General features: G+C 55.9%; 109 protein-coding genes, 2 pseudogenes and 1 other annotated feature (1 of these 112 only partly in view). Of the genes and pseudogenes, 67 read left to right on the forward strand and 44 right to left on the reverse strand.

The window, feature by feature from the left end:
* Window positions 1-263 precede the first annotated feature (263 nt).
* Together B3X29_RS19975 and mdtD are read left to right on the forward strand one after the other, a co-directional pair.
* Window positions 264-956 carry a FadR/GntR family transcriptional regulator gene (locus B3X29_RS19975; protein WP_103791332.1) on the forward strand — a complete coding sequence of 231 codons (693 nt, stop codon included), beginning with the start codon at window positions 264-266 and terminating at the stop codon, window positions 954-956.
* A gap of 20 nt (window positions 957-976) precedes the next feature.
* Entirely contained in the window at window positions 977-2,404 is a 1,428-nt protein-coding gene (mdtD, locus tag B3X29_RS19980; RefSeq protein WP_159340386.1) for a multidrug transporter subunit MdtD, read from the forward strand.
* Here mdtD and rbsR read toward each other — a convergent pair.
* The 7 genes from rbsR to kup form a co-directional block, all read right to left on the reverse strand.
* A complete protein-coding gene (rbsR, locus tag B3X29_RS19985) occupies window positions 2,370-3,362 on the reverse strand; it encodes a ribose operon transcriptional repressor RbsR (protein WP_103177593.1) in 993 nt (330 codons plus the stop codon). The two genes, mdtD and rbsR, sit on opposite strands and share 35 nt — an antisense overlap.
* Window positions 3,363-3,365: 3 nt before the next feature.
* Window positions 3,366-4,295, reverse strand: a complete 930-nt coding sequence (gene rbsK, locus B3X29_RS19990) for a ribokinase (RefSeq protein ID WP_103177594.1) — start codon at window positions 4,293-4,295, stop codon at window positions 3,366-3,368.
* A 107-nt stretch (window positions 4,296-4,402) separates the two neighbouring features.
* Complete coding sequence (rbsB, locus tag B3X29_RS19995) at window positions 4,403-5,293, reverse strand: ribose ABC transporter substrate-binding protein RbsB (RefSeq protein WP_032615470.1); 891 nt, start codon at window positions 5,291-5,293, stop codon at window positions 4,403-4,405.
* Window positions 5,294-5,320: 27 nt separating this feature from the next.
* Window positions 5,321-6,286, reverse strand: coding sequence for a ribose ABC transporter permease (rbsC, locus tag B3X29_RS20000; protein WP_103177595.1), 966 nt, complete (start codon window positions 6,284-6,286; stop codon window positions 5,321-5,323).
* A 4-nt stretch (window positions 6,287-6,290) separates the two neighbouring features.
* Window positions 6,291-7,796: a ribose ABC transporter ATP-binding protein RbsA gene (gene rbsA, locus B3X29_RS20005; protein ID WP_103177596.1), complete on the reverse strand. Its 1,506-nt coding sequence runs from the start codon at window positions 7,794-7,796 to the stop codon at window positions 6,291-6,293.
* Window positions 7,797-7,803: 7 nt separating this feature from the next.
* Window positions 7,804-8,223, reverse strand: a complete 420-nt coding sequence (gene rbsD / locus B3X29_RS20010) for a D-ribose pyranase (RefSeq protein ID WP_103177597.1) — start codon at window positions 8,221-8,223, stop codon at window positions 7,804-7,806.
* 196 nt (window positions 8,224-8,419) lie between these two features.
* Window positions 8,420-10,288, reverse strand: a complete 1,869-nt coding sequence (kup, locus tag B3X29_RS20015) for a low affinity potassium transporter Kup (RefSeq protein WP_103177598.1) — start codon at window positions 10,286-10,288, stop codon at window positions 8,420-8,422.
* 223 nt (window positions 10,289-10,511) lie between these two features.
* Between kup and ravA the strand changes: the two genes are divergently transcribed.
* Complete coding sequence (gene ravA / locus B3X29_RS20020) at window positions 10,512-12,008, forward strand: ATPase RavA (RefSeq protein ID WP_103177599.1); 1,497 nt, start codon at window positions 10,512-10,514, stop codon at window positions 12,006-12,008.
* Window positions 12,002-13,453, forward strand: a complete 1,452-nt coding sequence (gene viaA / locus B3X29_RS20025) for an ATPase RavA stimulator ViaA (protein WP_103824227.1) — start codon at window positions 12,002-12,004, stop codon at window positions 13,451-13,453. Before ravA ends, viaA begins: the two co-directional genes overlap by 7 nt.
* On the opposite strand, the gene asnA is transcribed toward viaA, so the two are convergent.
* Complete coding sequence (asnA, locus tag B3X29_RS20030) at window positions 13,454-14,446, reverse strand: aspartate--ammonia ligase (RefSeq protein WP_103177601.1); 993 nt, start codon at window positions 14,444-14,446, stop codon at window positions 13,454-13,456.
* 150 nt (window positions 14,447-14,596) lie between these two features.
* Between asnA and asnC the strand changes: the two genes are divergently transcribed.
* The 13 genes from asnC to B3X29_RS20095 all read left to right on the forward strand — a co-directional run bounded on the left by asnC (window position 14,597) and on the right by B3X29_RS20095 (window position 26,090).
* Complete coding sequence (gene asnC / locus B3X29_RS20035) at window positions 14,597-15,055, forward strand: transcriptional regulator AsnC (protein ID WP_032615488.1); 459 nt, start codon at window positions 14,597-14,599, stop codon at window positions 15,053-15,055.
* 90 nt (window positions 15,056-15,145) lie between these two features.
* The gene (gene mioC, locus B3X29_RS20040) at window positions 15,146-15,595 is read left to right on the forward strand and encodes an FMN-binding protein MioC (RefSeq protein WP_103177602.1); all 450 of its coding nucleotides are present in this window, start codon (window positions 15,146-15,148) and stop codon (window positions 15,593-15,595) included.
* 373 nt (window positions 15,596-15,968) lie between these two features.
* Complete coding sequence (gene mnmG / locus B3X29_RS20045; protein WP_103177603.1) at window positions 15,969-17,858, forward strand: tRNA uridine-5-carboxymethylaminomethyl(34) synthesis enzyme MnmG; 1,890 nt, start codon at window positions 15,969-15,971, stop codon at window positions 17,856-17,858.
* 105 nt (window positions 17,859-17,963) lie between these two features.
* Window positions 17,964-18,587 (forward strand): 16S rRNA (guanine(527)-N(7))-methyltransferase RsmG, encoded by a 624-nt coding sequence (rsmG, locus tag B3X29_RS20050; protein WP_103177604.1) that lies wholly within the window; start codon window positions 17,964-17,966, stop codon window positions 18,585-18,587.
* 616 nt (window positions 18,588-19,203) lie between these two features.
* Window positions 19,204-19,584 carry a F0F1 ATP synthase subunit I gene (atpI, locus tag B3X29_RS20055; RefSeq protein ID WP_159340388.1) on the forward strand — a complete coding sequence of 127 codons (381 nt, stop codon included), beginning with the start codon at window positions 19,204-19,206 and terminating at the stop codon, window positions 19,582-19,584.
* A gap of 8 nt (window positions 19,585-19,592) precedes the next feature.
* The gene (gene atpB / locus B3X29_RS20060; protein WP_103177605.1) at window positions 19,593-20,408 is read left to right on the forward strand and encodes a F0F1 ATP synthase subunit A; all 816 of its coding nucleotides are present in this window, start codon (window positions 19,593-19,595) and stop codon (window positions 20,406-20,408) included.
* A 49-nt stretch (window positions 20,409-20,457) separates the two neighbouring features.
* The gene (gene atpE / locus B3X29_RS20065; protein ID WP_000429386.1) at window positions 20,458-20,697 is read left to right on the forward strand and encodes a F0F1 ATP synthase subunit C; all 240 of its coding nucleotides are present in this window, start codon (window positions 20,458-20,460) and stop codon (window positions 20,695-20,697) included.
* A 52-nt stretch (window positions 20,698-20,749) separates the two neighbouring features.
* On the forward strand, window positions 20,750-21,220 hold the full coding sequence (gene atpF / locus B3X29_RS20070) for a F0F1 ATP synthase subunit B (RefSeq protein ID WP_032615498.1): 471 nt from the start codon (window positions 20,750-20,752) through the stop codon (window positions 21,218-21,220).
* A gap of 14 nt (window positions 21,221-21,234) precedes the next feature.
* Complete coding sequence (gene atpH, locus B3X29_RS20075; RefSeq protein ID WP_159340384.1) at window positions 21,235-21,768, forward strand: F0F1 ATP synthase subunit delta; 534 nt, start codon at window positions 21,235-21,237, stop codon at window positions 21,766-21,768.
* 12 nt (window positions 21,769-21,780) lie between these two features.
* Complete coding sequence (gene atpA / locus B3X29_RS20080; protein ID WP_103177607.1) at window positions 21,781-23,322, forward strand: F0F1 ATP synthase subunit alpha; 1,542 nt, start codon at window positions 21,781-21,783, stop codon at window positions 23,320-23,322.
* Between the two features lie 50 nt (window positions 23,323-23,372).
* On the forward strand, window positions 23,373-24,236 hold the full coding sequence (gene atpG, locus B3X29_RS20085) for a F0F1 ATP synthase subunit gamma (protein WP_103177608.1): 864 nt from the start codon (window positions 23,373-23,375) through the stop codon (window positions 24,234-24,236).
* Window positions 24,237-24,267: 31 nt separating this feature from the next.
* A complete protein-coding gene (atpD, locus tag B3X29_RS20090; RefSeq protein ID WP_103177609.1) occupies window positions 24,268-25,650 on the forward strand; it encodes a F0F1 ATP synthase subunit beta in 1,383 nt (460 codons plus the stop codon).
* 20 nt (window positions 25,651-25,670) lie between these two features.
* On the forward strand, window positions 25,671-26,090 hold the full coding sequence (locus tag B3X29_RS20095) for a F0F1 ATP synthase subunit epsilon (RefSeq protein ID WP_039032217.1): 420 nt from the start codon (window positions 25,671-25,673) through the stop codon (window positions 26,088-26,090).
* A 340-nt stretch (window positions 26,091-26,430) separates the two neighbouring features.
* Here B3X29_RS20095 and B3X29_RS20100 read toward each other — a convergent pair whose 3' ends face one another.
* Window positions 26,431-28,521 carry a right-handed parallel beta-helix repeat-containing protein gene (locus B3X29_RS20100; RefSeq protein WP_156655419.1) on the reverse strand — a complete coding sequence of 697 codons (2,091 nt, stop codon included), beginning with the start codon at window positions 28,519-28,521 and terminating at the stop codon, window positions 26,431-26,433.
* 343 nt (window positions 28,522-28,864) lie between these two features.
* On the opposite strand from B3X29_RS20100, the gene glmU reads away from it, so the two are divergent.
* The 8 genes from glmU (at window position 28,865) to B3X29_RS20140 (ending at window position 38,451) form a co-directional block, all read left to right on the forward strand.
* Window positions 28,865-30,235 (forward strand): bifunctional UDP-N-acetylglucosamine diphosphorylase/glucosamine-1-phosphate N-acetyltransferase GlmU, encoded by a 1,371-nt coding sequence (gene glmU / locus B3X29_RS20105; protein WP_103177611.1) that lies wholly within the window; start codon window positions 28,865-28,867, stop codon window positions 30,233-30,235.
* A gap of 179 nt (window positions 30,236-30,414) precedes the next feature.
* Complete coding sequence (gene glmS, locus B3X29_RS20110) at window positions 30,415-32,244, forward strand: glutamine--fructose-6-phosphate transaminase (isomerizing) (RefSeq protein ID WP_103177612.1); 1,830 nt, start codon at window positions 30,415-30,417, stop codon at window positions 32,242-32,244.
* Window positions 32,245-32,566: 322 nt separating this feature from the next.
* Complete coding sequence (pstS, locus tag B3X29_RS20115) at window positions 32,567-33,607, forward strand: phosphate ABC transporter substrate-binding protein PstS (RefSeq protein WP_103177613.1); 1,041 nt, start codon at window positions 32,567-32,569, stop codon at window positions 33,605-33,607.
* 128 nt (window positions 33,608-33,735) lie between these two features.
* Window positions 33,736-34,695 carry a phosphate ABC transporter permease PstC gene (gene pstC, locus B3X29_RS20120; RefSeq protein ID WP_103177614.1) on the forward strand — a complete coding sequence of 320 codons (960 nt, stop codon included), beginning with the start codon at window positions 33,736-33,738 and terminating at the stop codon, window positions 34,693-34,695.
* Window positions 34,695-35,585: a phosphate ABC transporter permease PstA gene (pstA, locus tag B3X29_RS20125; protein ID WP_103177615.1), complete on the forward strand. Its 891-nt coding sequence runs from the start codon at window positions 34,695-34,697 to the stop codon at window positions 35,583-35,585. Before pstC ends, pstA begins: the two co-directional genes overlap by 1 nt.
* Window positions 35,586-35,632: 47 nt before the next feature.
* Window positions 35,633-36,406, forward strand: a complete 774-nt coding sequence (gene pstB / locus B3X29_RS20130) for a phosphate ABC transporter ATP-binding protein PstB (RefSeq protein WP_103177616.1) — start codon at window positions 35,633-35,635, stop codon at window positions 36,404-36,406.
* A 14-nt stretch (window positions 36,407-36,420) separates the two neighbouring features.
* Window positions 36,421-37,146 carry a phosphate signaling complex protein PhoU gene (gene phoU, locus B3X29_RS20135; RefSeq protein WP_103177617.1) on the forward strand — a complete coding sequence of 242 codons (726 nt, stop codon included), beginning with the start codon at window positions 36,421-36,423 and terminating at the stop codon, window positions 37,144-37,146.
* Window positions 37,147-37,302: 156 nt separating this feature from the next.
* Window positions 37,303-38,451 (forward strand): esterase, encoded by a 1,149-nt coding sequence (locus tag B3X29_RS20140; protein ID WP_371816564.1) that lies wholly within the window; start codon window positions 37,303-37,305, stop codon window positions 38,449-38,451.
* 36 nt (window positions 38,452-38,487) lie between these two features.
* Here B3X29_RS20140 and yieH read toward each other — a convergent pair whose 3' ends face one another.
* A complete protein-coding gene (yieH, locus tag B3X29_RS20145; protein WP_103177619.1) occupies window positions 38,488-39,153 on the reverse strand; it encodes a 6-phosphogluconate phosphatase in 666 nt (221 codons plus the stop codon).
* A 168-nt stretch (window positions 39,154-39,321) separates the two neighbouring features.
* Here yieH and adeP point away from each other — a divergent pair, with 168 nt between their 5' ends.
* The gene (gene adeP / locus B3X29_RS20150; protein ID WP_139156311.1) at window positions 39,322-40,656 is read left to right on the forward strand and encodes an adenine permease AdeP; all 1,335 of its coding nucleotides are present in this window, start codon (window positions 39,322-39,324) and stop codon (window positions 40,654-40,656) included.
* A 49-nt stretch (window positions 40,657-40,705) separates the two neighbouring features.
* On the opposite strand, the gene B3X29_RS20155 is transcribed toward adeP, so the two are convergent.
* From B3X29_RS20155 to B3X29_RS22655, 13 genes and pseudogenes are all read right to left on the reverse strand, one after another.
* Window positions 40,706-41,272 (reverse strand): NADPH-dependent FMN reductase, encoded by a 567-nt coding sequence (locus tag B3X29_RS20155; RefSeq protein WP_103177621.1) that lies wholly within the window; start codon window positions 41,270-41,272, stop codon window positions 40,706-40,708.
* A 38-nt stretch (window positions 41,273-41,310) separates the two neighbouring features.
* The gene (locus B3X29_RS20160) at window positions 41,311-42,057 is read right to left on the reverse strand and encodes a 4'-phosphopantetheinyl transferase family protein (protein ID WP_103177622.1); all 747 of its coding nucleotides are present in this window, start codon (window positions 42,055-42,057) and stop codon (window positions 41,311-41,313) included.
* Between the two features lie 143 nt (window positions 42,058-42,200).
* Window positions 42,201-43,163, reverse strand: coding sequence for an HTH-type transcriptional regulator YidZ (gene yidZ / locus B3X29_RS20165; RefSeq protein WP_159340383.1), 963 nt, complete (start codon window positions 43,161-43,163; stop codon window positions 42,201-42,203).
* Window positions 43,132-44,306, reverse strand: a pseudogene (locus B3X29_RS20170) (MFS transporter). The gene yidZ and the pseudogene B3X29_RS20170 overlap by 32 nt, the downstream one beginning before the upstream one ends.
* Window positions 44,307-44,438: 132 nt before the next feature.
* Window positions 44,439-45,695: a low affinity tryptophan permease TnaB gene (gene tnaB, locus B3X29_RS20175; protein WP_156655423.1), complete on the reverse strand. Its 1,257-nt coding sequence runs from the start codon at window positions 45,693-45,695 to the stop codon at window positions 44,439-44,441.
* 90 nt (window positions 45,696-45,785) lie between these two features.
* Window positions 45,786-47,201, reverse strand: a complete 1,416-nt coding sequence (tnaA, locus tag B3X29_RS20180) for a tryptophanase (RefSeq protein WP_103177626.1) — start codon at window positions 47,199-47,201, stop codon at window positions 45,786-45,788.
* A 228-nt stretch (window positions 47,202-47,429) separates the two neighbouring features.
* Window positions 47,430-47,507 carry a tryptophanase leader peptide gene (tnaC, locus tag B3X29_RS22625; protein WP_350028380.1) on the reverse strand — a complete coding sequence of 26 codons (78 nt, stop codon included), beginning with the start codon at window positions 47,505-47,507 and terminating at the stop codon, window positions 47,430-47,432.
* Window positions 47,508-47,702: 195 nt separating this feature from the next.
* On the reverse strand, window positions 47,703-49,067 hold the full coding sequence (gene mnmE, locus B3X29_RS20185) for a tRNA uridine-5-carboxymethylaminomethyl(34) synthesis GTPase MnmE (RefSeq protein WP_103177627.1): 1,365 nt from the start codon (window positions 49,065-49,067) through the stop codon (window positions 47,703-47,705).
* 74 nt (window positions 49,068-49,141) lie between these two features.
* Complete coding sequence (yidC, locus tag B3X29_RS20190) at window positions 49,142-50,785, reverse strand: membrane protein insertase YidC (protein WP_103177628.1); 1,644 nt, start codon at window positions 50,783-50,785, stop codon at window positions 49,142-49,144.
* 2 nt (window positions 50,786-50,787) lie between these two features.
* Window positions 50,788-51,045: a membrane protein insertion efficiency factor YidD gene (yidD, locus tag B3X29_RS20195; protein WP_072036746.1), complete on the reverse strand. Its 258-nt coding sequence runs from the start codon at window positions 51,043-51,045 to the stop codon at window positions 50,788-50,790.
* Window positions 51,009-51,368, reverse strand: a complete 360-nt coding sequence (rnpA, locus tag B3X29_RS20200; protein WP_014072458.1) for a ribonuclease P protein component — start codon at window positions 51,366-51,368, stop codon at window positions 51,009-51,011. Before rnpA ends, yidD begins: the two co-directional genes overlap by 37 nt.
* A 16-nt stretch (window positions 51,369-51,384) precedes the next feature.
* Complete coding sequence (gene rpmH / locus B3X29_RS20205) at window positions 51,385-51,525, reverse strand: 50S ribosomal protein L34 (protein ID WP_003849659.1); 141 nt, start codon at window positions 51,523-51,525, stop codon at window positions 51,385-51,387.
* A gap of 230 nt (window positions 51,526-51,755) precedes the next feature.
* Window positions 51,756-51,806, reverse strand: a pseudogene (locus B3X29_RS22655) (hypothetical protein); the annotation flags it as partial.
* A gap of 322 nt (window positions 51,807-52,128) precedes the next feature.
* Here B3X29_RS22655 and dnaA point away from each other — a divergent pair.
* The 11 genes from dnaA to B3X29_RS20260 all read left to right on the forward strand — a co-directional run bounded on the left by dnaA (window position 52,129) and on the right by B3X29_RS20260 (window position 65,418).
* The gene (gene dnaA / locus B3X29_RS20210) at window positions 52,129-53,529 is read left to right on the forward strand and encodes a chromosomal replication initiator protein DnaA (RefSeq protein ID WP_103177629.1); all 1,401 of its coding nucleotides are present in this window, start codon (window positions 52,129-52,131) and stop codon (window positions 53,527-53,529) included.
* A 4-nt stretch (window positions 53,530-53,533) separates the two neighbouring features.
* Window positions 53,534-54,637 (forward strand): DNA polymerase III subunit beta, encoded by a 1,104-nt coding sequence (dnaN, locus tag B3X29_RS20215; protein ID WP_103177630.1) that lies wholly within the window; start codon window positions 53,534-53,536, stop codon window positions 54,635-54,637.
* Complete coding sequence (gene recF, locus B3X29_RS20220; RefSeq protein ID WP_159340382.1) at window positions 54,637-55,710, forward strand: DNA replication/repair protein RecF; 1,074 nt, start codon at window positions 54,637-54,639, stop codon at window positions 55,708-55,710. The genes dnaN and recF overlap by 1 nt, the downstream gene beginning before the upstream one ends.
* Before the next feature lie 28 nt (window positions 55,711-55,738).
* Window positions 55,739-58,150 carry a DNA topoisomerase (ATP-hydrolyzing) subunit B gene (gyrB, locus tag B3X29_RS20225; protein WP_103177632.1) on the forward strand — a complete coding sequence of 804 codons (2,412 nt, stop codon included), beginning with the start codon at window positions 55,739-55,741 and terminating at the stop codon, window positions 58,148-58,150.
* 193 nt (window positions 58,151-58,343) lie between these two features.
* Window positions 58,344-59,156, forward strand: a complete 813-nt coding sequence (gene yidA, locus B3X29_RS20230) for a sugar-phosphatase (protein WP_156653641.1) — start codon at window positions 58,344-58,346, stop codon at window positions 59,154-59,156.
* A 250-nt stretch (window positions 59,157-59,406) separates the two neighbouring features.
* Window positions 59,407-60,096, forward strand: a complete 690-nt coding sequence (gene dgoR, locus B3X29_RS20235; protein ID WP_103177634.1) for a D-galactonate utilization transcriptional regulator DgoR — start codon at window positions 59,407-59,409, stop codon at window positions 60,094-60,096.
* Window positions 60,093-60,971: a 2-dehydro-3-deoxygalactonokinase gene (locus B3X29_RS20240; protein WP_103177635.1), complete on the forward strand. Its 879-nt coding sequence runs from the start codon at window positions 60,093-60,095 to the stop codon at window positions 60,969-60,971. Before dgoR ends, B3X29_RS20240 begins: the two co-directional genes overlap by 4 nt.
* The gene (locus B3X29_RS20245) at window positions 60,955-61,572 is read left to right on the forward strand and encodes a 2-dehydro-3-deoxy-6-phosphogalactonate aldolase (RefSeq protein WP_159340381.1); all 618 of its coding nucleotides are present in this window, start codon (window positions 60,955-60,957) and stop codon (window positions 61,570-61,572) included. Before B3X29_RS20240 ends, B3X29_RS20245 begins: the two co-directional genes overlap by 17 nt.
* A complete protein-coding gene (gene dgoD / locus B3X29_RS20250; protein WP_103177637.1) occupies window positions 61,569-62,717 on the forward strand; it encodes a galactonate dehydratase in 1,149 nt (382 codons plus the stop codon). The genes B3X29_RS20245 and dgoD overlap by 4 nt, the downstream gene beginning before the upstream one ends.
* Before the next feature lie 85 nt (window positions 62,718-62,802).
* Complete coding sequence (locus B3X29_RS20255; RefSeq protein WP_159340380.1) at window positions 62,803-64,140, forward strand: MFS transporter; 1,338 nt, start codon at window positions 62,803-62,805, stop codon at window positions 64,138-64,140.
* A gap of 51 nt (window positions 64,141-64,191) precedes the next feature.
* The gene (locus tag B3X29_RS20260) at window positions 64,192-65,418 is read left to right on the forward strand and encodes a DUF3748 domain-containing protein (RefSeq protein WP_201304752.1); all 1,227 of its coding nucleotides are present in this window, start codon (window positions 64,192-64,194) and stop codon (window positions 65,416-65,418) included.
* Here the strand turns inward: B3X29_RS20260 and B3X29_RS20265 are convergent, their stop codons facing one another.
* A complete protein-coding gene (locus B3X29_RS20265; protein ID WP_103177639.1) occupies window positions 65,419-65,751 on the reverse strand; it encodes a YceK/YidQ family lipoprotein in 333 nt (110 codons plus the stop codon).
* Window positions 65,752-65,995: 244 nt separating this feature from the next.
* Window positions 65,996-66,069 (forward strand) — a sequence feature (ROSE (Repression Of Heat Shock gene Expression) occurs in the 5'-region of heat shock genes and acts as an RNA thermometer to modulate expression.).
* On the opposite strand from B3X29_RS20265, the gene ibpA reads away from it, so the two are divergent.
* From ibpA to B3X29_RS20280, 3 genes are all read left to right on the forward strand, one after another.
* Window positions 66,063-66,473, forward strand: a complete 411-nt coding sequence (gene ibpA, locus B3X29_RS20270) for a small heat shock chaperone IbpA (RefSeq protein WP_032615564.1) — start codon at window positions 66,063-66,065, stop codon at window positions 66,471-66,473. Its footprint overlaps the feature before it by 7 nt.
* Window positions 66,474-66,610: 137 nt before the next feature.
* The gene (gene ibpB, locus B3X29_RS20275; RefSeq protein WP_156653643.1) at window positions 66,611-67,039 is read left to right on the forward strand and encodes a small heat shock chaperone IbpB; all 429 of its coding nucleotides are present in this window, start codon (window positions 66,611-66,613) and stop codon (window positions 67,037-67,039) included.
* 188 nt (window positions 67,040-67,227) lie between these two features.
* Window positions 67,228-68,889, forward strand: coding sequence for a putative transporter (locus B3X29_RS20280; RefSeq protein ID WP_290567162.1), 1,662 nt, complete (start codon window positions 67,228-67,230; stop codon window positions 68,887-68,889).
* Here the strand turns inward: B3X29_RS20280 and B3X29_RS20285 are convergent.
* The 4 genes from B3X29_RS20285 to B3X29_RS20300 form a co-directional block, all read right to left on the reverse strand.
* Entirely contained in the window at window positions 68,886-70,370 is a 1,485-nt protein-coding gene (locus B3X29_RS20285; RefSeq protein ID WP_156653645.1) for a sulfatase, read from the reverse strand. The two genes, B3X29_RS20280 and B3X29_RS20285, sit on opposite strands and share 4 nt — an antisense overlap.
* A gap of 9 nt (window positions 70,371-70,379) precedes the next feature.
* A complete protein-coding gene (locus B3X29_RS20290; RefSeq protein ID WP_103177643.1) occupies window positions 70,380-70,703 on the reverse strand; it encodes a PTS sugar transporter subunit IIB in 324 nt (107 codons plus the stop codon).
* A 28-nt stretch (window positions 70,704-70,731) separates the two neighbouring features.
* Window positions 70,732-72,057 (reverse strand): PTS sugar transporter subunit IIC, encoded by a 1,326-nt coding sequence (locus tag B3X29_RS20295; protein WP_103181006.1) that lies wholly within the window; start codon window positions 72,055-72,057, stop codon window positions 70,732-70,734.
* 339 nt (window positions 72,058-72,396) lie between these two features.
* Complete coding sequence (locus B3X29_RS20300; RefSeq protein ID WP_156653646.1) at window positions 72,397-73,290, reverse strand: AraC family transcriptional regulator; 894 nt, start codon at window positions 73,288-73,290, stop codon at window positions 72,397-72,399.
* A 168-nt stretch (window positions 73,291-73,458) separates the two neighbouring features.
* Between B3X29_RS20300 and B3X29_RS20305 the strand changes: the two genes are divergently transcribed.
* From B3X29_RS20305 to B3X29_RS20325, 5 genes are read left to right on the forward strand one after another with little or no spacing between them, the layout of a single operon-like run.
* Window positions 73,459-75,174, forward strand: coding sequence for a solute:sodium symporter family transporter (locus tag B3X29_RS20305; RefSeq protein WP_156653647.1), 1,716 nt, complete (start codon window positions 73,459-73,461; stop codon window positions 75,172-75,174).
* Entirely contained in the window at window positions 75,171-76,664 is a 1,494-nt protein-coding gene (locus tag B3X29_RS20310) for a sulfatase-like hydrolase/transferase (protein ID WP_156653648.1), read from the forward strand. Before B3X29_RS20305 ends, B3X29_RS20310 begins: the two co-directional genes overlap by 4 nt.
* 60 nt (window positions 76,665-76,724) lie before the next feature.
* Window positions 76,725-77,072, forward strand: a complete 348-nt coding sequence (locus tag B3X29_RS20315; RefSeq protein ID WP_103177645.1) for a YidH family protein — start codon at window positions 76,725-76,727, stop codon at window positions 77,070-77,072.
* Window positions 77,062-77,424: a DUF202 domain-containing protein gene (locus tag B3X29_RS20320; RefSeq protein WP_159340378.1), complete on the forward strand. Its 363-nt coding sequence runs from the start codon at window positions 77,062-77,064 to the stop codon at window positions 77,422-77,424. The genes B3X29_RS20315 and B3X29_RS20320 overlap by 11 nt, the downstream gene beginning before the upstream one ends.
* The gene (locus B3X29_RS20325; protein ID WP_159340377.1) at window positions 77,421-78,524 is read left to right on the forward strand and encodes an anaerobic sulfatase maturase; all 1,104 of its coding nucleotides are present in this window, start codon (window positions 77,421-77,423) and stop codon (window positions 78,522-78,524) included. Before B3X29_RS20320 ends, B3X29_RS20325 begins: the two co-directional genes overlap by 4 nt.
* Before the next feature lies 1 nt (window position 78,525).
* On the opposite strand, the gene dsdA is transcribed toward B3X29_RS20325, so the two are convergent.
* The 4 genes from dsdA to tisB all read right to left on the reverse strand — a co-directional run bounded on the left by dsdA (window position 78,526) and on the right by tisB (window position 81,867).
* The gene (dsdA, locus tag B3X29_RS20330) at window positions 78,526-79,824 is read right to left on the reverse strand and encodes a D-serine ammonia-lyase (protein ID WP_159340376.1); all 1,299 of its coding nucleotides are present in this window, start codon (window positions 79,822-79,824) and stop codon (window positions 78,526-78,528) included.
* A gap of 62 nt (window positions 79,825-79,886) precedes the next feature.
* Complete coding sequence (gene emrD, locus B3X29_RS20335) at window positions 79,887-81,071, reverse strand: multidrug efflux MFS transporter EmrD (protein WP_159340375.1); 1,185 nt, start codon at window positions 81,069-81,071, stop codon at window positions 79,887-79,889.
* Between the two features lie 186 nt (window positions 81,072-81,257).
* The gene (locus B3X29_RS20340) at window positions 81,258-81,704 is read right to left on the reverse strand and encodes a GNAT family N-acetyltransferase (protein ID WP_159340374.1); all 447 of its coding nucleotides are present in this window, start codon (window positions 81,702-81,704) and stop codon (window positions 81,258-81,260) included.
* 73 nt (window positions 81,705-81,777) lie between these two features.
* Complete coding sequence (gene tisB, locus B3X29_RS20345) at window positions 81,778-81,867, reverse strand: type I toxin-antitoxin system toxin TisB (protein ID WP_039032257.1); 90 nt, start codon at window positions 81,865-81,867, stop codon at window positions 81,778-81,780.
* 524 nt (window positions 81,868-82,391) lie between these two features.
* Between tisB and ivbL the strand changes: the two genes are divergently transcribed.
* The 3 genes from ivbL (at window position 82,392) to ilvN (ending at window position 84,577) form a co-directional block, all read left to right on the forward strand.
* Complete coding sequence (gene ivbL, locus B3X29_RS20350; RefSeq protein ID WP_103177650.1) at window positions 82,392-82,490, forward strand: ilvB operon leader peptide IvbL; 99 nt, start codon at window positions 82,392-82,394, stop codon at window positions 82,488-82,490.
* A 107-nt stretch (window positions 82,491-82,597) separates the two neighbouring features.
* Complete coding sequence (ilvB, locus tag B3X29_RS20355; RefSeq protein WP_103177651.1) at window positions 82,598-84,286, forward strand: acetolactate synthase large subunit; 1,689 nt, start codon at window positions 82,598-82,600, stop codon at window positions 84,284-84,286.
* Window positions 84,287-84,289: 3 nt separating this feature from the next.
* Window positions 84,290-84,577 (forward strand): acetolactate synthase small subunit, encoded by a 288-nt coding sequence (ilvN, locus tag B3X29_RS20360; RefSeq protein WP_039032259.1) that lies wholly within the window; start codon window positions 84,290-84,292, stop codon window positions 84,575-84,577.
* Between the two features lies 1 nt (window position 84,578).
* Here the strand turns inward: ilvN and B3X29_RS20365 are convergent, their stop codons facing one another.
* A complete protein-coding gene (locus tag B3X29_RS20365; protein WP_103177652.1) occupies window positions 84,579-85,370 on the reverse strand; it encodes a DeoR family transcriptional regulator in 792 nt (263 codons plus the stop codon).
* A gap of 323 nt (window positions 85,371-85,693) precedes the next feature.
* Here B3X29_RS20365 and rbsK (B3X29_RS20370) point away from each other — a divergent pair, with 323 nt between their 5' ends.
* From rbsK (B3X29_RS20370) to B3X29_RS20405, 8 genes are all read left to right on the forward strand, one after another.
* On the forward strand, window positions 85,694-86,614 hold the full coding sequence (rbsK, locus tag B3X29_RS20370) for a ribokinase (RefSeq protein WP_159340373.1): 921 nt from the start codon (window positions 85,694-85,696) through the stop codon (window positions 86,612-86,614).
* A gap of 29 nt (window positions 86,615-86,643) precedes the next feature.
* Window positions 86,644-87,960 (forward strand): L-fucose:H+ symporter permease, encoded by a 1,317-nt coding sequence (gene fucP, locus B3X29_RS20375; RefSeq protein WP_103177654.1) that lies wholly within the window; start codon window positions 86,644-86,646, stop codon window positions 87,958-87,960.
* Window positions 87,961-87,971: 11 nt separating this feature from the next.
* Window positions 87,972-88,982: an aldose 1-epimerase family protein gene (locus B3X29_RS20380; RefSeq protein ID WP_159340372.1), complete on the forward strand. Its 1,011-nt coding sequence runs from the start codon at window positions 87,972-87,974 to the stop codon at window positions 88,980-88,982.
* Window positions 88,983-89,064: 82 nt separating this feature from the next.
* A complete protein-coding gene (gene uhpA / locus B3X29_RS20385; RefSeq protein ID WP_159340371.1) occupies window positions 89,065-89,655 on the forward strand; it encodes a transcriptional regulator UhpA in 591 nt (196 codons plus the stop codon).
* On the forward strand, window positions 89,655-91,160 hold the full coding sequence (gene uhpB, locus B3X29_RS20390) for a signal transduction histidine-protein kinase/phosphatase UhpB (RefSeq protein WP_103177657.1): 1,506 nt from the start codon (window positions 89,655-89,657) through the stop codon (window positions 91,158-91,160). Before uhpA ends, uhpB begins: the two co-directional genes overlap by 1 nt.
* Complete coding sequence (locus B3X29_RS20395; protein ID WP_103177658.1) at window positions 91,153-92,472, forward strand: MFS transporter; 1,320 nt, start codon at window positions 91,153-91,155, stop codon at window positions 92,470-92,472. The genes uhpB and B3X29_RS20395 overlap by 8 nt, the downstream gene beginning before the upstream one ends.
* Before the next feature lie 140 nt (window positions 92,473-92,612).
* Window positions 92,613-94,004 (forward strand): hexose-6-phosphate:phosphate antiporter, encoded by a 1,392-nt coding sequence (uhpT, locus tag B3X29_RS20400; RefSeq protein WP_103177659.1) that lies wholly within the window; start codon window positions 92,613-92,615, stop codon window positions 94,002-94,004.
* A gap of 162 nt (window positions 94,005-94,166) precedes the next feature.
* Window positions 94,167-95,171: an alpha/beta fold hydrolase gene (locus B3X29_RS20405; RefSeq protein WP_159340370.1), complete on the forward strand. Its 1,005-nt coding sequence runs from the start codon at window positions 94,167-94,169 to the stop codon at window positions 95,169-95,171.
* Here the strand turns inward: B3X29_RS20405 and B3X29_RS20410 are convergent.
* Window positions 95,159-96,061 (reverse strand): LysR family transcriptional regulator, encoded by a 903-nt coding sequence (locus tag B3X29_RS20410; protein WP_103177661.1) that lies wholly within the window; start codon window positions 96,059-96,061, stop codon window positions 95,159-95,161. The two genes, B3X29_RS20405 and B3X29_RS20410, sit on opposite strands and share 13 nt — an antisense overlap.
* Window positions 96,062-96,161: 100 nt before the next feature.
* On the opposite strand from B3X29_RS20410, the gene B3X29_RS20415 reads away from it, so the two are divergent.
* The 3 genes from B3X29_RS20415 (at window position 96,162) to nepI (ending at window position 98,493) form a co-directional block, all read left to right on the forward strand.
* Window positions 96,162-96,614, forward strand: coding sequence for a DUF1198 domain-containing protein (locus tag B3X29_RS20415; RefSeq protein WP_103177662.1), 453 nt, complete (start codon window positions 96,162-96,164; stop codon window positions 96,612-96,614).
* Window positions 96,615-96,710: 96 nt separating this feature from the next.
* Complete coding sequence (locus B3X29_RS20420) at window positions 96,711-97,238, forward strand: SRPBCC domain-containing protein (protein ID WP_103177663.1); 528 nt, start codon at window positions 96,711-96,713, stop codon at window positions 97,236-97,238.
* 64 nt (window positions 97,239-97,302) lie between these two features.
* Complete coding sequence (gene nepI, locus B3X29_RS20425) at window positions 97,303-98,493, forward strand: purine ribonucleoside efflux pump NepI (protein ID WP_156653656.1); 1,191 nt, start codon at window positions 97,303-97,305, stop codon at window positions 98,491-98,493.
* A gap of 37 nt (window positions 98,494-98,530) precedes the next feature.
* On the opposite strand, the gene B3X29_RS20430 is transcribed toward nepI, so the two are convergent.
* From B3X29_RS20430 to B3X29_RS20455, 6 genes are all read right to left on the reverse strand, one after another.
* Window positions 98,531-99,436, reverse strand: a complete 906-nt coding sequence (locus tag B3X29_RS20430; RefSeq protein WP_103177665.1) for a DMT family transporter — start codon at window positions 99,434-99,436, stop codon at window positions 98,531-98,533.
* 132 nt (window positions 99,437-99,568) lie between these two features.
* Window positions 99,569-100,948, reverse strand: coding sequence for a carbohydrate porin (locus tag B3X29_RS20435; protein WP_103177666.1), 1,380 nt, complete (start codon window positions 100,946-100,948; stop codon window positions 99,569-99,571).
* A gap of 163 nt (window positions 100,949-101,111) precedes the next feature.
* Complete coding sequence (locus tag B3X29_RS20440; protein WP_072250852.1) at window positions 101,112-101,414, reverse strand: PTS lactose/cellobiose transporter subunit IIA; 303 nt, start codon at window positions 101,412-101,414, stop codon at window positions 101,112-101,114.
* An 11-nt stretch (window positions 101,415-101,425) separates the two neighbouring features.
* The gene (locus B3X29_RS20445) at window positions 101,426-102,811 is read right to left on the reverse strand and encodes a glycoside hydrolase family 1 protein (protein ID WP_103177667.1); all 1,386 of its coding nucleotides are present in this window, start codon (window positions 102,809-102,811) and stop codon (window positions 101,426-101,428) included.
* Between the two features lie 17 nt (window positions 102,812-102,828).
* Window positions 102,829-104,154, reverse strand: a complete 1,326-nt coding sequence (locus tag B3X29_RS20450) for a PTS sugar transporter subunit IIC (protein WP_103177668.1) — start codon at window positions 104,152-104,154, stop codon at window positions 102,829-102,831.
* Window positions 104,155-104,166: 12 nt separating this feature from the next.
* Window positions 104,167-104,481 (reverse strand): PTS sugar transporter subunit IIB, encoded by a 315-nt coding sequence (locus tag B3X29_RS20455; RefSeq protein WP_103177669.1) that lies wholly within the window; start codon window positions 104,479-104,481, stop codon window positions 104,167-104,169.
* Window positions 104,482-104,775: 294 nt separating this feature from the next.
* On the opposite strand from B3X29_RS20455, the gene B3X29_RS20460 reads away from it, so the two are divergent.
* Window positions 104,776-105,723, forward strand: a complete 948-nt coding sequence (locus B3X29_RS20460; RefSeq protein ID WP_103177670.1) for a LacI family DNA-binding transcriptional regulator — start codon at window positions 104,776-104,778, stop codon at window positions 105,721-105,723.
* A gap of 36 nt (window positions 105,724-105,759) precedes the next feature.
* Here the strand turns inward: B3X29_RS20460 and B3X29_RS20465 are convergent, their stop codons facing one another.
* Window positions 105,760-106,056: a YicS family protein gene (locus tag B3X29_RS20465; protein WP_103177671.1), complete on the reverse strand. Its 297-nt coding sequence runs from the start codon at window positions 106,054-106,056 to the stop codon at window positions 105,760-105,762.
* Between the two features lie 322 nt (window positions 106,057-106,378).
* On the opposite strand from B3X29_RS20465, the gene B3X29_RS20470 reads away from it, so the two are divergent.
* Window positions 106,379-106,798, forward strand: coding sequence for a GNAT family N-acetyltransferase (locus B3X29_RS20470; protein ID WP_103177672.1), 420 nt, complete (start codon window positions 106,379-106,381; stop codon window positions 106,796-106,798).
* Here the strand turns inward: B3X29_RS20470 and B3X29_RS20475 are convergent.
* The gene (locus tag B3X29_RS20475) at window positions 106,795-107,454 is read right to left on the reverse strand and encodes a TetR/AcrR family transcriptional regulator (RefSeq protein ID WP_159340369.1); all 660 of its coding nucleotides are present in this window, start codon (window positions 107,452-107,454) and stop codon (window positions 106,795-106,797) included. The genes B3X29_RS20470 and B3X29_RS20475 overlap by 4 nt on opposite strands.
* Before the next feature lie 78 nt (window positions 107,455-107,532).
* Here B3X29_RS20475 and B3X29_RS20480 point away from each other — a divergent pair, with 78 nt between their 5' ends.
* The 6 genes from B3X29_RS20480 (at window position 107,533) to B3X29_RS20505 (ending at window position 112,705) form a co-directional block, all read left to right on the forward strand.
* Window positions 107,533-109,032 (forward strand): MDR family MFS transporter, encoded by a 1,500-nt coding sequence (locus tag B3X29_RS20480; RefSeq protein ID WP_156653661.1) that lies wholly within the window; start codon window positions 107,533-107,535, stop codon window positions 109,030-109,032.
* Between the two features lie 117 nt (window positions 109,033-109,149).
* Window positions 109,150-109,410 carry an antitoxin gene (locus B3X29_RS20485; protein WP_156653662.1) on the forward strand — a complete coding sequence of 87 codons (261 nt, stop codon included), beginning with the start codon at window positions 109,150-109,152 and terminating at the stop codon, window positions 109,408-109,410.
* 3 nt (window positions 109,411-109,413) lie between these two features.
* A complete protein-coding gene (locus tag B3X29_RS20490; RefSeq protein WP_103177676.1) occupies window positions 109,414-109,812 on the forward strand; it encodes a type II toxin-antitoxin system VapC family toxin in 399 nt (132 codons plus the stop codon).
* Window positions 109,813-110,006: 194 nt separating this feature from the next.
* Window positions 110,007-110,810: a lipoprotein NlpA gene (nlpA, locus tag B3X29_RS20495; protein ID WP_103824283.1), complete on the forward strand. Its 804-nt coding sequence runs from the start codon at window positions 110,007-110,009 to the stop codon at window positions 110,808-110,810.
* 127 nt (window positions 110,811-110,937) lie between these two features.
* A complete protein-coding gene (locus B3X29_RS20500) occupies window positions 110,938-111,717 on the forward strand; it encodes an MBL fold metallo-hydrolase (protein WP_159340368.1) in 780 nt (259 codons plus the stop codon).
* Between the two features lie 25 nt (window positions 111,718-111,742).
* Window positions 111,743-112,705, forward strand: a complete 963-nt coding sequence (locus tag B3X29_RS20505; protein WP_159340367.1) for a GlxA family transcriptional regulator — start codon at window positions 111,743-111,745, stop codon at window positions 112,703-112,705.
* 19 nt (window positions 112,706-112,724) lie between these two features.
* Here the strand turns inward: B3X29_RS20505 and B3X29_RS20510 are convergent, their stop codons facing one another.
* Together B3X29_RS20510 and B3X29_RS20515 are read right to left on the reverse strand one after the other, a co-directional pair.
* Complete coding sequence (locus tag B3X29_RS20510; protein ID WP_159340366.1) at window positions 112,725-113,813, reverse strand: AAA family ATPase; 1,089 nt, start codon at window positions 113,811-113,813, stop codon at window positions 112,725-112,727.
* Between the two features lie 144 nt (window positions 113,814-113,957).
* Window positions 113,958-114,564, reverse strand: the 3' portion of a protein-coding gene (locus B3X29_RS20515; protein WP_103177681.1) for a YbgA family protein. 353 nt of this gene lie beyond the right edge of the window; the window shows 607 of its 960 coding nt (coding positions 354-960); its start codon lies off the right edge, out of view; the stop codon is at window positions 113,958-113,960.

Here is a 114,564-nt window from a genome sequence, read left to right on the forward strand (position 1 = left end):
TTCGCGCTTTTCTCTGCCGGGCATTCATCGCTGAACCCCGCTGACCCGGCGGCTTGCGTGCCGTTGTTCCGTGTCAGTGGAGGCGCATTATAGGGAGTTCTCCGGCGCTGACAAGCGTAAAATTAAAAAAAACTACCAACCGTGTTTTTTTTCGCCAAAAGCCTCATCTTTTAGCCAGAAACGGTGCTAATTGCTGTTTTCGTCACCACAACCCGCCTGCAGGTGGCATACTTACTGGCATCAAGATTTAAGGAATATGCTTTATGCCTTTAAGCGCGCAACAGCTGGCGGCACAAAAAAACCTTTCCTATGTGCTGGCAGAAAAACTGGCACAGCGGATCCTGGCAGGTGTTTACATGCCTGGCAGCATCCTGCCGGGCGAACTGGAACTGGGGGAACAGTTTGGCGTGAGCCGAACGGCCGTTCGTGAAGCTGTGAAAACGTTAACCGCGAAAGGAATGGTGCTGCCCCGTCCGCGCATCGGTACGCGCGTGATGCCTCAGGGCAACTGGAACTTCCTCGATCAGGAGCTGCTCTCCTGGTGGATGACGGAAGATAACTTCCAGCAGGTTATTGATCACTTCCTTGTTATGCGCAGTAGCCTGGAGCCGCAGGCCTGCTTGCTGGCCGCAACGATCGGAACGGCAGAGCAAAAGGCCCGACTAAACACCCTGATGGATGAGATGGTTCATCTGAAGAAAAACTTTAACCGGGAACGCTGGATAGATGTGGATATGGCCTGGCACGAGCATATCTATGAGATGAGCGGTAATCCGTTCCTGACCTCTTTTGCCTCGCTCTTTCACTCTGTCTATCACACCTACTTTACCTCTATTACCCAGGATGAAGTGGTTAAGCTGGATTTACATCAGGCCATTGTCGATGCCATTCAGGACAGTGACGGGCCACGCGCCATGGCAGCCAGCCAGGCGCTGCTTGCCCCACCAGCACGGTAGCCATAACAACAGGAACTCGAATGACAGTAAAAAAAGCACGCAGTATGGCGGGCCTGCCGTGGATAGCGGCAATGGCCTTCTTTATGCAGGCCCTGGATGCGACCATCCTTAATACTGCCCTTCCCGCAATAGCCCAAAGCCTGAACCGTTCTCCGCTGGCGATGCAGTCAGCCATCATCAGTTATACCCTGACCGTTGCGATGCTGATCCCGGTGAGCGGCTGGCTGGCCGATCGCTTCGGCACCCGCCGTGTCTTTATGCTGGCGGTAACGTTGTTTACGCTGGGCTCGCTGGCTTGCGCACTCTCCAGTTCTCTGGGAGAGCTGGTTGTCTTCCGGGTAATCCAGGGGATAGGCGGCGCGATGATGATGCCGGTTGCGCGCCTGGCCCTGTTACGGGCCTACCCGCGCAGCGAGCTGTTGCCGGTGCTTAACTTTGTCACCATGCCGGGCCTGGTCGGGCCGATCCTCGGACCGGTACTGGGTGGCGTGCTGGTCACCTGGGCCAGCTGGCACTGGATATTCCTCATTAATATTCCGATTGGGATCGCCGGGCTTTTCTATGCCCGCAAATTTATGCCGAACTTCACCACCCCACGGCGTAAATTTGATATGGGCGGGTTTTTCCTGTTTGGCCTGAGCCTGGTGCTGTTTTCAAGCGGTATGGAGCTGTTCGGTGAGAAAGTGGTGGCGACCTGGCTGGCTATCTCCATCATTTTCAGCGGCATCGTTCTCTTCCTTCTTTATATCCGTCACGCGCGCCGTCATCCGACGCCGCTTATTTCGCTGTCGCTGTTTAATACTCGAACTTTCTCGGTGGGTATTGCCGGCAACATTGCCTCACGGTTGGGTACCGGTTGTGTTCCTTTCCTTATGCCGCTGATGCTACAGGTCGGGTTTGGTTACCCGGCACTGATTGCGGGCTGCATGATGGCGCCTACGGCGGTGGGCTCGATCCTCGCCAAATCCGGCGTGACGCAATTGCTGCGCCGGCTGGGCTACCGCAGGACGCTGGTTGGCGTGACAATATTTATCGGTGTGATGATTGCACAGTTCTCACTGCAGTCGGCGGCGTTGCCGGTATGGCTGCTGATCCTGCCGCTGTTTGTGCTGGGGATGGCGATGTCCATCCAGTTCACGTCGATGAACACCATTACCCTTGCCGATCTCAACGACGAGAATGCCAGCGGCGGTAACAGCGTGCTGGCGGTGACACAACAGCTGTCGATCAGTCTGGGGGTGGCGGTAAGTGCGGCAGTACTGCGTTTTTATGAAGGGTTCGACAGCACAAATACTGTCGAACAGTTTCACTTCACCTTTATCACCATGGGCGTGCTGACGGTGATCTCGGCGCTGGTCTTTATGCTGCTAAAACCGAAGGATGGTCGTAATCTTATTAAAGATCGGCACAAACCTAAACAGACCCCCGTTCCATCAGAACAGGAGTAAGCTGCAGCCGCTGTTGTTGCAGAGCGGGCTGGGCGATACGGTGGATCAGGACATCAACCGCCAGCTCGCCCAGTTCATCTTTTGGCTGATGGATGGTGGTGAGCGGCGGCGTCATATACTGCGCCAGTTCGATATCGTCATACCCCACCACGGCGATATCGTCCGGGATACGCAGTCCCGCCTGATAAAGCGCCTTGTAAGCCCCTACCGCCATCGCATCATTACCAATAAAGACCGCCTGCGGGCGCTCCTTCTGGGCCAGTAGAGCCTGCATCGCCTCAAACCCGCCGCTAAATTCAAAGTCACCGGTGATTTGATAGCCCTCAGGCACCGGCAAACCGGCACGCGCCATCGCCACCAGGAACCCTTCCAGCCGCAGGCGGGCGGGGGTTTTATCCAGCGGACCGGTAATACAGGCGATGCGGGTGTGGCCTTTATCAATCAGATGCTGTGTCGCCATGTCCCCGCCCAGCAACGAGTTATCCTGGATGAGATCGCTGGTACCGTCGAACGGCGCCCAGTCCATCATCACCGTGGGAACGGAGGGGTAGCGCTGCATAATCTCGGGGGAGGGTTGGTGCGTTTCGGTGCACAGCAATAGCAATCCGTCGACGCGCTTTTGCATCAGCGTCTCCAGATTGCGGTTCATCCGCTGTTCGTCGCCTTCGGTATTGCATAACACCAGGCTGTAGCCACGCTCAAAACAGCTGCGCTCAACGCCGCGCACCAGTTCAGAATAAAAGGGGTTGGTACTGGCCGTAATGAGCATGCCAATGGTACGCGTCTGGTTGAGTTTCAGACTGCGCGCCAGGGCGGAAGGCGCATAATTGAGGGATTTAACGGCAGCCTCGACCTTCTCCCGAATCGCGTCGCTGACGAAGCGATCGTTATTGATGACGTGGGAGACCGTCGAAGTAGAGACGCCCGCCATGCGGGCGACATCTTTCATTGTGGCCAAGCGTTACCTCTGCTGACTTAAAAATTCATCGATCTCATTACGCCATGGTACAGAAGGCTGTGCACCTGGACGGGTCACCGCAATGGCCGCCGCCGCATGGGCAAAGCGGATTGCGTCATCCAGGTGTTCGCCTTCCAGCAGCGCCGTCACCAGCGCACCATTAAAGGTGTCGCCCGCAGCGATGGTATCGACAGCTTTCACCTTAAAGCCAGGAATGCGACGCCCTTCTCCCTCAACGCTGGCCCATACGCCGCGGCTGCCAAGAGTAATGATGACCGTGTGGATGCCTTTGTCGTGCAGGGCTTTCGCCGCGCGCGCCGCATCCTCATCGTTTTCAACGCGAATGCCCGTCAGCTTTTCGGCCTCGGTTTCATTCGGGGTAATAATGTCCACCAGCGCCAGAAGCTCGTCTGATAATACACGGGCTGGCGCGGGATTTAGTACGACAGTGGTATGATTTTCATGAGCAATTTTCGCTGCCGCCAGCACGCTTTCTACCGGGGATTCCAGCTGCATCAGCAGGGCGTCGGCACTGGCGATAAGCGCATGTTGCGCCGCCACTCGTTCAGGTATCAGCGCCGCGTTTGCCCCCGCATGAATACCGATGACATTCTCACCTTCTCCGTTGACAAAAATCAGCGCCACGCCGGTTGATTCACCGTCCACCACGCTCACTGGCGCAATATCGATATTGTCGCTTTCCAGCTGCTGGCGAACGCGATCCCCGGTATCGTCATCGCCGGTACAGGCGATAAAGGCGATGTTCGCCCCGCTACGTCCGGCAGCGACCGCCTGGTTCGCGCCCTTGCCGCCAAAGGCGACCTGGTAGCGATGACCCGTTACGGTTTCGCCCGGTGTCGGGAAAGCGTCAAGGTTAAGAATGTGATCGGCATTAATACTGCCAAGGACGACGAGCTTACCTGCGGTTTTCATAGTTGAAGTGTCCATCAGAGAGTGCCACCGGGATGCCCCGGTGGCGTATGCCACTCTTTTCTTTATATGTTGTCCCTCAGGCAGCCTGCGACTGCCTGAATCGCATATTACTGCTTGATGACCAGTTTCAGGTCAACAGGGTATTTGGCCTGAACTTTCTCGCCCTTCAGCACTTTGTCAGCAGTCTGCACGCCAGTGGCGCCGATCTGCTCTGGCAGCTGAGCGATGGTCGCAGCCAGTTTGCCATCGTTTACCGCTTTTTCACCATCAGGCGTGCCGTCAAATCCAACCACCATCACATCAGATTTACCCGCAGTCTGCAGTGCACGCAGCGCGCCCAGCGCCATTTCATCGTTCTGTGCGAATACCGCTTTAACGTCCGGGTGCGCGGTCAGCAGGTTCTGCATGACGTTCAGGCCCTTAGTACGGTCGAAGTCTGCCGGCTGGCTGGCCAGTACGTTGAATTTGTGGGCAGCAACCGCCTGCTGGAAGCCTTCGCCACGCTCACGCGCTGCGGAAGTCCCGGCGATACCCTGCAGTTCGATAACCTTGGCGCCCTCGCCTGCTTTTTTGGCGATGTAGTCACCGGCGATTTTGCCGCCCAGCACGTTATCAGAGGCAATGTGGCTGACCACTTCGCCTTTAGATGCCTGACGGTCCAGGGTGATCACCGGGATGTTAGCCTGGTTCGCCATCTTCACAGCGTTACCTACCGCATCGGAATCGGTCGGGTTGATCAGCAGAATTTTGGTGCCGCGAACGGTTAAGTCCTGCACGTTAGCCAGCTCTTTTGCCGGGTTGTTCTGGGAGTCGAGGATCACCAGGTTGTAGCCCAGTTTGTCGGCCTCTTTCTGCGCGCCATCCTTCAGGGAGACGAAGAACGGGTTGTTCAGGGTAGAAACCACCAGCGCGATGGTATCTTTCGCCATGGCGTTTGCACTCACGGTTGCGCTCAGCGCGACAGCAGAAACCAGGGTAGCCAGTTTTTTCATGTTCATATCAAAGATGTCCTGTAGTGTCGTCAGTTACTGTTTTTTGTTGTCTACCAGTACCGCCAGCAAAATCACTACCGCTTTGACGATCATCTGGTAATAGGAAGAAACACCTAACAAATTCAATCCATTATTCAGGAAGCCGAGGATCAGCGCACCGATCAGCGTACCGACGATGCGGCCTTTCCCCCCGGCCAGGCTGGTGCCGCCCAGCACGACCGCGGCGATGGCATCCAGCTCATAGCCCGTACCGGCGGTCGGTTGCGCAGACGAGAGACGCGCCACTTCGATAATCCCCGCCAGCGAAGCCAGCAGGCCGCTCAGGGAGTAGACGATAACTTTGACTTTATTGACGCTGATACCGGACAGACGCGTCGCCGCTTCGTTCCCCCCCAGGGCATAGATATAGCGGCCCAGGCGGGTGTGATGCAACATGTACCACGCCGCGAGGAAGACTAACCCCATGATCCAGACCGGCGTCGGGATACCCAGCGGGCGGCCAATACCGAACCAGCCAAACAGATCGGCGTTGTCGGTAAAGCCGGTGTTAACCGGGCTGCCGTTGGTGTAAACCATGGTCACACCGCGCAGCAACAGCATCATCACCAGGGTAGCAATAAACGCCTGAACACGACCTTTCGCCACAATAACACCGGTAACAGCCCCAATAGCCGCACCCAGCGCCAGCGCCGCTGCAACGGCCACCAGCGCGTTGACTTCAATCCCTACAATTGAAGCAGCAACCGCGCCGGTGAGCGCCAGCAGGGAACCGACGGACAGATCGATACCCGAGGTCAGAATCACCAGCGTCATGCCCACCGCCATAATGGCGTTCACGGACGTCTGCTGGAGAATGTTGAACAGGTTATTAACGGTAAAAAAGTTCGGGCTCATGGTAGAGACAATCGCGATCAGCACCAGCAGGGCAATCAGCGATTTTTGTTCCATCAACCATGCCTTCGTGAAATAACGGCGTCCAGAAACAGCCTGGGTAGTCATCTTCTTACTCCTGATCCACGCGATTAAGCTTGCCCACAGCGGCAGCCATCAGAATTTCCTGGGTGGCCTGCTCGCGACTGAATTCACCGCCGAGATGCCCTTCATGCATGACGATAATGCGATCGCTCATGCCTAATACCTCTGGCATCTCGGAAGAGACCAGAATGATGCTTAGCCCGTCAGCCTTAAACTGGTTAATGAGCTGGTAAATCTCTTTTTTGGCGCCAACGTCCACGCCGCGCGTCGGTTCATCAAGAATCAGCACCTTCGGACGGGTCATCAGACCGCGGGCAATCGCCACTTTCTGCTGATTCCCGCCGGAGAGCAGCCCGATAGCCTGTTCCATCGACGGGGTTTTAACATTAAAGAGGCGGATAAAATCGCTGACTGCCTGCTGCTCGTCTTTATGCTTCAGACCACCGCCGCTGCGGCTGAAGTAGCGTAGCGCGGTTAAGGACATGTTCTCTTTCACCGACATGCCCAGTACCAGGCCATCGCGCTTACGGTCTTCGGAGATATAGACGATACCGTTCGCCAGGCCATCCTGCGGAGAACGGGTGACAACTTCATGACCATCAAGGGTGACATAGCCGCTGGTGCGCGGGTTGGCGCCATACAGCACCTTCATCAGCTCGGTACGCCCGGCGCCCATCAGCCCGGCCACGCCGAGGATCTCCCCCTGACGCAGGGTAAAGCTGACATCATGCACCCCAGGGCCAGACAAATTGTCGACCTTCAGGCGGATCTCGCCCGGCGCTTTATCGATACGTGGATACTGGTCTTCCAGCTTACGTCCCACCATCATCTCAATCAGCGTATCTTCGGTGAGGGTCACCACTTCACGCTCGGCAATAAACTGCCCGTCGCGGAAGACGGTGACGTCATCGCAAATCTCGAAGATCTCTTTCATACGGTGGGAGATATAGACAATGCCGCGCCCCTGCGCTTTCAGCTCGCGGATCACGCGGAACAGGGAGTCGGTTTCGGTATCGGTGAGGGCGTCGGTCGGTTCATCCATCACGATAACCCGGGATTCGAAACTCAGGACCTTGGCGATTTCGACCATCTGCTGATCGCCGATAGAGAGTTCGCCCACCAGACGATCGCTCTTAAAGCGCAGATTCAGCTTCGCCAGCAGTTTGTCGGCTTCGGCATACATCTGTTTCCAGTCGATTTTGCCAAAGCGGTTAACAAACTCACGCCCCAGGAAGATGTTCTCCGCGATGGAGAGCTGCGGGATGAGGTTCAGCTCCTGGTGGATGATGCCTATCCCGGCTTCCTGGGAGGATTTCGGGCCGTTGAAGGTGGTCTCTTTTCCCAGCCACAGCAGCGAACCGGCATCGCGTTGATAGATCCCGGTCAGCACTTTCATCATGGTGGATTTGCCAGCGCCGTTTTCGCCCACCAGCGCCATCACGCGCCCGGCGTAAACATTCAGCGCGGCCCCGGAGAGGGCTTTGACGCCCGGGAACGATTTATCGATCCCTTTCAGTTGCAGTAGTGCGTCCATGATGGCCTCAGAAGGTGACGCCAGCACAGAGAATGATATTCGCATACGGGGAACACTCCCCGCTGCGAATCACCGCCTGGCTGTCAGCGGTATTTTTCTTGAACTGCTCGTGCGTTATGTAACTTATTTTTATGGTGTTTCCCTGGTGTTGTTGCAGTTGCTTGATATGGCCAAGCAACGTTTCGTGGAGCTGCGGATTATGTTGTTTGATTTCCGTTGCGAGAATGGCTTCCTCAACCTGCATCTCGGTTGTCACCACATCCAGCACCTGCATAAACGTGGGCACGCCCTGCGTTAATGCCAGATCAATACGCGTTGTGCTGTGGGGAATGGGTAAACCCGCATCACAAACTACCAGCGTATCGGTATGCCCGAGACGGGAGATGACTGATGAGACTTCAGAGTTGAGTACCGTGCCTTTCTTCATTTTCTTGCTCCACTAGCGAAACGTTTCGCTGACATCAGTTTTATCTTACCGATGCGCAGAAAACCACCATGACGTAACAGATTTGTGATCGTTGTCGAAACGTTTCGCTAAGTGAAATGGGGAGATAAATATGGCGGTCAGGCAGGGGTTTTGTAGGCCGGGTAAGCGAAGCGCCACCCGGCATTTTCAGGAGGGATTAAATCTCGACTTGCGTCCCCAGCTCAATCACGCGGTTAGGCGGGATCTCGAACTGGTCAGGCGCGCGCAGGGCGTTACGCTGGAGAATAAGATAGAGCTTCCCACGCAGGCGCAGATACCACGGGCGTTTGCCGATGATCAGCGACTCGTGGGACATAAAGAACGAGGTCTCCATCATCCGGCAGCTTAAACCCTCCAGACCGCAGCGGTGGAACACCTCTTCCACGTTCGGGGTTTCACGCCAGCCGTAGCTGGCCACCACCCGCCAGAAGGTGGGCGACAGCTGCTCTATCTGCACCCGGCGGACGTTATGCACATAGGGCGCATCCTCGGTACGCAGGGTCAACAGGATCACCCGCTCGTGCAGCACTTTGTTGTGCTTGAGGTTGTGCATCAGGGCAAACGGGATCACGTTCAGCGCGCGCGACATATAGACCGCAGTGCCGGGTACGCGCACCGGCGGAGATTTCTCCAGCGAGGCAATCATCGCCTCCAGAGAATTACCGTGTTCATGCATCCGGCGCAGCAGGCGGAAACGCTCGCTCTTCCAGGTGGTCATCACAATGAACATCACCAGACCCAGCGTCAGCGGCAGCCAGCCGCCGGAGACAATCTTGTCGAGGTTCGCGGAGAACAGCGGCACGTCAATACAGAGGAAGCCGACCAGAATCATCCCCACAAGGAATTTATTCCAGTGCCAATTCCGGTACGCCACCGTGGTAGAGAGGATCGAGGTCAGCACCATCGTACCGGTAACGGCAATACCGTAGGCCGCCGCCAGGTTACTGGAGTGCTCGAAGCTGACGATAACAATTACCACCGCGACATAAAGCAGCCAGTTAACGAAAGGAATGTAGATCTGGCCCGACTCCATCTCGGAGGTATGGATGATACGCATTGGCGACAGATAGCCCAGACGCACCGCCTGGCGGGTCAGGGAGAAGACGCCGGAAATCACCGCCTGAGAAGCAATCACCGTCGCCAACGTCGCGAGGATCAGCATCGGCACCAGCGCCCAGTCCGGCGCCAGCAGGAAGAACGGGTTTTTAATCGCTTCCGGATGTTTGAGCAGCAGCGCCCCCTGGCCGAAGTAGTTCAGCACCAGCGACGGCAGCACCACTAAAAACCAGGCCACGCGAATAGGCAGCTTACCGAAGTGGCCCATATCGGCATAGAGCGCTTCAACACCGGTAATAGAGAGCACCACCGCGCCCAGCGCGATAAACGACACGGTTTTGTATTCGAGGAAGAAATGCACTGCCCACATCGGATTCAGGGCATGCAGCACTTCCGGGTTAGCAATGATGCTGCGTAACCCCAGCGCCGCCAGGATCAGGAACCAGGAGAGCATAATCGGCGCGAAGAGTTTGCCCACCAGCCCGGTACCGTGTTTCTGAATAACAAACAGCAGGGTCAAAACAAGTATGGCCAGCGGGACAACCCACTCATCAAGATGCGGCGCGATAATCTCAAGCCCCTCTATCGCCGACAGCACCGAGATAGCAGGGGTGATCACCACTTCACCATAGAAGAAGCTGCCACCCACCAGGCCAATGATGACCAGGAACGAGGTCATTCTGGCGGACGTATTGCGTCCGGCAAGCGACATCAGGGTCAGGATCCCACCTTCACCGGCGTTATCTGCACGCATCACGAAGGAGAGATATTTAACGGAAACCACCAGGATCAGCAGCCAGAAGATCAGGGACAGAAAACCAAACACAGCGTCGCGTTCAACGCCAAATCCAAACTGACCGGACAAACATTCGCGCAGCGTATAAAGCGGGCTGGTGCCGATATCACCGTAGACAACGCCGATCGCCGCGAGCGTAATTGCGGGTAATGATTGCTTATTATCAGTGCTCATAGACTAGTCTTTTCGTTTAAATAACAAATGTGTGCTTAGTCCCTTGGCCCACAAAAAGCGCACAGTATGCACGATTAATCTTAGAATCGTACCCCTAAATGCCACCTCATTAACGTAGCGCAAAGAAAATAGCACCGTGGTTCAGTCTATTACCAGCCCGGAACGAAACGTCTATACTCGCTTCAATTAGCCGGGGGTACGGCGAAAGGATGCAAAAACAATTATGGCTCACACTCATTTATTAGCAGAAAGAATTTCCCGTCTCAGCGGTGCACTGGAGAAAGGGCTCTATGAACGTAGCCACGCCATTCGCCTCTGTTTACTGGCGGCGTTGAGCGGCGAAAGCGTATTTCTGCTGGGGCCGCCCGGCATCGCAAAAAGCCTGATTGCCCGCAGGCTGAAGTTCGCTTTTCAGCACGCCAGGGCGTTTGAATACCTGATGACCCGCTTTTCCACGCCGGAAGAGGTCTTTGGTCCGCTCTCCATTCAGGCGTTAAAAGATGAAGGGCGGTACGAACGGTTAACCACCGGCTATCTGCCGGAAGCGGAAATTGTCTTTCTCGATGAGATCTGGAAAGCCGGCCCGGCGATCCTGAATACCCTGCTTACCGCCATTAACGAACGCCGGTTTCGCAACGGCGCGCATGAGGAGAAAATTCCGATGCGCCTGCTGGTGGCAGCATCCAACGAACTGCCCGAAGCCGACAGCAGCCTCGAAGCCCTGTATGACCGTATGCTGATCCGCCTGTGGCTCGATAAGGTGCAGGACAAAGCGAACTTCCGCTCGCTGCTGACCAGCCAGCAGGATGAAAACGATAACCCGGTGCCTGCCGCATTGCAGGTGACGGACGAGGAGTATCAGCAGTGGCAGCAGGACATTGGCAAAATCACCCTGCCTGATGCGGTGTTCGACTTGGTCTTTATGCTGCGCCAGCAGCTTGATGCCCTGCCGGGGGCGCCTTACGTCTCCGATCGCCGCTGGAAGAAAGCCATCCGCCTGCTGCAGGCCAGCGCGCTGTTCAGCGGTCGCGATGCGGTGGCGCCAATCGATCTGATCCTGCTGAAGGATTGCCTCTGGCACGACGCCAGCGGCATGAATCTGATGCAGCAGCAGCTGGAAATATTGATGACCGGACACGCGTGGGGACAGCAGGAGATGTTGAACCAGCTCGGGGCCATTACCCAGCGCCGCCTTCAGCTTCAGCAGCAGCAGAGCGACAAAACCGCCCTGCGCGTTATCCGTCAGAGCGGCATGTTCGCCCGTCGCCCACACTATGAATTACCGGCAGAACTGAGTGATACCACCCTGACGCTGCTCCTCCAGCAGCCGCTCAAGCTCCACGATATGCAGGTAATTCACATCACCCTCGAGCGGGAAACGCTGGCGCAGTGGCTGACCAAAGGCGGCGAGATCCGCGGCAAACTCAACGGCATTGGTTTCGCCCAGCCGCTCAACATGGAAGTGGACGGCAGCCTGCATCTGGTGATCCGCGACGTCAGTTTGCAGGGATCGCGTCTTGCGCTGCCCGGAACCGCGTCGGAAAGCGTGCCGGAAGAGATCAAACAGCAGCTGGAAGCGCTGGATAATCAGTGGCACCTCCAGCACACGCGCTTCAGCGAGCAGCAAAAATGTCTGTTCATCCACAGCGACTGGCTGGGGCGGATTGAAGCCAGCCTGCAGGATGTGAGCGCGCAGATCAAACAGGCGCGTCAATGCTGACGCTGGATACCCTCAACGTCATGCTTGCCGTCGGCGAGGAGGGCATGATCGAAGAGATCATCCTCACTCTGCTGGCCTCGCCGCAGCTGGCGATCTTTTTCGAAAAATTCCCGCGCCTTAAAACCGCCATTACCGACGATCTTCCTCGTTGGCGGGAAAATCTCCGTAAAAGGCTGAAAGATACCCGCGTCCCGCCGGAACTCACCGAAGAGGTGATGTGTTATCAGCAGAGCCAGTTACTCTCTACCCCCCAGCTTATCGTCCAGCTGCCGCAGATTTTAACCCTGCTGGACAAGGTTCACTCCCCCTTTGCCGGCCAGGCGCGGCAGCTGGTGGTGGATAACGCCACCTTTACCCCCGCCCTGCATACCCTCTTTTTACAGCGCTGGCGGCTGAGCCTGGTGGTGCAGGCCACCTCCCTGAATCAGCAGTTACTGGAAGAGGAGCGCGAACAGCTGCTCAGCGAAGTACAGGAGCGGATGACCCTGGCCGGGGCGCTGGAGCCGGTACTGGTGGAGAATGAAAATTCCGCCGGTCGCCTCTGGGATATGAGCGCCGGTCAGCTCAAGCGGGGGGATCATCAGCTTATCGTTCGCTACGGCGATTTTCTGGCACAGCAGCCGGAGCTGATGCAACTGGCGGAACAGCTGGGCCGTTCGCGGGAGGCGAAGTCGGTGCCAAAAAAGGATGCCCCGCTGGAAACCTTCCGCACCCTGGTGCGCGAACCGGCGACGGTGCCGGAGCAGGTGGACGGACTGCAGCAGAGCGATGACATTCTGCGCCTGCTGCCGCCAGAGCTGGCGACCCTCGGCATCACAGAACTTGAGTACGAATTTTACCGTCGGCTGGTGGAGAAGCAGCTCCTCACTTACCGTCTGCAAGGCGATGCCTGGCGGGAGAAGGTGAGCCAGCGCCCGGCAGTGCATCAGGATTTCGACGAACAACCCCGCGGGCCGTTTATCGTCTGCGTGGATACGTCCGGTTCGATGGGAGGATTCAACGAGCAGTGCGCCAAAGCCTTCTGTCTGGCTCTGATGCGCGTGGCGCTCGCCGACAGACGACGTTGCTTTATCATGCTGTTTTCCAGCGAGGTGGTGGGCTACGAACTCTCGGGCCAGCACGGTCTGGAGCAGGCGATCCGTTTCTTAAGCCAGCGCTTTCGCGGCGGTACCGATCTCGCCAGCTGTTTTCGCGCCATTATTGAGCGGATGCAGGGCGGCGAGTGGTATGACGCCGACGCGGTGGTGATTTCAGACTTTATTGCCCAGCGGCTGCCGGAAGAGGTGGTGAGTAAGGTGAAGGTACTGCAGCAGGTCCACCAGCATCGTTTTCATGCCGTGGCGATGTCCACACATGGAAAACCCGGCATCATGCGCATCTTCGATCATATCTGGCGCTTTGATACCGGGTTGCGTAGCCGCCTGCTGCGGCGCTGGAAACGCTAATTACAGCAGGGCGTCGACGCTGTCACGAACCTGCTGCGGCCATACGCCACACTGAACCTGGCCGATATGGGAGAGTTGCAGCAGTAACATGGTCAGACGAGACTGGCCGATACCGCCGCCGATGGTCTGCGGCATCTCGCCACGCAGCAGCGCCTGGTGCCACTCCAGCTTAAGGCGATCTTCATCACCGGTAATAGCCAGCTGGCGCTTCAGCGCCTCGGCATCCACGCGGATCCCCATGGAAGAGAGTTCAAACGCATCTTCCAGCACCGGGTTCCAGACCAGAATATCGCCGTTCAGGCCCGCCAGGCCGCTCTCGCCTTCGCTGCTCCAGTCATCATAATCCGGCGCACGTACATCGTGACGCTGACCATGAGACAGCTTGCCGCCGATCCCGATCAGGAATACGGCCCCTAACTCTTTGGCGATCGCACGCTCACGCCCTTTGGCATCCAGATCCGGGAAGCGGCTCAGCAGCTCCTGGCTGTGGACAAAGTGGATCGTCTCCGGCAGGAACGGGGTCAGGCCAAACTCTTTGCTGACCGCCGCCTCGGTGGCTTTGATCCCGGCATAAATGGCTTCTACCGTCGCTTTCAGCGTACCGGTATGACGTTCGCCATCACCCATAACGCGTTCCCAGTCCCACTGGTCAACGTAAACAGAGTGAATCGCGGTAAGACGGTCTTCATCGGGGCGAAGGGCTTTCATGTGCGTGTAAAGCCCTTCGCCCGCGCTGAAGTCGTGTTGTCCCAGGGTTTGACGCTTCCACTTCGCAAGGGAATGGACCACTTCGAACTGGGCGTCTGGCAGTGTTTTCACTTTCACCTGAACCGCTTTTTCGCAACCAGACAGGTTGTCCTGCGTCCCGTCGCCCACGCGGCTTAAGATAGGTGCCTGGACTTCAACCAGGCCCAGCTTCTCTTCCAGCTGGCGGGAAAAGTGGGATTTAACGAAACTGATCTGGCGTTGTTGTGCGATGTAAGCGGTTTTCATTATTTATACTCCTGCGTCCTGTTGGCATTGATTAAGCAACAAAAAAGAGCCTCTTTCAATAATCCAACAATAAAACTCCCAACTCACTTTTAAATCGCTAAAATTACCCGCTAAAATAGAGTGATTCATTAATCTTCATAAGTAAAAGCTATGGAAAATTATCAGATCGACAATCTGGACCGCGGCATTCTCGAGGCGCTGATGGCTAACGCACGTACTGCCTACGCAGAACTGGCAAAACAGTTTGGCGTCAGCCCGGGGACCATTCACGTGCGCGTAGAGAAGATGAAACAGGCGGGGATCATTACCGGCGCCCATATTGACGTCAGTCCGAAACAGCTGGGGTATGACGTCTGCTGTTTTATCGGCATCATCCTTAAGAGCGCTAAAGACTACCCTTCAGCGCTGGCAAAACTGAATGCGCTGGATGAAGTGACCGAGGCCTACTACACCACCGGCCACTACAGCATCTTTATTAAGGTGATGTGCCGATCGATCGACGCTTTGCAACAGGTACTTATCAACAAGATCCAAACAATCGATGAAATTCAGTCCACCGAGACGTTGATCTCCCTGCAGAACCCGATCATGCGTACCATCCGCCCGTAGCCGGGCAAAATAATTACCACATTTTCCACAGGTAGATCCCAGCTCGTTCACAGCGTACAATGTCCTCCTGTTTATCTGAGCGAGCGATCAATGGCGGACATTACTCTTATTAGCGGCAGCACCCTTGGCGGCGCTGAATATGTCGCGGAACACCTGGCCGAAAAGCTGGAAGACGCGGGCTTTTCTACTGAAACGCTGCATGGACCGTTATTAGAGGATCTCCAGCTCGACGGGATCTGGCTGTTGATCACCTCCACCCACGGTGCGGGGGATCTTCCGGATAACCTTCTTCCTTTATATGAAGAGTTAAAAGAGCAGCAGCCCGACCTGACGAACGTCCGGTTTGGTGCCATTGGTATTGGCAGCCGGGAGTACGACACCTTCTGCGGCGCCGTTGAGAAGGTCGAGACCGAACTGAAGTCCTGCGGGGCACAACAGATCGGTGAAACGCTGAAGATCAACATCCTCGATCATGATATTCCGGAAGATCCAGCTGAACTTTGGCTGGCGGAATGGAAAAATTTACTCAAAACAGATTAAAGATCGTGCGATCAGATGTGGATAACTCTGGTTAAAAGCTTGGATCAACCGGTAGTTATCCAAAGAACAACCCGTGATGACTTTTTGTGCTGTGCATAACATCACGATCTGATCCCAGCTTATACGTCACAGGATCACCGATCATTCACAGCAAACGATCCTCTCTAAGCACATGATCTTCTTTGGGAGATCCGGCTTATCCACAGAAACCCGCGATCCTAATAAGAGATCACAATAAAACAGATCTCTAAATAAAAAGATCTTCTTTTTAATAGCCAGGATCCCAGTGCTTTCTCGAACGACTAAAGTTGAGTAGAATCCACGGCCCGGGCTTCAATCCATTTTCTTACCGCTTTACGCGAGGCAGACCACCATGTTTTATCAGGATCCTTTTGACGTCATTATCATTGGCGGGGGTCATGCAGGCACCGAGGCCGCAATGGCCGCGGCGCGAATGGGTCAGCAGACCCTGCTTTTGACACACAATATCGACACGCTAGGACAGATGTCCTGTAATCCGGCGATTGGCGGCATTGGGAAAGGACACCTGGTAAAAGAAGTGGATGCACTTGGCGGCCTGATGGCAACCGCGATCGATCATGCGGGTATCCAGTTTAGGATACTAAACGCGAGCAAAGGCCCCGCCGTTCGGGCGACCCGTGCTCAGGCGGACCGCGTGCTCTACCGCCAGGCCGTACGCACCGCGCTGGAGAATCAGCCGAACCTGATGATCTTCCAGCAGGCGGTTGAGGATCTGATTGTGGAAAACGATCGTGTCGTTGGCGCCGTGACCCAGATGGGTCTGAAGTTCCGTGCCAAAGCCGTCGTGCTGACCGTCGGGACCTTCCTTGACGGCAAAATTCATATCGGACTGGACAACTACAGCGGTGGCCGTGCTGGCGATCCGCCGTCCATTCCCCTTTCACGCCGTCTGCGCGAGCTGCCGCTGCGCGTCAGCCGCCTGAAAACCGGTACGCCACCGCGTATCGACGCCCGCACCATTGATTTCAGCGTGCTGGCCCAACAGCACGGCGATAACCCGATGCCGGTCTTCTCGTTCATGGGTAGCGTGGATCAACATCCGCGCCAGGTGCCGTGCTATGTCACGCACACTAACGAGAAAACACATGACGTGATCCGCAGTAACCTCGATCGCAGCCCGATGTATGCCGGTGTGATCGAAGGGATCGGCCCACGCTACTGCCCGTCGATCGAAGACAAGGTAATGCGCTTCGCCGATCGTAACCAGCACCAGATCTTCCTGGAGCCTGAAGGGCTGACCTCCAACGAGATCTACCCGAACGGTATCTCCACCAGCCTGCCTTTCGACGTGCAGATGCAGATCGTCCGTTCCATGCAGGGGATGGAGAATGCGAAGATCGTCCGTCCGGGCTATGCCATTGAGTATGACTTCTTCGATCCACGTGACCTGAAGCCAACCCTGGAGAGCAAATTTATCCAGGGGCTCTTCTTCGCCGGTCAGATCAACGGCACAACCGGTTACGAAGAGGCTGCCGCTCAGGGGCTGCTGGCTGGTCTGAACGCCGCGCGCTTCTCGGCCGAAAAAGAAGGCTGGGCGCCGGGTCGTTCTCAGGCTTATCTGGGCGTACTGGTGGACGACCTCTGCACCCTCGGCACCAAAGAGCCGTACCGCATGTTTACCTCCCGCGCGGAATACCGTCTGATGCTGCGTGAAGACAACGCCGACCTGCGCCTGACCGAAATCGGTCGTGAGCTGGGGCTGGTGGATGATGCACGCTGGGCGCGCTTCAACGAGAAGCTGGAGAACATCGAGCGTGAACGTCAGCGCCTCAAATCGACCTGGGTCAACCCAACAGCCGAGTCCGTAGACGAAGTGAATGCTCACCTGTCTGCGCCGCTCTCCCGTGAAGCCAGCGGGGAAGATCTGCTCCGCCGTCCGGAGATGACCTACGACCAGCTAATCCAGATGACGCCGTTTGCGCCGGGTCTGGAGGATGTCCAGGCTGCTGAACAGGTCGAAATCCAGGTGAAATACGAAGGCTATATCGCCCGTCAGCAGGATGAGATCGAGAAACAGCAGCGTAACGAGAGTACGATCCTGCCCGCCACGCTGGATTACCGTCTGGTTAACGGCCTCTCCAACGAGGTGATCGCCAAGCTGAATGACCATAAACCGTCGTCTATCGGCCAGGCATCGCGTATTTCGGGCGTCACGCCTGCGGCCATCTCCATTCTGCTGGTGTGGCTGAAAAAACAGGGTATGCTGCGCCGCAGCGCTTAATTGTAAGAACTGCCCGGTGGCGCTGCGCTTACCGGGCCTACAGAATTCCGTAGGGCGGGCTCGCGTAGCGCCACCCGCCCACACCTATCTCAACAGGTATTCGCCGTGCTCAACAAACTCACTCGTCTGCTGGAACAAGCCGGTATTTCGCTCACCGATCACCAGAAAAATCAGCTGGTGGGGTATGTCGACATGCTGAACAAATGGAACAAGGCCTATAATCTCACCTCGGTTCGCGATCCGAACGAGATGCTGATTCGTCACATCCTCGACAGCATCGTGGTGGCGCCGCATCTCAAAGGAGAGCGTTTTATCGACGTGGGAACGGGGCCGGGTCTGCCAGGTATTCCACTCTCTATCGTTCGTCCCGAGAGCCATTTCACGCTGCTGGACAGCCTGGGCAAGCGCGTACGCTTCCTGCGTCAGGTTCAGCATGAACTGAAGCTGGAAAACATTTATCCGGTGCAGAGTAGGGTAGAGGCGTTCCCCGCCGAGCCGCCATTTGATGGTGTGATCAGCCGGGCCTTTGCCTCGCTCAATGACATGATCGACTGGTGTAAGCATCTGCCTGCGGAAAATGGCCGCTTCTATGCCCTGAAAGGGGTGCTGCCGGAAGACGAAATCGCGCAGATGCCTGAAGGTTTTGAGGTGGAAGAGGCGATTAAATTGCATGTTCCCCAGCTGGAAGGCGAGCGTCATCTGGTGATCGTTAAGCCAAAATATTTTTAAAAATATAATAAAAAATGTGGAATTTGTGCTGTTCTTAGGATGTTAAAAATTACGCGACAGGCTAAGAAATAGACAAGGTTAATTTAACCACTTTTTTTACTGGGGATTTTCTTTGGGTTAACCTGGACATGTAGTTAACCCAAAAGATAATAAACACCGAAAATATCAGCTTGCTAAAAGTAGGGAAGAGTAATCAGATTGTAATGTTAAATATTTATTAAAAATGTCAATAAAAGGTTTTTGTTGTATACAGGGCTGTTTTGAGAATAGTTGCTGAAATTAATCTTTAATATCATAAAGATGAAATATAACGTTTTACCGCTTTAATTTATTCGACCTTATCGTAAATGTGTATTTTGTGATCTCGTGCACGCTTTATCGTCAACGTTTCCGCGTTGTTTGCAGTTTTGACGCGCCATTCATAGTTTGACGAAAAGTTAAGAAATAGCGCCGGGGAAAAATATTTAAACATTTATTCACCTTTTCGCTACTTATTGTTTGAAATCACGGGGACGCACCGTATAATTTGTCCGCTTTTTGCTGCTTGACTCTGAGCCTTAAAGAACGTTTTATACGACACGCGACATACCTCGAAGTGAGCAGGAGTAAAAACGTGATATCAGTGTCGCTCTTGAGTCGAAACGTTGCTCGTAAGCTTCTGTTCATTCAGTTTCTGGCGGTGATGGCAAGTGGATTGCTGTTCTGCCTCAAAGACCCCTTCTGGGGCATCTCTGCGGTAAGCGGAGGTTTGGCAGTGGTTGTGCCAAACATGTTGTTTATGATTTTTGCCTGGTGTCATCAGGCGCATACACCTGCCAAAGGCCGCATGGCCTGGTCCTTCGCCCTCGGCGAAGTGTGTAAGGTGTTGCTGACCTTTGCCCTCCTGGTGGTGGCGCTGGCGGTTTTTAAAGTGGTATTTTTGCCGCTGATAGTGACGTGGGTTTTGGTGCTGGTGGTACAAATTCTGGCGCCAGCTGTAATCAATAACAAAGGGTAAAAGGCATCATGGCTTCAGAAAATATGACGCCGCAGGATTACATAGGTCACCATCTGAACAACCTTCAGTTGGACTTACGTACATTCTCGCTGGTGGATCCGCATAACCCCCCAGCCACCTTCTGGACGATTAATATCGACTCCATGTTCTTCTCGGTGGTACTGGGTCTGTTGTTCCTGGCCATTTTCCGCGGCGTTGCGAAACGTGCGACCAGCGGCGTTCCAGGGAAATTCCAGACGTTTATCGAAATGATCATTGGCTTTGTCCACGGTAGCGTCAAAGACATGTACCACGGTAAGAGCAAGGTAATTGCACCGCTGGCGCTGACCGTCTTTGTCTGGGTCTTCCTGATGAACCTGATGGACCTGCTGCCGATCGACCTGCTGCCGTTTATCGGCGAGCATATCTTCGGTCTGCCTGCGCTGCGTGTGGTGCCGTCTGCTGACGTGAACATCACCCTGTCTATGGCGCTGGGCGTATTCATCCTGATTCTTTTCTACAGCATCAAAATGAAAGGTGTAGGCGGCTTCGTGAAAGAGCTTACCCTGCAGCCGTTCAACCACTGGGCGTTTATTCCGATCAACCTGATTCTGGAAGGCGTTAGCCTGCTGTCCAAACCGATTTCCCTCGGTCTGCGACTGTTCGGCAACATGTATGCGGGTGAGCTGATTTTCATTCTGATCGCGGGTCTTCTGCCGTGGTGGTCACAGTGGGTTCTGAATGTGCCGTGGGCCATTTTCCACATCCTGATCATTACGCTGCAAGCCTTTATCTTCATGGTTCTGACGATCGTCTATCTGTCGATGGCGTCTGAAGAGCACTGATTCTTTACCAACACTACTACGTTTTAACTGAAACAAACTGGAGACTGTCATGGAAAACCTGAATATGGATCTGCTGTACATGGCTGCCGCTGTGATGATGGGTCTGGCGGCTATCGGTGCTGCGATCGGTATCGGCATCCTCGGGGGTAAATTCCTGGAAGGCGCAGCGCGTCAGCCAGATCTGATTCCTCTGCTGCGTACTCAGTTCTTTATCGTTATGGGTCTGGTGGATGCTATCCCGATGATCGCTGTAGGTCTGGGTCTGTACGTGATGTTTGCTGTCGCGTAGTAAGTCGTTTAAACCCTAAGCCACAGTTGTAAATTTAAAGAGGTATTGTGCTGTGAACATGAACGCAACAATCCTCGGCCAGGCCATCGCGTTTGTTATCTTTGTCTGGTTCTGCATGAAGTATGTATGGCCGCCTTTAATGGCTGCCATCGAAAAACGTCAGAAAGAAATTTCTGACGGCCTGGCTTCTGCAGAACGCGCTAAGAAAGATTTGGACCTTGCACAGGCCAACGCGACCGACCAGCTGAAAAAAGCGAAAGCGGAAGCCCAGGTAATCATCGAGCAGGCGAACAAACGTCGTTCTCAGATCCTGGACGAAGCGAAAGCTGAAGCAGAACAGGAACGTACTAAAATCGTGACACAAGCGCAGGCAGAAATTGATGCCGAGCGTAAACGTGCTCGCGAAGAGCTGCGTAAGCAGGTCGCGATTCTGGCTGTTGCTGGCGCCGAGAAGATCATCGAACGTTCCGTGGATGAAGCTGCTAACAGCGACATCGTGGACAAACTTGTCGCTGAACTGTAAGGAGGGAGGGGCTGATGTCTGAATTTGTTACGGTAGCTCGCCCCTACGCCAAAGCAGCTTTTGACTTTGCTATCGAACACCAAAATGTCGATCGCTGGCAGAACATGCTGGCGTTTGCCGCTGAGGTAACGAAAAACGAACATATGGCTGAGATGCTTTCTGGCGCCGTGGCGCCTGAAACCCTCGCCGATTCGTTCATCGCCATTTGCGGTGAGCAGCTGGACGCCAACGGCCAGAACCTGATTCGGGTAATGGCAGAAAATGGTCGTCTGAAAGCGCTCCCGGATGTTCTCGAGCAGTTTGAGCACTTGCGTGCCCTCAGTGAAGCCACTGTTGAAGTTCACGTAACTTCTGCGACTGAACTGAGTAACGAACAGCTTGCGAAAATCACCGCCGCGATGGAAAAACGTCTGTCACGCAAAGTGAAGCTGAATTGCAATATCGATAAGTCTGTAATGGCAGGCGTAATCATCCGTGCGGGTGATATGGTCATTGATGGCAGCGTACGCGGCCGTCTTGAGCGCCTTGCAGACGTCTTGCAGTCTTAAGGGGACTGGAGCATGCAACTGAATTCCACCGAAATCAGCGAACTGATCAAGCAGCGCATTGCTCAGTTCAGTGTTGTGAGTGAAGCTCACAACGAAGGTACTATTGTTTCTGTAAGCGACGGTGTTATCCGCATCCACGGCCTGGCCGATTGTATGCAGGGTGAAATGATCTCCCTGCCGGGTAACCGTTACGCTATCGCACTGAACCTGGAGCGCGACTCCGTAGGTGCAGTTGTGATGGGTCCTTACGCTGACCTCGCCGAAGGCATGAAGGTTAAGTGTACTGGCCGTATTCTTGAAGTTCCAGTTGGCCGCGGCCTGCTGGGTCGCGTGGTGAACACCCTGGGTGCGCCAATCGACGGTAAAGGTCCGGTTGAGCACGATGGCTTCTCCCCAATCGAAGTTATCGCACCGGGCGTAATCGATCGTCAGTCCGTCGACCAGCCGGTACAGACCGGTTATAAATCCGTTGACGCCATGATCCCAATCGGCCGTGGCCAGCGTGAGCTGATCATCGGTGACCGTCAGACCGGTAAAACCGCGATGGCAATCGATGCGATCATCAACCAGCGCGATTCCGGCATCAAATGTGTGTACGTAGCTATTGGCCAGAAAGCGTCCACCATCTCTAACGTGGTGCGTAAACTGGAAGAGCACGGCGCGCTGTCCAACACCATCGTTGTTGTGGCGACCGCTTCTGAATCTGCTGCACTGCAATACCTGGCACCGTATGCCGGTTGCGCAATGGGCGAATACTTCCGTGACCGCGGTGAAGATGCACTGATCGTATACGATGACCTGTCTAAACAGGCTGTTGCTTACCGTCAGGTTTCCCTGCTGCTCCGTCGTCCACCTGGACGTGAAGCATTCCCGGGCGACGTATTCTATCTGCACTCCCGTCTGCTGGAGCGTGCATCCCGCGTTAACGCGGAATACGTTGAGAACTTCACCAAAGGTGAAGTGAAGGGTAAAACGGGCTCTCTGACCGCTCTGCCGATCATTGAAACCCAGGCGGGTGACGTTTCTGCGTTCGTTCCGACCAACGTAATCTCCATTACCGATGGTCAGATCTTCCTGGAAACCAACCTGTTTAACTCCGGTATTCGTCCGGCGGTTAACCCGGGTATCTCCGTATCCCGTGTGGGTGGTGCAGCGCAGACCAAGATCATCAAGAAACTGTCCGGTGGTATCCGTACCGCACTGGCACAGTATCGTGAACTGGCAGCGTTCTCCCAGTTTGCATCCGATCTTGACGATGCAACCCGTAAACAGCTTGACCACGGTCAGAAAGTGACCGAGCTGCTGAAACAGAAACAGTATGCCCCTATGTCAGTCGCACAGCAGGGCCTGGTACTGTTCGCAGCAGAACGTGGTTATCTGGGGGATGTAGAACTGGCGAAAATCGGTAGCTTTGAAGCCGCACTGCTGGCTTACGCTGACCGTGACCATGCTCCACTGATGCAAGAGATCAACCAGTCCGGTGGCTATAACGACGAAATCGAAGGCAAGCTGAAGAGCCTGCTCGATTCCTTCAAAGCAACCCAGTCCTGGTAACGTCTGGCGGTCTGTCTTAGGACAGACCGCAAGGCATTGAGGAGAAGCTCATGGCCGGCGCAAAAGAGATACGTAGTAAGATCGCAAGCGTCCAGAACACGCAAAAGATCACTAAAGCGATGGAGATGGTCGCCGCTTCCAAAATGCGTAAATCGCAGGAACGTATGGCGGCCAGCCGTCCTTATGCAGATACCATGCGCAAAGTGATTGGTCACCTTGCGAGCGGTAATCTGGAATATAAGCACCCTTACCTGGAAGAACGCGACGTTAAGCGCGTGGGCTACCTGGTGGTGTCTACCGACCGTGGTTTGTGCGGCGGCTTGAACATTAACCTGTTCAAAAAGCTGCTGGCGGATATGAAAGCATGGTCCGATAAAGGCGTTCAAAGCGATATCGCGATGATCGGCTCTAAGGGCGTCTCTTTCTTTAATTCCGTAGGCGGCAATATCGTCGCCCAGGTGACCGGTATGGGTGATAACCCGTCCCTGTCCGAACTGATCGGTCCGGTTAAAGTGATGTTGCAGGCCTATGATGAAGGCCGTCTGGACAGGCTGTACGTTGTAAACAACAAATTTATTAACACCATGTCCCAGGTTCCGACCCTCACTCAGCTGCTGCCGTTACCGGCATCAGAAGATGAAGAGTTACAGCATAAAGCCTGGGATTACCTGTATGAACCGGATCCAAAACCGCTGCTGGATACCTTGCTGCGTCGTTATGTTGAATCTCAGGTTTATCAGGGCGTGGTAGAAAACCTGGCTAGCGAGCAGGCCGCACGTATGGTGGCGATGAAAGCCGCTACCGATAATGGTGGCAGCCTGATCAAAGAGCTGCAGTTGGTATACAACAAAGCTCGTCAGGCCAGCATTACTCAGGAACTCACCGAGATCGTCTCGGGGGCCGCCGCGGTTTAACCAGGTTTACGAATTACGTAGAGGATTCAAGATGGCTACTGGAAAGATTGTCCAGGTAATCGGCGCCGTAGTTGACGTCGAATTCCCTCAGGATGCCGTACCGCGCGTGTACGATGCTCTTGAGGTTCAGAATGGTAACGAAAATCTGGTGCTGGAAGTTCAGCAGCAGCTCGGTGGCGGTATCGTGCGTACCATCGCCATGGGTTCTTCCGACGGTCTGCGTCGTGGTCTGGAAGTAAAAGACCTTGAGCACCCAATTGAAGTACCAGTAGGTAAAGCAACCCTGGGTCGTATCATGAACGTCCTGGGTCAGCCGATCGACATGAAAGGCGATATCGGCGAAGAAGAGCGTTGGGCTATCCACCGTTCAGCACCTTCCTATGAAGAGCTGTCCAGCTCTCAGGAACTGCTGGAAACCGGCATCAAAGTTATCGACCTGATGTGTCCGTTTGCGAAGGGCGGTAAAGTTGGTCTGTTCGGTGGTGCGGGTGTAGGTAAAACCGTAAACATGATGGAGCTGATCCGTAACATCGCGATCGAGCACTCCGGTTACTCCGTGTTTGCGGGCGTAGGTGAGCGTACTCGTGAGGGTAACGACTTCTACCACGAAATGACCGACTCTAACGTTCTGGATAAAGTATCCCTGGTTTACGGTCAGATGAACGAGCCACCTGGAAACCGTCTGCGCGTTGCGCTGACCGGTCTGACCATGGCTGAGAAATTCCGTGACGAAGGTCGTGACGTACTGCTGTTCGTCGACAACATCTACCGTTACACCCTGGCCGGTACGGAAGTATCCGCACTGCTGGGTCGTATGCCATCAGCGGTAGGCTACCAGCCGACCCTGGCGGAAGAGATGGGTGTTCTGCAGGAACGTATCACCTCAACCAAAACCGGTTCTATTACCTCCGTTCAGGCGGTATACGTACCTGCGGATGACTTGACTGACCCATCCCCAGCAACCACCTTTGCGCACTTAGACGCAACCGTGGTACTGAGCCGTCAGATCGCGTCTCTGGGTATCTACCCGGCCGTTGACCCGCTGGACTCCACCAGCCGTCAGCTGGATCCACTGGTAGTAGGTCAGGAACACTACGACACCGCGCGTGGCGTACAGTCCCTGCTGCAGCGTTATCAGGAACTGAAAGACATCATCGCCATCCTGGGTATGGATGAACTGTCTGAAGAAGACAAACTGGTGGTAGCACGTGCGCGTAAGATCCAGCGCTTCCTGTCCCAGCCGTTCTTCGTAGCAGAAGTATTTACCGGTTCTCCGGGCAAATACGTTGCGCTGAAAGACACCATCCGTGGCTTTAAAGGCATCATGGAAGGCGAATACGATCACCTGCCGGAGCAGGCGTTCTATATGGTGGGTTCCATCGACGAAGCCGTAGAAAAAGCCAAAAAACTTTAACGCCTTAATCGGAGGGTGATATGGCAATGACTTACCACCTGGACGTCGTCAGCGCAGAGCAACAAATGTTCTCTGGTCTGGTCGAGAAAATCCAGGTAACGGGTAGCGAAGGTGAACTGGGTATTTTCCCGGGTCACGCCCCGCTGCTCACCGCCATTAAGCCTGGTATGATCCGCATCGTTAAACAGTTCGGTCATGAAGAGTTTATCTATCTGTCTGGCGGCATTATTGAAGTGCAGCCTGGTAGCGTGACCGTACTGGCTGATACCGCAATTCGTGGCCAGGATCTCGACGAAGCGCGAGCTCTGGAATCGAAGCGTAAAGCAGAAGAGCACATTAAGAGCTCTCATGGCGACGTGGATTACGCTCAGGCGTCTGCAGAGCTGGCCAAAGCGATCGCGAAACTGCGCGTTATCGAGTTGACCAAAAAAGCGATGTAACACCGGCTTGAAAGCACGAAAGCCAGTCTGGTCTCCAGACTGGCTTTTTTTATGGATCTGTTTCATTAAATCTGAAACTAAAACGATGTTTTATTATTTTGTGATTTAGCTCACAAAAAGATTGATCGGCAGAATTGTCAGGAGTAGACTTCGTTTTGTGATGAATGTCACATAACTGAACTCCAAAAATATCAGGATGCCATCATGAAAACGATCAACAAAATCATCGCCCTTTTCAGCAACATGAACGTCTCTTTCGGTACGTTCAACCACTAAGTGCTGATATGCCGGGTGGCGCCACGCTTACCGTAGTGTGATAAGCGAAGCGCCTCTCTGGTACCTACATTTTTACCTGCGTTTTATCCAGTTCCTTCCCTTCACTGTTCACGCTTTTACCCTTCGCGATAAAGTAGTTCGTGTTATCAACGTTTCCTGTCACCGCATCGTCGTACTCGCCTGGCTGATTACGGATCGATACGTTGCCGGTAAAGGTTCCCTGAGTTGTCACATCGCCGTATGGGCTTGGACGGAAGATGTAGTTAAAGCGCTGGTTATCCACCGCGATATTGTTCTCCACCACCAGCCTGCCGGGGTTAAAGTTATCGGTGAAGCCGTCCAGGTGATTGCCCGTGGCTTTGCTGTTGCGGATCTGATGCGCCACAGGCTGCCCTTCTCCGCCGAGCTTAAAGCCGTTACTGGTATTGTTGCTGGCAACCGAGTTCTCGATCACGACCACGCCGTTTGCGCCATCTTCAATCTTGTTGAACAGGTCAAAACCGTCGTCGATATTGTCGTGGGAATAGCAACGCTCCAGCCGGTTACCTTCCCCTACCCGCATTTTCACCGCGAAGCCATCGGCGTTAATCTTGCCGGGATCTTCATTGGCGTAAGATTCAGAATCCACAACCCGGTTATAGCTTGCCCATAATGGCCGGCCAATCTTATCCGGGGAGGAGATCTGGATCCCGGTATCGTCATTGCGGTAGGCCGTGACGCGCTCGATCAGGTTATGGCTACCCTGAACGCGCAGACTTTTGCCGGTCACGTCGATACCGTTGATATGCCAGTAGCTGGCATCAAGCAACAGGCCGTGGATCACCACTTTCCCGTCTGCCTGCAGGGTTTTGAGTTTATCGCTGCTGCCGCTGGCAGCGACGGGGATCTCACTCTGCGGGTAATCGCCGCTTTTCAGCACCAGCTTGCCGCCGGGCGCCAGCAGGGCGATGGCGGTGGCGAGATCCAGTGGCGCATCGGCAGTGCCTTGTGCATCCGCTTTTCCGTCCGGAGCGGCATACAGGTGCGTCGTATCTCTGTCTGCAATGCGTTCGACGGTGAGCTGCTGGTTCACTGGCGTGCCATGAGCAGGCGTAAAGGTCACCGTGAAGGTGCTGGTCTGCTCCAGGCGGGCTGGCAGGGTGTACATCTCGCCTGCTTTCACCGCTTTCTCATTACCGATCACCACTTCGTTTTGTCTTACGCTAAATACCCCGTCCTCATTAGCGCGCGCCTGCAGCAGGTAATCTGGCGAAGCGCTGACCGTACCGGACGCCAGCTGCACCACGACCGGCAGTGGCTCTGCCTGCCAGGGCTCCGAAGGCACGGTATGGGCGCTGGTGGTGATGAGCGAGGCGTTAGTGACCGTAATTTTGGCATTGCGGGAGGCAAAAAAGCCGACGTAATAGTGGTCCTTGTTCTGTACCGAAATCAGGTCAGCGCGCGGCACGCGCTTGCTCACCCAGGTGTCGCTGTCCAGCGGGGCCCAGGCGGTAATAAAGCCGTCGTCGGTGCGCTGGAGTTTCAGGCGAAATTCCGGCGTCTGGCTCAGATCCACCTCTTCCTTGTAACTCTGTTTTTTAATGGCGGCTCCGGCATCACCCCACGGATGGCTGATCCCCTCCCGGGTGATAGCCTGCATTTTTACCCGCTGATGGTCTTTTTTATCCTGGGTCATGATGGCGTTCATCACCTGATTCGATGCCGCCGGAAACTCTTCATAACCCATTTTTAGCGGTTGCTGGCGCGGGTTGCCGAGGACATCACGTACCAGCAGTCCGGCGCCCTCCTGCGCGGCAGGTTTCGCGCCATTCTCCGGCCCAAACTGGTCGACCCGGACAGTGGCCTGCAAAACAAAATTTTCTCCCGTCGGCAGCTCGGTATAGAAAAACGTTAAGCCGTCGTGAGAGTTGGCGATTTTGCCGCCCCGGCTTTCCAGGGTGATGGCTTTTGCCAGGTCAGCGCTCTCCTGGGGCGAGAGCTTTTTCCCGTCGATGGTCACATCATTGACGCCGATTTTCTCGGGCAGCACGTTGGAGGAAAAATTCAGATCCGTTGATTGCCCAAAGGCAATGGCTTTCCAGACATGAGGTTGTTCTGTTGCCATAGCGGAAAAGGCGCTAAACATCATCAGGGCCAGAGGTATTTTAGACTTCATCTTATTCTCCTGAGTAATAATTGAGCGCTATTATCATCAGAATAAAACAGTGTTTCTTTTTTGTGTGTCACACATTCAGATAATTAAAACAGTGTTTTGCTTATAACAGGCTTTATTAATAGAGCGAAAAAATAGCTAACATGTTGGGAGGGCTGGAGAGTTCGCTAAAGGGCGCTATATTTCACAGGCAAAGCCCTTTAATCTGCGGTAAAAAGGACCTTTAATTTGCCCCAAACAGGCAACGTTGTGCGTTTTACCGCCACTCCATTTTTTGGCGCAAAATATGTAGAATTTTCAACGCCAAAGGGTTTTACTTTTCACTCAAATTACAGTCAGGACGTGTATGTTGAACACAGCAATGAGCGTGGTCATCCTTGCCGCAGGCAAAGGCACCCGCATGTATTCCGATCTTCCTAAAGTGCTGCACACCCTTGCAGGGAAAGCGATGGTGCAGCATGTCATTGACGCCGCTAACGATCTTGGCGCCAGCCAGGTGCATCTGGTCTACGGTCACGGCGGCGATCTGCTGAAGCAGACGCTACGCGATGACAAACTCAACTGGGTTCTGCAGGCAGAACAGCTGGGCACCGGCCACGCCATGCAGCAGGCCTCCCCGTTCTTCTCTGACGACGAAGACATCCTGATGCTCTACGGCGACGTGCCGTTGATCTCCGTTGAGACGCTGACCCGCCTGCGTGCTGCAAAACCGCAGGGCGGGATCGGTCTGCTGACCGTTAAGCTGGACGATCCAACCGGTTATGGCCGTATCACCCGTGATAACGGCAAGGTGACGGGCATCGTTGAGCACAAAGATGCCACCGAGGCACAGCGTGAAATTCAGGAAATTAACACCGGCATTCTGATCGCCAACGGCGCGGACATGAAGCGCTGGCTGTCACAGCTGAACAACAATAACGCCCAGGGCGAATTCTACATTACCGATATCATCGCGATGGCGTATCAGGAAGGCCGCGAGATCGCTGCCGTTCATCCGGATCGCTTAAGCGAAGTGGAAGGGGTGAACAACCGTCTTCAGCTGTCCCGTCTGGAGCGCGTATATCAGTCCGAGCAGGCTGAAAAGCTGCTGCTGGCGGGCGTGATGCTGCGCGATCCAGCGCGTTTCGATCTGCGTGGGGTGCTGAGCCACGGGCGCGACGTCGAAATCGATACTAACGTTATTCTGGAAGGCAACGTAACGCTGGGTAACCGCGTCAAAATTGGCGCCGGTTGTGTGATTAAAAACAGCGTCATTGGCGACGACTGCGAAATCAGCCCTTATAGCGTGGTTGAAGATGCTCATCTCTCCGCCGCCTGCACTATCGGGCCGTTCGCCCGCCTGCGTCCGGGCGCTGAGCTGCTGGAAGGCGCACATGTCGGCAACTTCGTCGAAATGAAAAAGGCGCGTCTGGGCAAAGGCTCGAAAGCTGGCCATCTGACCTATCTGGGCGATGCGGAGATTGGCGATAACGTGAATATCGGCGCCGGGACTATCACCTGTAACTATGACGGTGCGAACAAGTTTAAAACCATTATTGGTGACGACGTGTTTGTGGGATCGGATTCACAGCTGGTGGCGCCAGTGACGATTGGTAAAGGCGTAACCATTGCGGCGGGCACGACCGTTACCCGCAATGTGGCGGAGAACGAGCTGGTGTTAAGCCGTGTGCCGCAGGTGCATAAGCAGGGCTGGAAACGCCCGGTGAAGAAAAAGTAAGTGGATTATTTCCTCTCCCCCTCCGGGAGAGGGTTCGGGATGAGGGGATAACATAATCCCCCGCCCATCAGCAGTACCCATAAATATAACCCCACTCTCTACAAGGCTCGGGGCGCCCGGAAAGGGCAAAACAGGTCAGCGACAACGCAGGCGAAAGCCTCTATTCGGAATCTAAAACTATGTGTGGAATTGTTGGCGCAGTCGCGCAGCGTGATATTGCTGAAATCCTTCTCGAAGGTTTACGTCGTCTGGAATACCGTGGTTATGACTCTGCCGGTCTGGCAGTGGTGGATGCAGAAGGGAATATGACCCGTCTGCGTCGCCTCGGTAAAGTAAACATGCTGGCACAGGCCGCGGAAGAGAACCCGCTGCACGGTGGCACAGGTATTGCCCATACCCGCTGGGCGACCCACGGTGAACCTTCGGAAGGCAACGCGCACCCGCACGTCTCTGAACACATTGTGGTGGTGCATAACGGCATCATCGAAAACCATGAACCGCTGCGTGAAGAGCTTATCGCGCGTGGTTACACCTTCGTCTCTGAAACCGACACCGAAGTGATTGCCCACCTGGTTCACTGGGAGCTGGAGCAGGGCGGTACGCTGCGTGAGGCCGTACTGCGTGCGATCCCACAGCTGCGCGGCGCCTACGGCACCGTGATCATGGACAGCCGCGACCCGTCTACCCTGCTGGCAGCCCGCTCTGGCAGCCCGATGGTGATTGGCCTGGGGATGGGGGAGAACTTTATCGCCTCCGATCAGCTGGCGCTGCTGCCGGTGACCCGTCGCTTTATCTTCATGGAAGAGGGCGATATTGCAGAAGTGACCCGCCGTGACGTCAAAATCTTTGATAAATCTGGCGAGCCGGTAAAACGTCAGGATATCGAATCCAACCTGCAGTACGACGCGGGTGATAAAGGCGCTTACCGTCACTACATGCAGAAAGAGATCTACGAGCAGCCGAACGCCATCAAAAACACCCTGACCGGGCGTATCAGCCACGGCGAAGTGGATTTGAGCGAACTGGGGGCTAACGCCAACGAAATGCTGGCAAAAGTTGAGCACATTCAGATCGTGGCCTGCGGCACCTCTTACAACTCCGGTATGGTTTCCCGCTACTGGTTTGAAGCGCTGGCAGGCGTGCCGTGCGACGTGGAGATCGCCTCCGAGTTCCGCTATCGCAAATCAGCCGTGCGTCGTAACAGCCTGATGATCACCCTGTCTCAGTCCGGCGAAACCGCTGATACCCTGGCGGCGCTGCGTCTCTCCAAAGAGCTGGGCTATCTGGGCTCGCTGGCCATCTGCAACGTACCGGGCTCCTCGCTGGTGCGTGAGTCTGACCTGGCGCTGATGACCAAAGCCGGTACCGAAATCGGCGTGGCCTCCACCAAAGCGTTCACCACTCAGCTGACGGTCCTGCTGATGCTGGTGGCGAAACTGGCCCGTCTGAAAGGTCAGGATGCGGCGATTGAGCACGATATTGTGCACGGTCTGCAGGCGCTGCCGAGCCGTATTGAGCAGATGCTCTCCCAGGACAAGCGCATTGAAGCGCTGGCGGAAGATTTCTCCGACAAGCATCACGCCCTGTTCCTGGGTCGTGGCGATCAGTATCCGATTGCTCTGGAAGGCGCCCTGAAGCTCAAAGAGATCTCCTATATCCACGCTGAAGCCTACGCGGCAGGTGAGCTGAAACACGGCCCACTGGCGCTGATCGATGCGGATATGCCGGTTATCGTGGTGGCACCGAACAACGAACTGCTGGAAAAACTGAAGTCCAACATCGAAGAAGTCCGCGCCCGTGGCGGCGTGCTCTATGTCTTCGCGGATCAGGATGCCGGCTTTACCAGCAGCGACAACATGCACATCATCGAGATGCCGCATGTGGAAGAGGTCATTGCTCCTATCTTCTATACCGTTCCGCTGCAGCTGCTGGCTTACCACGTCGCCCTGATCAAAGGCACCGACGTCGACCAGCCGCGTAACCTGGCGAAGTCCGTTACCGTAGAGTAATCCTCTCAGGCTCCACCTTCGGGTGGAGCTTTTTTTATCCTTCCTGCCCGTTTTTTCGCCTGCTTTTTTGCCCTGCGTTCTATGACAATCTGTCATCTTCGGCTATTTTTTTTAGTGTCACAGAAAGAAAATTTTTCTGAAATCAATGCGTCATATTTCACTTTAACTTATTGATAAAGATGCTTTAATTTGCTTAATTTTCTGCGCAATTTTCGTTGTCATAAAACTGTCATAATTCGTACATTTATCTGTCACCTCTTTGTCCTATTTTGCTCATCGTAGCCACTAAACAACGATTTACGAAAATCTTGCAGGAGACATTATGAAAGTTATGCGTACCACTGTCGCAACTGTTGTCGCCGCGACCTTATCGATGAGCGCGTTCTCTGTATTTGCAGAGGCAAGCCTGACTGGCGCTGGTGCAACCTTCCCTGCGCCGGTGTATGCCAAATGGGCTGATACTTACCAGAAAGAGACTGGTAACAAGGTGAACTACCAGGGTATCGGCTCCTCCGGTGGCGTTAAACAAATTACCGCAAATACCGTTGATTTCGGCGCATCCGACGCTCCGCTGTCTGATGAAAAACTGACGCAGGAAGGCTTGTTCCAGTTCCCGACCGTTATCGGTGGTGTTGTGCTGGCGGTAAATATCCCTGGCCTGAAGTCCGGCGAGCTGGTGCTGGATGGTAAAACCCTGGGTGATATCTACCTCGGCAAAATCAAAAAATGGGATGACGAAGCCATCACTAAACTGAACCCGGGCGTGAAACTGCCTTCGCAGAACATCGCTGTGGTTCGTCGTGCTGACGGCTCCGGTACCTCCTTCGTCTTCACCAGCTACCTGGCGAAAGTGAACGAAGAGTGGAAATCCAAAGTCGGTTCCGGCTCTACCGTTAACTGGCCGACCGGTCTGGGCGGTAAAGGTAACGACGGTATCGCCGCGTTCGTACAGCGTCTGCCAGGCTCAATCGGCTACGTAGAATACGCTTACGCCAAGCAGAACAACCTGGCGTACACCAAACTGGTTTCTGCCGACGGCAAACCGGTCAGCCCAACTGAAGAGAACTTTGCTAACGCGGCTAAAGGCGCTGACTGGAGCAAATCCTTCGCTCAGGATCTGACCAACCAGAAAGGCGACAATGCATGGCCAATCACCTCTACCACCTTCATCCTGGTCCACAAGGATCAGAAGAAGCCAGAGCAGGGTGCTGAAGTGCTGAAGTTCTTCGACTGGGCATACAAAAATGGCGGCAAACAGGCTAACGACCTGGATTACGCCAGCCTGCCGGACAGCGTGGTTGAGCAGATTCGTGCTGCATGGAAAACCAACGTGAAAGACAGCAGCGGTAAAGCGCTGTACTAACAGGATATTTTTGACGAAGATGGCGGGTGGCGCTAGCGCTAACCCGCTCTACGGTTCCGACTGTAGGCCCGGCAAGCATAAGCGTCACCGGGCATATTCGTAAGACGTCTCAAACAGAAGAGTAATTTATGGCTGCAACCAAGCCTGCATTTAACCCTCCGGGTAAAAAAGGTGACATGATTTTCAGCGCGCTGGTAAAACTGGCTGCGCTGATTGTGCTATTGCTGCTGGGCGGCATTATCGTGTCCCTGATTTTCTCCTCCTGGCCGAGCATCCAGAAATTTGGTTTCTCCTTCCTGTGGACCAAAGAGTGGGATGCGCCGAACGATATCTACGGTGCGCTGGTGCCTATCTACGGCACGCTGGTGACCTCGTTTATCGCGCTGCTGATTGCGGTGCCGGTGAGCTTCGGTATCGCCCTGTTCCTGACCGAACTGGCGCCAAACTGGCTGCGACGCCCGCTGGGTATTGCCATTGAACTGCTGGCGGCCATTCCAAGTATCGTTTACGGCATGTGGGGTCTGTTTATCTTCGCTCCGCTGTTCGCGACCTATTTTCAGGAGCCGGTAGGTAACGTCCTTTCCGCCATCCCGTTTGTGGGCGCGCTATTCTCCGGTCCGGCTTTCGGTATCGGCATCCTGGCGGCAGGCGTGATCCTCGCCATCATGATTATTCCGTACATTGCGGCGGTCATGCGCGATGTCTTCGAACAGACCCCGGTGATGATGAAAGAGTCGGCCTACGGTATCGGCTGCACCACCTGGGAAGTTATCTGGCGTATCGTCCTGCCGTTCACCAAAAATGGTGTAATCGGCGGCATTATGCTGGGTCTGGGTCGTGCGCTGGGTGAAACCATGGCAGTGACCTTTATCATCGGTAACACCTACCAGCTCGACAGCGCCTCGCTCTATATGCCGGGTAACAGCATTACCTCGGCGCTGGCAAACGAATTCGCCGAAGCGGAGTCGGGCCTGCACGTTGCCGCGCTGATGGAACTGGGCTTAATTCTGTTTGTTATCACCTTCATTGTTCTGGCGATCTCCAAGCTGATGATCATGCGCCTGGCGAAAAATGAGGGGGCACGCTAATGGCTACGCTCGAAATGCAAAATACCGCGGAGCTGGCGGAATCCCGCCGCAAAATGCAGGCGAAACGCCGCATGAAAAACCGCCTCGCCCTGACGCTCTCCATGGCGACCATGGCGTTTGGTCTGTTCTGGCTGATCTGGATCCTGTTCTCCACGGTGGCGCGTGGTATCGACGGCATGTCGTGGGCGTTGTTTACCGAAATGACACCGCCGCCAAATACGGCAGGTGGTGGTCTGGCGAACGCCCTGGCGGGCAGCGGCCTGCTGATCCTCTGGGCGACCGTCTTCGGCACGCCACTTGGCATCATGGCGGGCATTTACCTGGCGGAGTATGGCCGTAAATCCTGGATTGCTGAAGTGATTCGCTTCATTAACGACATCCTGCTCTCTGCCCCATCGATTGTGGTCGGCCTGTTCGTCTACACCATCGTGGTGGCGCAGATGGAACACTTCTCCGGCTGGGCGGGTGTGATTGCGCTGGCGCTGCTGCAGGTGCCTATCGTTATTCGTACCACCGAGAACATGCTGAAACTGGTGCCGGACAGCCTGCGTGAAGCGGCCTACGCACTGGGTACGCCAAAGTGGAAGATGATTTCTGCCATCACCCTGAAAGCCTCCATCTCGGGGATCCTGACAGGTGTGCTGCTGGCCGTTGCCCGTATCGCCGGTGAAACGGCACCGCTGCTCTTTACCGCGCTCTCAAACCAGTTCTGGAGCACGGACATGATGCAGCCGATCGCCAACCTGCCGGTGACGATCTTTAAATTTGCGATGAGCCCGTTTGCCGAATGGCAGTCACTGGCCTGGGCCGGGGTACTGATTATTACCCTGTGCGTACTGTTACTGAACATTCTGGCGCGCGTTATTTTCGCGAAGAAGAAACACGGTTAATTATTGACGGCGTGGCACGCTGCGGCGCCGGATGAGGAAATGAGTCAATGAGTATGGTGAATACTGCTCCGGGTAAACTTTCGGTTCGTGACCTGAACTTCTACTACGGTAAGTTCCATGCCCTGAAGAACATCAACCTGGATATTGCTAAAAACCAGGTTACCGCGTTCATCGGTCCGTCTGGCTGCGGTAAGTCCACGCTGCTGCGTACCTTTAACAAAATGTATTCGCTTTATCCGGAGCAGCGCGCCGAAGGCGAGATCCTGCTGGATGGCGACAACATTCTGACCAATACCCAGGATATCGCTCTGCTGCGCGCGAAAGTGGGTATGGTGTTCCAGAAGCCTACGCCATTCCCGATGTCGATTTATGACAACATCGCCTTTGGCGTGCGCCTGTTCGAGAAGCTCTCCCGCGCCGATATGGATGAACGCGTGCAGTGGGCTTTGACCAAGGCCGCATTGTGGAACGAAACCAAAGATAAACTTCACCAGAGCGGGTACTCTCTCTCCGGTGGTCAGCAGCAGCGTCTGTGCATTGCGCGCGGTATCGCCATTCGCCCGGAAGTGTTGCTGCTGGATGAGCCGTGCTCAGCGCTGGACCCGATCTCCACCGGGCGTATTGAAGAGCTGATCACCGAGCTGAAGGCGGATTACACCGTGGTGATCGTGACCCACAACATGCAGCAGGCTGCCCGTTGTTCCGACCACACAGCATTTATGTACCTGGGCGAGTTGATTGAGTTCAGTAAAACGGACGACCTGTTCACCAAGCCTGCGAAGAAACAAACAGAAGACTACATCACCGGACGCTACGGCTGATTCAGGAGTGCGCAATGGATAATCTCAATCTTAATAAACATATTTCCGGCCAGTTTAACGCAGAGCTGGAGAGTATCCGCACCCAGGTGATGACCATGGGCGGTATGGTAGAGCAGCAGCTTTCTGACGCGATCACCGCAATGCATAACCAGGACAGCGAGCTGGCGAAGCGCGTGGTGGAAGGCGACAAACACGTCAACATGATGGAAGTGGCGATCGATGAAGCCTGCGTGCGCATTATCGCCAAGCGTCAGCCGACAGCGAGCGACCTGCGTCTGGTGATGGCGATCATCAAAACTATCGCCGAGCTGGAACGTATTGGCGACGTGGCGGACAAAATTTGCCGCACTGCGCTGGAGAAATTCTCTCAGCAACACCAGCCGCTGCTGGTGAGCCTGGAGTCGCTGGGGCGTCACACCGTGCAGATGCTGCATGATGTGCTGGATGCCTTTGCGCGTATGGATCTGGATGAAGCGGTACGTATTTATCGGGAAGATAAGAAAGTCGACCAGGAGTACGAAGGCATCGTGCGCCAGCTGATGACCTACATGATGGAAGATACGCGAACCATTCCAAGCGTACTGACCGCGCTGTTCTGCGCCCGTTCTATCGAGCGTATCGGTGACCGTTGCCAGAACATTTGCGAATACATCTTCTACTTCGTGAAGGGCCAGGATTTCCGCCATGTGGGTGGAGACGAGCTGGACAAGATGCTGGCGGGTAAAGATCCGAAAGAGTAATAACCTCCTTTCATCACGCCAGTACTTACTGGCGTGATTATTTCTGGTGCAATCACATTATTTGCCTTCATCCGTTGCCTGACGACCGAAACGCGCTAACGTGGGACGAAAAACAGCAAAGGATGGAACATGAAAAAATCATTAGCATGCCTGGCTATGGCAATCAGTATTGGAATAAGTACTGGAATGCCGGTTAACGCCGCCCCCTTTCCTGCCACACCCGATCCGGCGATGCCGGTTAGCCACTATGTCACGCAGGTTAATACGGATAAAAGTATTACCTTTCGCCTGTTTGCGCCTGCTGCGAAGCGGGTCTCCGTGGTGACGGGATCGATGCCGGAAACCTGGGTTTCCCATGATATGACGAAAGATAAAAATGGCGTCTGGTCATGGAAAAGCGAGCCTATGGCACCGAACCTGTATGAATATTTCTACGATATTGACGGTTTTCGCTCCAGCGACACGGGCAGCCGCTATCCAAAACCCCAGCGCCAGGTCAATACCAGCCTGATTCTGGTCCCCGGCAGCATTCTGGACGATCGTCCGGTTCCCCATGGCGATCTGACCACCCTGACCTGGCATTCACGGGCGCTCAACGCTGAACGCCGCGTCTATGTCTGGACCCCGCCGGGATATAACGGTAAAGGCGAACCGTTACCGGTTCTCTATTTCTATCATGGGTTTGGGGATACCGGCCTTTCAGCCATCGATCAGGGCCGCCTGCCGCAAATCATGGATAACCTGATGGCCGAGGGTAAAATCAAACCTATGCTGGTGGTCGTGCCCGACACGGAGACTGACATTCCGGAGGCGATTCCTGAAAACTTCCCGCCTGCCGAAAGACGTAAAACCTTTTATCACCTCAACGCTAAAGCGGCAGATCAAGAGCTGATGAGCGAGATAGTTCCGCTGATTGATACCCGCTTCAACGTGCGTAAAGAGGCGGAGGGCCGCGCGCTGGCGGGTCTGTCGCAGGGGGGATATCAGGCGCTGGTGTCCGGAATGAATCACCTGGACAGCTTTGGCTGGCTGGGAACCTTCAGCGGCGTTACCACAACTACCGTACCTGACGAGGGCGTAGCCGCAAGATTTAAGCAGCCCGATGTTATCAACGGACAGCTGCATAATTTTACGGTAGTGGTAGGAGAGCATGATTCGGTTACCGGAAAAGATATCGCCGGGCTGAAAGCGGAGCTGGAAAAGCAGGGCATCAAATTTGACTACAAGCTGTATCCCGGACTGAATCACGAAATGGACGTCTGGCGTCCGGCCTATGCGGAATTTGTACAAAAACTCTTTAAGTAAAAATATCAGCCCTCCCCGTTCGGGGAGGGCATTTGCTTAGCGGGTAATATTCCAGCCGCGTGCCTTCCAGAGTGCCGGCAGCTGCGCCAGATCGGTAAAGGTCGTGACTTTCGGATGGTCGAGCGGCGGGTTATGCGGATCGGCGCAGAAGTAGAACACCTCCATGCCCGCGGCGATCCCCGCCTGCGCGCCTGCGCTGGAGTCATCCACCAGGATGCAGTTCTCCACGTTGACGTTCATCGCTTTCGCCGCATGGAACATCATGGCCGGATCGGGCTTCCAGCGCTGAATATCGTAGCCGCTGAACAGTTTTTCCGGGAAATGGTGCAGCATCTGCAACTTGCCAAGGGAGTGCTGCATTTTGCTCACCGGGCCGTTAGAGACTACGCACATCGGCACCGCCATGGCATCCAGCAGGGCGCTGGCCCCGGCGATCGCTTCCAGTTCCGAGTCGAAAAGGCGTGCGACCTCGGCGCGGTAAACAGGCTCCAGATCCGCTTTCGCGAGGCTGACGCCGTGTTCGGCATTAATGATGTCGATGATCTCGTAGAGCTTTACGCCCTTAAAGCGTTTGAAGGTCTCTTCGAGATCGAGCGTGATACCAAATTCCTGGAACATGGTGACATACGCCCGGGAACAGATGACCTCACTGTCGACCAGCGTACCGTCGCAGTCGAAAAATACCGCATCAATCTGAGACATGCCTTTCCCTTTCTTAACAAGTTTAACGTTTACGTAATGCATAACGGTGTGACGCAATCGTTGCCGTATAAGCAGATGCAATGAAAAAAAGTACCTCACAACCGCCCTTATTGTCGCATTTTGGTATAGGATAGCGACGGATTTTCCCTCCCTGTTCGGAAATAGATAATGAGTCAACAACACACTACCCAGTCTTCTGGCGCGGGTTTGCTTGAGCGCGTGTTTAAACTGCGCGAGCACGGCACGACGGCACGCACCGAAGTGATCGCCGGTTTCACCACCTTCCTGACGATGGTCTATATCGTTTTCGTGAACCCACAAATTCTGGGCGTTGCTGGCATGGACACCAGCGCCGTCTTCGTTACGACCTGTCTTATCGCCGCCTTCGGCAGCATCCTGATGGGGCTGTTCGCTAACCTGCCGGTTGCCCTGGCACCGGCGATGGGCCTCAACGCTTTCTTCGCCTTCGTCGTGGTTCAGGCGATGGGCCTGCCGTGGCAGGTGGGCATGGGCGCCATCTTCTGGGGCGCGGTCGGTCTGCTGCTGCTGACCATTTTCCGCGTGCGTTACTGGATGATTGCTAATATCCCGGTCAGTCTGCGCGTAGGTATCACCAGCGGTATCGGCCTGTTTATTGGCATGATGGGGCTGAAAAACGCCGGCGTGATCGTGGCGAACCCGGAGACCCTGGTCAGTATCGGTAAACTCACCTCCCACAGCGTGCTGCTGGGTGTGCTGGGCTTCTTCATCATCGCGATTCTGGCCTCACGCAATATCCATGCGGCGGTGCTGGTGTCGATTATTGTCACTACCCTGCTGGGCTGGATGCTGGGCGACGTACATTACAACGGTATCGTCTCCGCGCCGCCGAGCGTCTCCACGGTGATTGGCCACGTCGATCTGGCGGGCTCGCTGAACCTGGGTCTGGCCGGGGTGATCTTCTCCTTCATGCTGGTGAACCTGTTTGACTCCTCCGGGACGCTGATTGGCGTGACCGACAAGGCCGGTCTGGCGGATGAGAAGGGCAAATTCCCGCGCATGAAGCAGGCGCTGTTTGTGGACAGCATCTCCTCCGTCACCGGCTCCTTTATCGGTACCTCCTCTGTGACCGCCTACATCGAATCCTCTTCCGGGGTCTCCGTGGGTGGCCGTACCGGCCTGACCGCTGTCGTCGTCGGCCTGCTGTTCCTGCTGGTGATCTTCCTCTCTCCGCTGGCCGGTATGGTGCCGCCCTACGCTGCCGCAGGCGCGCTGATTTACGTGGGTGTGCTGATGACCTCCAGCCTGGCGCGCGTGAAGTGGGATGACCTGACCGAAGCGGTGCCAGCGTTTATCACTGCGGTGATGATGCCGTTCAGTTTCTCCATCACCGAAGGCATTGCGCTGGGCTTTATCTCTTACTGTGTTATGAAGGCGGGGACCGGGCGCTGGCGTGAAATCAGCCCGTGCGTGATGGTCGTTGCGCTGCTGTTCATTCTGAAGATTGCGTTTATCGACGCGTAATAAAAAAAGCCCTTTTCTGAGAAAAGGGCTTTAATTTTTGTCCCTTCTTTTACGCTTTTACCCGCTGAATATACTTTCCGAACGCGCTCAGCTGTCCACTCAGGTGATCCAGCGTGCTCTGGTCAATCACTTCACCCGTCTGCGGGTCGACCTTGTTCTGAATCACGCCACCCATAAATTCCGGCTTGTTCATTACCATCGCGTCGAGGAAGACCAGGATCTGGCGCAGATGATACTGACAGCGCGCACCGCCAATCGCCCCCATCGAGCTGGTCTGGATCAGCACCGGCTTGCCTGCCAGCGGCTGCTCCGGCAGACGAGAAAGCCAGTCGATAGCGTTCTTTAAGCCACCCGGCACGGAGTAGTTATATTCCGGAGTCACGATCACCACGCCGTCTGCCTGGCGGATCTGTTCTGCCAGCGCTTCTACGGCAGCAGGGAATCCCTCTTCCTGCTGTATATCGGCGTCGTACAGCGGGATATCGCCGATCGACGGCAGGGCGCTAATTGCCATCCCCTCAGGCGCCAGCTTCGGCAGAGTGCGGGCAACCATGCCGTTAAATGAACCTTTGCGCAGGCTTCCCAGTAACGTAACAACATTCAACGTATCAGACATCACTACTCCTTCTTCATCATGATGGCCCTGCTGAAGGGTCAGGTAAGGGTAATCGCTTTCTCCGCCGGTAAACTGGTGAGTCGCATCAGGCGTGCTGCCGGCTCGTTGGCGCGGGCAGGAACATCCGGCAGACCGTTCCATCCAAGGCGGCTATCGAATGCCCAGATTTTTAACCGTTCAATAACCGGGGTGACGGCAACAGACCAGATCAGCACATCTTCGGCATCGCTTAAGGCTTCCACCTGCGCGGCTCTGGATGCCCGTAGACGACCTGAGCCCGGTAACAGTTGCAGCAGGCTGGCGCAGTCGCTGGCGTCGCCTGACAGTTTACGAATGCTCTGGCGCAGGGTAATGAGCTGTGCTCTGGCTTCGTTGGGGTCGTTCTGATTACGCACCCATAAGTTCTCGTTGCTGGACAAGGGGTAGGTGTCGTGAGCGTGGGTACCATCCATGCTGCGAATGGTCCGCTGCAGCTCCATATCCAGGCCGCAGTCGCCCTCAGTGGTCAGCGCCAGACCCACGATATTGCCGGCGTAGGCAATAGAAAAACGGGGAAGCGCAGGATCGGCAAAAACCGGGCGACCCTCAGGTTCGGTAATTACGTCCGGCAGCTCGCTGGTGCCGTAAAGCATAAACATCAGTTCAGCAAGCAGCGATCGGGAAGCCAAAAATCGCGCCCGACGATGTTCCGGAAGCTTCCGCGCTTCGATATGACAGGATGGAGAGAGTCTGGTCGAAACCAGCCGCCCCTCGGTCAGCGTCCCTCTTGCAAAATGCGTTGCCATTTTTCGCTCCATGATAATGGTCAGTAGACGGGTTAAACGTTTACATCATTATCGCTTAACTGATCTACTGTTTTAATGGCTAAATGGGGGTAAGGGAAGTTTTGCAGCGGAACTTTACACTTTCTTAGCCAAAAACCGGACCATTAGCGCAATGGAGAACCATACAGCGCCTTAATGGTTTCTCTCAGCCAGAGGATTTTAGGGTTGTGGCTGTTACGCTTATGCCAGATCAGGGTGAAGGGAACGGTGAGCTTTTGCGCCTGCGCTTCATCGATGGGGATTGGCAGGGTAACCAGCTTCCGCTGGTGGAGCTGATTATAGTGATGGCAGTAGTGCGGCGCGGTGGCAATATAATTATGGCCCGGCTGTGCCGCCATAAACATCGACTGCTCGAATCCAGGCAGGCTCATGGCGATATTACGCGTACGTCCCATCTCTCTCAGCACCTCATCCAGCGCCCAGGTGTCGCTCCGCTCCCAGAAGATGCTGATATGCGGATAGCGCAGGAAGGTCTCCAGATCCCACGTCTCCTGGAGAGCGGGATGGTCCTCGCGCAGATAGACGTAAGGGCGGTCGCTGAAGAGAATTTCGTAGTCGATAAACCACGGCATCAGCTTCAGTAACTCCCGGGAGCGCGGGTGCGTTTCACGTCCGGTAAAACCGAGATCGACCTCCCCGCGGGTAATGGCGTCCAGCGAATCGTAATCCCAGTGGCGCATCTTCACGGTCGCCTGTGGGTAACGCTGATTCACCTGTTCCAGTAGCGCGTTAAAGCGGATCAGCATCAGCGGCGTTTCCGCCGCCAGCTCAAAGGTCAGGCCGCCGGGAGAGTCATGGTGGAATTTATCGAGGATCTGGTTGCCAATCTGCATCCAGTCGGCCAGATCCTGTTCCAGACTCATCGTCAGCGGAGTAGGCAGCAGCCCCAGAGGGGTCTTTACAAACAGCGGATCGTCGAACCAGTCGCGCAGCTTCGCCAGTGATTTACTCACCGCGGACGGGGTAACGTTCATCCGTTTCGCGGCTTTGGTGACGCTGCGTTCCTGCAGCAAAAGCTGCAGGCACAACAACAGGTTAAGATCGAGACTGCTGAGGTGCTTCTTCATGATGTGCTGCGGGCCGGATGACCATAAGTAGGGTGATGCTGAGCATGCTACAGCCAATCAGAACCCCGATCAGCATATTCAGTGCATTCAGCCCGATTATCGCCGCCAGCCAAATCCACAGCGACGAGCCGCAGACCTGAGTAATACCCAGCACCGAGCTTGCCACTCCCGCTCGCAGCGCAAACGGCCCTAATGCCTGGCTCATTGCCACGCCAAACCCCATCGAGAACCCGGCGCAAACCAGGGTAATACCGGCCAGCATCAGGGCAGGAGAGCTGGCTGTCGCCAGCACCACGCCCGCCGCCAGGAACAGTACCTGCGAGGTCAGTATCAGCGTGCGCTGACTGAAGATATTCAGTGCAAACGGCGCCGAAAAGGAGACGACCATGCTGACCAGCGCGGTTAACGCCATCACCGTGGAATACTCGCCGCGATCGAAACCCATGATTTCCATTAATAACACCGGGGAAGCGTTTACATAGGTCAGGATCACCGCCACGCTCAGGGTGGTGATCAGCAGCCGGCTAATGAAGAAGCGGTTAAGCAGCGTCTCCTCCGGCGGAACCGACGCCGTGTGACCAGGGTTTTGCGCTCCCGGATGGGTCTCTTTCAGCACCGCGATAGAGAGGATAAAAACCAGCATTCCCATCGCCGCCATGGCCCAGAAGAGGCTCTGCCACGGGAATTGCAGCATGATCAGGTAGCCCACCACCGGTGCCAGCACCGGAATAATACAGGTGATACCGTTTATCATGGAGAGCACCTTGGCGCGTCGCTGGGTGCTTAAGGTGTCACGCAAAATCGCAAACGCCACCACGTAGCAGCCGCCCGCGCCGATGCCCTGGATAAAGCGCCCGGCCAGAAACAGCGTACTCTCCTGCGCCAGAGAGCAGAGCACCGATGCCAGGGCAAAAATCACAGCCCGGTAATGGCGACGGGCTGCCGTCCGGCTTTATCGGCAATCTTTCCGGCAAACACCATCGATGACGCCATCCCCGCGAGGTAGGCTGAAAACGCGATATGCAGCTGCGCTTCGCTGGCGCCCAGATCGCGGGCGATGTGCGGCAGCCCCACCAGATACATATCAATGCCCGATGGATAAAGCAGCACCAGCGCAAAACTACAAAACAGAAAACGAGCCATAAACCCCCCATAAATGCAGGCATGAAGCATAGGGGGAGAAGGAAGGTTTAGCGAGTTGCCATTTGGACAAAGGTGATTTCCTGGCAGGAAAGCCACCTCAGCGTGAGGTGGCTTACAGGAACGCAGGCAGGATCAACCGAAGCGCGGCAGGAAATTAAAGGTATTACCGAACCAGCAAAAAATGACCACGATACCGAAGAGGATCACCAGAGAAGGGATCGCCATCCCTCCCCAGACGGTGAAGATCTTATCCGGGAATTTCTGTCTCGCTTTCAACGCCAGCAGGGCCGGGACAATGACCGCCCATAGGGTTGCACACAGCCCGGCACCGCCAATTCCGTAGATAAAGCCGTTCGGGAAGATAAGGTAGAGCAAAGTGGGCGGCAGGAAGGTCAGCATGATTGTCTTCAGACGACCGGAGGGGGAATTATCCAGTTTAAAGAGGTCGGCAAGGTAATCGAACAAGCCTAGCGTGACGCCAAAGAAGGAGCTGGCGACGGCTAAATTGGAGAACACCAGTAAGCAAAATTCGATGACCCCGTGCTGGCGGGTGCCAAGGAAAGATTTCACCAGCGAATCGACGTTGCCCCCGGATGAGATGATCTCGTTGAAGCTGTCGCGGGTGATATTCCCCATCGTGCAATACAACCAGAACAGATAGATAAAAAGCGCCAGCAGCGAGCCAAACACAAGGCTTTTTATCAGTTTATCTTTCCGCTTCCCATAGCAGATGATCAGGCTGGGAATATTGCCATGAAAACCAAACGACGCCAGGCAGACGGGCAGGGCCATAAAGATATAGGGGAAGTAGCTGGTATTGCTGGCAGAGATAACGTTGCTGTCTCTTAATATCGAGTAATCAACCTGAAAGAAAAATGACCCAAAAACAACGATAAAGGCGATGATCTTAATGCCTAAAAACAGCGAGGTAATCCTGCTGGCGGCTAATGAGCTGAACCACAACACCGCCGCGACAAAGAGCGCCGTACTGACACCCACAATGCGCGGGTTCACATGCGTGCCCTGATTCATGGCGATGGTTTCACTTATGATTGCGCCATTGGCCGAGATATAGGCATAGGTCAGGATATAAAGCACAAAGGCGACCGTGAAACCACTTACGATATTCCATTTATTGCCAAGCAGATCTTTGGTGACCGTATTAAAACTTGAACCGACAGGGTAGTTTAAATTTGCTTCCAGCAATAATAACCCGGAGTGAAGCATTGAAAACCAGGCAATAATTAAAATAAAGGCACCCCAAAAAAACCATGCCCCTGCCAAATCCACGGGTAAAGCAAACATTCCCCCGCCAATAACGGTACCTGCTATAACCATGACACCCCAAACCGAAGAGTGTTTAGTCTCTAATTCTAAAGCGTTATCCATGGTGCCCCCATCAATTATGGTAAGCCTGATGTTATTGATATATTTACTTTGTGGGTGGCTAACATTATTTAGCCACCCGGGGACAGAAGGTTAAACTTCTTTGAGTTTTGCAGTGAAGTGGCGTAATACTTTAGGTTCGTAGGTGAAGGTTAACCCTTTTATATTCTTCGCATTTTCTTTAACGTGTTTAAAGGCTTCGACGATGAAATCCATATGCGATTGCGTATACGTGGCCCGCGGAATCGTTAAACGCAGCAGCTCTGCCGGGCAAGGTAATTGTTTACCTGTTTTCGGATCGCGGCCTAATAAGAACGAACCGATCTCAACTGCGCGGATACCCGCTACTTTATAGAGCTCACAGGCCAGCGCCTGCGCCGGGAACTGTTCTGCTGGAATGTGCGGCAATAACTTACCCGCATCCACGAAGGCAGCATGGCCCCCCGCCTGCTGGCAAACCACCCCGATGGCTTCCAGGCCGTCAACCAGGTACTGCACCTGATTAATCCGGTAGGCCAGCCAGTCCTGGCCCATGCCATCATGCAGGCCGACAGCCAGACGCTCCATCGCGCCACCTTCAAGGCCACCGTAAGTCGGGAACCCTTCCTGAACGACGCACAATGTTCTGCACTCGGTGTAGACATCGAAGTAGTCATCGTTCTTGATGCACAGCAACCCGCCCATGGGCACCATGGCATCTTTCTTGGCGGACATCGCCAGCATATCCGCGTACTTATAGGTTTCCCGGGTTATTTCCGCGATAGTCCAGTCTTTATATTCCGCTTCGCGTTTCTGAATAAACCAGGCGTTTTCTGCGAAGCGCGCCGAATCCATGACCACCGGGATATCGTATTTTCTGGCAATCGCATACATCGCTTTCAGGTTCGCCAGCGACACTGGCTGCCCACCGGCGGAGTTGCTGGTGATGGTTGCGACAATATAAGGCACGTTACTCGGCCCCACTTCTTCGATGCCGTTTTCCAGACCCTGCAGGTCAAAGTTGCCTTTAAAATCGTAACGGACGCCGGTATCGAATGCTTCCTTAATATAGACGTTACGGACGGTGCAGCCATTTATCTGGCTATGCCCCTGCGTGGTATCAAAGAAGTAGTTCGAGAAGGCAACCATTTTCGAGCGGTCTAACCCCTTCTCCTGCTCGCGTTTTTTGATTAACACAGGAATATAAATCTGCTCGGCGCCGCGTCCCTGATGGGTCGGGATAGTATATTGATAGCCGAAAATTTCTTTCACCGCGTCGGACAGCGCATAGTAGCTGCGGCTTCCACTATAGGCTTCGTCACCGCGCAGCATGGCGGCCTGCATATTTTGTGTGACAGCGCCAGTGCCGCTGTCGGTCAGTAAATCAATAAACACGTCTTCGCTATCCAGCAGGAAAGGGTTCATCCCCGATTTAATAATAGCGTTTTCGCGATGCTCCCTTGTGGTGCGTTTAACTGGCTCAATAACTCTGATGCGAAATGGCTCTGGTAAATGTTTGAAGTTTTCCATTATATCATTCCTGTTTTTATTGCAGCGGTGCTGGTGGCTATTTTAATAACCATTAATACAGGCATGCCTGGGCCTGCCATACCGCTACGCAACCGGGAGAATATATTTCACCGACAGAGACGTGCAGAGGCACAATTGCAGCCTTATGGGCGCAATGATTTCAGGCATACCGGATAAATAGAGTGTTAATCTATTCAGGTTGCATAGAGAATGAGAAGCGAAGGGAGATTAAGGATGGTGATTGACAATTTTATTGTCAATATTGAACCACTTAGAAGTGATATATGTATTTAAGATAATCATCATTGATTTATCCTCATTAGACACGCTACTACACTATTCGAATGAGAATATTTGTCTATGCGCGGTGATATTAATTGTGATTGTAATCACAGATAATATAACAGGCGTATTTGGTATTTATTCAGGTAATATGAGAAAAGAAAAAGCCGCAATAACAGCGATGCTATTGCGGCTTTTTTGCAGTTAACTGCAACGGGTTTATTTCCCGATGCAGAAGCTGGAGAAGATGCGACCCAGCAGATCGTCCGAGGTAAACTCCCCGGTGATCTCGCTTAACGCCTGCTGCGCCAGACGCAGCTCTTCTGCCAGCAACTCTCCGGCCCAGGCGCCGAGCAGCTGCGCTTTACCCTGATCCAGATGCTGTGCCGCCTCTTCCAGTGCCTGCAAATGGCGACGACGGGCGAGGAAGCCGCCCTCCATGCTGGTATCAAAGCCCATGCTCTGCTTCAGATGGTTGCGCAGCTCATCCACACCCTCGCCGGTGCGCGCCGACAGACGGATAAGTGAGTGACCATTCACATCGCTGATACCCAGCGTTTCGCCGGTGACGTCCGCTTTGTTACGCACCACGGTGATAGGCAGTTTTGCCGGCAGGCGGGCGATAAAGTCTGGCCAGATCTCGGCCGGGTCAACGGCGGCGGTGGTAGTCCCGTCGACCATAAACAGCACCCGGTCGGCCTGCTCGATCTCCTGCCAGGCGCGCTCGATACCGATACGCTCCACTTCGTCACTGGCATCGCGTAAGCCCGCGGTGTCGATGATATGCAGCGGCATACCATCGATATGAATATGTTCCCGCAGCACGTCGCGGGTGGTACCAGCAATGTCGGTAACAATTGCCGCTTCGCGCCCCGCCAGGGCATTCAGCAGGCTCGATTTCCCGGCATTAGGGCGACCAGCAATCACCACCTTCATCCCTTCGCGCAGCAGGCTGCCCTGACGCGCCTCGGCACGTACCGCGTCGAGATCGTTCATCACCGCGTTAAGCTGGGCTTCGATTTTGCCATCGGAGAGGAAGTCGATCTCCTCATCCGGGAAATCAATGGCTGCTTCCACGTAGATGCGCAGGTGAGTAAGTGCTTCCACCAGATGGTTAACGCGCGCGGAAAAGGCGCCCTGCAGCGAGTTCAGCGCCGAGCGCGCGGCCTGCTCGGAGCTGGCGTCGATCAGGTCGGCAATCGCTTCTGCCTGGGCCAGATCCAGCTTGTCGTTCAGAAACGCCCGCTCGGAGAACTCGCCCGGTTTAGCGATGCGTACGCCCGGCAGGGTCAGAATGCGTTTCAGCAGCAGGTCGAGGATCACCGGCCCGCCGTGGCCCTGCAGTTCGAGCACATCTTCGCCGGTAAAGGAGTTCGGGCCCGGGAACCAGAGTGCGATGCCCTGGTCCAGCGCCGTTCCGTCGCTATCTTTAAAGGGCAGATAATCGGCATAGCGTGGCTTTGGCAGTTTACCCAGCACCGCTTCTGCTACCTCGCGCGCCTTCAGGCCGGAGATACGCAGAATGCCCACACCACCGCGTCCCGGTGGGGTTGCCTGGGCGACGATAGTGTCGTTATGGCTCATGGTTTGTCTCTTCTTAACGCAATAAAAAAGGCGGTCTGATGACCGCCTTTATTTTAGCTACAGCCTACTTGGGATCAGGAGCTTTTCTTTTCGCGGCTATGCAGGCCACGTTTTTCCAGACCACGGTAGATCAGCTGTTGCTGAAGGATGGTTACCAGGTTGCTGACGATATAGTACAGCACCAGACCTGACGGGAACCACAGGAAGAACACGGTGAAGATGACCGGCATAAAGGTCATGATCTTCTGCTGCATCGGGTCGGTCACGGTGGTCGGCGACATCTTCTGGATGAAGAACATCGTCACGCCCATCAGGATCGGCAGGATGTAGTACGGGTCCTGTGCGGAGAGGTCATGGATCCACAGCGCGAATGGCGCGTGGCGCAGCTCAACGGAGCCCATCAGCATGTAGTAGAGCGCAAGGAAGATAGGCATCTGGATCAGCAGCGGGAAGCAGCCACCCAGCGGGTTCACTTTCTCGGCTTTGTACAGGGCCATCATCTCCTGGCTCTGACGCTGCTTGTCATCGCCCAGACGCTCACGCATCGCCTGAATCTTCGGCTGTAGCATACGCATCTTCGCCATGGAGGTGTACTGCGCTTTGGTCAGCGGGTACATGATGCCACGAACGATAAAGGTGATAACGATGATGGAGAAGCCCCAGTTACCCAGGAAGCTGTGGATCCACTTCAGCAGCTTGAACAGCGGCTGAGAGATGAACCACAACCAACCGTAGTCTACGGTCAGGTCCAGGTGCGGCGCCACGGCAGCCATTTTGTCCTGGATTTCCGGGCCGACCCACAGGGTGCTGGCCAGCGTACCGGTTTGACCCGGCTGAACCAGAACCGGCTGAGACTTATAGCCGATAGCGGCAACACCGTTACCCAGGTTCGCGGTATAGAAGTTGTTGGTACCGTCGTTATTCGGGATCCACGCGGTAGCGAAATACTGCTGCAGCATCGCAACCCAGCCGCCTTTGGAGCTGACGTTCAGGTTTTCGTTATCGGCGATGGTGTCGAACTTGTATTTCTCGTATTTCGCGTCTGGCGTAGAGTACGCTGCGCCGCGGAAGGTGTGCAGCGCGAAGTTGCTGCTTCCGGTGTCGCGGTGCGACGGCAGATTGATGGACTGCTTCAGCTGACCAAAGGTCGACACTTCCAGCGGCTTCGCTCCGGCGTTCTGTACGTTATAGCCCACGTTTACCGCAAACTCACCGCGTTTCAGGGTGAAGGTTTTGGTGAAGGTGTTACCCGCGGCGTCGGTGTAGGTCAGCGGAATGGTGATTTCGTTCTGACCATCGGCCAGCACAAAGGTATCGCTGTCTACGTTATACAGCGGACGCGCACCGTTAGCCGGGTTATCCGGGCCATCACGACCGGTCAGGCCGCTCTGTGCCTGATAGATAAACTCAGGCGTGGTTTCCAGCAGCTGGAAAGGTTCGGAAGACTTCAGCTCTTTCGGGTAGGTCAACAGCAGCGCCTGCTCAATATCACCACCACGGGTGTTGATAGTCAGCTCAAGCACATCGGTCTTAACCGTAATCTGTTTCCCCTGGCCACTGGCCGGTACGCCCTGGTCGGCGGCGCTACCCGCTGCGGTGGTCGTTGTCTGCGTGACCTGCTGCTGAGGTTGAGGATTTTTGTCCTGCTCCCAAGCCTGGAAGATCATGAAAGACACGAACAACAAAGCGATGATAAGAAGATTGCGTTGCGAATCCATCGTTAGTGTTCTCTGGTATCAAAAGGTCCTGGAGGGACGGGGTCGTCTCCACCTGGGTGTAAAGGGTGGCATTTTAATACGCGTTTCACCGTCAACCAACTGCCTTTTATCACTCCAAACCTGCGCAATGCCTCAATTCCGTATTGCGAACAGGTCGGTCTGAAACGGCAGTGTGGCCCGAGTAGCGGACTAATCAGGCGTTGATAGACCCGGATAAGGCCGATCAGGACCCGTGAGCCAGGCGACAGTGGCGGCGCCATAATTTTTCCAACGCTTCCGAGAGAGCACGGTTATCGAGGTCGGCAACCCCTTTTTTAGCCACCACCACGAAATCCATAGAAGGCAGTTCATGTTGACGTAAACGGAAGCTTTCACGCGTCAGACGTTTAATCCGATTGCGTTCATGCGCACGCTTAACGTTTTTCTTGGCGACAGTGAGACCGATACGGGGATGCCCCAGCGAATTTTGGCGGCCGAGAATGGTGATTTGCGGCGTGCCAGCCCGTTGTGGCTGCTGGAAGACGAAAGTGAAATGAGTGGGAGTTAACAAACGTAACTCCCTGGGAAATGCTAGCTTAACCACTCAGGGGTTAGCTTAATTACTTGGAAACGGTCAGACGTGAACGGCCTTTAGCACGACGACGTGCCAGAACCTGACGACCATTTTTAGTAGCCATACGAGCACGGAAGCCGTGAGAACGGTTGCGCTTCAGTACAGACGGTTGAAAAGTGCGTTTCATGGCGATTTCTACCTAAACTTGAATAAATTCAATGACTTTTTGTGGAGTCCGAACGAATAACGAACGATGGACGCCGAAGCCATGGGTGATTAAAGAGGCCGGATTGTAATAATTGTACACTCCGGAGTCAATTCTCTTTCCTTATTTCCCGCGTCTTTCCGCACGTTTTTAGCGTGCAAATTGAGCAGCGTCAGACGCAGGAAATCGAGTCCCACGCGCCGGGTGGGGAATTATACGGGCTCCCGGGCAAATCGCAAGGATCGTCCAGGATCTTCGTTAGATCATTTAAGCAAAAATTTGTCGCTACTCATTAATTTTTCCAATATGCGGCCTAAATCGCGGGGTCGCTTCGCCAGGATCGTTTACACTTACCCCGTTTCGATCCTCCTGTGGATAAATCGGGAAGAAACTGTGAGAAACAGAAGATCTCTGGCTCAGTTTAGGCTATGATCCGCGGTCCTGATCGCGATCCCAGGATCCAGAGCAGGTAAAAAAAACCGCAGACAGCGGTTCGCACGTCCCCCTAAACGCCGGGTTCTTTCGACGTGTGTCTACAATCATGACTATTCAATAGCTTTCTTTTTTGTTCGAGTGGAGTCCGCCGTGTCACTTTCGCTTTGGCAGCAGTGTCTTGCCCGATTGCAGGATGAGTTACCAGCCACAGAATTCAGTATGTGGATCCGCCCGTTGCAGGCGGAACTGAGCGATAACACGCTGGCTTTGTATGCGCCAAACCGTTTTGTGCTCGATTGGGTCAGGGACAAATACCTCAATAACATCAACGGACTGCTAAACGAATTTTGCGGTGCCGATGCCCCACAGCTGCGTTTTGAAGTGGGCACTAAACCGGTCACCCAAACCCTCAAAGAGACCGTTAACGTCGCCGCTGCGCCCGCGCAGACCGCGCAGGTTCAGATGCCGCGCGTCGCGCCTGCGCCGCGTGCGGGTTGGGATAACGTCCCGGCACCGGCAGAGCCAACCTACCGCTCTAACGTTAACGTCAAACACACCTTTGATAACTTCGTCGAAGGTAAATCGAACCAGCTGGCCCGCGCGGCGGCGCGCCAGGTGGCGGATAACCCGGGCGGCGCCTATAACCCGCTGTTCCTTTATGGCGGTACCGGTCTGGGTAAAACGCACCTGCTGCATGCGGTAGGCAATGGCATTATGGCGCGTAAGCCCAATGCCAAAGTGGTGTATATGCACTCCGAGCGCTTCGTTCAGGATATGGTAAAAGCCCTGCAAAACAATGCGATCGAAGAGTTTAAACGCTATTACCGTTCCGTTGATGCGCTGCTGATCGATGACATCCAGTTCTTTGCCAATAAAGAACGATCCCAGGAAGAGTTTTTCCACACCTTCAATGCGCTGCTGGAAGGCAATCAGCAGATCATTTTGACCTCGGATCGCTATCCAAAAGAGATCAACGGGGTTGAAGATCGTCTGAAATCGCGCTTCGGCTGGGGCCTGACCGTGGCGATCGAGCCACCGGAGCTGGAAACCCGCGTGGCGATCCTGATGAAAAAGGCCGACGAGAACGACATTCGTCTGCCGGGTGAGGTGGCGTTCTTTATCGCCAAGCGTCTGCGTTCCAACGTTCGTGAGCTTGAGGGCGCACTGAACCGCGTTATTGCTAACGCCAACTTTACCGGACGGGCGATCACCATCGATTTCGTGCGTGAGGCGCTGCGCGATCTGCTGGCGCTGCAGGAAAAACTGGTCACCATCGACAATATTCAGAAGACGGTGGCGGAGTACTACAAAATTAAAGTGGCAGATTTGCTGTCTAAACGTCGTTCCCGCTCGGTGGCGAGACCGCGTCAGATGGCGATGGCGCTGGCAAAGGAGTTAACCAACCACAGTCTGCCGGAGATCGGCGATGCGTTTGGTGGCCGTGACCATACCACCGTGCTGCACGCCTGCCGTAAGATCGAGCAGCTGCGTGAAGAAAGCCACGACATAAAAGAAGACTTCTCCAATTTAATCAGAACATTATCATCGTGATGCTATGAAATTTACCGTTGAACGTGAACATTTATTAAAACCGCTGCAACAGGTGAGTGGCCCCTTAGGCGGCCGCCCGACGCTGCCTATTCTTGGTAACCTGCTGCTGCAGGTGGCAGACGGCACGCTGTCGCTGACCGGGACCGATCTCGAGATGGAAATGGTCGCACGTGTGACGCTTTCTCAGCCTCACGAAGCGGGCGCAACCACCGTTCCGGCGCGTAAGTTCTTTGATATCTGCCGCGGACTGCCTGAAGGGGCAGAGATTGCCGTGCAGCTGGAAGGCGACCGTATGCTGGTGCGCTCTGGCCGCAGCCGTTTCTCGCTCTCTACGCTGCCTGCTGCTGACTTCCCGAACCTGGACGACTGGCAAAGTGAAGTCGAATTCACCCTGCCACAGGCCACCATGAAACGCCTGATTGAAGCCACCCAGTTCTCTATGGCGCATCAGGACGTTCGCTACTACTTAAACGGTATGCTGTTCGAAACCGAAGGGGAAGAGCTGCGTACCGTTGCCACCGACGGTCACCGCCTGGCGGTCTGCTCCATGCCGGTTGGCGTGACGCTGCCGAACCATTCGGTGATCGTACCGCGTAAAGGCGTGATTGAACTGATGCGTATGCTCGACGGCGGTGAAACCCCGCTGCGCGTGCAGATTGGCAGCAACAATATCCGCGCTCACGTGGGCGACTTCATCTTTACCTCCAAGCTGGTAGATGGCCGTTTCCCGGACTATCGCCGCGTATTGCCGAAGAACCCGGACAAAACGCTGGAAGCGGGCTGCGATATCCTCAAGCAGGCCTTTGCCCGCGCGGCAATCCTCTCCAACGAGAAGTTCCGCGGCGTGCGTCTGTATGTGAGCGAAAACCAGCTGAAGATCACGGCCAACAACCCGGAACAGGAAGAGGCCGAAGAGATTCTGGATGTCACCTATGCCGCAGGCACCGAGATGGAAATCGGCTTTAACGTCAGTTACGTGCTGGATGTGCTGAACGCGCTGAAGTGCGAGAACGTGCGTATTCTGCTGACCGACTCCGTGTCGAGCGTACAAATTGAAGATGCTGCCAGCCAGAGTGCGGCTTATGTTGTCATGCCAATGAGACTGTAATGTCGCTCACCCGCCTGTTGATCCGCGACTTTCGCAATATCGAAAGCGCGGATCTTGCTTTATCCCCCGGCTTTAACTTCCTGGTTGGCGCCAACGGCAGCGGCAAAACCAGCGTGCTGGAAGCCATCTATACGCTCGGCCATGGCCGGGCGTTTCGCAGTTTGCAGATTGGCCGCGTCATTCGCCACGAGCAGGACGCGTTTGTGCTTCATGGCCGTTTACGGGGCGAAGAGCACGAGACCGCCATCGGCCTGACCAAAGACAAGCACGGTGACAGCAAGGTACGCATCGACGGCACCGACGGGCACAAAGTGGCCGAGCTGGCGCTGCTGATGCCCATGCAGCTAATCACCCCCGAGGGGTTTACTTTACTCAACGGCGGCCCCAAATACAGAAGAGCCTTCCTCGACTGGGGATGCTTTCACAACGAAGCCGGTTTCTTTAACGCCTGGAGCAACCTCAAGCGGCTGCTGAAACAGCGCAATGCCGCGCTGCGCCAGGTGACCCGCTACGCCCAACTGCGGGCGTGGGATAAAGAGCTGATCCCGCTGGCGGAGCAGATTAGCCGCTGGCGTGCGGAGTACAGCGCCGGGATCGCGGAAGACATGGCGGACACCTGCCAGCAGTTTTTACCCGAGTTCTCCCTGAGCTTCTCCTTCCAGCGCGGCTGGGAGAAAGAGACAGATTATGCCGAGGTGCTGGAGCGAAGCTTCGAGCGCGATCGCATGCTGACCTACACCGCGCATGGCCCGCACAAGGCGGATTTCCGCATTCGTGCCGATGGCGCGCCGGTGGAAGACACCTTATCACGCGGGCAGCTTAAACTTCTGATGTGCGCCCTGCGCCTGGCGCAGGGCGAGTACCTAACCCGTGAGAGCGGGCGACGCTGTCTGTATCTGATTGATGATTTTGCCTCGGAACTTGACGACGCGCGGCGCGGGCTGCTTGCCAGCCGCTTAAAAGCCACACAGTCCCAGGTTTTCGTCAGTGCGATTAGCGCTGAACACGTAATAGACATGTCGGACGAAAATTCGAAGATGTTTAACGTGGAAAAGGGTAAAATAACGGATTAACCCAAGAATAAATGAGCGAGAAACGTTGATGTCGAATTCTTATGACTCCTCCAGTATCAAAGTCCTGAAAGGGCTGGATGCGGTGCGTAAGCGCCCGGGTATGTATATCGGCGACACGGATGACGGCACCGGTCTGCACCACATGGTATTCGAGGTGGTAGATAACGCTATCGACGAAGCGCTCGCGGGTCACTGTAAAGACATTATCGTCACCATCCACGCCGATAACTCTGTTTCCGTACAGGATGATGGCCGTGGCATTCCGACCGGCATCCACCCGGAAGAGGGCGTCTCTGCGGCGGAAGTGATCATGACCGTTCTGCACGCGGGCGGTAAGTTCGATGATAACTCCTATAAAGTGTCCGGCGGTCTGCACGGCGTGGGCGTCTCTGTCGTTAACGCCCTGTCGCAGAAGCTGGAGCTGGTGATCAACCGCGAAGGTAAAATTCACCGTCAGGTCTATACCCACGGCGTGCCGCAGGCACCGCTGGCGGTAACGGGCGAGACGGAGAAAACCGGTACCACGGTCCGTTTCTGGCCGAGCCTCGAAACCTTCTCCAACGTGACCGAGTTCGAATATGACATCCTGGCGAAGCGTCTGCGCGAGCTGTCATTCCTGAACTCCGGCGTCTCGATTCGCCTGCGCGACAAGCGCGACGGCAAAGAAGACCACTTCCATTACGAAGGTGGTATCAAGGCGTTCGTTGAGTATCTGAACAAGAACAAAACGCCAATTCACCCAAATATCTTCTATTTCTCCACCGAAAAAGATGGTATCGGCGTGGAAGTGGCGCTGCAGTGGAACGACGGTTTCCAGGAAAACATCTACTGCTTCACCAATAACATTCCGCAGCGCGACGGCGGTACGCACCTGGTCGGCTTCCGTACGGCGATGACCCGTACCCTGAACGCCTACATGGACAAAGAAGGCTACAGCAAAAAAGCGAAAGTCAGCGCCACCGGTGACGATGCCCGTGAAGGCCTGATCGCCGTTGTCTCCGTGAAGGTACCGGATCCGAAGTTCTCCTCCCAGACCAAAGACAAGCTGGTCTCCTCTGAGGTGAAATCGGCGGTTGAACAGCAGATGAACGAGCTGCTGAGCGACTACCTGCAGGAAAACCCGTCCGACGCCAAAATCGTCGTCGGTAAAATTATCGATGCGGCGCGTGCCCGTGAAGCGGCGCGTAAAGCCCGTGAAATGACCCGTCGTAAAGGCGCGCTGGACTTAGCAGGCCTGCCGGGCAAACTGGCGGACTGCCAGGAACGCGACCCGGCGCTGTCCGAACTGTACCTCGTGGAAGGGGACTCTGCGGGCGGTTCTGCGAAGCAGGGCCGTAACCGTAAGAACCAGGCGATCCTGCCGCTGAAGGGTAAAATCCTCAACGTTGAGAAAGCGCGCTTCGACAAGATGCTCTCCTCTCAGGAAGTAGCAACCCTGATCACCGCCCTGGGCTGCGGTATTGGCCGCGACGAGTACAACCCGGACAAGCTGCGCTATCACAGCATCATCATCATGACCGATGCGGACGTCGACGGCTCGCACATTCGTACCCTGCTGCTGACCTTCTTCTACCGTCAGATGCCGGAGATCGTTGAGCGTGGCCACGTCTACATTGCCCAGCCGCCGCTCTACAAGGTGAAAAAAGGCAAGCAGGAGCAGTACATCAAAGATGACGAGGCGATGGATCAGTACCAGATCGCTATTGCTCTTGATGGCGCCACCCTGCACGCCAACTCAAGCGCCCCGGCGCTGGCGGGCGAGCCGCTGGAGCGTCTGGTCTCCGAGTACAACGCCACCCAGAAGATGATTGGCCGCATGGAGCGCCGTTATCCAAAAGCGCTGCTGAAGGCGCTGGTTTACCAGCCGACCCTGAACGAAGCCGATCTCGATAACGAGCAGGCGGTGACCCGCTGGGTAAATACCCTGGTCAGCGAGCTGAACGAGAACGAGCAGCACGGCAGCCAGTGGAAGTTCGATATTCAGCAGAACGCCGCCCAGCAGTTCGAGCCGGTGATCCGCGTGCGTACCCACGGCGTGGATACTGACTATCCGCTGGAGCATGAGTTCGTGACCGGCGCGGAATACCGTCGTATCTGCACCCTCGGCGAGAAGCTGCGTGGCCTGATTGAAGACGATGCGTTCATCGAACGTGGCGAACGCCGTCAGCCGGTTGCCAGCTTCGAGCAGGCGCTGGAGTGGCTGGTGAAAGAGTCCCGTCGTGGCCTCTCCATTCAGCGCTATAAAGGTCTGGGCGAAATGAACCCGGATCAGCTGTGGGAAACGACCATGGATCCGGAAAGCCGCCGCATGCTGCGGGTTACCGTTAAGGACGCGATTGCTGCCGACCAGCTGTTCACTACCCTGATGGGCGATGCGGTTGAACCCCGTCGCGCCTTCATCGAAGAGAACGCCCTGAAAGCGGCGAATATTGACATCTAAGCCGTTTGTTCCCCGGTGGCGCTGCGCTTACCGGGGCTACAGGTTTCGTAGGCCCGGTACGCGTCAGCGTCACCGGGCTTTTCTTTAGATGCAAAAGAGGAATTTCCTCTCCAGACCCCATCCCCTTTCTTACCGTGTTTTTTGAGCGGAATCGCGCTAGCATGAGGAAAGACTCATTCCAACCGGGGATCTCATGGCTATCAAACTCATTGCAATCGATATGGACGGCACGCTGCTGCTGCCAGACCACACCATCTCTCCTGCCGTTAAAAATGCGATTGCCGCAGCCCGGGAGAAGGGCGTGAACGTGGTGCTTTGCACCGGTCGCCCATATGCGGGGGTGCATAACTACCTGAAAGAGCTGCACATGAACGAGCCAGGAGATTACTGCATTACCTACAACGGTGCGCTGGTGCAGAAAGCGGCCGATGGCAGCACGGTGGCGCAGACGGCGCTGAGCTATGAAGACTATCGCTATCTGGAACAACTCTCCCGCGAGGTAGGCTCGCACTTCCACGCCCTCGACCGCACCACGCTGTACACCGCGAACCGCGACATCAGCTACTACACGGTACATGAATCCTACGTCGCCACCATCCCGCTGGTGTTCTGCGAAGCGGAAAAAATGGATCCCGAAACCCAGTTCCTGAAGGTTATGATGATCGATGAGCCCGCCATTCTCGACCAGGCCATCGCCCGCATTCCGGATGAGGTAAAAGAGAAGTACACCGTGCTGAAAAGTGCGCCGTACTTCCTCGAAATCCTCGATAAACGCGTCAATAAAGGCACCGGCGTGAAGTCGCTGGCCGAAACGCTGGGGATCAAGCCGGAAGAGATCATGACGCTCGGCGATCAGGAAAACGACATTGCGATGCTGGAATATGCTGGCTTAGGCGTGGCGATGGAGAACGCGATCCCGTCGGTGAAAGAGGTGGCTAACTTCGTCACTAAATCTAACCTCGAAGATGGCGTGGCCTACGCGATTGAGAAGTTTGTGCTGAATTAAAGCCTGGCAAAATACGCGCTCCCGAACCCGCACTCGTTGCGGGTTTTTTTATCCCCTCAAGAACCTTTCTTTAACATTCCTTTCACTGATTGCTCTTTTTGTGATCTGGATTGTAGTACAACACAATGTGATTGTACTACATTACGACCACAGCAATGACGAATGGCATCACGTTTGTACTGCAAAATTGAGGCGAAATTCAGCGGTCGCGGTAAAGTAGGGGCGGACCTACAGAGCACAAGGACTCTCCATGACTCTCAATAAAACCGATCGCATCGTCATCACGCTGGGCACTCAAATCGTGGGTGGCAAGTACGTTCCTGGGTCACCGCTGCCCGCCGAGGCAGAGCTGTGTGAGGAGTTTGAAACCTCACGCAACATCATCCGGGAAGTGTTCCGTTCGCTGATGGCGAAGCGGCTGATTGAAATGAAGCGTTATCGCGGCGCCTTTGTTGCCCCGCGTAACCAGTGGAACTACCTCGATACCGAGGTTTTGCAGTGGGTGCTGGAAAACGACTACGACCCACGGCTGATTGGCGCGATGAGCGAGGTGCGAAACCTGGTGGAGCCGGCAATAGCCCGCTGGGCGGCGGAACGCGCAACCTCTGGCGACCTCGCGCAAATTGAGGCGGCCCTGAACGATATGATCGCCAATAACCAGGATCGGGACGCCTTTAACGAGGCGGATATTCGCTACCACGAGGCGGTGTTGCAGTCGGTGCATAACCCGGTGCTACAGCAGCTTAGCGTGGCGATCAGCTCGTTACAGCGAGCAGTTTTTGAACGAACCTGGATGGGTGATGAGGCCAACATGCCGAAGACGCTCCAGGAACATAAAGCGCTGTTCGATGCGATACGCCATCAGGACAGCGATGCGGCAGAGCAGGCGGCGCTCACCATGATCGCCAGCTCGACACGAAGGCTGAAGGAAATCACATGACATCTCGCTACATCGCAATTGACTGGGGATCGACCAATCTGCGCGCCTGGCTCTACCAGGGCGAGCAGTGCCTGGAGAGCAGGCAATCAGAAGCAGGCGTCACGCGCCTGAACGGTAAATCTCCTGAAGCGGTGTTAGCAGAGGTGACACAAAACTGGCGCGACGGCGCCACGCCGGTGGTAATGGCAGGCATGGTTGGCAGCAACGTGGGTTGGAAGGTTGCACCATATCTGCCGGTTCCTGCCTGTTTCTCCGCTATTGGCGAACAGTTAACGTCTGTTGGCGACAATATCTGGATAATTCCGGGGCTATGCGTCTCCTGCGACGATAATCACAATGTGATGCGCGGTGAAGAAACCCAACTCCTCGGCGCGCGCACGCTCTCTCCTTCTTCTGTCTATGTCATGCCCGGTACGCACTGCAAATGGGTGCAAGCCGATGCTGAGCAGATCGCTGATTTTCGCACCGTGATGACCGGTGAATTACACCATTTACTGCTGAAGCATTCGCTGGTGGGGGCGGGGCTGCCGGAGCAGACAGCCTCGCCGGAAGCATTTGCCGCCGGGCTTGAGCGTGGGATCGCTTCCCCCGCCGTTTTGCCGCAGCTTTTTGAGGTTCGCGCCTCGCACGTGCTGGGAACCCTTCCCCGCGAGCATGTGAGCGAATTTTTATCGGGCCTGCTGATTGGCGCAGAAGTCGCCACCCTGAGCGAACAGTTCGCTGGGCAGCAGTCCATCACCCTCGTCGCGGGTTCATCGCTGACCGCTCGTTACCGCCAGGCGTTCCACGCCATCGGGCGTGACGTGGCGGCGGTGGAGGGCGACACGGCATTTCAGGCAGGAATAAGGAGCATCGCTCATGCAGTGGCAAACTAATCTTCCCCTTATCGCGATTCTGCGCGGCATCACCCCTGACGAGGCCATTGCCCACGTTGGTGCGGTGATCGACGCCGGGTTCGACGCGGTGGAAATCCCGCTCAACTCCCCGGAATGGGAAAAAAGCATTCCGGCGGTCGTGGATGCGTTTGGTGACAAAGCGCTGATCGGCGCGGGGACCGTATTACAGCCGGAGCAGGTGGACAGCCTGGCGAAGATGGGCTGTAAGCTCATTGTGACGCCCAATATCAACCCTGAGGTGATCCGCCGCGCTGTGGGCTACGGCATGACGGTTTGTCCCGGATGCGCCACGGCGACAGAAGCCTTTACCGCTCTCGATGCGGGCGCACAGTCGCTCAAAATCTTCCCGTCGTCGGCCTTTGGCCCGGATTACATCAAAGCGCTGAAAGCGGTGTTGCCCGCCAGCGTACCGGTCTTTGCCGTGGGCGGCGTCACGCCCGAAAACCTGGCCCAGTGGATGAACGCGGGCTGTGTAGGGGCCGGTCTGGGTAGCGATCTCTATCGCGCCGGGCAGTCCATTGAGCGTACCGCACAGCAGGCGGCAGCATTTGTAAAAGCGTATCGAGAGGCAATGCAATGAAAATAACCAAACTCACCACCTACCGTTTACCGCCGCGTTGGATGTTCCTGAAAATCGAAACCGACGAAGGGGTGGTTGGCTGGGGCGAGCCGGTGATTGAAGGCCGTGCGCGCACCGTTGAAGCGGCGGTGCATGAGCTGGGCGAATATCTGATTGGTCAGGATCCGGCGCGTATTAACGACCTGTGGCAGGTGATGTACCGTGCGGGCTTCTACCGCGGCGGCCCAATCCTGATGAGCGCCATCGCCGGTATCGACCAGGCGCTGTGGGATATCAAAGGCAAAGTGCTGAACGCCCCGGTCTGGCAGCTGATGGGGGGCCTGGTACGCGACAAAATCAAAGCCTACAGCTGGGTGGGCGGTGACCGTCCGGCGGAAGTGATCGACGGCATTAGCAAGCTGCGCAGCATCGGTTTCGACACCTTCAAACTTAACGGCTGCGAAGAGATGGGCGTGATTGATAACTCGCGGGCGGTGGATCGCGCGGTAAATACCGTGGCGCAAATCCGTGAAGCCTTCGGCAACGAGATTGAGTTTGGTCTCGATTTCCACGGTCGCGTCAGCGCGCCGATGGCGAAACTGCTGATCAAAGAACTGGAGCCGTACCGTCCGCTGTTTATCGAGGAGCCGGTGCTGGCCGAGCAGGCCGAGTACTACCCGAAACTGGCGGAGCAGACGCACATTCCGATCGCGGCGGGCGAACGCATGTTCTCGCGCTTCGAGTTTAAACGCGTGCTGGAAGCGGGCGGGATTGCGATCCTGCAACCGGACCTCTCCCACGCGGGCGGCATCACCGAATGCTACAAAATTGCCGGGATGGCAGAAGCCTATGACGTGGCCCTGGCACCGCACTGCCCGCTGGGCCCGATTGCGCTGGCAGCCTGTCTGCACGTGGACTTTGTCTCGCGCAACGCGGTATTCCAGGAGCAGAGTATGGGCATTCACTATAACAAGGGCGCGGAACTGCTCGACTTTGTGAAGAATAAAGAAGACTTCAGCATGGAAGGCGGTTTCTTCAAACCGTTAACGAAGCCGGGCCTTGGCGTGGAGATCGACGAAGCCAAAGTCATTGAGCTGAGTAAAAATGCGCCGGACTGGCGTAATCCGTTATGGCGTCACGAGGACGGCAGCGTAGCGGAATGGTGATCACCACGCCGTAGGCCCGGTAAGCGCAGCGCCACCGGGCAACAATCTCACAGACAAAAATATAACCCTCTGTAAATTACAGGGCATGGTGAGCGGCCTCGCTATGCCCAAAATCTGGAGACAGATTGCGATGGATATTCCAGTTACAGCTACCAAAACCGGGCGTCGCCGCTACCTGACGCTGATGATGATCTTTATTACCGTGGTCATCTGTTATGTCGACCGCGCCAACCTTGCCGTGGCTTCGGCCCATATTCAGGAGGAGTTCGGCATTACCAAAGCGGAGATGGGCTACGTCTTCTCGGCGTTTGCCTGGCTCTATACGCTATGCCAGATCCCGGGCGGTTGGTTCCTCGACCGCATCGGCTCGCGCCTGACCTACTTTATCGCTATTTTCGGCTGGTCCGTGGCGACCCTGTTCCAGGGTTTTGCTACTGGCTTAATGTCGCTGATTGGCCTGCGCGCGATCACCGGTATTTTCGAAGCGCCAGCATTCCCGACCAATAACCGCATGGTCACCAGCTGGTTCCCTGAACATGAGCGCGCCTCTGCCGTCGGGTTCTATACCTCCGGGCAGTTTGTTGGTCTGGCGTTCCTGACCCCGCTGCTGATCTGGATCCAGGAGCTGCTGAGTTGGCACTGGGTGTTCATCGTCACCGGCGGGATCGGCATCATCTGGTCGTTTATCTGGATTAAGGTCTATCAGCCGCCGCGCCTGACCAAAAGCATCAGCAAAGCCGAGCTGGATTATATTCGCGATGGCGGCGGTCTGGTGGATGGCGATGCGCCAGTGAAAAAAGAGGCGCGCCAGCCGCTGACCAAAGCTGACTGGAAGCTGGTCTTCCACCGTAAGCTGGTGGGCGTTTACCTTGGCCAGTTTGCGGTGACCTCCACGCTGTGGTTCTTCCTGACCTGGTTCCCGAACTACCTGACCCAGGAGAAAGGCATCACCGCGCTGAAGGCGGGCTTTATGACCACCGTGCCGTTCCTGGCGGCCTTCTTTGGCGTGCTGCTCTCCGGCTGGCTGGCGGATAAGCTGGTGAAAAAAGGGTTCTCCCTCGGCGTGGCGCGTAAAACGCCGATCATCTGCGGGCTGCTGATCTCCACCTGCATCATGGGCGCAAACTACACCAACGATCCGGTATGGATTATGACCCTGATGGCGGTGGCCTTCTTTGGGAATGGCTTTGCCTCCATCACCTGGTCGCTGGTGTCGTCGCTGGCCCCGATGCGTCTGATTGGTCTGACCGGCGGGGTGTTTAACTTCGTTGGCGGCCTGGGCGGGATCACCGTTCCACTGGTGATTGGCTACCTGGCGCAGGACTACGGTTTTGGCCCGGCACTGGTCTATATCTCCGCGGTGGCCCTGATTGGCGCGCTCTCCTACATCCTGCTGGTGGGCGATGTTAAACGGGTAGGCTAATCTCCTGCAATGCTATACCCTGATGCGACATCCGCGCATCAGGGTATCCTCATGAAACAAATCACTTTCGCTTCCCGCAACCATCAGCTCACCAATACCCGTACCTGGACCGCAGACAGCCAGTGGCTAGTCTTTGATGTCCGGCCTTCCGGGGCGTCGTTTACCGGCGAAACCATTGAAAGAGTGAATGTTAAAACCGGTGACGTCGAAGTGATCTATCGCGCCAGCAACGGTGCGCATGTGGGGGTTGTCACCGTCCATCCGACGGCTGATAAATACGTTTTTATCCACGGCCCGCAACATCCCGACGCCCACTGGCAGTACGACTTCCATCACCGTCAGGGGGTGGTTGCAGAGCGCGGGCAGGTGAGCAATCTTGATGCGATGGATATCACCCCGCCTTTCACCTCCGGCGCGCTGCGCGGTGGCAGTCATGTTCATGTGTATAGCCCGGACGGGCAGTTCGTCAGCTTTACCTATAACGACCATGTGTTGCACATGCTCGATCCGACGCTGGATTTACGTAACGTGGGCGTGGCCGCGCCTTATGGCCCGGTGACCCCTGCGGGCCACCATCCGCGGGAGTATGCCGGTACGCACTGGAGCGTGCTGGTCAGCCGTACCACCCCCGCGCCACAGCCGGGCAGCGATGAGATCAACCGTGCCTACGAAGAGGGCTGGGTCGGTAATCATCAACTGGCTTTTATCGGCGATACCCTTACCGCCAGCGGCAAGAAGGTGCCGGAGCTGTTTATCGTTGACCTGCCGAAAGAGGAACAGGGCTGGAAACAGGCGGGCGATCTACCGCTTCAGGGCACGGCAGATCGCATGCCCGCCCCGCCTGCCGGGGTCATGCAGCGCCGTTTAACCTTTACTCACGGCAACCGCTATCCGGGGCTGGTGAACGTGCCGCGCCACTGGGTGCGCAGCAACCCCCAGGCGACGCAAATCGCGTTCCTGATGCGGGATGATAACGGCGTGGTGCAGCTGTGGCTGATCGCCCCTGAAGGGGGTGAACCCCGTCAGCTTACCCATAACCCAAGCGATATTCAGTCGGCCTTTAACTGGCATCCGGCGGGCCATTCACTGGGATTTGTGCTGGAGGATCGCATTGCAACCTGTGATGCGGCGTCTGGTGCTGTGACGTTTTTGACGTCCGATCACGGCAATCCGCCGTCGGGTGATGCGGTGATTTACTCTCCGGATGGGCACACCATTGCCTGGATGGAGGAGATCGACGGATTCCGGCAGCTGTGGGTGACAGAGACCGGACGCTAATCAGCGAGAGGGCATCCCGGCGGGCGGGATCACGGCGTTGGTCGCCAGGGTCTCTTGCTCGCTTTGCTCCACGCGGGAGCGAACGGATTTATCGGTGCGGAAGAGGTCCCACGGCAGCAGCAGGGTATCGACCACCGCGGTAAATGGCATATCGAGCACCACCAGCGATTTCGTTCCCCAGTGGGTATCGTCGTCAGCCAGCATAGTCGCGCTGGCTCGCGTGCCGGGATAGGTTCCTTCTTTACCGCCGGTGTGAGACATCACGCTCGAACACCCGCAAAGCACAACCACTGCGCTGAACGTCGTCAGTTTAATCAGAACATTTTTCATCATCAGTTAGTCATCATCAATGGCACGGCATAAACCTGCTACCGGGTTTATAACGGGCCATTCTCAAAATGAATAGTTGAAAAGTACCGCTCTGTGGCACCTATCGCATTTTAACCTTACGTGCTGTAGACCCAGTCTATTCCAGTACCCGTAAAGTGCAAAAAATTCTCGCAACGGCATGCTTGAAAAGATCGCAAACGGACCCATTTTAAGGATGTATCGATGAACAAACGTGCCTGAGGGGCGTTTGGGATACTCCTGCCTGTCCATGGTGGAAGGCGACAATTCTTGCTGATTTCAGGAGTTTTAACTGTATGCGTAACTTTGATCTTTCTCCGCTTTATCGTTCAGCCATTGGCTTCGATCGTCTGTTCAACCATTTAGAAAACAACCAAAGCCAGAGCAATGGCTACCCTCCATACAATGTTGAACTGGTTGACGAAAACCATTATCGCATTGCGATTGCCGTGGCCGGTTTCGCTGAAAGCGAACTGGAGATCACCGCTCAGGATAACCTGCTAGTGGTGAAAGGCGCTCATGCGGGCGAGCAGAAAGAACGTACCTACCTCTATCAGGGCATCGCGGAACGTAACTTTGAACGTAAATTCCAGTTAGCTGAGAACATCCACGTTCATGGCGCGAACCTGGTTAACGGTCTGCTCTATATCGATCTGGAACGAGTTATCCCGGAAGCGAAAAAACCGCGCCGTATCGAAATTAATTAATTGTCCGGGTCGCTTTCGCGGCCCAAATATAAATGCTTGCCGATATCGGGAGCATATGTGAATCCATAAGGATTTGCAGGAACAAATGTGTACAAAAATAAATTGTACCGAACTCGCTTCTCAGAAGGAGATTTAGTATGCGTAATTACGATTTATCCCCGCTGCTGCGTCAGTGGATCGGTTTTGACAAACTGGCCTCCGCGCTGCAAAGCACCACCGAAAGCCAGACCTTCCCGCCGTATAACATCGAAAAGAGCGACGATAACCACTATCGCATTACGCTCGCAGTGGCCGGCTTCAGCCAGCAGAACCTCGATATTCAGCTGGAAGGCACACGCCTGACGGTAAAAGGCACTCCGGAAAAACCAGCAACCGAAACCAAATGGCTGCACCAGGGGCTGGTGACCCAGCCGTTCAGCCTGAGCTTTACCCTGGCTGAACATATGGAGGTGACTGGCGCCACCTTCACCAACGGGCTGCTGCATATCGACATCACCCGCAACGTGCCGGAGGCGGTTGCTCCGCAGCGGATCGCCATCAGCGAACGTCCGGCGTTGAACAGTTAATAGACTGTGTCGGGGGGCGCTACGCTTACCCGACCTACAAGACCCGCAGGCTCGCGCAAGCGAAGCGTCGCCGGGCAAAATCAAAGCCCCGCCCCGGCGGGGCTTTTTTGTGCGCCATCGCCCATACAACCCGCCTGCGCTCTGCGAAAATCCCTGCTAATTATATTGTTATTCACAGGGATGCTGTCATGAGTGATATAGCGTTAACGGTCAGTATTCTGGCGTTGGTTGCGGTGGTCGGGCTGTGGATAGGCAATGTCAAAATCCGCGGCGTCGGGTTCGGCATTGGCGGCGTGCTCTTTGGCGGGATTTTTGTCGGCCATTTTGCCGACCAGCTTGGCATTACGCTCAGCGCGGAAATGCTGCACTTCATTCAGGAATTTGGCCTGATCCTCTTCGTTTACACTATCGGCATCCAGGTCGGGCCCGGCTTTTTCGCCTCGCTGCGCGTCTCTGGCCTGCGGCTTAATCTTTTTGCGATGGGGATTGTGGTGATGGGGGGGCTAGTCACCGCCCTGCTGCATAAACTCTTCGCCATTCCGCTGCCGGTGGTGTTGGGCATTTTCTCCGGGGCGGTAACCAATACTCCCGCGCTGGGTGCCGGGCAGCAAATCCTGCGCGATCTGGGCATCGCCCCCGACATCGTCGATCAGATGGGGATGAGCTACGCCATGGCCTACCCGTTCGGCATCTGCGGCATCCTGCTCACCATGTGGCTGATGCGTATCCTGTTTCGCGTTAACGTTGAACAGGAAGCCCGGGAGCATGAATCTACCCTTACGAACGGACAGGCGCTGATTAAAACCATCAACATCCGCGTCGACAACCCCAACCTCAACAACCTGCCGATTCAGGATGTGCCGATCCTTAACAGCGCCAATATTATCTGCTCCCGCCTGAAGCGTGAGGAAACCCTGATGGTGCCGCTGCCCGGCACGGTGATCCAGATAGGCGACCTGCTGCATCTGGTGGGGCAACCGGCGGACCTGCATAACGCCCAACTGGTGATTGGCCAGGAGGTCGATACCTCTCTTTCTACCCGCGGCACCGATATGCGCGTCGAGCGCGTGGTGGTGACCAACGAGAAGGTATTAGGCAAGAAAATCCGCGAACTGCAGGTAAAAGAGCGCTACGACGTTGTGATCTCTCGCCTGAACCGCGCCGGGATCGAGCTGGTGGCCAGCCCGGACGCCAGCCTGCAGTTTGGCGACATCCTTAACCTCGTCGGGCGCCCGGCCTCCATTGACGCCGTCGCCAATATGGTAGGCAACGCACAACAAAAACTGCAGCAGGTGCAGATGCTACCGGTGTTTATCGGTATCGGACTCGGCGTCCTGCTCGGCTCTATCCCCCTCTATGTACAGGGGTTCCCGGTGGCGCTCAAGCTGGGACTGGCAGGCGGGCCGTTGATTATGGCACTGATCCTCGGTCGTATCGGCTGTGTCGGTAAGCTCTACTGGTTTATGCCTCCGAGCGCCAACCTTGCCCTGCGTGAGCTGGGGATCGTGCTGTTTCTGGCGGTGGTGGGGCTGAAATCTGGCGGGGATTTCGTCGAGACGCTCGCCCGCGGTGACGGCGTCAGCTGGATTGGTTACGGCATCCTCATTACCGCCGTCCCGCTGATCACGATGGGCATTCTGGCGAGGCTTCTGGCGAAGATGAACTACCTCACCCTCTGCGGCATGCTGGCCGGTTCGATGACCGATCCCCCGGCGCTGGCCTTTGCCAACAACCTGCACGCCACCAGCGGGGCGGCGGCGCTCTCCTACGCCACGGTCTATCCGCTGGTGATGTTTATGCGCATTATCACACCGCAGCTACTGGCGGTGCTGTTCTGGGGGATAGGTTAAACCTCTAACCCCAGCCTGGCGAACTGCTCTGCCGGGGCGTCGCTCTCATGTAGCAGACGCACCAGCAGGGCAATCATCCGCGCTTCGATGGCTTTATCTTCTATCGGGCACTGCTGGTGCGGGTCGGTGTGTAAATCGAACAGTAGATTACCGACGCGGTTCACCCCGGGGTATTTTTCCTGAGCCGGAATACGCAGCGTTTTGACCCCTTTGGTAAAGCGGAAGGGGGGCGCCAGCGCGATCGCCTCCAGCTCATCCGGGGTAAAGCGGGTATTCATCTTGATGGGCATCAGCGTGTAGTTGGCGATGTCATTCTCACGGCCAGGCAGTGCGGCGCGCATATAGACATAGCGCCCGTCCGTGACGTTGACATGGCCGCTGAAGACCCCAAACAGCGCAGCGTCACGCACCGGGGTATCATCTTCAAGAATGCGGGCTAACGGACGGCCCTGAACGTCGGGCGGGATGGGCTGGTTGAAGAACTCCAGCAGCGTCGGCGCCCAGTCAATCATCTGCACCAGCGCATCTCGCTGCACCCCCTGATGACCGCTGCGCGGATCCCAGATAAATAGCGGGTTATTCGCCACTTCGTTGTAATAGGGCATCTGGTTTTTCGCCCACCAGCCATGCTCCCCGAGCAAAAAGCCGTGATCGGTGCCGACGATGAGCATCGTATCGCGCCACAGATCGTGGCGGTCCATCAGGTCCAGAATGCGCCCCAGGTTGCGATCGCACATGGAGACCAGGGCGCGATAGCGGCAGCGAATATGCTCTACCGCCTCCGGGCTCTCTTCCACTTTGCCGCGGGGCCAGTCGTAGTGCGGGCCGTTCCAGGCATCCTGGTATAACGAGAGGTACGCCTCGGTGGTATAAAACGGCTCGTGGGGGTCGAAGGTTTCCACCTGCAATAGCCAGCTATCCTGGTGATGGTTCTTGTCGATGAACTCGCATCCGGCGTTAAAGACCTGGGTTTGCGGGAAGTCCGCCTCCTGCTGAATGTAGTCGCGGTTGACCCAGTCGTGTCGCCAGAGCCCGGAGACCCCGCCCCCGGTTTGCTTCTGGGGCACCCGCAGCACCTCCGGGATGGCCGGGTCGGCGACGCTGGCCTTCCAGTGATCCCCCTCCTGGCCACGGATAATTTCCCATGAGCTGTAGCGGTTATGGTAGTTGCCGCCGCCATCCTCCCAGTAGTGCAGGTGGTCGCTGATCAGGTGGGTATAGATGCCCGCTTTTTTCAGTAGCTCCGGCATGGAGTCGTCGAACGGCTCCAGCGGCCCCCATTCCCGGTGCAAAAAATTATACCGGCCAGTATGTAACTCGCGACGTGCGGGCATGCAGGGCATACTGCCAACATAGCTGTTGTTGAAGGTGGCGCAGCGGGCCGCCAGACGCTGGAAATTTGGCGCCTGGGTGATCATATCCCCGTAAGGCGGCAGATAGTGCTTATTCAGGCTGTCGAAGAGCAGAATGATCGCTTTCATCGTCGCTCCTTAACGGGCCTTTACCAGATGCGGGAAATGCTCTTCAACCACGGCGTAGATCTGCTTCCCGATGGTCTCTCCGTCCATAATATTTTCGATGGGGATCAGATACTGCCCGTGCCGCGGATCGAGGCTTACCACATCAATCAGTTTTTTCGAAATGGCATAGATATCGGCCCATTCGGTGAACCCACCGACTTCGCCGGCGGCGGTGTGCTCCATGGCGAAATCAATGTCATATTTAGCTAACGCTTTTTTTACCACCGTCTGCAACATCACGCTGCTGCCGACACCGTAGCCGCAAACAAACAGAATATTAATTTTGTCTTTCATAACGATATCCTTTTCACAATGAGATGAGTTAGCCCGCATAAGGCCCAAGATGGAACGTTAAGGCAATAAACTTAAGTACTTCGCAAATCGCTGGCCATAAGGTCGCCCAGTCGAAAATACCGGTCCAGCCCACCCCTTCCGCAGCGAGGCCAGTTAAGGGAATTGCCCATACGGTGCCGAAGGTTTGAATAATTCCCAGCAGGAAAGTACAAATAATAACGGCGCGGTAACCGCCCAGCCGGTTGGCTAATACGCCGATCGGGCCGCCCGCAAAAAATAGCGGCACAAAACCGGGCAATACCATAATCGGACTATGGGTAAGCAGCAGGATCCCCATCGAAAAAATCGTGCCGAAGGTACAGAAAATAAAACCAAGGGTGGCGGCATTCGGGGAGAAGGGAAGTAATGCTGCAACATCGACAGCGGGAATCGCGTCGGGAATTAAACGATCCTGCCAGCCTTTAAACGAGGCGTTAATTTCCCCGACCATCATACGAACGCCCTGGAGCAGGATCACCATATACATGGAGAACTGCAGGCCGAGATTAATAATGTAGATATACCAGGGCTTACCTTTTGCCATGACCTGAACGTTATCGATGCCGGTCGTCAACAGGAACCCGCCGACGAACACGGTCATGACAATGGCGATGGAGGTAACGTTATGGTTAAAAATCGCCAGCCAGCCGGGTAGCTTCATATTCTCGGCATCCTGCTTCTCGGCGTCGCCAAAGAGGTGGGCGAATTTCGAGAAAAACCAGATCCCCAGCATCTGGTTATGGGCTATGGTAAAGCCGGCATTATTGGTGATTTTCGCCACCGGTTTGGCTATCAGGGTAGTCGCAAACGCCCAGAATACGCCGGTTAAAATCCCGGCGATAATAATCGACGGCACCCAGCCAAAGCCCAGCCAGAAGACGATCAACCACAGCACTGCCTGAGAGTGAGACACCCCGGTATTGCCGGTGAGGAAAATGCCTTTCACCTTTGTGTAGCGGCCAAGTAAGACCAGCACCAGGTTGGTAAAAAAGGCCAGCACAAACACATAACCTACAAAACCGAAATTATCGCCGAGTGCAATCTGGGTTGCTGCTTTCATGGCATAGGAATCCATTAAATAGCCATGAATGCCATAAGATTTACTGACCGCATCGGCAACGGGTTTAAATGTGGCTGAGAACTGAAATCCGCCAAAGAGCACCATCATTAATCCCACCATGGCGCTAACCATACCGGTAATAATTTTGATCGGCGATTTCCTGTCGAGGGCATAACCCAGCCCCACCAGCAACCCAATTAAAATAGCGGGTTCAGTTAAAAAAGATTGTATTACTGAAATGAAGTCTGAAAACATAATGCAGTCAACCTCCGTGATGTCTGTATTTAGAAAGACTTTTTAAATGTTTATCTAATAACGGAAAGGTGCTTTTTATCAGAAAGAAATTTATGATTGCGAAAGTAATTTAATAATCAAAATTGCTCATTAGAAGATCGTTTTTGATTTTTTGTGATTTGTTTTGCAAAAAAAAGCAAGGTATCTCTTCAAGATATTTAATGCGAGATTTTTATAAATTAATCGAATGTAAGGCTTTTCTTTCATCGAAAGATAATGGTCTTAGTTGTTGGTTTAAGACTATCTTGTAGTCGATTTATAGTTAATAAATAATAAGTGTACGCCTAAAGCAAACTACTATTATTCGCCTCTGGCTGGGTCCTGAGAAGGTTGGGGTGTATGTTTCAATACCGTCGAAGGTGCATAGCCAAATTTATTCTTAAACGCTTTGCTGAAATGAAAAGAATCAAAGAAGTTGAGCATGTCTGCCACCTGCCCGACCGTATTCCCCTCCTGTTTTAACAGCGATAATGCCAGCTCCAGTCGGGCATCGAGATAGTATTCTTTAGGTGTTTTGCCGGTATATCGTAAAAACAGACGGCGCAGCCAGGCTTCGCTGCAGGGGATAGCGGCCGCCATATCCGCAACGCTCCAGCGCCGTTGCAGGCTGGCATGCAGAGCCGCAATCAGCTTTTCAATTTTGATTCGCTGCGGATCTTTTTTACCTTCGGCATAAATAAGGCAGATCCATTGATAAATTATTTTAGTCAGAAAGGCGACCGCCAGGTTATTTTTCATAGAGTCTGGAGAAGTTATTAATTGTGACACTTCTATTAACTCTTGGTTATAGACTTCGCCATGATAAATCACGCATTGTTGGCGAAGCGGAATATCCATAATGCTGGTTGGCGTAAATTCCATCCAGTATTGTTCCCAGATTAAACCTGCACAATGGTAGGATTTTATCTCCGTGGGTTTTAAAAAAATAATACAGTTACCGCTTAGGGTAATTTCATCCCCACTGTACAGCAGGATCTTTCCGCTGCCCTGTACGGTATAGATAGCAACCCATGAATTGGCGATCAGCGGCTTTTTCTTATCCCTCGGCCATATAACCCGATAATTTTCATCGGCGCAGGTATGCCACAACGAAATCAGGGATATTCCGCTTGAGATCACACTTTCATTAATCAACAGCGGAATATTGTATGTAGTTTCGTTTTTTACATGCGTGTTCTGCAAGTTTCCATTCATTTTGATTTCCCGCCGGAGAATGATGTCTTCAACCTGAACCTAACAGAAAACTATTCGTTCAGGGATATGACGTTTGTATTTTAAGAAATCTGACTGCCTGACCCGGCAAGCAATAACCTCCGTTAACCCTACAGCTGCCGGGACATAATCAACAACAAGGGCTATGAGATGAATACGCTACAAATTTTGAGCTTCGTCGGTTTTACGCTACTGGTGGCATGTATCACCTGGTGGAAAATCCGTAAAACAGATACCGAATCGCAGCAGGGCTATTTTCTTGCCGGACGGTCGCTAAAAGCGCCGGTGATTGCTGCCTCGCTGATGCTGACTAACCTCTCTACCGAACAACTGGTCGGCCTCTCCGGGCAAGCGTACAAAAGTGGCATGTCGGTAATGGGTTGGGAAGTCACCTCGGCGGTGACCTTGATCTTTCTGGCGCTGATCTTCCTGCCTCGCTATTTGCAGCGCGGTATCGCCACTATTCCCGATTTTCTGGAAGAACGGTACGACAAAACCACGCGCATCATTATCGACTTTTGTTTTCTTATCGCGACCGGCGTCTGCTTCCTGCCGATCGTGCTCTATTCCGGCGCGCTGGCGCTTAACAGCCTGTTTCATATTGGCGAGTCGTTGCAAATCTCACAGGGTGCGGCCATCTGGTTATTGGTAGTGTTGCTCGGCATAGCGGGAATTATTTACGCCGTAATAGGCGGCCTGAGGGCGATGGCCGTGGCTGACTCGATCAACGGCATTGGCCTGGTTATTGGCGGTCTGATGGTGCCCGTGTTTGGTCTGATCGCAATGGGTAAAGGCAGTTTAATGCAGGGAATTGAGCAATTGACCACCGTGCATGCCGAGAAATTAAATTCAATCGGCGGGGCGAACGATCCGCTGCCAATTGGCGCAGCCTTTACCGGTTTGATTCTGGTGAATACCTTTTACTGGTGTACCAATCAGGGCATTGTGCAACGCACGCTGGCGTCCAAAAGCCTTGCCGAAGGGCAAAAAGGGGCGCTGCTTACCGCCGTGTTAAAAATGCTCGATCCGCTGGTGCTGGTCTTGCCGGGGTTGATTGCTTTCCACCTGTATCAGGATCTACCGAAAGCAGATATGGCTTACCCCACGCTGGTTAATAACGTTCTTCCTGCCCCTCTGGTCGGCTTTTTTGGCGCGGTGTTATTTGGCGCGGTCATCAGCACGTTTAATGGCTTTTTAAACAGCGCCAGTACGTTATTCAGCATGGGCATCTACCGCCGCATCATTAACCAGCAGGCGCAACCTGATCAACTGGTGCATGTCGGGCGAAGATTTGGACTCTTTATCGCGGTAATTTCGGTACTGGTTGCGCCGTGGATCGCCAATGCGCCGGAAGGCCTATACAGCTGGATGAAGCAGCTCAATGGAATTTATAACGTGCCGCTGGTGACCATCATCATTATGGGCTTCTTTTTCCCGCGTATCCCGGCGCTGGCCGCTAAGGTGGCAATGGGGCTCGGTATTGTCAGTTACATCACCATCAATTACCTGGTGAAGTTCGATTTCCATTTTCTTTACGTACTGGCCTGCACCTTCTGCATCAATGTGGTGGTGATGTTACTGATTGGCGCGATTAAGCCACGTGCAACACCGTTCAAATTTCACGATGCCTTTGCCGTGAATATGCAGCCCTGGAAGGACGCAAAAATCGCCTCTGTTGGCATCCTCACCGCCATGATTGGCGTCTATGCCGGCCTGGCGCAGTTCGGTGGTTATCACACCCGATGGTTGACGGTTATCAGCTATACCATCACGGCGGTCGTGGTGATTTATATCATTTATAGCAGCTGGCAGAGACGCCGTTCCGCCACTGTGCAGCGTGTCTGTGACGCTAAGGATAAAGCATGAGTCGTCCTAACTTTCTCTTCATTATGACCGATACCCAGGCCACCAATATGGTGGGCTGCTATAGCGGCAAGCCGCTGAACACGAACAATATTGATGCTCTGGCGGCGGAAGGTATTCGTTTTAACTCCGCCTATACCTGTTCGCCGGTATGCACGCCTGCGCGAGCTGGCTTATTTACCGGCATCTATGCCAATCAGTCCGGCCCATGGACCAATAACGTCGCACCGGGGAAAAACATCGTCACCATGGGTCGCTATTTTAAGTATGCGGGCTACCACACCTGCTATATCGGCAAATGGCACCTCGACGGGCATGACTATTTTGGCACTGGTGAGTGCCCTCCGGAGTGGGATGCTGATTACTGGTATGACGGTGCCAACTACCTTGCGGAACTGACCGAGCAAGAGATCGGCCTGTGGCGTAATGGTCTGAATAGTATCGAAGATTTACAGGCCAACAATATCGATGAAACCTTTACCTGGGCGCACCGCATCAGCAACCGGGCGGTCGATTTTCTCCATCAGCCTGCGCGCGCCGATGAGCCATTTCTGATGGTGGTGTCGTATGACGAGCCGCATCATCCCTTTACCTGCCCGGTTGAGTATCTTGAGAAATATCAGGATTTTTATTACGACCTCGGGGCGAGAGCACATGATCCACTGAATAATAAGCCTGAGCATCATCGTCTGTGGTCGCAGGCGATGCCCTCGCCGGTAGGAGAGGACGGGCGCTACTACCATCCTCTCTATTTTGCCTGCAATGACTTTGTCGATGACCAGATTGGCCGGGTGATCGCGGCGTTAACGCCGGAGCAGCGGGAAAGTACCTGGGTGATCTACACCTCTGACCATGGGGAAATGATGGGTGCCCATAAGCTCATCAGCAAAGGTGCAGCGATGTACGATGATATCACCCGTATTCCGCTGATTATGCGTTCGCCGGAAGGAGAGCATCGTCAGGTGGATACGCCTGTCAGCCATATCGATCTGCTGCCAACCATGATGGCGCTGGCGGGCATTCCTAAGCCGGACATTCTGCCCGGGGAAAATATTCTGGCCGTTGCGCAGCCTCGTGGCGTGATGGTGGAGTTCAACCGCTATGAGATTGAGCATGACAGCTTTGGCGGTTTTATTCCGGTGCGCTGCTGGGTCACGGACGACTGGAAACTGGTGTTAAACCTGTTTACCAGCGACGAGCTGTATGACAGGCGAAGCGATCCTGATGAGCTCAAAAATCTGATCGATGCTCCTGAGTTGGAAGAGGTTCGCGTCAAAATGCACGATGCTCTGCTGGATTATATGGATCACATTCGCGATCCGTTCCGTACCTATCAGTGGAGCCTGCGCCCGTGGCGTAAAACTGCTACGCCACGCTGGATGGGGGCTTTCCGACCGCGTCCGGCAGACGGTTATTCCCCGGTCGTGCGCGACTACGACACCGGTTTACCAACGCAAGGTGTCAAAGTGGAGGAGAAAAAGCAGAAGTTCTGACTAAAATGCCGGATAAGGCGTTTTTATCGCCATCCGGCAACAACAGCAAAAGGAGTGCAGATGAAAATTTCCCGCCTCGGCGAAGCGCCGGATTATCGCTTCTCGCTGGCAAACGAGCGCACCTTTCTGGCCTGGATCCGCACCGCACTGGGCTTTCTGGCAGCCGGTGTCGGCCTTGACCAGCTGGCCCCCGACTTTGCCACGCCGGTGATCCGCCAGCTGCTGGCGCTGCTGCTGTGCCTCTTTTCCGGCGGGCTGGCGATCTACGGTTACCTGCGCTGGCTGCGTAATGAAAAGGCGATGCGCCTGAAAGAAGACCTGCCCTATACCCACAGCCTGCTGATTATCAGCCTGATCCTGATGGTGGTGGCGGTGATTGTCATGGGACTGGTGCTCTATGGCGGATAATCGCAAAGCCCGCCGCCTGGCCGATCCGGGACTGCAGCCGGAGCGGACCTCGCTCGCCTGGCTGCGCACCCTGCTGGGCTACGGCGCCCTGATGGTGCTGGCGGTTAAACACAACTGGCAGCAGGCAGGGCAGCTGTTCTGGGTGGCGCTGGGTGTACTGGCAATCGCGGCGCTGATCCTCTGGTATTACACCCGCAGCAGGGCGCAAATGGATGTTTCTCTGTATGATTTTTCATCATCCCGACCGGTGCATATTAAATTTTTGATCGCCCTCGCAGTGTTATCCCTCGCATTACTGTTTGCTGCTAGCCATGTCCACCATCTCATTATTTTTATCAGGGGTATTACATGACAGGATGTCAGGTTATGGCCAAGCCAGCCAGCTCACGATGCAACCTGAATTGCCGCTACTGTTTTTATATCGATAAGCCTAAACAGGCGATCATGGATGACGCCACCCTGGAAACCTTTATTCAACAGCATATCGCCGCCCAGCCCGGACCAGAGGTACAGTTCGCCTGGCAGGGCGGGGAACCGACCCTGTGCGGGCTGGATTTCTTTCGTCGTGTCGTGGAACTGCAACAGCGGCATGGCGCAGGAAAACGTATCCACAACGCTTTTCAGACCAACGGCATCCTGCTCAATGACGCCTGGTGTGTATTTTTTCGTGAACAGGGCTGGCTGGTGGGTATCTCTCTCGATGGGCCTGCGGCGCTGCATGATGCTTATCGCGTCAGCCGCAGCGGCAACCCTACTCATCATAAGGTGCTGGCGGCGATAGAGAAGCTGCGAGCGCATCAGGTGTCGTTTAATCTTCTGACGGTCATCAACCGGCAGAACAGCGGCCAGCCGGAGCGCATGTATCGCTATTTGCGCGCGCTGGGCACGCCGTATCTGCAGTTTCTTCCCCTGCTGGAGCACGACAACCCGGAATCAGTCAGCGATGCGCAGTGGGGAGCATTCCTGTCGTCGGTGTTTGATATCTGGGTGCGGGAGGATATTGGTCGCATCTTTGTGCAGCTTTTCGACTCGACGTTAGGGGTCTGGTGCGGCTATCCGTCGCAGATCTGTTCCCTCGCCGTCACCTGCGGCCACGCCTTCGCGCTGGAGGCGCAGGGCGATCTCTATCAATGCGATCACTATGTCTACCCCGAGTACCGGCTGGGTAACATCCACCAGACGCCGCTGGCAGAGCTTAATAACAGTGAGGCGGCCATCGCCTTTGGCCAGCGTAAAAAAACCACTTTACCCGGTGAGTGCCAGGCCTGCCCGGCGCTTTACCTGTGCAACGGCGACTGCCCGAAACACCGGGTGGAGGGCAAAAGCGCGCTGTGCGCGGGGTATCTGGCGTTCTTTCGCCATTGTGCCCCGCATATGCGGGTGATGCGCGATCTTATCCGCCATCACCGTTCGCCCATCGAGTTAATGACCCTGTTACGCCAGAGCCAGTAAGTTACCGCCCTTTTGCCAGATACTTCGCCATCTCCTCGTCCGGCACCATGCCGCCGCCGGTGGCCCACACCAGGTGGGTGGCGTTGTCCAGCGCATAGTGCCCGGCAGTGGCAAGACGTACCGGCCCGGCCATTCCCGCCAGCGCGGAGGGCTCAAGAAGAATCTGCTCCTCCTGCGCCAGCCAGCTCAGCATGTCATACATGCTCTGATCGGAGAGGGTATAGAACCCGTCGAGCAGGCGCTCCATGGCACGGCCAACAAAACCGGACGCGCGGCCTACCGCCAGGCCATCGGCCGCGGTGAGGTTATCGATCCCCAGATCCTGCACGGCAATCTGGTCATGTAGCCCGGTATAAACCCCCAGCAGCATGCACGGCGAATGAGTAGGTTCGGCAAAGAAGCAGTGCACATGGTCGCCAAAGGCCAGCTTCAGCCCAAACGCCACGCCGCCAGGGCCGCCGCCGACGCCGCATGGCAGATAGACAAACAGGGGATGATCCCTGTCCACCACCCGGCCCTGGTCAGCAAACTGCGCTTTCAGTCGTGCGCCTGCCACGGCATAGCCTAAAAACAGGGTACGGGAGTTTTCATCGTCAATGAAGAAACAGTTCGGATCGCTTTCGGCCGCTTTGCGGCCTTGCTCCACCGCCACGCCGTAGTCCTGCTCATATTCCACCACCGTCACGCCGTGGCTGCGCAGTTTCGCTTTTTTCCATTCCCGGGCATCGGCGGACATATGGACCGTCACCTTAAAGCCGATGCGGGCGCTCATGATGCCGATGGACATCCCCAGGTTGCCGGTCGACCCCACGGCGATGCTGTACTGGCTGAAGAAATCTTTGAAGCGCGGCTCCAGCAGGATGCTGTAATCCTCCTCCGGCGTTAACAGGCCCGCGGCGAGGGCCTGTTTTTCCGCGTGGGTGAGCACCTCATAGATGCCGCCGCGGGCTTTGATGGAGCCGGAGATCGGCAGATGACTGTCTTTTTTCAACAGCAACGTGCCGGGAAGGGTGATATCGAACGCCGTCTCCAGCCGCTTGTGCATCCCCGGTATGGCGACCAGCTCCGATTCGATAATCCCGTTTGTGGCCGCCGTTTCCGGGAACGCTTTCGCCAGGTACGGCGCAAACCGCGCCAGGCGCGCGTGGGCATCATCCACGTCGGCCTGGGTCAGGCCAACGTGCGGCAACCCTTCGGCCAGCGTGGTGGCTTTGGGGTTAAGCCAGGTGGTCTCTTTCAGGGCGATCAGCGCATTGAGCAGGGGATATTGCGCGATTAATGTCTGGGTCTGTGGCGTCATAGGTTCCTCGCAGGCGTTATCCCCTTAAGAAAACAGGAAACGGACGCGAGGGCAAGTGAACGCTACACCGCCTGCTGGTGATGTGAGGCGCGGGAGGCCAGCGGCAGCCAGCACAGCACAATCAGCAGCCCCATTAAGGTCATCAGCAGACCAAGGCTGGCCTGTCCGTTTTGCGGCATCATCGCCGAGAGCCAGGCCAGCGCGCCGGAGCCGATATTCTGCAATCCTCCCACCAGCGCCCCGGCGGTACCCGCGAGGAACGGGAAGGGCTCCATCGCGCCGCTGGTCGCCAGCGGGAAGAGCATCCCCGCGCCAAAGAAGAAGAGCGCAGCCGGGATCAGCAGGGTCCAGACATTCATCACCCCGAACAGCCCCGGGATCCACATCATCAGCCCCGCCAGCAGGCAGCTTGCCACCGACTGCCACATCAGGGTGGTAAAGCGTTTATTGGCGCGTCCGGCAAACCATGCGCCGAAGAACGCCGCCGGGATCGGCAGAATAAACAGAATACTTACCACCATACTGCTGAGACCCAGCCCGGCGCCCAACAGCACGCCCGAACTGGCTTCGAATACGGCGATACCCGCCAGGCCCCCAATCAGCATCAGCACGTAGCAGTTAAACGCCCCGTTGCCGAAAAGGATTTTGTAGCTGGTGAGCAGTCTGGTGCGAGGCGCCTCAGCGGGCCGGGTTTCCGGCATCCAGCGCGCCATGCTGAAGGTAACGATGGCGCACAGCATCAGCAGGAAGCCATAGCAGGCCCGCCATGACCAGACGGTATCCAGCAGGCCGCCAATCAGCGGCGCCAGCAGCGGGCTCACCAGGATGCCCATGTTCAGCAGGCTATTGGCGTGGCGCAACTGGGTGCCCTGATACATATCCCGCGGCAGCGTGCGTGCCATCACCCCGCCGACGCCGGTGCCGACGCCCTGCAACGCGCTGGCGGCAATCAGCACGCTCAGGCTGTGGGTGGTCATGGCGATGACCGTCGCGATCATAAAAATCGTCATGCCGACCAGGATCACCGGGCGGCGACCCACGCGGTCCGAAAGCGGGCCGTAGACGAGCTGCGATACCCCATAGGTCAGCAGATAGGCGCCCATCACGCTCTGGATCGCCCCTTCGCGGACCTGGAGTTCCTTCGCCATGTCCGCAATGGCCGGGATATAGATGGTTTGCGCCATCTGACCGACGGCGACCAGCAAGATCAACATCAAGAGTAAATTAACGTTCCGCTGTTTTTTCATGTCGCTGAATACTTTTGCCAAAAGTGAGAAATAAAGAATAAGTAACTACGCATTCCCATAAATGCGCGAGGAATCTACCACAGGAAAATGACAAGTTAAGTACCCGGCTGAATAACGGGAAGAGGCAAGAAGGCAGGATTTTTAAACGACAGCGGCAACGAATGTTGCCAGCGTTAATTCATTTGCTTAAACCGCGCAAAACAGCCGGTGCGTCACGCGCGGTTCATCGGCGACCAGCGTAAAGCCTGACCGCTGGTAGAAGGCCCAGGCGGTCTGGGGCGCATGGGTATTGAGAAAATCGAACCATATGCTGGCATCGGCCATCACCACATCGAGCAGCTGCCTGCCGATACCCTGCCCGCGACACTTTTCGCTGATATAGAAATGGCGGATGCGACCGGCCCGCGGCTGCTGGCTGAACGGATCGCGGTTTAGTCCGCAAATTCCTACCAGCTTGCCATTGAGAAACGCACCCAGCAGCTTTTCGCCGGGGGCATTGAAGCGGTTTTCGCCGCGCTGCCAGTTCTCTTCCAGCCTGCGCAGCATGTTGAAATTAAGCGCGACGCTCTCGGCCTTAAGCGCGATATACCCCGGTTCGTCCGGCGTAACGGGTTCAATTAGCAAACGCGACATAGCATTCCCTCGTTATTATCGTTGTTAAAGAGGGGCGGTTTCCCGCCCCTCTTCGGTGCGACTTGAACCTGAATTACTTCACGTATTTCAGGACAGCATCAAGCAGTTGCAGTGCTGCAACAATGAGTTTGAGGATAAGTACAACCATATCCACTACGCTCATACGCGTCTCCTCTGGTTAAGGAGCACGATGCTGGCGTACCTTTCCGCCGCCTGTGACCAGCACCTTTGTTGACGTAACACAGTGTGCTCAGTTGGGGAGTGGAGGCGCTGACGGCACCACCCGTTTCAGCCAGGACTTCGTTGCGCCGGTGTACTACGAGCGGCTCCCCTCACACCCTGTGAACACCACCAGTATAGATAAATACTGTATATATGAACAGTAATTTATGGACAAAACGTGAAGGGCGATCCATACTCAAATGCGTCAAAATCCGTGCCCCAAATTGCGCGTTCCTGTGCGATCGCGTATACTTCGGGCGTTGACGTAACACAGTGTGCTCTGCGGTCACCAGCCGCAAACGCTGTAAAAAAAACCTCGCTCCGGCGGGGTTTTTTGTTTTCATCACCTAATAAACGAAACGTGATCCCTGACGCATTTTTGCGCAGATGAAAATATTTCCATTGTCACGCCTGAAAACCTGTGTTTGTATAAATTCTATCAATGATTCCAGAGACAGGTTCCTAATGACCTCTTCCATGCTGACCTCGACCCTACTAAAAACTGCGCAACCAGCCGCAGTGGTCGTCGTGCGTGTGGTGGTCGTCGTCGGCAATGCGCCGTAGGGACTGGATCAACACACGATTCCAAACCCCGCCGGCGCAAACCGGCGGGGTTTTTCGTTTAAAGCCCCCCGGAAAGTCGGCTCAGATCACAATAAGAGGACTGGAGCATGGCAAGTTCGGGCACAACATCACACAAGACGCGTTTCACAGGCGCGCAGTTAATCGTTCATCTGCTGGAACGTCAGGGCATTACCACGGTTGCGGGTATCCCTGGCGGAACGGTACTCCCGCTGTATGACGCCTTAAGCCAGAGCACGCAGATCCGTCACGTGCTGGCGCGACACGAACAGGGCGCAGGCTTTATCGCCCAGGGCATGGCGCGTACCCAGGGCAAACCGGCGGTTTGCATGGCCTGTAGCGGGCCGGGGGCCACCAACCTGGTGACCGCCATCGCCGACGCGCGTCTCGACTCCATTCCGTTAGTCTGCATTACCGGCCAGGTGCCTGCCTCGATGATCGGCACCGATGCGTTTCAGGAAGTGGACACCTACGGCATCTCTATCCCCATCACCAAGCACAACTATTTAGTGCGCGATATCAGCGAATTACCGCAGGTTATCAGCGATGCGTTCCGTATCGCCCAGTCCGGTCGTCCGGGTCCGGTGTGGATAGACATTCCTAAGGATGTGCAGACCGCTGAAATTGAGATCGAGGTACTGCCAGAGCCAGGCACCCGTGCGCCATCGCCGGCATTCAGCGCGGAGAGCGTGCGCGAGGCGGCGGCGATGATTAACGCCGCCCAGCGTCCGGTGCTCTATCTGGGCGGCGGGGTGATCGACGCGCCTGATGCGGTGCGTACCCTGGCAGAAAAGGCCAACCTGCCAACCACCATGACCCTGATGGCGCTGGGCATGCTGCCTAAAGCGCACCCGCTGTCGCTGGGCATGCTCGGGATGCATGGCGCGCGCAGCACCAACTTTATTCTGCAGGAAGCTGACCTGCTGATCGTTCTCGGGGCACGTTTTGATGACCGGGCGATCGGCAAAACCGAGCAGTTCTGCCCGAACGCCAAAATCATTCACGTGGATATCGACCGCGCCGAGCTGGGCAAAATCAAGCAGCCACACGTGGCGATCCAGGGCGATGTTAACGAGGTGCTGGCGCAGCTGCTGCCGCACATCGACGCCACCCCGCGCACCGCGTGGCGTGAGCAGGTCACCGGTCTGCAGCAGGAGTTCCCGGGCGCTATCCCGACCGGCGGCGATCCGCTGAGCCACTACGGGCTGATTAACGCCGTGGCCGCCTGCGTGGACGACAGCGCCATTATCACCACCGACGTGGGACAGCATCAGATGTGGACCGCCCAGGCCTATCCACTGAACCGTCCGCGTCAGTGGCTGACCTCCGGCGGGCTGGGGACCATGGGCTTTGGCCTGCCTGCGGCAGTGGGCGCGGCGCTGGCGAATCCGGACCGCAAGGTGATCTGCTTCTCCGGCGACGGCAGCCTGATGATGAACATCCAGGAGATGGCCACCGCGGCGGAAAATCAGTTGGATGTGAAAATCATTCTGATGAACAACGAAGCGCTGGGCCTGGTGCATCAGCAGCAGAGCCTGTTCTACAAGCAGGGCGTCTTTGCCGCCACCTATCCGGGGATGATTAACTTTATGCAGATTGCCGCCGGGTTTGGCCTGCACACCTGCGATCTGAATGCCGAAGAGGATGCGCAGGCCGCACTTCAGGCGGCGATCTCGCGCCCAGGCCCGGCACTGATCCACGTGCGTATCGATCCACAACAAAAAGTTTATCCGATGGTACCGCCGGGTGCGGCCAATACAGAAATGGTGGGGGAATAAGCCATGCAGAAGCAAAATGATAACGTCATTCTGGAACTCACCGTCCGCAACCACCCAGGCGTCATGACCCACGTCTGCGGGCTGTTTGCCCGCCGGGCGTTCAACGTGGAAGGCATCCTCTGTTTACCAATCCAGGGCAGCGAGCACAGCCGTATCTGGCTACTGGTGAATGATGACCAGCGTCTGGAGCAGATGATGGCCCAGATCGACAAGCTGGAAGATGTGGTGAAAGTGGTGCGTAACCAGTCCGATCCGACCATGTTTAACAAAATTGCGGTGTTCTTCGAGTAACTTACTCCCCGGCGGCGTCCGGGGTGATGATTTTCACAAAGCCGTTCCGGCAGTGGGCCGGGTAGTCTGCCGGAAGCGGGCGGTCGCTGATCAGCACATCAAATGCCGACAGCGGCCCGATGCTGGCGGGGGCCACTTCATCAAACAGGGCGTAACGGGCCAGCAGGATCTTGCGGATGCCATGTTGCATGGCTTTGCGCTTGGTGGCGAGATCGTCAAGGTTAAACCAGGTAACCCCATAGTGCTCATGCACGCCGCTGGCGGAGATAAACACCTTGCGCGGGTTCAGGGAGTCCAGTATCGACGGGTTGCTGGTGTCATAAAACGCATCGCTTTTTGCCCGGTAGGTGCCGCCACACAAAATGGCGGTGGCGTTGGGCTTCTCATTAAGCGCCATAAATACGCGATGGGAATAGCAGATGCCGGTAAAGGTAATGTCGTCGGGGATCATGCTAATCACCAGCGGCATCTCCGGGCCATTATCAAAAAAGACCAGGTCGTTTTCCGCCACCATGCCCGCCGCCAGAATGGCGATAGGCAGATCGTCGGGGTGGTGAGTCTGGCTGCGTACCACCGGTGCGGCAGGCGCGGTGGCCGGTTTATTAACCATCACGATATAGCCGCCCAGCAGGGTCAGGGGCAGCACGGTCTCATGGTTATCCGGGCTGAGATCGCGACGGATAGTCATAACGGAGACTTCAAGCATCCGGGCGGCATCTTTCAGATGGATGCGGTCGGTTTTTTTTAACAGCTCCACCAGACGCCGGATTCGTTCTTTTTGCTTCGTCTCCATTCACCCTCTCCGCACAGTAGGATGTTCCTTTAAACACATGCATGATGCGTCAGGAACATTTTTGTTGCGTCATACTATACTGCCGCCCGGCCGGAAAGAAAAGCCGCTTCTGAAACTGTCATTATCATCCAATCTGTTGTAATTAATGAGTTAATTTTAAATTCCCGACATTGCTTTTCACTTTTAACTCCGCGCGAAGATTAAACATTAACCGACGTCAATGGATCCGCTAATCGCGATCGCAGTCACAAATGATACGGAAATAACATGATAATGTTACGATAATATCATTGTTGAGTGATTGTTTCAGAGAGGTAGTAAACATGGATATCGCGGTTATCGGCTCCAACATGGTGGATCTCATCACCTATATCAATCAGATGCCGAAAGAGGGCGAAACCCTTGAAGCCCCGGCCTTTAAAATTGGCTGCGGCGGCAAAGGGGCGAATCAGGCGGTGGCGGCGGCCAAGCTCAACTCCAAAGTGATGATGCTCACCAAAGTCGGTGACGATATCTTTGCCGATAACACCATCCGTAATCTGGAGTCCTGGGGCATCAACACCACCTATGTGGAAAAAGTGCCATGCACCAGCAGCGGCGTGGCGCCGATTTTTGTTAATGCCAACTCCAGCAACAGCATTCTGATTGTGAAGGGGGCCAATAAATTCCTTTCGCCGGAAGATATCGACCGCGCGGCAGAGGATCTGAAAAAGTGCCAGCTTATTGTCCTGCAGCTGGAAGTTCAGCTGGAAACGGTTTATCACGCCATTGAGTTTGGCAAGAAACATGGCATTAAGGTGTTATTAAATCCGGCTCCTGCACTGCGTGAATTAGATATGTCCTACGCCTGTAAATGCGATTTCTTTGTACCCAATGAAACCGAGCTGGAAATTCTGACCGGCATGCCGGTAAATACCTACGAAAATATCTGCCTCGCGGCGCGTTCGCTGGTAGATAAAGGGCTGAATAATATTATCGTCACGATGGGTGAAAAAGGAGCGCTATGGCTCACCCGTGATAAAGAAGTAGTGGTTCCGGCCTTTAAAGTGAATGCCGTTGACACCAGCGGAGCGGGTGATGCCTTTATCGGCTGCTTTGCCCACTACTATGTGCAGAGCGGCAACGTCGAAGCCGCCATGAAAAAAGCCTCCCTCTTTGCCGCCTTCAGCGTCACCGGGAAAGGCACCCAGTCTTCTTACCCCAGCATCGAACAATTCAATGAGTTTCTGGCATTGAACGAATAATAAAACCCTGCGAAATAAAAGGTAGCACTATGAACGATAAAAACATCATTCAGATGCCTGACGGCTATCTGAATAAAACCCCTCTGTTCCAGTTTATTTTGTTATCCTGCTTATTCCCATTATGGGGATGCGCTGCTGCTTTAAATGATATTTTAATTACGCAGTTTAAAAGCGTCTTTGCACTCAGCAATTTTGCCTCGGCGCTGGTGCAAAGCGCATTTTATGGCGGTTATTTCCTGATAGCTATTCCGGCCTCGCTGGTAATTAAAAAGACCAGCTATAAAGTGGCGATCTTAATCGGATTAACGCTCTATATCGTAGGCTGTACGCTCTTTTTCCCGGCCTCGCACATGGCAACCTACACCATGTTCCTGGCGGCCATCTTTGCCATCGCGATTGGTCTGAGCTTCCTCGAAACGGCGGCTAATACCTACAGCTCAATGATCGGCTCGAAAGCCTATGCCACGCTGCGCCTGAACGTTAGCCAGACCTTCTACCCGATTGGCGCTGCCGCAGGCATCCTGCTGGGTAAATATCTGGTCTTCTCCGAAGGCGACAGCCTGGAAAAACAGATGGCAGGCATGAACGCCGAGCAGATCCACAACTTTAAGATCCTGATGCTGGAGAACACGCTGGAGCCTTACAAGTATATGATTATGGTTCTGGTGGTGGTGATGGTTCTGTTTCTGTTAACCCGCTTCCCCACCTGCAAAGTGGCGCAAACCACGGAGCGTAAGCGCCCGTCGGCGATGGATACCCTGCGCTACCTCGCCACCAATGCCCGCTTCCGTCGCGGTATTGTGGCGCAGTTCCTCTATGTGGGCATGCAGGTGGCGGTGTGGTCATTCACCATCCGTCTGGCGCTGGAGCTGGGCGATATCAACGAACGCGACGCCTCCAACTTTATGGTCTACAGCTTTGCCTGCTTCTTCATCGGCAAGTTCATCGCCAACGTTCTGATGACCCGCTTCAACCCGGCGAAGGTGCTCATTATGTACTCGGTGGTCGGCGCGCTGTTCCTGGCCTATGTGGCGCTGGCGCCAGGCTTTAGCGCGGTTTACGTTGCGGTGTTGGTCAGTATTCTCTTCGGGCCATGCTGGGCCACTATCTACGCCGGAACCCTGGATACCGTGGACAACGAACATACCGAAATGGCGGGCGCGGTGATCGTGATGGCGATTGTGGGCGCGGCGGTGGTCCCTGCGGTACAGGGCTATGTCGCCGATCTGTTCCACTCGCTGCAGGCTTCGTTCCTGGTTTCAATGCTGTGCTTTGTTTACGTGGGCGTCTACTTCTGGCGTGAGAGCAAAGTGCGCCGCGAATTGACCGAAGCCACCGCTTCCTGAGGAGGATCACCATGACGCAACTTCCCCTGTGGCGCGCACTCTTTACCGAACAGCCGCGCATCCTGCTGCAAAACGATGACTTCACGGTGACGGCGTTTCGCTACGCCAGCGGCGTGGAGGGGCTGCGGGTGGAAAACAGCCGCGGTCACCTGGTGATCCTCCCCTGGCTGGGGCAGATGATCTGGGATGCGGAGTTTGATGGCCGCGACCTGACGATGCGCAATATGTTCCGCCAGCCCAAAGCGGCAAAAGAGGTGGTGGAAACCTATGGCTGCTTCGCCTTCCACTCTGGCCTGCTGGCAAATGGTTGCCCGTCGCCGGAGGATACCCATCCGCTACACGGTGAAATGCCCTGCGCGCCAATGGATGAAGCCTGGCTGGAGCTGAGCGGCGACAGCCTGCGGGTGACCGGACGCTATGAGTACGTGATGGGCTTCGGTCATCACTACCAGGCGCAGCCCGCGGTGACATTACGTAAAGCCAGCGCCCTGTTTGAGATCACCATGGCTGTAACCAACCTGGCGACGGTGCCCATGCCGCTCCAGTACATGTGCCATATGAACTATGCGTATGTTGAGGGGGCCACCTTCAGCCAGAACGTCCCGGATGAAGCCATTCAGCTGCGCGAGTCGATCCCGGCGCACGTTAAACCTACCGAACAGTGGCTGGCGTTCAACCAGCGTGTACAGCAGGGCGAAGCGACCCTGAAGACCCTCTCTGAACCGCAATTTTACGATCCGGAGATTGTCTTCTTCACCGACCAGCTCGATCGTTATACGGATAGCCCGGAATTCCGCATGATCGCCCCGGATGGCGTCACCTTTGTTACGCGTTTTGCCAGCGCCGAACTGAACTACGCCACCCGCTGGATACTCTACAACGGCGATCAGCAGGTGGCGGCGTTCGTGCTTCCGGCCACCTGCCGCCCGGAAGGGTTCCTGGCGGCACAGCACAGCGGCAGCCTGATTTCGCTGGCTCCGGCCGAAACCCGCCGCTTTACGGTGACCACAGGCATCCTCTGACGGCACGAATCGTTCATCGCTTGAACAGTAACGCGCTTATCGCTAAGGTAAGCGCGTTTTTTAATCCCGCCAGGAATGCACCATGACCACCATCGCCCTTATCGACGATCACCTTATCGTCCGCTCCGGATTTGCCCAGCTGCTGAGCCTGGAGCCCGATTTTCAGGTGGTGGCCGAGTTCGGCTCCGGCCGCGAGGCGCTGGCCGGCCTGCCGGGATGCGGGGTGCAGGTCTGTATCTGCGATATCTCAATGCCGGACCTCTCCGGGCTGGAGCTGCTGAGCCAGCTGCCGAAGGGAATAACGACCATCATGCTCTCGGTTCACGACAGTCCGGCGCTGGTGGAGCAGGCGCTGAACTCGGGGGCGCGCGGGTTTCTCTCCAAACGCTGCAGCCCGGACGAGCTGATTGCCGCCGTGCGCACCGTCGCCACCGGCGGTTGCTACCTGACGCCAGATATCGCCCTCAAGCTGGCGGCCGGACGCCAGGACCCGCTTACCCGACGCGAACGCCAGGTGGCGGAAAAGCTGGCTCAGGGAATGGCGGTGAAAGAGATCGCCCTTGAGCTTGGCCTGTCGCCAAAAACCGTACACGTTCACCGCGCCAACCTGATGGAAAAACTGGGCGTCAGCAATGACGTTGAGCTGGCGCGCCGCATGTTTGACGGCTGGTAATGCACGCCTTTTTCTCCCGGCTGGTGGCGGTGGTCGCCAGCTTCTTTATCTTCTCTGCCGCCTGGTTCTGCCTGTGGAGCATCAGCCTGCATCTGGTAGAACGCCCGGAGCTGGCGGTGTTGCTGTTCCCTTTCGGCCTGCGGCTGGGGCTGATGCTGCAATGCCCGCGCGGCTACTGGCCGGTTTTATTGGGTGCAGAGTGGCTGATGCTGATCTGGTTGTCGCAGGAAGTCGCCCTCGCGTATCTGCCCTTATTGATGACCGGAAGCCTGCTCACGCTCCTCCCGGTTGCGCTTATTTCCCGCTATCGTCACCAGCGCGACTGGCGCACCCTGCTGCGCCAGGGGGCGGCGCTGATCGCCGCCGCGCTGTTGCAGTCCCTGCCGTGGGTGGGCGAAAAGGAGATGCTGAACACCCTGCTGCTGACCCTGACCGGCGGCCTGACCCTGGCCCCGACCTGCCTCGTCATCTGGCATTACCTCACCAGCACCGTCTGGCAGCCCCTTGGCCCGGCGTTGGTTTCTCAGCCCGTCAACTGGCGCGCCCGGCATCTCATCTGGTATCTGCTGCTGTTTGTGGTGAGCCTGTGGTTGCAGCTTGGCCTGCCCGCAGAGCTGTCGCGCTTTACGCCGTTTTGTCTGGCGCTGCCGATCATCGCGCTCGCCTGGCATTACGGCTGGCAGGGGGCGTTGATCGCCACGCTGATGAACGCCATCGCGCTGATTGCCAGCCAGACCTGGCACGATCACCCGGTGGATCTGCTGCTCTCTCTGCTGGCCCAGAGCCTGACCGGGCTGCTGCTCGGCGCGGGCATTCAGCGTCTGCGTGAGCTGAACCAGTCCCTGCAAACCGAGCTGTCGCGCAATCGCCGCCTGGCAGAACGCCTGCTGGAGACCGAAGAGAGCGTGCGCCAGGAGGTGGCGCGTGAACTGCACGACGACATCGGCCAGACCATTACCGCCATTCGTACCCAGGCGGGTATCGTCCAGCGTCTGGCGGCGGACAACGCCGGGGTGAAGCAGGGCGGGGCGCATATCGAACAGCTCTCGCTGGGCGTGTATGACTCGGTGCGTCGCCTGCTGGGCAGGCTGCGTCCGCGCCAGCTGGACGATCTGACCCTGGAACAGGCGGTGCGCTCCCTGATGCGTGAGATGGAGCTGGAGAGCCGCGGCATCGTCAGCCATCTCGACTGGTGCATTGATGAATCATTGCTGAGTGAAGGCCAGCGCGTCACGCTGTTTCGCGTCTGTCAGGAAGGGCTGAACAATATCGTCAAACACGCCAACGCCAGCGCGGTGACGCTGCAGGGCTGGCAGCAGGATGAAAGCCTCAGGCTGGTGATTGAAGACGATGGCTGCGGCCTGCCGCCGGGCTCAGGGCAACAAGGCTTTGGCCTGGCGGGGATGCGCGAACGCGTGAAGGCGCTGGGCGGCACGCTGACTATCTCCTGCACACACGGGACGCGCGTCAGCGTCAGTTTACCGCTTCGGAGTCACCATGTTTAAACCCCCTGTCGATGCAGTCCCGATAAGCGATAAGGCGGAAATCGACGCCCGCTATCGTTACTGGCGACGCCATATTCTGATCACCCTCTGGCTCGGCTACGCGCTGTTCTACTTCACCCGCAAAAGCTTTAACGCCGCCGCGCCGGAGATCCTCGCCAGCGGGGTGATGACCCGCACCGATATCGGCCTGCTGGCGACGCTGTTTTACATCACCTATGGCCTGTCGAAGTTCTTCTCCGGCATCGTCAGCGACCGCTCCAACGCCCGCTACTTTATGGGTTTTGGCCTGATCGCCACCGGGGTGGTGAACATCCTGTTCGGCTTCTCCACCTCGCTCTGGGCCTTCGCCCTGCTGTGGGCGCTGAACGCCTTTTTCCAGGGCTGGGGCGCGCCGGTCTGTGCCCGCCTGCTCACCGCCTGGTATTCGCGCAACGAGCGCGGCGGCTGGTGGGCGATCTGGAACACCGCCCATAACGTCGGCGGGGCGCTGATCCCGATGGTGGTCGGTGCCGCAGCGCTGCACTACGGCTGGCGCGCGGGGATGATGATTGCCGGTTGTCTCGCGATCCTCGCCGGGCTGTTTCTCTGCTGGCGTCTGCGCGATCGGCCGCAAACCGTGGGTCTGCCGGCGGTGGGCGACTGGCGGCACGACGCGCTGGAGATTGCCCAGCAGCAGGAGGGGGCCGGGCTGTCCCGCCAGGCGATCCTCACCCGATATGTGCTGAAAAACCCCTATATCTGGCTGCTGTCGCTCTGCTACGTGCTGGTCTACGTGGTGCGCGCGGCGATCAATGACTGGGGCAATCTGTACATGTCCGAGACGCTGGGTGTGGATCTGGTCACCGCCAACTCGGCGGTGACGATGTTTGAGCTGGGCGGGTTTATCGGCGCGCTGGTGGCGGGCTGGGGCTCGGATAAGCTCTTCAACGGCAACCGTGGTCCAATGAACCTGATTTTTGCCGCCGGGATTTTGCTCTCGGTCGGTTCCCTGTGGCTGATGCCGTTTGCCAGCTACGTGATGCAGGCGGCGTGCTTCTTTACCATCGGCTTCTTTGTGTTTGGCCCGCAGATGCTGATCGGCATGGCGGCGGCGGAGTGCTCCCACAAGGACGCGGCAGGGGCGGCGACCGGTTTTGTCGGGCTGTTCGCCTATCTCGGGGCATCGCTTTCCGGCTGGCCGCTGGCCAGGGTGATCGACACCTGGCACTGGAGCGGGTTCTTCGCGGTGATCGCCATCGCGGCGGGGATTTCGGCCCTGCTGCTGCTGCCGTTCCTTAACGCCCAGGCCCCGCGTGAAGCCAGTGTGATGTGATGCGCCTCACCTTTTCACCGCGAGTGGCGCGAAACTAAGAAATTTTCCCGGTTCCGCCTGGACGCTGTCTCAGGCATCTCTCCTGGCTGATTTTTACAATGCCTGCCATTCGCAGGTAAAAATCAGCTCAGGAGCAAACCATGCTGGCCTTCCTCAATCAGGTGCGCAAGCCGACCCTGGATCTGCCGCTCGATGTGCGGCGCAAAATGTGGTTCAAACCCTTCATGCAGTCCTACCTGGTGGTCTTTATCGGCTACCTGACCATGTATCTGATCCGCAAAAACTTTAACATCGCGCAGAACGACATGATCTCGACCTACGGGCTGAGCATGACCCAGTTGGGGATGATTGGCCTCGGTTTCTCCATCACCTACGGGGTGGGGAAAACCGTTGTCTCGTACTATGCGGACGGCAAAAACACCAAGCAGTTCCTGCCGTTTATGCTGATCCTCTCCGCCATCTGTATGCTCGGCTTCAGCGCCAGCATGGGCGCGGGCTCCGTCAGCCTGTTCCTGATGATCGCCTTCTACGCCCTGAGCGGTTTCTTCCAGAGTACCGGCGGGTCGTGCAGCTACTCCACCATCACCAAATGGACCCCGCGCCGCAAGCGGGGCTCGTACCTCGGCATGTGGAACATCTCCCACAACCTCGGCGGGGCGGGTGCGGCAGGGGTGGCGCTGTTCGGCGCGAACTACCTCTTCGACGGCCACGTGATCGGCATGTTTATCTTCCCGTCGATTATCGCCCTGATCGTCGGCTTTATCGGCCTGCGCTTCGGCAGCGACTCCCCGGAATCATACGGTCTGGGTAAAGCCGAAGAGCTGTTTAACGAAGAGATCAGCGAAGAGGACAAAGAGACTGAAGAGAACGAGATGACCAAATGGCAGATCTTTGTTGAGTACGTGCTGAAAAACAAAGTGATCTGGCTGCTCTGCTTCTCCAATATCTTCCTGTACGTGGTGCGCATCGGTATCGACCAGTGGTCAACCGTGTATGCCTTCCAGGAGCTGAAGCTCTCCAAAGAGGTGGCGATCCAGGGCTTCACCCTGTTTGAAGTAGGCGCGCTGGTCGGCACCCTGCTGTGGGGCTGGCTCTCGGATCTCGCCAATGGCCGTCGTGCGCTGGTGGCCTGCGTCGCGCTGGCGCTGATTATCGCCACGCTGGGTATTTATCAGCATGCCAGCAACCAGTACGTCTATCTCGCCTCCCTGTTCGCGCTCGGCTTCCTGGTCTTTGGTCCGCAGCTGTTGATCGGCGTGGCGGCGGTAGGTTTTGTGCCGAAAAAAGCGATCGGCGCTGCCGATGGGATTAAAGGCACCTTCGCTTACCTGATCGGCGACAGCTTCGCCAAGCTGGGTCTGGGGATGATTGCCGACGGCACGCCGATCTTCGGCCTCACCGGCTGGGCAGGCACCTTTGCCGCGCTGGATGCGGCAGCCATCGGCTGTATCGTCCTGATGGCGATGGTTGCGGTGCTGGAAGAGCGCAAGATCCGCCGCGAAAAACGCGTGCAACGTTTGAAAGCAGCCTGAGTATGCAGGTAACTTTTTGCCCGGCGTGATGCCGGGCTTTTTTACATTCTCACCCCGATTACCTTACCCCGCTTTACACATCCGCTCCGTCCTATGCTCTACAGTTTTAGTTTGCTGCCGCCTTTCGCGCAGCCTTAGCCCCTTTGCTAACGGAGAGCTTGCATGTTGACCCGACGATTATCCTGCCTTGCGCTGCTGGTGGCGCTGGCCTCACCCGCGATGGCGGCCGATACCCCCACCTACGGCGAAAAGCTGGAAGATTTTGACTACGCCTGGCCGGTAAAACACTTTACGTTTACCTCGCAAGAACAGTCATTGGATATGGCCTATCTGGACGTGAAGCCGGAAAACGCCAACGGCCGGACCGTGGTGCTGATGCACGGTAAAAACTTCTGCGCCGGCACCTGGGACGGCACCATCCGCGCCCTCACCGCCAGCGGCTATCGCGTGGTGGCACCCGATCAGGTGGGCTTCTGCAAATCCACCAAGCCGGAGCGCTATCAATACACCTTCCAGCAGCTGGCGGATAACACCCATGCCCTGCTGAAAGAGCTGGGGATCGATCGCGTTACCGTTATTGGTCACTCCACCGGCGGCATGCTGGCGACCCGCTACGCGCTGATGTGGCCCCAGGAGGTGGAACAGCTGGTGATGGTCAACCCGATTGGGCTTGAGGACTGGAAGGCGCGCGGCGTGCCGCATATTACGGTCGACCAGTGGTATCAGCGCGAGCTGAAAACCAGCGCCGACGGCATCCGCCAGTACGAGAAAAACACCTACTATGCAGGGGAGTGGAAGCCGGAGTACGAGCGTTGGGTCACCATGCTCGCCGGGCTGAACAACGGGCCGGGAAAAGAGCGGGTGGCCTGGAACTCGGCGCTGCTCTACGACATGATCTACACCCAGCCGGTGATGTATGAATTCAGCGAGCTGAAGATGCCGGTATTATTGATGATCGGCACGAAGGACAATACCGCCATCGGCAAAGATCTTGCCCCGCCGGAAATACGTAAGACGCTGGGCAACTACGCGGTGCTGGGTAAGGAGACGGCGAAGCGTATCCCACACGCCACGCTGGTGGAGTTTGACGATATGGGCCATGCCCCGCAGATGCAGGATCCGCAGCGTTTCCATGAGGCGCTGCTGAAAGGGCTTCAGGCGCGCTGACTGGTCTTAAGCATTAGCTCGCGCAACCAGGCCTGCGCGGGATTGCGGTGCGTTCTGCCGTGCCAGGCCATGCTTTTGGTAAAGCCTGGCACGGAAACGGGTGTCTCGCAGACGAACATCTCCGTCTGATTTTCGGCGATGCGTGATGGTACGGTGGCAATCATATCGCTGAGAGCCAGCACGTCCGGTAGTACTAAAAAATGGCTCACCGAAAGTCCCACACGCCGCATTCGACCAATTTTCTCCAGCACGCTATCGGTCACCCCGCGAAAACCGTCTCCCTCGTAAGAGACCAGCACATGCTCTAGGGCGCAAAAACGTGCCAGCGAAAGCGGTTTGCCCGCGTCCGGATGGTCGGCACGCATCATGCAAACGTACCGTTCATCATAAAGTGCGCGACTATGCAATTCGGCCGGCGTGGTGTGTGGAGTGATCAGCGCCACGTCAACGCTGCCCCGCTCAAGCTGGCTGACCAGACGGTCGGATTCCACCGGTACCACCCGCACGCGGATGGCGGGCGCTCGTATCTTAAGGGCTGCGATAAAGGGCACCATTACTGCCCGCAATGCGTAGTCGGTGGCGGCAACGGTAAAGGTCATGCTGGCGCTCAGGGGATCGAAGCCGGTGGGCTGCAGCAGCACGTCGATATCCGCCAGAATACGTTTTACCGGGGCGGCCAGCTCTTCGGCGCGCGTGGTTGGCACTATGCCGTGCGGGGCGCGGATAAACAGCGGATCGTCAAAGTAATCGCGCAGGCGGTTGAGCATGCCGCTGACCGCGGGCTGGGTCAGGGATAAGCGTGATGCCGCGCGGGTGACGCTGCGCTCATCCATCAGAGCATCCAGAGTTTTCAAAAGATTCAAATCCAGCGTGCGGATATCCGTTTTCATAGTCCTCTACTACCTGTTTTCAGTACATTAATACGACGTTGTCCGCTGTCGACGCGCTGCGTTTCCCGATATTATGCTCGACTAACCGTAAGGAGAATTCATGGTCTGGATAATGCTGGCTACGCTTGCCGTGGTATTTGTGGTGGGCTTTCGCGTCATGACGTCGGGCTCCCGGCGCGCCATTCGTCGTCTCAGCGAACGGCTGGGGATCGCCCCTGTGCCGCTGGAGTCGATGATCGATCAGTTTGGCAAAAGCGCCGGCAATGAGTTTATCCGCTACCTTGAACGTCCTGACGAGGCGCATCTGCTCAATGCCGCGCAGGTGCTGCTGATCTGGCAGGTGTGCATCGTCGACAGCAGTGAAAACAACCTGCAGAACTGGTATCGCCTGCTGCGCAAGGCGCGTCTTGCCGCGCCGATCACCGATGCGCAGGTTCGCCTGGCGCTTGGCTTTATGCGCGATATGGAGCCGGATCCGTACGAACTGAATGCCTTCCAGCTGCGTTATAACCAACTCTTCCTGCCGGAAGAGGGGGTCTTCTTCCTGCACTGATATCACGCCTCGTGATGAGGATTATAAATCATCGTCATTAGATTTATACCACTAACCGGCGCACCATCACCCCATTAACAAACGATGAGGTGAACCATGAATCAATCCGCCATTATCTGGCCGCAGGAGTACCTGCCGGGCACTACCGATAATTTTGCATCCAACGAAATCATCGTCGCTGGGCTGACCGCGCAGGCCGTCTGGGACCAGCTGAACGACACCCGTCTGTGGCCGGAGTATTACAGCAATGCCGAGGATATTCGCTTTCACGACGGCAGCGGCCCGCTGCTCAGCGACGGCGCGCGCTTCCGTTTCACAACCTTCGGCTTTCCGGTAGAAGCGCAGGTTACGGAATATGTGCCGCCGGTCGCAGGCCAGGCCGCGCGCATCGCCTGGCACGGCTGGGTAGAGGGCGATGCCAGCTCACGTCTGGATGTGATCCACGCCTGGCTGTTTGAAGATTTACCGGGAAATCGCGTGCGCATCCTGACCCAGGAGTCGCAGAAAGGCGTTCCTGCACAAGAGCTGGCGCGCACCGTGCCGAATCCAATGATTAACGGGCATCAGGAGTGGATCGTCGGGCTGGCGAAGGCGGCAATGCAAGAAAAGTTGTCGAAACGTTAAATATGTCACACTTTTGATGATAAACTGCGCGACTTTTCCGCACGTTTTTATCTCAGGTGATGCCATGACAGAACATATCCAGCCCACGATTCAACCGCAGGCCAAAACGGTTTCTCGCCCGAACTGGTCGGCGGTTTTTTCCGTGGCGTTTTGCGTCGCCTGCCTGATTACCGTGGAGTTTTTGCCGGTCAGCCTGCTGACGCCGATGGCGCAGGATCTGGGCATATCTGAAGGGCTGGCGGGCCAGTCGGTTACCGTTACTGCGTTTGTGGCGATGTTTGCCAGCCTGTTTATCACCCAGGCGATCGGCACCGTTGACCGTCGCAAAGTGGTGATCCTGTTCAGCGTGCTGCTGACCCTCTCCTGCCTGCTGGTCTCTTTTGCTGATAGTTTCACCCTGTTGCTGTTAGGGCGCGCCTGCCTCGGGCTGGGACTCGGCGGCTTCTGGGCGATGTCCGCCTCGCTCACCATGCGACTGGTGCCGGCGCGCACCGTGCCGAAAGCGCTGTCGGTGATCTTCGGTGCGGTCTCCATCGCGCTGGTGATTGCCGCGCCGCTCGGCAGCTTCCTCGGGGGGATCATCGGCTGGCGCAACGTCTTTAACGGTGCTGCGGTGATGGGCGTGCTCTGTATTCTGTGGGTCTGGAAAGCGCTGCCGTCGCTGCCGGGCGAAGCCGCGCACCACAAGCAGAACATGTTCAGCCTGCTGAAACGCCCGGGTGTGCTGGCGGGGATGACCGCCATCTTTATGGCCTTCGCCGGACAGTTCGCCTTCTTCACCTATATCCGCCCGGTGTTTATGACCATGGCCGGGTTTGACGTCGATGGCCTGACGCTGGTGCTGTTAAGCTTCGGTATCGCCAGCTTTGTCGGCACCTCGCTGTCGGCGCAGTTCCTGAAACGCTCCCTGAAGGTGGCGCTGGCGGGGGCGCCGCTGGTGCTGGCGGTCAGCGCGCTTGTACTGATTCTGTGGGGCAGCGACAAATGGGTTGCCTCGGCGATCGCGATTATCTGGGGCTTTGCCTTTGCGCTGATTCCGGTGGGCTGGTCGACCTGGATCACCCGCTCGCTGGCCGATCAGGCGGAAAAAGCCGGGTCCATTCAGGTGGCGGTGATCCAGCTGGCGAATACCTGCGGTGCGGCGTTGGGCGGCCTGGCGCTGGATAATTTAGGGCTCACCTCACCGGTGGTGATTTCCGGCACCCTGATGCTGCTGACGGCGCTGCTGGTGGCCGGGAAGGTGAAGGCGCAGTAAGTTTTTGGCCCTCTCCCCGCCGGGAGAGGGCATCAGGCTACGACGATGTCTGAGCCCTTCTTCTCGAATCCATCGAAATCAGCACCACCGACGACACAATCAGCAGCGTGCCCAGCCAGTCTGGCAGGGTAAACGCCACCCCCAGTAAAATCACCGACAGCAGGGCGCTGCTCAGCGGCTCGGCGCAGCTCAGAATGCTCGCCTTTGGCCCGCCAATCATCTGCGCGCCTTTCAGATAGAGGCTGAAGGTCACCGACGTGCCGATCACCACCAGATAGAAGAAGGCCAGCAGCAGGCTGCCGTCGACCACGAAGGTGGTGTCGCGCCCGGCATAGAACGGCGTCAGCATTAACCCGGCCAGCAGCATACTCCAGCCGACAATCGGCAGGGTGCCGTAGCGGGCAATCAGCGCCGAGGGGTAAGTGGTATAGAACGCCGCGGAGAAGGCGGAGGCGATGCCCCAGCAGAGCGCGGCAGGGGAGATGGTCAGCGAAGTCGGATCGCCGTGAGTGACCAGTAAAAAGGTGCCGATGAGCGAGGTCATGATCGCCGCCAGCACGAAAATCCCCGGACGCTTTTTACGCGCCAGCGCAAACCACGCCACGATAATGGTCGGGGAGAGGAACTGCAGCACGGTGGCGGTGGCGGCGTTGGATTTTTCAATCGTCACCAGGAAGGTGAGCTGGACGATCAGCGCCCCGAAGAGCGAGAAAATCAGCAGGCTGAGGGCATCTTTGCGATTTTTGATGACCGAGAAAATCTTGTCGCCGTGAACGAATGAGAGTGTCAGCAGGATCACGCCGGCAAACAGCAGGCGAACCATGGTGAGGTAAGGCGAGGAAATATGACTTTTCTCCATGATGTACTGCGCGCAAACCCCTGAGCTGCCCCATAAAATGGCGGCGATCAGGACGTTCAGCATCCCTTTACGTGTGGAACCCATGTTCTCCCCTGCGATATTGGCTTTTCAAAGGCCAGCAGCATAACACGGGGCCTGCCGGGTGGCGCTACGCTTACCCTGCCTACAAAACTTTGTAGGCCCGTGCAAGCGCAGCGCCGCCGGGCGCAGCAGGGGTTAGAACCAGGCTTCCCACATTGCGCCGACGTTGAAGTCGTCGAGCGTTTCGTCTTTGGTGTTGTTCACGCGGGCGGTGCGTTCGTTATCCACCTTGCCGCCGGTGACGTAGAAGCGCAGCATCGGACGGAATTCCGGGCCCATAGCGATAGACATGTTCTGCGACAGGGTCAGCTTCCAGCCTTTGTTATCGCCGCCGTTGTCGTAATCAACGTGCTGCCAGCCCGCTTCCAGCCAGGTGGAGTGAACGTCGTTCCACCAGTGCATTGGACGCACGATGGCGTTGTAGTTCTTACGGTTGTCGGTGTTGTCACGGCTGTTGTCATAGTCGTGGAAGGCCAGAATGTACTCCACCTGGGTCGCCGGGGTGAACTTGTGCAGCCCCTCGAAGCTGGCGTACACCGTGGTCAGATCCTCGGTTTTGTTGAACACGCTGTTGTCAGAGTTATCAGAGTAACGGGCGATCACTTTGTTCACGCCGCTGTCGTTGGTATGGCTCAGCACCACGCCACCCTGCCAGGCGTTAGTACGCTCTTCGGTGTCGATGGCTTTGGAGTCAAAGCCGTAGTTGGCGTACAGCTCCAGATCGATCGGGCCGAGCTTCATGCCGTGAATTTTGGAGGTGGCCGCGTAGTTGCCCTTGTCGCCGGTGCCGGAGCCGCCGGTACAGGTGATGCGCGACGGGTTCGCTTCATCGTCCATCACTTCCGGGCTACAGGATTCCACCGCCGCCACGGTGGCCACGTCAAACTGCACACCGCCGATGTCGAAGTTCTTCACCCCGGCACCCTGGCCATCGTGGTTCATCCAGAAGTAATCGTTGATGCCCTGTTGCGGACGCTGGTGGAAGTCACGACCCGCCCAGATATAGGCGTTCGGGTTGGATTCCAGGATATTGGTCACACCGGCGTAGGCTTTTTTCAGGTTAACTTCGTCGCCCCAGTGGTCAATCATCACGTTGACGTCCCAGATGGCGCCGTTGTCGCCCTTGAAGGCTTTGGAAAGCTGGAACTCGCCGCCGTTACTTTCGTTACCCAGACGACCAATCGCCGAGGCGCCGTTATAGGAGCCATCTACGGCAACGTATTTCTGATCGGCGGCCTGGAAGTGGGCGCCGTAACGGGCATAACCGGTAAATTTAATGCCGAACGGGATCGCCATATCCGGAGACTGCGCGGCGCTTTGCGGTTCGTTGATGACGTCGGCTTTTTTCGCTACCGCGGCATCCATTTTTGCCTGGCGTTCTGCCAGGGCTTTATCCACCGCTTTGGCCACAATGGCGTCGATTTGCTCCTGCGTAAATTCTTGTGCGAGTACAGTCATTGGGCAAAGCGCGGCGATAACCGCCATTGTTAATGGGAGTTTTTTAATCATATTCATGGTTATCTCAATATATATTTAAATTTTATTCAGACAATAACCATCCCGTTCCGCATTGACAAAATATGTCGCTATCATCAGAACAAGTTGATTTTATTTTTTTTCGGGCACAGAGGGTTTACACTATTATCGTAAAGCTATCTCCATCACTGATATTTAAATATTAGCGCTGGTATAAATGAATAATCTCTTCGGATAATTCACGGGCCAGCAGCGAGTTCATTAAATGATCCTGAGCATGCACCATAATTAAGGTCATCGGCTGACGGGCTTCGCCTGCGTCCTGTTCGATGAGTTTGGTCTGCATATGGTGCGCCTGGCGCGCGTAGCCATCGGCTTCGCGCAGCAGGCTTTTCGCTTCGTCAAAGTTGCCCTGCCGCGCAGCATGCAGTGCTTCAAAGCACAGGCTGCGCGACTGACCAGCATTGACGATGATTTCCATTACTGCTTCTTCTAAGGCAATCATCATCTTCCACTCTATTTATCGAAACTATTATTCAGAGAGGTTTCGGCAAACCATTCTCCGCTCTTTTTAATGGTGCGTTGCTGCGTTTCTAAATCGAGCTGGACAAAGCCATATCGGTTTTTATACGCATTGCACCACGACCAGTTATCAATAAATGTCCACATATGGTAGCCAAGACAATTACAGCCTTCGCTAATGCCTTTATGCAGCCATTTAAGATGTTCAGAAATAAATTCGATACGATATTGGTCGTTAATCTGACCGTTCTCAATAAAACGCTGCTCGTTTTCAACGCCCATACCATTTTCAGAAATAAAACAGCGTGGGTTGCCGTAATTATCGCGCAGGTTAATAAGAATATCGTAAATACCTGGCTCGTAGATTTCCCAGCCGCGATGCGGGTTCATTTTGCGGCCCGGCATCTCGTAGCTGTCGAAGAACCACTCCGGCATAAACGGCGCGTTGGGATTAATGGCCGTATCACGGCACTTCACCCGACGCGGCTGGTAGTAGTTAATGCCCAGCAGGTCGATTTTACCGTCGGCAATCAGCGCGCTGTCCTCTGGCAGACAGGCTGGCAGCTGATCGTGCGCTTTCAGCATCGCCACCAGATCTGCCGGGTATTCACCGCACAGCACCGGGTCGAGGAAGCTGCGGTTAAACAGCAGATCGCAATGGTGCGCAGCTTTCACGTCCGCCGGGTTCTGCGAACGCGGATAGGACGGCGTCAGGTTCAGTACGATGCCGATCTCACCGGCATAATGCCCGGCGCGGAAGGCGCGAACCGCCTGCGCATGGGCCAGCACGGTGTGATAAGCCACGGTGGCGGCGCGACGGAAATCGACCACGTTCGGGTAGTGGAAGTCATACAGATACCCGCCCTCTACCGGCACAATCGGCTCGTTAAAGGTAAACCAGTGCATTACCCGATCACCAAAAAGCTCAAAGCAGGTTTCTGCGTAGCGGGCATAGGCCGCGACCACATCGCGGTTTTCCCAGCCGCCAATCTCCTGCATCGCCATCGGCATGTCGAAGTGGAACAGGGTGATGAATGGCGTAATGCCCTGGGCGATCAGTTCGTCGATCACCTGGTTGTAAAACGCCACCGCTTCCTGGTTCACTTCACCGGTACCTTCCGGGATCAGGCGCGCCCAGCTTATCGAGGTGCGAAAGCTATTGTGGTTCAGCTGCTTTAACAGCTGAATGTCGGCTTTCCAGTGCTGATAAAACGTGGAGGTATTCTGCGGCCCCACCCCGTTGTGAAAGCGATTTGGCTGTGTGGCGAACCAGTGATCCCAGGTGGTTAATCCTTTGCCGCCGCCCTGGCTTTCCCCTTCGGTTTGCAGTGCAGAACAGGCGCTACCCCACCAGAAGTTTTCGGGAAATGCATATTTCATAAAACGTCCTCTTTGACTTAATTGCCGACGGTCTCTGCTGCACCTACGGACGCCTGCGCTTTCTGCTCTTCGGTTTTCACCAGGGAGCGCTCATAAGCACGCAGGAACGGTAAATACATCAGCGCCGACATCACCATACAAATGACGCACATCACCACCGGACTCAGGGCCCAGTTTGCCGCCCAGGAGGCGCCAATCGGAGCCGGCGTCGTCCACGGCGTCAGCGACACAACCTGTGCCAGCCAGCCGAGTTTGGTGGCGGTATACGCCAGACAAGCGTTGATCATCGGAACGAACACGAACGGAATAAACAGCATCGGGTTCATGATGATCGGCGCACCGAACAGAATCGGTTCGTTGATATTAAAGAAGCTTGGCACGATGCCCATTTTGCCGATGGTGCGCAGGTGCGTTGCACGGCTACGCAGCAGCAGGAAGGCCAGCGGCAGGGTAGAGCCCACGCCGCCAATCAGCAGGTAGTGATCCCAGAAGCCCTGCAGATAGACGTGCGGCAGTGCTGCGCCGGCAGCCAGTGCGGCCTGGTTGGCAGAAAGGTTAGCCATCCAGAACGGGTTCATGATGCCGGTGACAATCAGCGCGCCGTGGATGCCGGCAAACCAGAAGATCTGGCACAGCAGCACGGAGAGCAGAATGGCAGGCAGGGAGTCAGAGGCGGAAACCAGCGGCTCCAGCAGGTGCATAATCGCCTGCGGAATGATCATCCCGGTTTGCGCTTCGATAAACAGGTTCAGCGGGTGCAACGTACCGATTATCACCACCACCGGGATCAGGATCTCAAACGAGCGCGCCACGCCGGTCGGCACTTCCTTCGGCAGGCGAATAGTGACGTTATGATCCTTCAGCCAGGCGTAGACGCGGGTGGCATAGATAGAGGTGATCAGCGCGGTGAAGATCCCCTGGCCCGACAGATACTGGGTGGAGATTTTACCGTCGGCATACGGCGCGGCGACCAGCAGGAATGCCATAAAGGCCAGCAGGCCGGACATTACCGGGTCGAGATTAAACTGGCGGCCCAGGCTGGCGCCAATCCCTACCGAGATAAAGAAGGTCATCACGCCCATGCTGAGGTTAAACGGCAACATCAGCTGGTCGCGGTAGGTTTCAGAGAAGTCCAGCCAGCCGCGGGCAAAGCTGTTGGTGGTATCCGCGGAGAACGGCGGGAAGATGAACACCAGCATAAACGAGCCGATGATCATAAACGGCAGCGCGGCGGTAAATCCGTCGCGGATGGCAATCACGTACTTCTGCTGGCCCAGCTTGCCTGCCAGCGGCGCGATGGACTGCTCAATGACGGCAACCATAGATTGATATAACGAACTCATGAGAACACCTTCTTAGTGTGCCGCTTCGATGAGCGACAGAGCATAGTCCAGCACTTTATCGCCACGTTGCATACCGTAATCCATTGTATCGATGGACTGAACGGGTATGCCCTGAGTGGCAGCCTTATCTGAGAGCGTTTTTAACATGTATTTGACTTGCGGTCCGAGAAGCACGACCTGATATTGCGGAAACTGTGTATCAAATTCTGAAACACCGTACGCATCGATTTTGACGGGGAGTCCGCGTTCTTCCGCGGCTTCGACCATTTTCCGTACCAGCAGACTGGTGGACATCCCGGCAGAACAGCACAGCATAATCTTGAACATCGACAACCATCCTCAAAATGTAAATAGTTATTGCGGAGATGATTGGATAACATATGGAAACCGGTTTCCATGCATATAAGACAGAAGTGTGACAGCCATCAAGATCCATTACTTATAGGGGCTGTTTATCGGATTTGGGTCACATATTTTGGCTGCTTTTACATCACTAAGAGTGGAAACGGAAAATCGGTTTCCATAGAAAACGGAAACAGATATACTCCTGAGTGGCTATAATATGAGCCGAAGTGGAATCAGGAATTACAGGGGCCTGGAGAGACCTGTCAGGGGATAAAGATGTCTACAATCAACGATGTATCACGTCTGGCCGGGGTGTCCAAAGCCACGGTATCACGGGTGTTGAGCGGGTCGCGCGGCGTGAAGGAAGCCAGCCGTCAGGCCGTACTAAAAGCAGTTGAAGAGCTGAACTACCGGCCAAACGTGATTGCCCAGTCGCTGCTGAGCCAGACAACCGGTTGTATCGGCGTGATTTGCGCCCACGACAACATCAACCAGACTACGGGTTACCTTTACGCGCTGGAAAAACACCTTAGCCAGCACCAGAAGCACCTGCTGCTTCGCTTCGCCAACACCAAAGCCGAAGTCATGGGCGCGCTGGATGAACTCTCCTGCGGGCTATGCGATGACATTCTGATTATCGGCGCCCGTTTTCCACTGCATATCGATCAGGAGAATGTCATCCTGGTGGACTGCATGGAAACCGGTAACGTCAACAGTATCCAGTATGACCACGCTTTCGCCGCGGAAACCGCCTGTAATTTCCTCGCCAGCCAGGGGCGACGCCAGATTGCCCTGATCCATCCGTACGGCAGTGGTTTTGCCGATCAGGTGCTGCTGGGCTACAAGCATGGGCTGGAAAAGAACTTCCTGCCGTTTAATCGCAACCTGGTCTTTATGGAAGCCACCTCATCCTCCGTGGCCCTGCAGGAGCTGCTCAATAACGCCTCTACGCTCAATTTCAACGCCTTACTGGTGGCCGACGAGCAGGAAGCGCAGCGGGTGATCCCCCAGCTCCAGGCGTTCAACCGATCGGTGCCGGGCGACATCATGGTCTTCAGTCTGGCGGGTTCACTGCATCTGCCGGGTATTCCAACCATTCCGGCAATTGAGTACTCAATGGATGCTATGGCGGCACGGATCGTCAGCTGGCTGAATGAGAAGACCCAGATGCTGGGTTCGTATGTGCTGCGCGGGGATTTAATTATTCCGGATGTGCGTCGCTAAAAAATTAAGGGGGCTGCATGGCCCCTTTATGCGTAATCAGTAATCCTCCATGCAGTCCACCTGACTGACGGCATCCCAGTAACCTTCCTGATTGTTCCGCTCCATCGCCACCACCGCGTTTTTGACCAGCATCTGATTCGCCTCAGACGCCATAATCATCGCCTGCCACTCTTTATCGGTTTGCTTGCGTTGCGGGGCACAGGCTTTTTTCACATCCTTTAAAACCGCCTGTTTCATCTGCTCTAGCTTTGCCGGATCGTTCATCTCCTGAGCATGAACGAAGGCGGCGAAAAGCAGGCAGACGATGAGGCAAAACAGGTGCGCTGACTTCATGGAAACCTCCGGAAAAAAACACACACGTTTATGAAATATATCGTTACATCCGCCGTTGCGACCCAAGCCGAAAGTATTAATTTTGCCAATAGTTGCGCAGGGGTACGACTAAGCGTAGCCGCAGAATTTGCCGGAGAGGGAAGCGCAGAAGAAAAATGTGTGACGGCTGGCGGGTGACAGGTAACAAGGGGTGATAGTGCTCGCAAAGGCAATTTTTCGTTGATTTCAGTTACATTTTTTAACCCATACAGGACCAGAATTTGGCGTTTGTATCCCGGGCGGAGTATGCGATAGTCGATCTGCAACGTAACGGGGGATTGATATGCAACTGAGTATTACCGACACCATTACCGAACACGAGCAGGAAGAGTTACTCCAGCTACTGCGGATCTATAACAGCCAGTTTATTGATTTTTCCCGCGTGGGGAGCGATCTCGCCGTCTATGCCCGCGATGACAGCGGCAACATGCGCGGCGGACTCATCGGCAATCGCCAGGGCGAGTGGTTGAATATCAAATACCTGTGGGTATCCGATGAATTGCGTGGAAGCGGGCTTGGCAGCCAGTTGATGCATGCCGCTGAAGAGGAGGCCCGGAAGCAGGGGTGCCGACATGCACTGGTGGACACTTTCAGTTTCCAGGCGCGTCCGTTTTATGAAAAGCAGGGCTATAAGCTGGAAATGACGCTCAACGATTTTCCCTACCCGGGAATCCAAAGACATTACCTGTCGAAGGCGCTTTAAGCGCCAATACCACTGCCCATCACCGCCAGAGCATGGCGCACAATACGTTCCGGCGAGAGGGCGCTTAACCTCTCGTCATTGCGCATGCGCGAAAAGGGCACCAGCACCAGACTCAACAGCGTGGTGAATAAAAGCTCCGGCGCCAGATCGCGGTTCAGTTTACCTTCCTGCTGCCAGCGGGCAACGGTATCCAGCGTCCCCTGATATTTCTCATCGCCAAAGCGGGCCTGCAGATGCGCGCGCAGTACCGGCATTTCACCGATCACCTCCTGCATCCACAGCGGCGCGAACCAGTGATGCTCTACGGCCAGTTCCGCCAGCTTTTCCACCATCAACCTCAGGGCGGTAACCGGATCGTCCGGGTGAGCGCTGAAAAGCGTCGCGATGGCGCTGCGAAGCGGCAGAAAACGCTCCTCGATCATCGCATCAAGCAGTTGTTCCCGGGAGTTGAAGTAGTAGTGCAGCATCGCCGGCGTCACGCCCGCTTCTTTGGCAATGGCATTAAGCGAGGTGCGGGCAATACCCTGGCGCGCAAAGAGATCGAGGGCGATATCCAGCAGCTGCTCCCGGCTGGTGGCGGTGGGTTTACTTCCGCGTGGGCGTCCGGGACGGCGAGCCTGTGGCGTAGGGTCGGAATTATCTTTATGTGCTGACATGCGCGGAGGATCCCTTGACCTGATTCATAACTTCATTAAATATTAATTATCCAATTAATTAATTTCAAGCGGTGTTTTATGGTCTCCGATTCAACAACGCAAACCAAAAACGCGCCCCCGGTGCGGCTGCTCTTCAGCGCGCTCCTGCTGGTGATGCTGCTCTCGGCTCTCGATCAGACCATCGTCTCCACGGCGCTGCCCACCATTGTGGGCGAGCTGGGCGGCCTGGATAAACTCTCCTGGGTCGTGACGGCCTATATTCTGAGCTCCACGATTGTGGTGCCGCTGTACGGTAAGTTTGGCGATCTCTTTGGCCGCAAAATCGTGCTGCAAATCGCGATTGTTCTTTTTCTGGTGGGCTCCGCCCTGTGCGGGCTGGCGCAGAATATGACCCAACTGGTACTGATGCGCGCCCTGCAAGGGCTGGGCGGCGGGGGACTGATGGTGATCAGCATGGCGGCGGTGGCCGACGTTATTCCCCCCGCGGAGCGTGGCCGCTATCAGGGCTTATTCGGCGGGGTCTTTGGGCTCGCGACGGTGATTGGTCCGCTGGTCGGTGGTTTTCTGGTGCAGCACGCCTCCTGGCGCTGGATTTTCTACATCAACCTGCCGCTGGGCCTGTTTGCCCTGCTGGTGATTGGCGCGGTCTTCCGCGGCAGCGCGAAGCGCAACAAACATGAGATCGACTATCTGGGGGCGATTTACCTTAGCATGGCCCTGCTGTGCATCATTCTGTTTACCAGCGAAGGGGGCACGGTACGCGAGTGGAGCGACCCGCAGCTGTGGTGCATTCTGGCCTTTGGCCTGACGGGTATCGCCGGGTTTATCTACGAGGAGCGTCTGGCGTGGGAGCCGATTATTCCCCTGTCGCTCTTCCGGGATCGCAGCTTCCTTCTGTGCAGTCTGATTGGCTTTATTATCGGTATGTCGCTGTTTGGCTCGGTCACCTTCCTGCCGCTCTATCTGCAGATTGTCAAAGAGGCGACCCCGACTGAAGCCGGTTTACAGCTGATCCCGCTGATGGGCGGACTGCTGCTGACCTCAATTATCAGCGGGCGCATTATCAGCCGCACCGGGAAATACCGCCTGTTCCCCATCCTCGGTACCCTGCTGGGTGTGGTCGGTATGGCCCTGCTCACGCGGATCACCATCGAATCACCGATCTGGCAGCTTTACCTGTTTACCGGCGTGCTGGGGGCGGGGCTGGGTCTGGTGATGCAGGTGCTGGTGCTGGCAGTTCAGAACAGCGTCTCATCCAGCCAGTATGGTGTGGCCACTTCAGGCGTAACGTTGTTCCGCTCCATCGGCGGGGCGATTGGCGTGGCGCTGTTTGGCGCGGTCTTCACCCACGTATTGCAGTCGGGCCTGATGGCGCGGATCCCCGAGGGGACCGAACTGCCGCGGGAGATGAACCCCACCGCCATTCATCACCTGCCGGATGCCCTGCGCCTGGACTACCTGGACGCCTTTGGCTCCGCCATTCATGCGGTGTTTTTGATGGCTGCCGCGATCATGGTGCTGGCCTTTGTCCTGTCGTGGTTCCTGCGTGAGGCGCCGCTGCGCAAGCGGGAGGCGTAAAGTTAGCGGGTCAGCTATTTGTTGCGAGTCGCTTTCCGAATTTTGACGCTCTGGCTTGTCATTCCCGACGCTGCTGGCGCATGCTTTGTCCTGGTTAATAAATCAGCAGAGGTTGCGATGGAACGTAAAGCAAAACTGTTCAAAAAAGGGCGAAACCAGGCGGTTTTACTGCCTGCTGAGTTCGCGTTTGATGCGGAGAGTGTCTGGATCCGGCGGGATGAAGAGGGGAATGTTGTGTTGAGGGCTATGTCAGAGAAGGAACGGCACAGGGAAAATTTTTTGCGTTTACTGAAGCAGACTCATGTCCCTGATTCTTTCCTGAGTAAAGAGGAACGCAATCAGAGCTATACGACAAGAGATCCTTTTGAAGGATTATAGAAAATGCTGCATATGCTGGACACTAACATAGTAAGCCATCTCGTGAGGCAGCATCCAGGAGTGGTAAATCACTATTCCCGGTTGGCGCCAGAAGATATGTGTATTTCAAGCGTAACGGAGGCTGAGCTGCTTTACGGCGTTGCCAAAAAGCAAAGTCTTAGATTGCACGAAACCATCTCGGAATTTCTTAAAACTATCACCGTTTGCGACTGGGACAGTGACGCCGCGGCAATATACGGCAAGCTGCGCGCCGAAATGGAAAAGCGCGGGAAAGTCATGGGCGATCTCGATCAGTTGATCGCAGCGCACGCAATCAGCCGGGGCACAACGATTGTGACTAACGATCAGGCTTTCGCCATGGTGCAGGAACTGACAGTCGAAGACTGGACTACCGCAGCCTGACTCCCCCCACCCGGTGGCGCGACGCTTACCGGGCCTGCGACAGTTCTCCGTCTCTGCACGTAGGCCGGGCAAGCGCAGCGCCGCCCGGCAAAACCCGCATATAACTTATCCTTCTTATTGATTCCTTTTCGTTTTTTAACCTGCCGTTGGGTTGCCGATATAGTCGATATAACATTTCTCAAAAGGACTGACCGGTGAAACTTCGATTGGGTGCTCTTCTTCTTGCTGGCCTGCTGCTGGCGGGCTGCGACCAAAGCGGCAGCGATGCTAAACACATTAAGGTCGGCGTGATCAACGGCGCCGAGCAGGACGTGGCGGAAGTCGCCAAAAAAGTGGCGAAAGAGAAGTTCGGCCTCGACGTTGAGCTGGTGGGTTTTAGCGGCTCGCTGCTGCCAAACGACGCCACTGACCACGGTGAGCTGGACGCCAACGTCTTCCAGCATCGCCCATTCCTGGCGGAAGACAACAAAGCACACGGCTACAAGCTAGTGGCAGTGGGCAACACCTTTGTCTTCCCGATGGCGGGTTATTCCCGCAAGATCAAATCGGTCTCTGAACTCAAAGATGGCGCAACCATCGCCATCCCGAACGACCCCACCAACCTGGGCCGTGCGCTGTTGCTGCTGCAAAACGAAAAGCTGATCGCCCTGAAACCGGACGTTGGTTTACTGCCGACGGCGCTGGATATCACCGCCAATCCAAAAAACCTGAAAATCATGGAGCTGGAGGGGGCGCAACTGCCGCGCGTGCTGGACGATCCGAAAGTGGATGTGGCGATTATCAGCACCACCTATCTCCAGCAAACCGGGCTGTCGCCGGTGCATGACAGCGTCTTTATCGAAGATAAAAACTCGCCTTACGTGAACATTGTGGTGACGCGGGAAGATAATAAAGATGCCCAGAAGGTGAAGGAGTTTATCCAGGCGTACCAGTCGCCAGAGGTCGCGAAGGCGGCAGAGACCATCTTTAACGGCGGGGCAGTGCCGGGCTGGGAATAAATCATCATGCCGCTCACTGCGGCATGAAGATAAGTTGGCCCAATCCCATCGTTGAATGCCCTTTAGCCCACATTCTGCCGTTCCTCCTCCGGCTATTCTTTCTGCAATACAGACCGGAGGAGAGCTCATGAACATCACCCACATTCGTAACGCGACACAGCTTATCACCTATGCCGGAAAGCGCTTTCTGGTTGACCCGATGCTGGCACCTAAAGGGACTTACCCCGGCTTTCCGGGCACTGCCCGGGAGGCGATCCGCAACCCGATGGTGGAACTGCCCTGTCCGATTGAAACCCTGCTGGATGTCGATGCCGTTATCGTAACCCATACCCACCCCGATCACTGGGATCAGTACGCCATCGAGCGGATCGCCAAAGACAAACCGATCTTCGTGCAGAACGAAGATGACGCGCAGCTGCTGCGCAGCCAGGGCTTCACCCAACTTAGCGTGCTGACGGACAACAGCCCGTTTGGCGATATCCAGCTAAGTAAAACCGACGGCGGCCAGCACGGTACCGATCGCGCCTATGCGGTGCCGGAGCTGGCGGAGCGGCTGGGCGAAGCCTGCGGCGTGGTGTTTCGTCATCCTGACGAAAAGACGCTCTGCATTGTTGGGGATACGATCTGGCGCGAGGCGGTAGCAACCGACCTGCAAAAACATCAGCCGGATGTGGTGGTCATCAACGCCGGTTATGCCCACGTGCTCGGTTTTGGGCCGATCATCATGGGCCAGGAGGATGTGCTGAATATCCACTTCCTGCTACCGCAGGCGAAAATTGTGGCGGTCCATATGGAGGCCATCAACCACTGCCTGCTGACCCGCAGCGCGTTGCGTCAGTATGCAGAGGATAATCAGGTCAGCGATGTGCTGAGCATTCCTCAGGACGGTGAATCCGTTATATTCTGAGGCAATCAGGGGAAAGGAGAGATCAATGCCGCTTACTCACGTTGCCATTGTCGCCGTGGACGGGTTCAGCCCGTTCCACTACTCCGTCCCCTGCATTCTGTTTGGCGATACCGTTTCCGGTAAAAAGCGTTTTAATGTGACGATCTGCGCCGAAAAGCCCGGACTCCTGACCTCGCCTGACGGCTTCGCGCTCAACGCAACGCAGGATTATTCTGCCATCGGGCAGGCCAATATCGTGGTGGTGCCTTACTGGCAACACGTACTGGCGCGTCCCCCGCAGGCGCTGCTCGACAGCCTGGTGCAGGCCAAAGACCGCGGGGCGGAGATCGTCGGGCTCTGTCTGGGGTCATTTGTTCTCGGCTATGCCGGTATCCTGGACGGCAAACGCGCGGCAACCCACTGGGAGTTCGAACGCCAGTTTCAGACGCTTTTCCCGAACGTGCAGCTCGATATCAACGCGTTGTACGTTGATGACGACCGCATCATCACCTCTGCCGGTACCGCCGCCGCGCTGGACTGCTGCCTGTACATTATCCGTCAGCGCTTTGGCGGCGTGGTGGCCAACCAGATTGCCCGGCGGATGATCGTGCCGCCCCATCGCGAGGGCGGGCAGGCGCAGTTTATCGCCCAGCCGGTGCCGGAAACCACCCGCGATGCGCGGATCAACAACCTGATCGACTATCTCCAGCGTAACATCAGCCAGCCGCTCAGCCTGGATGCGCTGGCAGAGAGCGTGGCGATGAGTCGCCGCACCCTGACCCGCCATTTTATGAAAGCCACCGGGATGAGTGTGGCCTCGTGGATCACCGCCGAACGCCTGCGGCGTAGCCAGCTGTTGCTGGAGAGCAGCAATCTGCCGATAGAGGCGGTGGCAGAGCAGGTGGGCTATCTCTCAGCCGTAACCTGGCGTCAGCAGTTTAAGGCCCGCTTTGGCGTCAGCCCGGCGGAGTGGCGCAAAACCTTCCGCACGCAGGCCCAGGCCGGATAAGCGTAGCGCCATCCGGCATTTACCCCAGCCGCGCCATTCTCGTCTCGCCTTCCACCATCGACAGCTGATACAGCGAAAACGATCGATGCTTCTCAATGAGGTTCGCCAGCTCCGGCGAGTGGCTGGTGAGCCAGATCTGCGAATAGCGGCTGGCCTCAGCAATCAGGCTAGCCAGAGCAGGCAGCATCTGCGGATGCAGGCTGTTTTCCGGTTCGTTGAGGGCGATAAAAGCGGGCGGGCGCGGGCTGAGCAGGGCCACCGCCAGACAGAGAAAACGCAGCGTGCCGTCGGAAAACTCTGCGGGCTCCAGCGGCCGGCTTAAGCCTTCGCGCTGCATCATCATCCGGAAACGTCCGCCCGTATTGTCGCTGTAAAAGACGCAGCCGGGGAAAGCCTGGTCGAGAATACGCATCAGCAGCATCTCGTCACCAATCTCGACGATAGTCTGAAACGCGGCCGCCAGGTTTGCGCCGTCGCTGGCCAGCACTGGCGAACGGAACCCCACCTGCGGGGCGCGCATCGCCGAACCGGATGAAACAGAAAACTCATGATAAAAACGCCAGTTACGCAGGGATTCGCGCATCTGCGACACCTCGGGGTAGAGGTGCGGCTCGCCGAGCTGGCCGAAGACCGATTCGTTCTCATACAGGGTGCCGCTGTGGGTCACCTTCTCGTGATGAACATTATTCAGAAACACGGTCTGGTTTTTGCGCTGCATCAGGCGTGCGGAGGGACGCCGCTGATGGCCACTCAGCCAGATGGACTCCTCTTTGATGACCGGATCGAGCTGAAACTGCGAGGGATAAGGCAGCTTTTCGACAAAACCCACCTGCAGTTCATACTCGTAAGTTTCGGTTTCCACCGCCAGATTCATCCGCCGCAGCTGGTCGCTGCGGGTTTTGCCTGCCCAGAACACCTTCAGAATGCCGCCTTCATTCGCCAGCGCCTGGGAAAACTGCCCCTGCGCCGCGCTGTGCATCAGGTGGATGGCTTTATAGATATTCGATTTTCCGCTGCCGTTCGGGCCGAAAACGATATTGAGCTGCTCCAGATCCAGCGACATGTCGCGAATCGAACGGTAGTTTTGAATGTGCAGGGTGTTGATCATGGGCAGACCCTTTTGCGGCTTAAACCTGTATAAAGTTACAGTATTTTAAGCAAACTGCAAAAAAAAGACGACAGTGAGGGTGTCGTCTAAACGGGGTACTGCTTTGGGCCTCTCGGGGTCAATGGGGCCTTCGCATTGTGAATTTCAGGCTACAGCGAGACGCAGACCTAAATCATCCGGGTAGGGATCAAAGTAGTTTTGCGTCATCAGGTACTGGTCAGGGTATTCCGCCAGATAGTGCTTCAGCAGCGTGAGCGGGGCGAGAATAGGCAATAATCCGTCACGGTAATGCAGGATGACGTCGCGCAGTTCGCCGCGCTGGCGGCTGTTAAGCTGGTTACGGAAATAGCCCTGAATATGCATCAGGACGTTAGTGTGGTTTTTGCGCGAGGCGGGTTGCTTCAGGATCGCCATCAGCTTTTCGCGGTACGCCTCGAAGAAAGCGTTCAGATCTTCCCACTCGTGCAGCGAAGCGACAAACGGGCCAATCTCCCGGTAGCCTGCCTGATGATGGGCCAGCAGCTGGAGTTTGTAACGACTGTGGAAGTCCAGCAGCGCGCGGCGCGTCAGGCCATTGGCGCGCAGGGTGTTCAGTTCGTGAAGGGCAAAGACGCGCTCAACAAAATTCTCCCGCAGTACCGGATCGTGCAGGCGTCCATCCTCCTCCACCGGTAGCCATGGCCAGGTTTCAAGGAGCGCAGCGGTGAACAGCCCGACACCCTCCTTGCGGCCCCGGTTGCCGTTTTCATCA

The organism is Leclercia sp. UBA5076, from assembly GCF_002416465.1.
Classification (GTDB): domain Bacteria; phylum Pseudomonadota; class Gammaproteobacteria; order Enterobacterales; family Enterobacteriaceae; genus Enterobacter.

Excerpts from the sequence above, each read along its gene's own strand:
- B3X29_RS19975 (WP_103791332.1), top strand. The coding sequence starts at position 264 with ATGCCTTTAAGCGCGCAACAGCTGGCGGCACAAAAAAACCTTTCCTAT.
- mdtD (WP_159340386.1), top strand. The coding sequence starts at position 977 with ATGACAGTAAAAAAAGCACGCAGTATGGCGGGCCTGCCGTGGATAGCG.
- rbsK (WP_103177594.1), bottom strand. The coding sequence starts at position 4,295 with ATGAAAACCGCAGGTAAGCTCGTCGTCCTTGGCAGTATTAATGCCGAT.
- rbsB (WP_032615470.1), bottom strand. The coding sequence starts at position 5,293 with ATGAACATGAAAAAACTGGCTACCCTGGTTTCTGCTGTCGCGCTGAGC.
- rbsC (WP_103177595.1), bottom strand. The coding sequence starts at position 6,286 with ATGACTACCCAGGCTGTTTCTGGACGCCGTTATTTCACGAAGGCATGG.
- rbsA (WP_103177596.1), bottom strand. The coding sequence starts at position 7,796 with ATGGACGCACTACTGCAACTGAAAGGGATCGATAAATCGTTCCCGGGC.
- rbsD (WP_103177597.1), bottom strand. The coding sequence starts at position 8,223 with ATGAAGAAAGGCACGGTACTCAACTCTGAAGTCTCATCAGTCATCTCC.
- kup (WP_103177598.1), bottom strand. The coding sequence starts at position 10,288 with ATGAGCACTGATAATAAGCAATCATTACCCGCAATTACGCTCGCGGCG.
- ravA (WP_103177599.1), top strand. The coding sequence starts at position 10,512 with ATGGCTCACACTCATTTATTAGCAGAAAGAATTTCCCGTCTCAGCGGT.
- viaA (WP_103824227.1), top strand. The coding sequence starts at position 12,002 with ATGCTGACGCTGGATACCCTCAACGTCATGCTTGCCGTCGGCGAGGAG.
- asnA (WP_103177601.1), bottom strand. The coding sequence starts at position 14,446 with ATGAAAACCGCTTACATCGCACAACAACGCCAGATCAGTTTCGTTAAA.
- asnC (WP_032615488.1), top strand. The coding sequence starts at position 14,597 with ATGGAAAATTATCAGATCGACAATCTGGACCGCGGCATTCTCGAGGCG.
- mioC (WP_103177602.1), top strand. The coding sequence starts at position 15,146 with ATGGCGGACATTACTCTTATTAGCGGCAGCACCCTTGGCGGCGCTGAA.
- mnmG (WP_103177603.1), top strand. The coding sequence starts at position 15,969 with ATGTTTTATCAGGATCCTTTTGACGTCATTATCATTGGCGGGGGTCAT.
- atpB (WP_103177605.1), top strand. The coding sequence starts at position 19,593 with ATGGCTTCAGAAAATATGACGCCGCAGGATTACATAGGTCACCATCTG.
- atpE (WP_000429386.1), top strand. The coding sequence starts at position 20,458 with ATGGAAAACCTGAATATGGATCTGCTGTACATGGCTGCCGCTGTGATG.
- atpH (WP_159340384.1), top strand. The coding sequence starts at position 21,235 with ATGTCTGAATTTGTTACGGTAGCTCGCCCCTACGCCAAAGCAGCTTTT.
- atpA (WP_103177607.1), top strand. The coding sequence starts at position 21,781 with ATGCAACTGAATTCCACCGAAATCAGCGAACTGATCAAGCAGCGCATT.
- atpG (WP_103177608.1), top strand. The coding sequence starts at position 23,373 with ATGGCCGGCGCAAAAGAGATACGTAGTAAGATCGCAAGCGTCCAGAAC.
- atpD (WP_103177609.1), top strand. The coding sequence starts at position 24,268 with ATGGCTACTGGAAAGATTGTCCAGGTAATCGGCGCCGTAGTTGACGTC.
- B3X29_RS20095 (WP_039032217.1), top strand. The coding sequence starts at position 25,671 with ATGGCAATGACTTACCACCTGGACGTCGTCAGCGCAGAGCAACAAATG.
- B3X29_RS20100 (WP_156655419.1), bottom strand. The coding sequence starts at position 28,521 with ATGAAGTCTAAAATACCTCTGGCCCTGATGATGTTTAGCGCCTTTTCC.
- glmU (WP_103177611.1), top strand. The coding sequence starts at position 28,865 with ATGTTGAACACAGCAATGAGCGTGGTCATCCTTGCCGCAGGCAAAGGC.
- glmS (WP_103177612.1), top strand. The coding sequence starts at position 30,415 with ATGTGTGGAATTGTTGGCGCAGTCGCGCAGCGTGATATTGCTGAAATC.
- pstS (WP_103177613.1), top strand. The coding sequence starts at position 32,567 with ATGAAAGTTATGCGTACCACTGTCGCAACTGTTGTCGCCGCGACCTTA.
- pstC (WP_103177614.1), top strand. The coding sequence starts at position 33,736 with ATGGCTGCAACCAAGCCTGCATTTAACCCTCCGGGTAAAAAAGGTGAC.
- pstA (WP_103177615.1), top strand. The coding sequence starts at position 34,695 with ATGGCTACGCTCGAAATGCAAAATACCGCGGAGCTGGCGGAATCCCGC.
- pstB (WP_103177616.1), top strand. The coding sequence starts at position 35,633 with ATGAGTATGGTGAATACTGCTCCGGGTAAACTTTCGGTTCGTGACCTG.
- phoU (WP_103177617.1), top strand. The coding sequence starts at position 36,421 with ATGGATAATCTCAATCTTAATAAACATATTTCCGGCCAGTTTAACGCA.
- B3X29_RS20140 (WP_371816564.1), top strand. The coding sequence starts at position 37,303 with ATGGCAATCAGTATTGGAATAAGTACTGGAATGCCGGTTAACGCCGCC.
- yieH (WP_103177619.1), bottom strand. The coding sequence starts at position 39,153 with ATGTCTCAGATTGATGCGGTATTTTTCGACTGCGACGGTACGCTGGTC.
- adeP (WP_139156311.1), top strand. The coding sequence starts at position 39,322 with ATGAGTCAACAACACACTACCCAGTCTTCTGGCGCGGGTTTGCTTGAG.
- B3X29_RS20155 (WP_103177621.1), bottom strand. The coding sequence starts at position 41,272 with ATGTCTGATACGTTGAATGTTGTTACGTTACTGGGAAGCCTGCGCAAA.
- B3X29_RS20160 (WP_103177622.1), bottom strand. The coding sequence starts at position 42,057 with ATGGCAACGCATTTTGCAAGAGGGACGCTGACCGAGGGGCGGCTGGTT.
- yidZ (WP_159340383.1), bottom strand. The coding sequence starts at position 43,163 with ATGAAGAAGCACCTCAGCAGTCTCGATCTTAACCTGTTGTTGTGCCTG.
- tnaB (WP_156655423.1), bottom strand. The coding sequence starts at position 45,695 with ATGGATAACGCTTTAGAATTAGAGACTAAACACTCTTCGGTTTGGGGT.
- tnaA (WP_103177626.1), bottom strand. The coding sequence starts at position 47,201 with ATGGAAAACTTCAAACATTTACCAGAGCCATTTCGCATCAGAGTTATT.
- tnaC (WP_350028380.1), bottom strand. The coding sequence starts at position 47,507 with ATGATGATTATCTTAAATACATATATCACTTCTAAGTGGTTCAATATT.
- mnmE (WP_103177627.1), bottom strand. The coding sequence starts at position 49,067 with ATGAGCCATAACGACACTATCGTCGCCCAGGCAACCCCACCGGGACGC.
- yidC (WP_103177628.1), bottom strand. The coding sequence starts at position 50,785 with ATGGATTCGCAACGCAATCTTCTTATCATCGCTTTGTTGTTCGTGTCT.
- yidD (WP_072036746.1), bottom strand. The coding sequence starts at position 51,045 with ATGGCGCCGCCACTGTCGCCTGGCTCACGGGTCCTGATCGGCCTTATC.
- rpmH (WP_003849659.1), bottom strand. The coding sequence starts at position 51,525 with ATGAAACGCACTTTTCAACCGTCTGTACTGAAGCGCAACCGTTCTCAC.
- dnaN (WP_103177630.1), top strand. The coding sequence starts at position 53,534 with ATGAAATTTACCGTTGAACGTGAACATTTATTAAAACCGCTGCAACAG.
- recF (WP_159340382.1), top strand. The coding sequence starts at position 54,637 with ATGTCGCTCACCCGCCTGTTGATCCGCGACTTTCGCAATATCGAAAGC.
- gyrB (WP_103177632.1), top strand. The coding sequence starts at position 55,739 with ATGTCGAATTCTTATGACTCCTCCAGTATCAAAGTCCTGAAAGGGCTG.
- yidA (WP_156653641.1), top strand. The coding sequence starts at position 58,344 with ATGGCTATCAAACTCATTGCAATCGATATGGACGGCACGCTGCTGCTG.
- dgoR (WP_103177634.1), top strand. The coding sequence starts at position 59,407 with ATGACTCTCAATAAAACCGATCGCATCGTCATCACGCTGGGCACTCAA.
- B3X29_RS20240 (WP_103177635.1), top strand. The coding sequence starts at position 60,093 with ATGACATCTCGCTACATCGCAATTGACTGGGGATCGACCAATCTGCGC.
- B3X29_RS20245 (WP_159340381.1), top strand. The coding sequence starts at position 60,955 with ATGCAGTGGCAAACTAATCTTCCCCTTATCGCGATTCTGCGCGGCATC.
- dgoD (WP_103177637.1), top strand. The coding sequence starts at position 61,569 with ATGAAAATAACCAAACTCACCACCTACCGTTTACCGCCGCGTTGGATG.
- B3X29_RS20255 (WP_159340380.1), top strand. The coding sequence starts at position 62,803 with ATGGTGAGCGGCCTCGCTATGCCCAAAATCTGGAGACAGATTGCGATG.
- B3X29_RS20260 (WP_201304752.1), top strand. The coding sequence starts at position 64,192 with ATGAAACAAATCACTTTCGCTTCCCGCAACCATCAGCTCACCAATACC.
- B3X29_RS20265 (WP_103177639.1), bottom strand. The coding sequence starts at position 65,751 with ATGATGAAAAATGTTCTGATTAAACTGACGACGTTCAGCGCAGTGGTT.
- ibpA (WP_032615564.1), top strand. The coding sequence starts at position 66,063 with ATGCGTAACTTTGATCTTTCTCCGCTTTATCGTTCAGCCATTGGCTTC.
- ibpB (WP_156653643.1), top strand. The coding sequence starts at position 66,611 with ATGCGTAATTACGATTTATCCCCGCTGCTGCGTCAGTGGATCGGTTTT.
- B3X29_RS20280 (WP_290567162.1), top strand. The coding sequence starts at position 67,228 with ATGAGTGATATAGCGTTAACGGTCAGTATTCTGGCGTTGGTTGCGGTG.
- B3X29_RS20285 (WP_156653645.1), bottom strand. The coding sequence starts at position 70,370 with ATGAAAGCGATCATTCTGCTCTTCGACAGCCTGAATAAGCACTATCTG.
- B3X29_RS20290 (WP_103177643.1), bottom strand. The coding sequence starts at position 70,703 with ATGAAAGACAAAATTAATATTCTGTTTGTTTGCGGCTACGGTGTCGGC.
- B3X29_RS20295 (WP_103181006.1), bottom strand. The coding sequence starts at position 72,057 with ATGTTTTCAGACTTCATTTCAGTAATACAATCTTTTTTAACTGAACCC.
- B3X29_RS20300 (WP_156653646.1), bottom strand. The coding sequence starts at position 73,290 with ATGAATGGAAACTTGCAGAACACGCATGTAAAAAACGAAACTACATAC.
- B3X29_RS20305 (WP_156653647.1), top strand. The coding sequence starts at position 73,459 with ATGAATACGCTACAAATTTTGAGCTTCGTCGGTTTTACGCTACTGGTG.
- B3X29_RS20310 (WP_156653648.1), top strand. The coding sequence starts at position 75,171 with ATGAGTCGTCCTAACTTTCTCTTCATTATGACCGATACCCAGGCCACC.
- B3X29_RS20315 (WP_103177645.1), top strand. The coding sequence starts at position 76,725 with ATGAAAATTTCCCGCCTCGGCGAAGCGCCGGATTATCGCTTCTCGCTG.
- B3X29_RS20320 (WP_159340378.1), top strand. The coding sequence starts at position 77,062 with ATGGCGGATAATCGCAAAGCCCGCCGCCTGGCCGATCCGGGACTGCAG.
- B3X29_RS20325 (WP_159340377.1), top strand. The coding sequence starts at position 77,421 with ATGACAGGATGTCAGGTTATGGCCAAGCCAGCCAGCTCACGATGCAAC.
- dsdA (WP_159340376.1), bottom strand. The coding sequence starts at position 79,824 with ATGACGCCACAGACCCAGACATTAATCGCGCAATATCCCCTGCTCAAT.
- emrD (WP_159340375.1), bottom strand. The coding sequence starts at position 81,071 with ATGAAAAAACAGCGGAACGTTAATTTACTCTTGATGTTGATCTTGCTG.
- B3X29_RS20340 (WP_159340374.1), bottom strand. The coding sequence starts at position 81,704 with ATGTCGCGTTTGCTAATTGAACCCGTTACGCCGGACGAACCGGGGTAT.
- tisB (WP_039032257.1), bottom strand. The coding sequence starts at position 81,867 with ATGAGCGTAGTGGATATGGTTGTACTTATCCTCAAACTCATTGTTGCA.
- ivbL (WP_103177650.1), top strand. The coding sequence starts at position 82,392 with ATGACCTCTTCCATGCTGACCTCGACCCTACTAAAAACTGCGCAACCA.
- ilvB (WP_103177651.1), top strand. The coding sequence starts at position 82,598 with ATGGCAAGTTCGGGCACAACATCACACAAGACGCGTTTCACAGGCGCG.
- ilvN (WP_039032259.1), top strand. The coding sequence starts at position 84,290 with ATGCAGAAGCAAAATGATAACGTCATTCTGGAACTCACCGTCCGCAAC.
- B3X29_RS20365 (WP_103177652.1), bottom strand. The coding sequence starts at position 85,370 with ATGGAGACGAAGCAAAAAGAACGAATCCGGCGTCTGGTGGAGCTGTTA.
- rbsK (WP_159340373.1), top strand. The coding sequence starts at position 85,694 with ATGGATATCGCGGTTATCGGCTCCAACATGGTGGATCTCATCACCTAT.
- fucP (WP_103177654.1), top strand. The coding sequence starts at position 86,644 with ATGAACGATAAAAACATCATTCAGATGCCTGACGGCTATCTGAATAAA.
- B3X29_RS20380 (WP_159340372.1), top strand. The coding sequence starts at position 87,972 with ATGACGCAACTTCCCCTGTGGCGCGCACTCTTTACCGAACAGCCGCGC.
- uhpA (WP_159340371.1), top strand. The coding sequence starts at position 89,065 with ATGACCACCATCGCCCTTATCGACGATCACCTTATCGTCCGCTCCGGA.
- uhpB (WP_103177657.1), top strand. The coding sequence starts at position 89,655 with ATGCACGCCTTTTTCTCCCGGCTGGTGGCGGTGGTCGCCAGCTTCTTT.
- B3X29_RS20395 (WP_103177658.1), top strand. The coding sequence starts at position 91,153 with ATGTTTAAACCCCCTGTCGATGCAGTCCCGATAAGCGATAAGGCGGAA.
- uhpT (WP_103177659.1), top strand. The coding sequence starts at position 92,613 with ATGCTGGCCTTCCTCAATCAGGTGCGCAAGCCGACCCTGGATCTGCCG.
- B3X29_RS20405 (WP_159340370.1), top strand. The coding sequence starts at position 94,167 with ATGTTGACCCGACGATTATCCTGCCTTGCGCTGCTGGTGGCGCTGGCC.
- B3X29_RS20410 (WP_103177661.1), bottom strand. The coding sequence starts at position 96,061 with ATGAAAACGGATATCCGCACGCTGGATTTGAATCTTTTGAAAACTCTG.
- B3X29_RS20415 (WP_103177662.1), top strand. The coding sequence starts at position 96,162 with ATGGTCTGGATAATGCTGGCTACGCTTGCCGTGGTATTTGTGGTGGGC.
- B3X29_RS20420 (WP_103177663.1), top strand. The coding sequence starts at position 96,711 with ATGAATCAATCCGCCATTATCTGGCCGCAGGAGTACCTGCCGGGCACT.
- nepI (WP_156653656.1), top strand. The coding sequence starts at position 97,303 with ATGACAGAACATATCCAGCCCACGATTCAACCGCAGGCCAAAACGGTT.
- B3X29_RS20430 (WP_103177665.1), bottom strand. The coding sequence starts at position 99,436 with ATGGGTTCCACACGTAAAGGGATGCTGAACGTCCTGATCGCCGCCATT.
- B3X29_RS20435 (WP_103177666.1), bottom strand. The coding sequence starts at position 100,948 with ATGAATATGATTAAAAAACTCCCATTAACAATGGCGGTTATCGCCGCG.
- B3X29_RS20440 (WP_072250852.1), bottom strand. The coding sequence starts at position 101,414 with ATGATTGCCTTAGAAGAAGCAGTAATGGAAATCATCGTCAATGCTGGT.
- B3X29_RS20445 (WP_103177667.1), bottom strand. The coding sequence starts at position 102,811 with ATGAAATATGCATTTCCCGAAAACTTCTGGTGGGGTAGCGCCTGTTCT.
- B3X29_RS20450 (WP_103177668.1), bottom strand. The coding sequence starts at position 104,154 with ATGAGTTCGTTATATCAATCTATGGTTGCCGTCATTGAGCAGTCCATC.
- B3X29_RS20455 (WP_103177669.1), bottom strand. The coding sequence starts at position 104,481 with ATGTTCAAGATTATGCTGTGCTGTTCTGCCGGGATGTCCACCAGTCTG.
- B3X29_RS20460 (WP_103177670.1), top strand. The coding sequence starts at position 104,776 with ATGTCTACAATCAACGATGTATCACGTCTGGCCGGGGTGTCCAAAGCC.
- B3X29_RS20465 (WP_103177671.1), bottom strand. The coding sequence starts at position 106,056 with ATGAAGTCAGCGCACCTGTTTTGCCTCATCGTCTGCCTGCTTTTCGCC.
- B3X29_RS20470 (WP_103177672.1), top strand. The coding sequence starts at position 106,379 with ATGCAACTGAGTATTACCGACACCATTACCGAACACGAGCAGGAAGAG.
- B3X29_RS20475 (WP_159340369.1), bottom strand. The coding sequence starts at position 107,454 with ATGTCAGCACATAAAGATAATTCCGACCCTACGCCACAGGCTCGCCGT.
- B3X29_RS20480 (WP_156653661.1), top strand. The coding sequence starts at position 107,533 with ATGGTCTCCGATTCAACAACGCAAACCAAAAACGCGCCCCCGGTGCGG.
- B3X29_RS20485 (WP_156653662.1), top strand. The coding sequence starts at position 109,150 with ATGGAACGTAAAGCAAAACTGTTCAAAAAAGGGCGAAACCAGGCGGTT.
- B3X29_RS20490 (WP_103177676.1), top strand. The coding sequence starts at position 109,414 with ATGCTGCATATGCTGGACACTAACATAGTAAGCCATCTCGTGAGGCAG.
- B3X29_RS20500 (WP_159340368.1), top strand. The coding sequence starts at position 110,938 with ATGAACATCACCCACATTCGTAACGCGACACAGCTTATCACCTATGCC.
- B3X29_RS20505 (WP_159340367.1), top strand. The coding sequence starts at position 111,743 with ATGCCGCTTACTCACGTTGCCATTGTCGCCGTGGACGGGTTCAGCCCG.
- B3X29_RS20510 (WP_159340366.1), bottom strand. The coding sequence starts at position 113,813 with ATGATCAACACCCTGCACATTCAAAACTACCGTTCGATTCGCGACATG.